The sequence below is a fragment of the Cyanobacterium sp. HL-69 genome (assembly GCA_002813895.1).
Lineage (GTDB): Bacteria > Cyanobacteriota > Cyanobacteriia > Cyanobacteriales > Cyanobacteriaceae > Cyanobacterium.
On record CP024912.1, the window covers coordinates 1,441,786 to 1,557,128 of the forward strand.

Genomic DNA, 115,343 nt, shown 5'->3' on the forward strand with positions numbered 1-115,343 from the left:
TGCAAAGGTTTTAGCACAACATAATTGTTAATTGTCCATTGTTCATTGTCAACTGTTAACTGCTCCCTATGTTAGAATAGGCATTATTCTTGACCGTCCATGGTGATTACTAATCCTATAAAAAAATAACCCTGTTATGACAGTAACTCAAGTAAGTGCGATCGATCCCAACATAAAAAAAGATTTTCCCATCCTTGACCAAGAAATCAACGGGCATCCCCTAATTTACTTCGATAACGCCGCCACATCTCAAAAACCCACCGCCGTTATCAACGCCCTCAGAAACTACTATGAGTTAAACAATGCCAACGTCCATAGAGGCGCCCATAGTCTTAGCGGAAGAGCAACCGATGATTACGAAGGGGCAAGGGATAAAGTAGCAAAATTCATTAACGCCCGTAGTCGGAACGAAATCGTCTATACCCGTAACGCCAGTGAAGCCATTAATGTGGTTGCCTATACCTGGGGTTTAACCAACCTCAAAGAAGGTGACGAAATTATCTTGAGCGTCATGGAACACCATAGTAACATAGTTCCTTGGCAAATTATCGCCCAAAAAACAGGGGCAAAAATCCGTTTTGTCGAACTTACCGACACCGAAGAATTTAACCTTCAACAATATAAAACCTTCCTCAACGAAAAAACCAAATTAGTATCCATCGTCCATGTTTCCAATACCCTCGGTTGCATCAACCCCGTAGAAGAAATCATTGATTTAGCCCATAAGCAGGGGGCAAAAGTATTAATTGATGCCTGTCAGAGTCTTCCCCATCTCCCCATCGATGTCCAAGCCATGGATTGTGATTGGTTAGTAGGCTCAGGACATAAAATGTGTGCTACCACAGGGATAGGATTTTTATACGGTAAGGAAGAATTATTATTAGAAATGCCCCCTTTCCTTGGGGGAGGAGAAATGATTGGGGAGGTATATCTTGACCATTTTACCTGCGGTGAATTACCCCACAAATTTGAAGCAGGTACCCCTGCCATCGGTGAAGCCATTGCCCTCGGTGCGGCGGTGGATTATTTAACGAATATTGGCATGGATAAAATTCACGCCTATGAGGAGGAATTAACGGCTTATTTATTTGAGAGGTTAAACAAAATTCCTAACCTAAAAATTTACGGCAATCAACCCACCCCAGAGGGTAAAGGAAGGGCTTGTTTAGCTGCTTTTAATGTTCAGGGTATCCATGCTAGTGATTTGGCTACACTCCTTGATAATGAAGGGGTTGCCATTCGTTCTGGGCATCATTGCACCCAACCTTTACACCGATATTTAGAAATTTCTGGTAGTGCGAGGGCTAGTCTTTATTTTTACAATACTTTTGAGGAAATAGATGTGTTTATTAAAGCTCTTCAAGAAACCATTGATTTTTTTACACAAATGATGTAAGGGAATAATTGATAATGGATAATACAATTTTTTAGTAAAAAATACAGCTTTAATTTCTCAGTTTAGGGTGATTAACTTTATTGTTTTGATTTTGTCAAGATTGATAGATAAACACTCAATTCAAATAGTATTATTCATTGTTATTTGGATGGAATTTGGTTGGGCAAAAAACCCAACCGAGAAATTTTAACGGGATGGTTACTTACCCATGGCGCTATCTTCATCCTCTACCCAAAGGGAAAAGTCCATGTCTTCATTTTCTTCCATCGTAGAAGATTCTTGAACATCATTATTTTGAGTTAATTCTGGAGAGTCTTCGAGGGCTTCCATGGTTTTATTTTCTGGGTTAAAATCAGCTTGAGTGTAATCATTCTGGGTACCATTATTAGTATTTAACAAGCCTTTTATTTGCCCTAATAAACTGCCTAATTTTCCTTCATCCATGAGGGTATTTATCAAGGATAAACCACTGGTGGAAAACAGTAATTTATTGATGTCATTTCCGTTGTTTTGCCCATTACCGTTACCATTATTGGCGCCGGGGAAGGAATAGATACGGGCATCTCCTAAAATGCCAGGTTGAGGGGCGATCGCCTTTAACAATTCGGGCAATTGGGGGGCTATTTCGGGGAAAATGAATTTTATGATCTCCGCTGTGCGGTTTGCGTCACTGAGACTATTTTCTGCATTAATGAGAGCTTTTTTACCTTCGGCTTCAGCTATCAATTTATACTTCTGAGCATCCGCTAGGGTACGGATAGATTCGGCTTCTAATTCTGCTGCCTGACGGGCAATTTCGGCTTGACGACGACGACGGAAAACATCAATTTCCACCACGTTTTGATCAGTAATACGTTTTTCAGCCGCTTCCCTTTCTGCCACAATTAAGGATAGTTGTTTTTGTCTTTCGGCATTTTCTACCTCTCGGGCGGTTTTAACCCCTTCCTCTGCTTCTGCCCTTTGGGCTTCGGCGGCAAATCTTTCTTTTTCCTTATGGGCGATGGCAATGGAGGCTTGTTGTTGGGCAATTTGTGACTCTTGCTCGGCTTCAGCAATAGCAATTTGAGCGAATAACCTGGTGGCTTCTACGGTGCGCTGACGGTCAATTTGAGCCACTTCCGCTTCTTGCTCTTGCAAAGTCTGAGCCACACGGAACTTTTTATTTTGCTCCTCTAGAGTTATGTTAGCTTGGATTTGACTTTGTTGTACCGCCAACTGTTGCTTAATTCTTTCCTCCTCAATGGCCTGTTGTTGTAAAATCTTATTACGCTCAACCTTCGCTTGTTCTTGATCCCGTGATTCTTGAACTTCCCTCTCCCGTTGGGCTTTGAGAAATTCAATCTCCTTCATCTTGGTTAATTTCGCCTCCTCTTTCTCCTTGCCGATAGATAAACTTTGTTTCTCCGCCGCCAATTCCTGTTGCTCGATAGCTACCCTTGTATCTAACTCAATTTCGCTCTTTTCCCGACTCATTTCCAATTCCACATCCAATTTTTGCTTAATGGATTTTTGGATGGTTTCAGTACGTAACCTCACTCCTTGAGCATCAAAATAGTTATTTTCATCATAGGTATCGCTTTCCTCAATTTCCGAGATAGCAATGTTATTGAGGGTTAAACCCACCTTCCGTAAATCCTGCTGAATCAGGTTTAAAACCTCCTCCGCAAAACCGAGTTTATCCGAGTCAATTTCGGCAATACTCTTCTTTTTCGCCGCCGCCCGAATGGCATCATCCGCCCGTTTTTCAAGGGCATCTTTTATATCAATTTCCGAGATTTTACCCTGTTTTGATAATCGTTGGGCTGCTGTCAATACGGAATCTTTATCGGCACTAATGCACACATAGAAAGTAACCCGCATATTTGCCCGTAAATAGTCTCGGGTGCGCACTGCCAAGTTACCCTGTCTCACCACATCAATGGAAATCTCCCGTAATGGCACTCTGGTTAACTCGTGGAATCCGGGGATAACCATACAACCACCGTTAAGGATAACTTTTTTATCCTTGGTGAAAATACCCCCTGTGCGCACGAAGGCTTCATTGTTAGGAGTGATGGTATAAACTCTGGTGTAACCCCAAATGGCAATTACACCCAAGACGACTAAAGCCGCAATTAAGCCCCCAAAAAAGGTAATATTTCCTATGTTTAATTGCCCCATAACAGGGGTACTATTAATAGGTATTGTGGCGGTGGTTTCGTTCAAATTTCTCTGTTGAATTGGTAGAGATTGAGTGTTATTTTCTAATTGATCGACATTAATGGTGGGTAATTGTTGGATAAAATTAAGCCAAAAGTTGTTCATCTTTTTTTCCTCTTTTTTTATTAAATAAAATACGATTAATTATTACTTGCATTAAGCCATTTATCTTCGTCGGAGGTATCTTTGGCGATCGCAATGTAGCAATGTTGTTGACGGTCAATAATTAAAATTTCTTGTCCTCGATGGGGAATCACTTTCGCCCAGTCAGGGAGGGCAACTTCAATGGTGACAAGGTTTCGGGCGTTATCTAATACATCGGCTTGGGCTACTTTGCCATCCACGAGATAAGGTAATTTGATAGAGGTTACATTGCCCGTACAACCAATTAAACGCTCTCCATCTATTTCTTCCCCAAAATTAGCAAAAATTTTACCGATGGGGTTCGATAATATCCGTCCAATCCAAAGGCTAAAACCTAGAGATACCAGAAAGATCAAAAGTGCGATCGCCCCTTGAGGTATTTCCCCTATCACCCCGCCAATCATCACATTGAGAAACCAACCAATCACCCCCCAACTACAAAAATCAATGGCCAAAAGAATTAATAAAGGACTTTTGCCAACCCCAAACCACGACAAAAATAAGAGAAAATTACCCTCAAAACTCTCATCAGCCTCCATGTCGGCATCAAAATTACTTTCCGCATCGACATCGGCATCCATATCGAAATCAGCCTCAGCATCCACATCAAAATCGGCATCAGTATCAATATCTTGGTCATCACCTCCCCCAGAAATAATTACCAGCAAAAACAAAAATACCCCAATTCCTAAAAATATCCAATAGGTAAGATTATTGATGTCAAATAGCAACATTGAGCCTGATTCCTTTTATGAGCAGATAAAAACTGGTTTTTCAGGTAATAAGAAATATTTTTATTACACCTATCAGCATAACTCCAAACCTCACAAAGGTTATCAACGTTAACTTTTTCGTAACAAAAACCTGTAACCTAAGGGCTAATTAGTAAAAATAATTTAGAAGTTTCCAGACATTATATCCACACAATAAAACCTCATAACCATCCATCCTTAAAAACCTAACCCTCAAATCTTTTCTATCTTCTGGAAAAGCCTATTATGTAATAACCCTATTTATAGAATGTAATAAATACATTAGTTTTCAAAATTTAGTAGTAAAACTGACAAAATAAAAAGGATGTGATTGATACTCTATGGTCACGACAAAATAAAAAATATATATAAATGGAGTAACCATGACGGTGACGACAGAAAAAAAAATAAAACTAAATAAAATAGAAAAAGTAAAAGCCGCCAAACATGGCCTAGATGTCAAACAAGAAATCGAACATTTTGCCCAGATTGGCTGGGAAGCCCTTAGCGAAGATGATTTAATTGTCCGACTGAAGTGGTTAGGAATCTTTTTTCGCCCTGTAACCCCCGGCAAATTTATGTTGCGCCTGAGAATACCCAACGGCATTTTAAATAGTCAACAATTAACCACCCTTGCTCAAATCATTCAACGATACGGAGATGATGGCAGCGCAGACATTACCACCCGTCAAAATCTTCAACTCAGGGGCGTACTACTCGAAGACATCCCCACTATTTTTAGTCAACTGGAGGCGGTGGGCTTAACTTCTATCCAATCAGGGATGGATAATGTACGTAACCTTACGGGTTCTCCTACCGCTGGAATTGATCCCCATGAATTGTATGATACTAGGGAGGTTAACTATAAGTTACAGGCTATGATTACCAATAATGGACAAGGTAATTATGATTTAAGTAACCTACCCCGTAAGTTTAACATTGCCGTGGAAGGGGCAAAGGATAACTCTATCCATGCGGAAATTAATGATGTAGCTTTTATCCCTGCTTATAAGGATGGGGAGTTGGGTTTTAACGTGTTGATTGGGGGTTATTTATCTGCCCAAAGGTGCGCTGAGGCGATTCCCATGGATGTGTGGGTAAGGGCGGATGATGATGAAATTGTGGAACTTTGTCGGGCTATTTTGACGGTATATACGGTTAATGGTTTGGATGAAAGGTTAAGGGAAAACCGTGGTAAAGCCCGTTTGATGTGGTTAATTGATAGATGGACGATGAATCGTTTTCGTATTGAGGTAGAGAAGGAGTTGGGTAAATCTTTGGAATTTGCTGCCCCTACCGATGAGATTACCATGGAAAAACGGGATCATTTGGGGGTACATCCTCAAAAACAGGAGGGGTATAATTATATTGGCATCCATGTACCTGTAGGGCGTTTGGATGCGGAGGGAATGTTTGAAATTGCCCGTCTGGCGGATGTTTATGGTAACGGAGAAATTAGAGCCACGGTAGAACAGAATTTTATTATCCCCTATGTGGCGGATGATAAGGTAGAAGCCTTTTTGAGTGAGCCTATCTTACAGCGTTATCCCCTTAATCCTAGCACGTTGGTGCGATCGCTCATATCCTGTACCGGGGCAAGATATTGTAATTTTGCCTTGGTGGAAACAAAGGCTAGGGGCTTAAAATTAGCTCAAGAATTGGATGAGGAGTTAAATATACCTGAAAAAGTGCGTATTCACTGGACAGGTTGTCCTAACTCCTGCGGACAAGCCCAAGCGGGAGATATTGGCTTGATGGGTACAAAAGCGAAAAAAGATGGCTCTGTGGTGGAAGGAGTTAATCTTTTCCTTGGTGGCAAGGTTGGCAAGGATGCGAAGTTAGGGGAGTTATCACAAAAAAGTATTCCCTGTGATGATCTTAAACCTATTCTCAAGGATTTGTTAATCAATCAATTTGGTGCAACGGCTAAATAAGGAATTCAGTGTTAGGGAGATGAGGAGATAAAAAACTAATTATCGTTCATTATCTATTACTTTTTGTTTCTCTCCTTGCATATCAATTATAAAAGGCTGGTTTCCCAGCCTTTTATGGTGAATATTAAGCCGAAAGTAGTTCGAGACTGTCTTCTTGGGAGTCAGGGTTTTGGTCAATTTTTTCACTCTGACTTGCTTCTTCATTATCCCCTGTTGTTTCTTGTTGAATGGATAAAGTGCCACAGGGAATGGTATCTGATAAAATGGAACTTGCCATCATCCCCGAATGAATTTCTAATAAGGCTTCAGGTAGTGCTTCAAATATAAGTCTTTGTCCTGGAAATACAACTCTTTCAAAATACCAATTTGCTACGTTTGTAATTCTTGCTACTTGAATTTGACTGGTGGCATTGACATAGCAACACATCATTTTATTACTATCATCGTTGGGAATTGCATCTAATATCTGAGCCATAATAATTATGATATTTTTTATTTATATTTATCTTTACATCTTCTAAGTTAACACTCCTTGATCCCAACTAGCTGTAAAGATAATTACCAATTTGATTAAATTTATTATTTTTCTTAGACATAGAAAATTCTTTAAAAAATATTAAGTGTTTTTTGTTATTAAAAAATAGATTTAATTTTGATAAAAAAGAACTAAGTTTCTTTGTAAATGGATAAAATGTTGATTGGAAGAAGTAATGGTTAATTTTTATCAATCATTGATAAAGATGGTTTGCAGATCTCACGGAGTATGCAAAAATAATATGGTTGCCTCTTAAGGGATTAGATTTTCTAAATTCTGGTCTTGTTAAATGAGGTTTTTTTGCTCTTATCTGAGGCTTGTTAGCTAAAACACACTAAAAGAGTTAATTTATTCAAATCATTATATCTAAATTATGAACGTAGGCGATCGCATTAAGGTAACTGAATCGGTAATTGTATATCATCACCCTGAGCATAAAAAGACTGCTTTTGATATTAAGGGCATGGAAGGAGAGTTAATAGAAATTGTAACAGAATGGCAGGGAAGACCTGTAAGCGCTAATTTCCCTTATTTAGTTAAATTTAGCAAAAAGTTTAAGGCTCATTTTCGGGAAGATGAGATTTCTAACATTGACAGTTAAAGTTTAGGTTTTGCCCCTCAATCCCCCAAAATTGGGGGACTTTGTTTTAGACAATAGAGCGAATTTGTTTGATGAGGCTTTCAATTTCTGATTCGAGGGTGAAGTAATGCACACAAGCCCTAACGCAGGAAGGATAAGCAAGGGTGCGTAGATAATATCCTTTTGATTCTAAGCTAGACACTAATTGACTAGGATTTTCGGTGTTGAAGGAAACTAATCCTGATGGGGGAGGGCTATTCTTTAAGCATTTTATTCCTTCTATTTTGTTTAATTCTTCCCAGAGATAGGCACTTAGTTGGCAAATTCGTTGGTAACGTTTTTCGGGGTTACCCCATGTTTGGTGAAGGGCGATCGCCCTTGTCAGTCCTGTGTATAATGGATATGCTGAGGTGGCCACTTCGTATCTACTACCATCTTGAGCAAAAGGTAACCCAGATTTACTAAAATCAAGGCTACGCCAACCGATAAAGGTGGGATGAAGAGGAGTTTCTAAATTTTCTTTGACGTATAAAAAACCTACCCCCGTAGGGCCGCATAACCATTTATGCCCTGTGCATCCATAAAAGTCAACTTCTGTATCAGGAAGATTGAGGGGAATTAGCCCAGCGGATTGGGCGCCATCTACAAGAATTTGAATAGGTTTATTGCTAGGGTAGTGGTGACATACTTGGCTGATTTCTTTGAGGGGTAATACCTGCCCTGTATTCCACAAAACATGGCTAATGACAACTAGGCGAGTTTGGGGGGTGAGGTGATTTTTGATTACTTCCACAGGGTTTCCTTGGTTTAAGGTATCCACAATGGGAAAGGTGGTAACTTTAACACCAAATCTTCTTTTAATTTCATTAATACTAGCAATGATTCCGGGGTGTTCGGCATCGCTGAGTAATATTTCATCATCGGGCTTCCACTCGATGCCCCAAAGGGCTATATTGCAACTATCGGTGACATTTTCACTCAGGGTAATAGTTTCTATTTTACTATTAGTTTCAAGGGCGATCGCACTTTTGGTATTAGCAATATTTTCGTTAATCCAACTATTTATTTGTAACCCAAAAGGCCCTATTTTTTCTACATATCTATAAGTATCAATAATTGTTTCTAGTACAGATTGGGCAAGGATTCCTTGACCACCAAAATTAAAATATTGTTTATCTTCTAAGCCTTTAAAATCTTTTCTTAATTCTTTAATGTCCATAAAATTAGGGGTTGAACATTGTCCAACCCTTTGAAAGTTTAATTGTCAATTTTCCATTGTACATTGTCAGTTTTAGAAGCCCTAATCATTCTCCCATTCTTCAGCCCCTAAAAGATCACAAATGCGATCGCGCAATAGAAAATCTTGCTGTTCGAGATTTTTTTCAACTCCCATCCATTCCCTAGCAGGAATAAATTGAGCTAGGCTATAAATAGGTTGATGACGACTTAGCACACCTTTTTCGACCAAGGCTCGAATTTCATCTCGGATAAAATCGAAGGTATATCCATAGGAGGATACATTCGGAAATATTTGAATACTCATAATAATATAATTACTGATGTTTAAGTTGCTACTAAAAAGTAATAACTTTCTGTTAAATTCTATACTTTTCGTCTTAAAAGTCGCAACTCTTTCCTCTTTTTTATTCTATTAATGGAAATACTTTTATTTGAGTGTTATAATTGTTTACTATTTTTTTTATAATTATTTTTTATGGATTTATTGCGATCGCTCCCTATTGGCTTATATGTAGAAAAACCTTTTTCTTGGCTTCATAGATTAGATTCGAGGGTAAAATTAGGATGGTTAATGAGTTTAATTTTATCTCCCCTATTAGCCAATGGTCCATGGCGTATTTTTTTAGTAGTTTTTCTATTATTAATTACTTGGTTATCTTTTATTCCTTGGAGAGTACAAAAAAAACAAATTACATGGCTATTATTAATAGGAATACTGAGTTTTGTTTTAACGGCGATCGCCCCGGATGGATTAAGTCTTACTTATCAGCCACGCCTACCAGAAAGCGAAATTATCATTAATCAACCCACAGATTATCAATATATATTATACAACTTTGGGAATGTAAATATCACCAGAAGATCCTTTGATTTAGCCATTAGAGTAAGTACCTTATTTTTTACCTTAATTTATAGCAGTAACATCTTTTTATTAACCACTGCCCCCGAAGAAATTACCACAGGAATTGAAAATTTATTATCTCCCTTAAACCGTTTTAAATTTCCCGTTACAGAAATGATTTTGACCCTGACTCTTTCCCTCCGTTTTATCCCTTTAGTATTAGAAGAAATCCAAAATTTAATTAGATCCATTAGAACCAGAGCTATAAAATGGCGTAAATTAGGCATTAAAAAAAGTATTCAAATTTGGGTAATTGTCATGGAAAAATTACTAGAAAATATCTTATTAAGAGCCGAACAAATTGCGATCGCCATGGAAGCCAGAGGTTTTACAACTCCGCAAACCCATCAAGTAAAGTGGCACGAATCAAGAATAAAAACTAACGATACAGTAGCCTTATTTTTTCTTGTTATTTTTTGGGTATTTCGATTAACAATTGGGCAAATGGCAATTTGAGTAATTTTCCTCAAATCAACCATATTTATCATCAAAAGTTATTAGGTTTTAAACAAATAATTAACAGTAAATAACAAAAAATATTCTCATTTATTATTAATTTTTTATGGAAACTATGGATTATAGGTGATGAGTAAAATAAATTGACAAAAAAATACTTTATTCATCTTTTTAAACTATACTATAATTACATAAAATAATCCTAATATTTTGTGTTTTTACAGCGACTGAAAGAAGATAAAAACTCTAATTTGTTTTCCATTGGCATCAACCTAATGACGCTAATACTCTACGTTGCGGGTATTCATGCCAGTCACACATTTACCACCCTTCATTCAGAAGTTGCTTCACTGTGGTTTCCCTCCGCCATTACTTTACCCTTAGTGTTGAAATATGGTATTCAAGTTTTTCCAGGCATAACTCTAGCTTCTATTATTGGGCTTACCCCTTCCCTCCAAAGGATTAGCCCCAATTTATCCTTTATGGGTTTTGCTTTTATCCAAATAAGTTGTGCCTTAGCAAACTGTTTTCAACCCATGATTGCTAAATATATCATTCAAAGATTTGCCAAAAGCAAAGATATTTTTATCAACATTCAATCCGTATGTGTTTTTATTGGGGCGGCTATATTTTCCCCTATTATTTCAGCTTTTATGGGAGTTTCAGCCTTGCTGAGTTTAAATGTTATCAGTGCAGAAGAATATTTTTATTCCTTGCTTACTTGGTGGTTGGGTAGTGCCTTAGCCCATCTAATTTTTTCCCCCACTATTATGCAATGGAAGAGAAAAGATTTTATTTCTCAAGGTGCCAGTGTTGGGGAAGTTGTCATTATTGCTTTGACTGTTTTACTCATTTGTAGTTTTACTTTTATTTTGATTTACCCAGTGGAATATTTGCTTTTTCCTCCTCTCATCTGGGCTGTTTTTAGACTTAAGCGTTTTCAGGCTAGTTTATTGGTAAGTATTATTGCTTTGATTGCCATTGTATCTACCAGTTTGGGATATGGAACTTTTGCGAAAGATTCGGTTAATTTATCTTTAATTTTATTACAGTCATTTACGGCAGTAATTTCGGTTATAACTCTAATTCTTTCTGCTGTTTTAGCAGAGAAACAAATCACTAAAAATCAATTATATGAAACCTTAGAACATTTAGAAGAAAAGGTTTTAGAACGAACTAAAGAGCTAGAAAACATACAAATTGATTTACAAAATGCCAACAAAGTTCTTGAAAAAATGGCATATATTGACAGTCTTACTCAAGTAGCCAATAGGGGTTGTTTTGATAAAATTTTAGAACAACAATGGGATTCTTTAATGAGGCAAAAAGAATGTTTATCTTTATTATTATTGGATGTGGATTATTTTAAAAAATATAATGATTTTTATGGTCATCCCCAAGGGGATGAATGTTTAATCAAAATTGCTCAGTGTTTACAGTCTGTCGTGCGTAATACTTCTGATACAGTTGCTCGATATGGTGGAGAAGAATTTGTTATTATATTACCTTATACCAACCTTGAACAAGCCACGGTGGTTGCTAAAAAAATTCAAAGTGCGATCGCACTTTTAGCCATTCCCCACGAGGTTTCAAAGGTATCAAAATATATTACTTTTAGCATTGGTATTGCCACCACCATTCCAGGCTATGACAACATCCCCAATGACTTAATAACAAAAGCGGATCAGGCTTTATACTTAGCAAAAGAAGACGGTAGAAATAGATTTAAAATTTTTGATAAAGACTGTTAACCAGACAGCATTAGTAGTTGTAATGTACTATTTATTAAGCAATGTGAGATCTAGAACTAGGTTAAAATAATAATATAGCCACAGCAATAAAAGCATTTTAGAATTAATCATGAAAAGTCCTTCCCCTAGTATTACTCACTCAAACAATGAACTAATTCCTTGCTCACCCCATGAAGTGGATAATCACGTGTGTGAAGTGTTTGAGGGAAAAATTTTAAGTCATGAAAAATCCCAAAAAATGGCTGATTTTTTCGGGTTATTAGGAGACGCTAATCGTCTCAGAATTTTGTCTGTATTAGCCCAAGAAGAATTATGTGTTTGCGACTTAGCCAATATGTTGCAGATGAGTGAATCGGCAGTTTCTCATCAGTTAAGAACTTTAAAATCAATACGTCTAGTTGCTTACCAAAAAAGAGGCAGAAGAGTGTACTATCGTCTTTTAGATCACCACGTTTTTGAATTATATCGTGCCGTAGCAGAACATTTAGACGAGATTGATTAAAACCGAAAAAATAACCATTATAGAAAAACGATAACCTTTGTAAGTCAACAAAAGAAAGTCTAAATATCTAGGTTGAATTTAAATAATTAAAAACCTACACCATAATCTCTCATTGGGTGTAGGATAATTTTGCTCAAAATTAATTGCTTAGGGAGAGGGCAGGATTTATGACGGCACTTTTAACCTGAGGTTTGATAGTACGAAGACTAGGGAAAAGAAAATGATTTTCCTCCACATACTGGGCGCCAAACAAACCCTTTTCTGCCCAAAAATAACGATCTGTTGTATGCTCGTTTCTTTTTACCACTAATAAAGCAGGAGGAGTGATACCATTAGCCCGAATATGTTTTCTGGCGGCTGTTACGGGTTTGTCTTCGCCACTTTCAATATGATAATGGGGTACTAACTCTAATATTTTTCTTCCCTCAAGACGGCGACGGCTTTTGCGCTTTCTCTTTCTAGCCAAGTTTATTTCCTCCTTGTTATTTTTGTCTCAAATGTCTTACAGGTCACATTTGATTGCATGGGGTGATTATATAATTTTTATCCGAATCTGTCAATGGGTAAAGTTATTTTGTCAACTACCCTTTTCCCCAAGGGCGATCGCACCTTAAAACCACAAAAATAAAATAATAGAAAGTCATCATTTCAAGACATAGTGAGCATTATAGACATCAAAGGAGAAACGTGATGGAGGTATAATAATATTTTGGTTAAAAGTCAAAAAGAAAGCAAAAATTGACCAACCAAATTTATTTTGAGCCTAGAGAGTATAAAGAATTTTTATGAGTGACAATATCCGTATTTTAATGTGCGCTCCAGACCATTATGATGTTGACTATGTGATTAACCCTTGGATGGAAGGAAACATTCACAAATCCAGTCAAGAAAAAGCCGTTGAGCAATGGCAAAACCTCCACAATATTATTAAAGAATATGCCATTGTTGACCTAGTAAAACCCGAAAAAGGTGTGCCTGACATGGTATTCACTGCTAATGCTGGATTAGTATTAGGAGACAACGTTGTTCTCAGTCGTTTTTTCCACCCAGAAAGACAAGGAGAAGAACCCTTTTTCAAAGCATGGTTTGAGCAAAATGGCTTTACCGTCCATGAGTTACCCCAAGATTTACCCTTTGAAGGGGCAGGGGATGCCCTGTTTGACAGGGAAGGACGTTGGTTATGGGCCGGTTATGGTTTTCGTTCAGAGTTAGATTCTCACCCCTACATAGCCAAATGGTTAGACACCGAAGTTTTATCCCTCAGATTAATTGATAATCGTTTTTATCATCTCGATACCTGTTTTTGTCCCTTAGCCAACGGCTACCTACTTTACTACCCCGATGCCTTTGATAGTTACTCCAATCGCTTGATCGAAATGCGAGTACCCGAAGAAAAGCGTATCGTAGTAGAAGAACCTGATGCGGTTACTTTTGCTTGTAATACCGTTAATATTAATGATGTGGTAATCATGAATAATATTAGCAAAGACCTTGAACAACGCATCACAGCAAAAGGTTTTAAAGTTCGTCAAACTTCCCTAACCGAGTTTCTCAAAGCAGGGGGTGCGGCCAAATGTTTAACCCTAAGAGTAACAGAGCCTATTTTAGAAGATGTTCACGCTAGTAACTATGTCGAAAGTCGAGTTATTAAAATGGAAGGGCATCTGCTCGATACAGGTATGATGAATCGTGCCTTAGATTTAATCGTGTATGAAGGCGGTAGTTTCAAGGTTCTTAATTTTAATTTAGGGGTTGAGCGTCAAAGTCCTTCCTGTGCGGAGGTGCGTATTTCGGCACCTTCTAAGGATGTCATGGAAGATATTATCAGTCAGTTGATTGATTTGGGGGCAGTGTCAACCCCCGAAAAAGAGTCTGATGTGACTTTGGAAACTGTGGTTAAAGCAGGTGTTTCCCCCGATGATTTCTATGTAACGACTATCTATCCTACAGAAGTTCGGCTCAATGGGAATTGGATTAGGGTAACGGATCAAAGAATGGACGGTGCGATCGCCCTTAGGGAAAAAAATGGTACTTTTATCGCCAGTTGCAAACTATTGCGTGATTTAGAAGTAGGAGAGCAAGTGGTAGTAGGAGTAGATGGTATTCGTACCATTAGAGCCACCCAATCCCGTGAGCAACGCAATAAACCCCAAGAATTTAGCTTTATGAGTGGTGGGGTGTCTAGTGAGCGTCGAGTAGAGCTATTAGTCGAGCAAATTGCTTGGGAAATGCGCCACATCAGAGATCAAGGGGGTAAAGTTACTGTGGTAGCTGGTCCTGTAGTTATTCATACAGGCGGTGCAGAGCATCTTTCCAAATTGATTAGAGATGGTTATGTTCAATGTCTGTTGGGGGGAAATGCGATCGCAGTTCACGACATGGAACAAGCTATGATGGGAACTTCCCTTGGAGTTGATATGTACAAAGGTGTGCCCGTAAGCGGAGGACATCGTCACCACCTCAAAGTTATCAACATGGTACGCCGTGCAGGGAGCATTGCCAATGCCGTAGAGCAAGGATTAGTCACAAGGGGAGTCATGTATCAGTGCGTTAAAAATAACGTCCCCTTCTGCCTAGCGGGTTCAATCCGTGATGATGGGCCTTTACCTGATACCGAAATGGACTTAATCAAAGCTCAAACCGAATATTCCCGTCTGGTACAGGGTTCAAACATGATTTTGATGCTCTCTACCATGCTACATTCCATCGGAGTGGGTAACATGACTGCCGCAGGGGTAAAAATGGTCTGTGTGGACATTAACCCCGCTGTAGTAACCAAACTGAGCGATCGAGGTTCTGTGGAATCTGTGGGCATTGTCACCGATGTAGGTTTATTCCTAAGTCTTTTAGTTCAGCAGTTAGACAAACTAACTAATCGTTATGAACTAGCAGAAACTGTTTAATCAAAAAAGGGTGGGCAATGCCCACCCTGTGTTTTTTTTAATCACAACCGATGCAAATTTCAATAGTTACTCGACGAAGACGAATAGTAATCTTGATACTTATTTTTGCCAAATCCCCTTCTGCTTTATCAATATTCTCTCCCAAAATTTTGAGATCAACTTCATCTAACTGACGTAAGGCTCTGATTTCCTCATCCGATAACTCCGCTCTTTCAGCCCAATTAATTAAAGCGACCTCAATATCGCCACTTCTTACGGCTTCTAACAAAAGATTTTGTACCGCTTCATTTTCAGTGTCTAATTCAACCTGTGTTATTTGCTGCTCTGGGCGAGAAGGGGTAATTGGGCGAATGGGTGCAGGATTTACAGGTCTAGTGGGGGTTGATGGTCGAGGATTGGGGTTAATTTGGGCATAGGCTAAGGGTGCAAAACTGCCCCCGATGCTCAAACTCATAGTAATGGTGGCTATTTGAAACAATCTTTTTTGAAGAGATTTTTTTTGATTTTGTATAGACATATGAACTCCTTTTTTTTCGCATTTAGTATAAATAAAGCTATCAATATTTATGAGTCAACGAATCTTTATAAGATATAATTGTTGAATATTTTTAATTCAAGAAATATGCTTAATATTCATCATTGACAGTAAAGTATTAATTTTCGTTAAAATCTCTTAGTTTTTTTTAATCATATTAGAAAATATAATTTGTTTTTTTTAGAGATTTATTATTAAGAAAATAAATAATATTCTTAAAACATTTGTAATGACAAATGATAGAGTATGTTGTAGGTTTTTAAATTTTCTTATGTTTTTTAAGACTAATACGATTGTTAATATGTTCCCCAAAAAAATAAATTAATTTATGGGATAGCTACAATAAATACTGTACAACCATTAAACCAATGCTTATAGTAACCACCGCATAACAACTTAACCAATGAAGATAATTAATTTTATTGGTGGAATTTTTGTCGTTAATTTTTGCTCCATAACCTCTTAGGATCATCGCTTGATATACTAATTTGGAGTCTTCATAACTTCTAATTAACAAATTGGCAATTAAATTTGCAATTATTTTTAAGTTTCTACGGTTCAATTTTTTACCATTAAATCCCTTTAGTTGTAACGCCCTTTCCATGGTTAAAAGGCGATCGCCCATTTGCTCCAGATAGCGATAAGTCAACAACATCATATCGTTAATGATGGGAGATATACCAAGGGATTGAAAAGTTTTTAAAGTAGTAGTAAAAGGTGCACTGCCAAACAAAATTAAACTAATAGTAAGAATACAAAAAAAACGAACTACAATTAAAATTACCGTTAAAATTCCCTCTAGTTTTAAATTCAGGAAACCCCAATTAAATATAACCGTCTCCCCCGCCAAAAAAGGCAACACAATTACAACTCCTAAAATAAATATACCAGGATAACGTAACCTAGAAATAAGGAAATGTAAAGGTAAATTAGATAAGCAGAAAAAAATAGAAGTAATAATAGTTAAAATAGGCAGTAAAAATAAACTTTGCGTAAAAGCAAACGCAAAAATTAAGCTCATCAGAGCGATAAACTTAGGCTTTTGTTCCCAGCGATGAATAGGAGAATTTAAACTAGCATATTTATCTAAAAATAACTTCATTAATTATTAATTATTTCTGGCTTAACCTTTTCAAAAAAAGTAATAATCATCACAGTAAGGATAGCTTCAACAATAGATTGAATACCATAAGTAATAAGAGATGTAAAAATTGCGGCTCTTTCTAAATCAATGTCTAAATCAGGGGAAATAGTGCTAAGAATTACCCCTACAAATAACAAAGCTGAAAGAAATATACCTAAACCACCACAAAGAAACATTAGGAAATTTTTACCTCTTACCGATTGAAAACTATTAATTTTTTTAAAATTCCATAAATAATAACAAATCAAAGCAGGAAAACCCATAATAACAGCATTGATTCCCAAGGTAGATAACCCCCCATGCTGGAAGAAAACAGCCTGAAAAAATAAACCAATTAAAATACCAATAAATGAAAAATAACCTAACACAATACCCATTAGTCCATTTAAAATCAAGTGAATATTAAAAGGAGGTACAGGAATATGAATCAAAGATGAAACAAAAAAAGCCGCCGTTAATAAAGATGCTTTAGGTATTTGCTCTTGATAGTTAGGAATTTTGTTAATTTGCTTGAGGGAAAACCATGTTAAACCCCCTGTGATGGCATAGCCAGAGATAGATGCTGCAGGAGGTAATAAACCGTCGGGAATGTGCATTGCAACTGAATAATTAGTATCGTTAAATTGTTATGTTTTAGGGCGAGAAAAAAATAGTGCTGTACCAACAAATCCCCATACTCCAGATACTGCCATTAATAATCTTTGGGCTGTATTGGGGGATGATTGTCCTTGGGTTTGACTAGAATTTTGCCTTGATTTGGTATTGTCATCACTATTAATAGAATTATCTCCAGACATTGCTGTTGAGGTATCGAATTCCATTGGAATGTTAATAATACTACCATGACCCGCAGTTGTTACCCTTACTGTCCAATTTCCTGCAATATTTTCATCAGGGGTAAAAGAAAAATTACCATCTTCGTCCGCTACTCCTCGTAAATAGGGCTTATCAGCATTGTTCGGGGCGTGTACAATTATTTGGGCATTGCTCATGGGTTCTCCTGTATCATATTGTGCGACAACAGAGATGGTTTTTAATTTTTCATATTCTACAACTACTCCATGGGCAAAGGTTTTTAAGGGGGTAGTTGTTATGGAGATAATCAAAGCAGAGCTAAACCATAATAGTTTTTTTAACATTAGAGAATGCAGAGGAATAATATGCCATTCCTATGGTTTAACATTATCTTTATTTTTTCAATACCCCTGTAGGGCATATGAAAGAATGGTATTGCTTAATCATTGTATAAATATAATTGAATGACCCTATAAATCGAGACACCAAAATATTATTACCATTACCTGCTCCTTGTTCCCTATTCCCTGCTTAAAATAGATAATATTGATCCATAAATAAATTATTAATTATGTCTGCATTAAAAATAGGCGATCGCATTCCTAACTTTACCTTACCCTCTGCTAGTGGTGAAAACGTTAATATAGGAGACTTTATCAGTCAAAAATATCTCGTTATTTATTTTTATCCCAAAGATGATACCCCCGGATGTACTGCCGAATCCTGTGCCTTTAGAGATAGCTACGAAGTATTTACCGATGCAGGGGCAGAAGTAATTGGCATTAGTGGAGATAGCCCCCAATCTCACCAACAGTTTGCCAAGAAATATGACCTTCCTTTCATCTTACTCAGTGATCAAGGAAACAAAGTAAGGAAATTATTTGGAGTACCCTCTACCCTATTTATCCTTCCTGGTAGAGTTACCTACGTCATCGACAAAGAAGGTATCGTCAAACATATTTTTGACTCCATGCTAGACTTCAACGCTCACGTTGGCGAAGCCATAAAAACCATCAAATCCATGTAACAGTAAACAAGGGGTTTAAACCCCTTGCCAACAAACCTTGTAAATTATTAATACAGTACTTCTCTAACACCTAATACCCAATCTACTGAGCCTTAATATTATCAATTACTTCCCGTAAATGGTCAGGACTAGCATGGTAAACCTCATTGCAAAAATGACAAGTAGCCTCGGCGCCGCCATCGGTGACAATCATATCCTCTAACTCATCCACCCCCAACATTTTCAAAGCCCCTAACATACGGTCAAAAGAGCAACTACAATCAAACCTAACCATTTGTACTTCGGGGAAAATATGTAAACCAAAATCTCCCAACAAATCATTAAAAATATCAGTCAAACCTTTACCCTGTCTAAGTAGAGGAGTAAAACCTTTTAATTGCCCTACTCGCTCTTCCAAAGTAGCAATTAAATCCTCATCATGGGAAGCCTTGGGTAATACCTGCAATAACATTCCCCCAGAAGCCGTTACTCCATCTTTGCCCACAAATACTCCCACCAATAAAGCCGAGGCGGTTTGCTCAGAATTGACTAAATAACTGGCGATGTCTTCCCCTACTTCCCCAGATACAAGCTCAACGGTACTAGAATAGGGATAACCATACCCCACGTCTTTGATTACATACAAAAAACCTTCATTACCTACGGCCTTGCCAACATCTAATTTTCCCATGGCATTGGGAGGTAATTCTACTGAAGGATTAGCCACATAACCTCTCACTGTGCCATCCATCCCTGCATCAACTAAAATGCCTCCTAGAGGGCCATTTCCCTTAATTTTTATATTAACTCTTGAGCCTTCTTGTTTCATACTAGAAGCCAGTAACAACCCTGAAGACATTGCCCTTCCTAGGGCTGCGGTGGCAACATAGGAAAGGTTGTGTCTATCTTTGGCTACTTGCACACTTTTGGTGGTGATTACTCCTACTGCACGAATACCACCATCGGCGGCGGTTGCTCTAATTAATTGATCTGCCATTTGTTTACATTTCTCAACATTTACTCATTTTATTATCGATTATTGACGGGAAAATCGCCAAAAAGATTAAGCTGAAAATAGTTCAAAAATTAGCAGTTGGTTTATTTTTTGATAAAAGTATATTAGTAATTATCCTTTTTTTCTAATTTATCTTGTTTTATTGTAGCAGTTATTATTTTTATTGAAATACTATATAAAATGTTTTTTTTTAGTTCATATAATTGAAATGTCAATAACTTATTATAAAAGCATATTTTAATAAAATCAGGTCAATTATGCTAACAAAGCTATCGTTATCTTGTTATAAATAAATAAGCTATGATGGCTATTTTAAATCTATTTTTTTGTTTTTTATTAATTTTTAAATCCTTAAAATGAGTGATAATCAGAGTAATTTAGAGTCTTTAAGTCGTATTCAAATTTTAGTTTTTATGGGGGTAACGGCGGTTATTTTTCTTTTAATCGCCCAAATTTGGCATCGGGCAGGATCGATCGCCCTTATCCCTGTACAATTCACTGTATCAGCTATAATCACGGGAATATTGTTAGGAATCGGAGTTTTGTTAGCCAGTGCGCTGTTAAGCAAATTTTGGACTCCCTACCGTGTCAGTGCGGAAAAATATATGAATCTGATTGTATCTCCTCTCATCATCCCTGATTTAATTTGGGTGGGTTTGTTACCCGGGTTGAGTGAAGAATTATTATTTAGGGGAGTGATGATTCCAGCCTTTGGTTATGGTTATGGTGCGATCGCCATTTCGAGTATTCTTTTCGGTGTCTTGCATCTCAGCGATGCCCAAAACTGGCATTATGTCCTTTGGGCGACTATCATTGGCTCTATTCTCGGATATAGCGCCTATGCCACCGATAATCTTTTAGTACCCATCACCGCCCATATCCTAGTTAATTTTAGCTCTAGTTTAATCTGGAAATTGAACCAAAATCGAGAGTTACAATAAAGAATAGAATAACAACCATAAATTGAGAATGCAACTACATCAATCTACTTGGCAAGAAGTCGAAACATATTTATCCCAATCTAAAGGTATTATTATTCCTATTGGCTCCACTGAGCAACACGGGCCCACAGGATTAATAGGCACCGATGCCATTTGTGCGGAAAAAATAGCTGACGGGGTAGGCAAAGAAGCCTCCGCCATGGTAGCGCCCACCATCAATGTAGGCATGGCATTACATCATACCGCCTTCCCCGGCACCATTAGCCTACGCCCTAGCACCCTCATTTTGTACGTCAAAGACTATCTAACATCCCTTGTAAGGGCTGGGTTTCAGAGTTTCTTTTTCATTAATGGCCATGGGGGTAATATCGCCACCCTCAAAGCAACTTTTTCTGAGTGTTATAATCATTTTGCCACCCTCAATATTCCAGACCATGAAAATATAAAATGTACTGTAGCTAATTGGTTCATGGTTCGGGATGTATATATGTTAGCAAAAGAATTGTATGGCGATCAAGAAGGTTCTCACGCTACCCCCTCAGAAGTGGCCCTAACCCAGTTTGTTTACCCCGATATGATAAAGACAGCCCCCTTAGAAAAAGACGTGGCAAAAGGGCATCCTATTTATGGAGCGAGTAATTTTCGCAGGTGCTACCCTGATGGTAGAATGGGATCAAATCCTAGTTTAGCAACACCAGAACATGGTCAAAGATTTTATGAGTTAGCGGTTAAAAGTTTAAATCAAAGTTATCTCGAATTTATTAGTTAAACAGGTTTGGGTAGGTTAATTTTTTAGATTTAAGTATAAATGAAATCATATTTGGCGGCGGCAGTTTGCATGACAAGCACTCCTGATGTGGAGGCAAATCTCAATCAGGCAGAAGAGTTAATCGAGTTGGCAGTTAATCAGGGGGCGAAGTTGATTGGCTTGCCTGAAAATTTCTCTTTTTTAGGTAGAGATGAAGAAAAAATTGCCCAAGTGGAAACTATTGCCACCAAAAGCGAAAAGTTTTTGATTCGTATGGCCCAGCGTTTTCAGGTTACTATCCTTGGGGGTGGTTTTCCTACTCCCCTTGAGGGCGATCGCACTAAGGCATATAATACAGCTATGCTAGTGGATGCTAACGGTACGGCATTGGGCTGTTATCACAAGACACACCTATTCGATGTCAATGTACCTGATGGTAACAATTATCAAGAATCAAAAACCGTCATGGCAGGGGATGACTTACCCCCCGTATGTGGCACTGAAGACTTAGGAAAAATAGGGCTTTCCATCTGTTACGATGTTCGTTTTCCCGAGGTGTTTCGTCACCTTTCCCGTCAAGGGGCAGAAGTTATGTTTATTCCTGCGGCCTTTACTGCCTATACTGGAAAAGACCATTGGCAGGTATTATTACAAGCAAGGGCCATCGAAAATACTTGTTATGTGGTAGCCCCAGCCCAAACAGGAAATCATTATGCCCGTCGTTGTAGCCATGGCCATGCGGTAATAGTAGATCCTTGGGGTAGTATAATCGCTAGTACCGGCTCTCAAATTGGGGTTGCCATCGGTGAGATTAATCCTCAGCGTTTACAACAGGTGCGTTTACAGATGCCTAGTTTACAACATCGGGTTTTTAGTTAACCTCAGTATGTCCGTAAAAATTTTAGAAGGAATTAATCTAGGACAAAAAATAAATACCCGTTGGCTATTTGTCATAACCTTTGCGATCGCTTCTGCCAGTGCATTAGGTACATTAGGGGTAGTATTATTAACATGGATAGCCCTTACCACCCTCAACCATCAACTAAAAATAGAGATTATCAATAGTCACCGCAAAAAATAGGCGTTGCTTAATTAACGAGATGAAACATAGTTAAAGCACAATAAGCATTTGATGACGTTCAAAATATGATTACTATTGCCCGTTGCCCATTCCCCACCTTCATGACTCACTTTTTCACCAACTCCTAATTACTTTCCAAGCCAGTTTTTCTCCATTAACAACTCCGCAATTTGTACCGCATTAAGGGCAGCCCCCTTACGAATTTGATCACCGCATAACCATAACTCAATATTATTAGAGCTAGATATATCTTGACGGATTCTGCCCACCAATACATCATCCTTACCCGTCGCATCTATGGGCATAGGGAAATAATTATTCGCCCAATCATCCACCAAAGTTACTCCCTCAGCTTCACCAATAGCTTTTTTAGCCTCATCCACCGCAAAAGGTTGTTCAAACTCTAAATTAATCGCCTCCGAGTGCGCTCGTAAAACAGGCACACGAATACAAGTAGCACTAATGCGAATACCGCTATCGCCAAAAATCTTTCTAGTTTCATTAACCATCTTCATCTCCTCCTCACAGTAATGATTATCGAGGATAGGGGAATTGTGAGGAAATAAATTAAAAGCGAGGGGATAAGGCAATATTTCAGGTTTAGGGGTTTGCCCATCCAGAATAGCTTGAGCTTGATTTTTCACCTCCTCCATTGCCATCGCCCCTGCCCCACTAGCAGACTGATAGGTGGATACAATAATCCGTTTAATGGGTTGAATTAAATGTAAAGGATAAATAGCAACCCCCATCAAAATAGTTGTACAGTTAGGGTTTGCAATAATTCCTTGATGTTTTTGGGCATCATGGGGATTAATTTCGGGTACTACCAAAGGCACATTTTCATCCATACGAAAAGCACTGGAATTATCAATCATCACCGCCCCAGCATCAACGATCGCCCTTGCCCATTTTTTAGAAGTAGAACCACCCGCAGAAGCCAAGACAATATCCACGTCATCAAAGGAATTTTCTGTCACCTCTTCTATGGTTAGGGATTGATCTTTAAATTGAATAGTTTTTCCCGCAGAACGACTAGAAGCAAGGAGTTTCAACCCAGATAAAGGGAAATTACGCTCCATTAATAGGTTAATAATTTCCGTTCCTACTGCCCCTGTGGCTCCTAAAATGGCGACTCGAATATTGTTAGACAACTATTTTTCCTCCTTGATGATGATAATTTTTTGTTCTTGACCAAAAAAAGTGTGTTATTTTTAATAATATTACAGTTATGCTGGATAATTATGTCTAAATTTTCTTGGTTACTAACTAAATAATCTGAAAAATTATTAGGGTGCGCTCTCATAAATGTTAATCCCTAAGAGTTAAGGCACATTGCAAATATCAAAAAATATACGACGTTGCGTAATCATGGTATGAAATATTATTACCATTCCCCGTTCCCTATTCCCTGTTCCCCACCTTCACGACTTCACTTTCAGCACACCCTAGTTACAAAGAATCAATAATAGTAAAAATTTCTCGCTCAAAAGTCACTTGGGCGCGATTAGTTTTCCCCCCAATGAAAGTAGAATCATCTTTTTCCAACACCCACACCTGAGAGAAAGAAACATAACTCATGACCACTCCCACCATCAAAAGAGCAAAACCAAAGTAAACTATAGGTACTCCAGGATCAGCTTTTATTTGTAAACCCGTAGAGCCAATTAAGTCCAACACCTTCAGATTAACGCCGTTTACCTCCACAGGCATCCCCGGGCGAGTCGCCCCCACCAATTGCCCTGACATATCATAAATAAACATAGTACCCTGTAAGTCTTTGGTAATCAGAGATACTCCATTGCTCATATCAGGGCTAGTAGGTATCCATGTACCCCAGATGCGCCCTGTGCCTTTGGTGTCTAATTCTGCCATGGGTAGTTGAAAAATAGGGCTATTATTTAATTGTACTTTTACCCCCGAAATGCCCCAACTGGTTTGATAAAAAGTAACTCCTTTGTACCTTAAGGGTTCATTAACAAAGATAGTTTTTTTGTCTAATTCTTTGCCTTCTTTATCTACAATAGAAAGGTCAGAATAAAATTGATCTACTGCTCCTTGAGGGGTATAATCAATTCTGAAATCATTTACTTTTACTGAAAAATCTTGAGGTTTTTTAAGATTAGTTAATGCCCCTGCTTCGATAAAATTTTTGATGGTAAAGGTTTGTCCTTCGGCGATCATTTCTTGGGCAAAAAATCCTGTAAATGCTCCCCAAATTGCCCCGAGTAAAATAAATATCATCCCTACATGAACTATGATAGGGCCTACTCTACCAATTATTCCTTTCTGGGCATATAAACTATTATTATCTTGATTAATTTTATATCCCTTTTTAGTTAAACTATCTTTGATTTCTGTTAAGCCATTAACTGATAATTCGGCGCTAAGGGTTAATTTATTAAACTCTCTTGGCTGACGATAATATTTCCAGATTTTAGCAGCTTTGAGGGCTGGTAATTGACGGCGAAATGTACAAGCAATAAGGCTAGTTCCAAAAAGTACCAAGATAGAAACATACCACCATGTAGTATAAACATGATCAAAACCTAAATTGAGTAATAATTTCCATGTAAAAAAGCCCCATAACGCAGGATTTTCTGGGTAGTTTTCTTGATAGTAAGATAAGCCTTGATTTTGCTCGATGACAGTGCCACTAATGCTAAAAAGTGCGATCGCCAATAACAGTATAATAGCTAATCTTAGGTCAGCCACTACCGCTAGGAGTTTACGGGAAAATTTACCAATTTGACTACTAAGGGATAAGGACGAAGAAATGCTCATAAATCAATAGCTTCAAAACTCTCTTAAACATCTAGGATACCACGGGAAGCCATTGCTTTGGGTGAAAACTCTGTGGGTAAATTTAACAAAATGATGAACAAACAAATACAGACCCTACTATAATCAGATTAGCTAAAAAAATGACATTATTAAGTATTAGTAAAAAAAATATGCCTTTATTAACTACAGGAAAAACATTTATTCGTGATTTAGAAAAAACAGGGGCATTAGCAGTATATGCTCCCCTAGAAGGTGGTTTTGAAGGACGTTATCAAAGAAGATTACGCACCAATGGCTATAATACCATGAACTTTTCTGCCCGAGGATTAGGGGATTTAAGTGCATATTTAATGGGTGTCCATGGGGTACGCCCTGCCCATTTAGGCAAGAAAAACATCGGGCAAGAAGGTGCTGTGGGGCCTACTTATTTTGTACCACCCATGGCATTATCTCAGGTAGAAAATTTACCACCCAAGTCCAAGGGTTTAGTTTTATGGATTATTGAAGGGTTTGTTTTATCCCGTCAGGAGAAAGAATATTTAGCGAATTTGAGTAAAATTGAACCTAAAATTAAAGTAATTTTGGAATTAGGGGGAGAGCGTTATTTCCGTTGGCAACCTCTTTCTGATGTCATTTCCACTGTTGCTTAATTTTTTTTCAGCTAGAGGCAAGGGGTTTAAACCCCTTGTTAGATAGATAGAGTTTGACCACAAAATGTAGTCGTGAAGGTGTACAAAAGGTAATAATTAATTGTTGAGACTATTCCCCATTCCCCGCCCCAACCACAGCACTTTTTCACCATAGCCTAATTGCTTATATGTTCAAGATATGGCAAAATCAACACAAAGAGAAAAGATTAATAAATAAGTGCGATCGCACCTAGCAAAGAGAAGAAATCAATGACTGGCATAGACATTAACTTACCCCCCCAGTATGAAGCCCAACAAACAGAAGCAAAATGGCAAAAATATTGGGAAGAAAATGAAACCTTCGAAGCAAATCCAGAAAAAAAAGGCGAACCCTATGCCATAGTAATTCCCCCTCCCAACGTAACGGGAAGACTACACATGGGCCATGCTTTCAACACCTCATTGATTGATACTCTCATTCGCTACCACCGCATGAAGGGTAAAAATACCCTTTGTTTGCCTGGTACTGACCATGCTAGTATTGCGGTACAGACTATTATTGAAAAACAACTCAAAGCCAAAGGTAAAACCAGAGACGATTTAGGCAGAGAGAAATTTTTACAGATGGCTTGGGCATGGCGCGAAAAATCTGGTGGTGCTATTTATAATCAACTCAAAAGAATGGGTTTGTCTGCCGATTGGAGTCGTCAACGATTTACCCTCGATGAAAAACTCTGTGATTCTGTTAAAACTGCCTTTGTAAAACTCTACGAAGAAGGCTTGATTTACCGCGGTAAATACATGGTGAATTGGTGTCCCCAATCCCAGTCAGCAGTATCAGATTTAGAGGTGGAAAATAAAGAGGTTAACGGCAGTCTTTGGCATTTTCGTTACCCCCTCACCGATGGCAGTGGTTTTGTGGAAGTAGCTACCACTCGCCCCGAAACCATGTTAGGAGATACGGCTGTTGCGGTTAACCCCACCGATGAGCGCTACCAAGACATTATCGGTAAAACTCTTACTCTGCCCCTTGTGGGGCGAGAAATCCCCATCATTGCCGATGAATATGTAGATCCCACCTTTGGCACGGGATGTGTTAAAGTTACACCAGCCCATGACCCTAATGATTTTGCCATGGGGAAACGTCATGATCTCCCTTTCATAAATATTCTTAACAAAGATGGCTCCATTAATGAAAATGGGGGAGAATATCAAGGGCAAGATAGATTTGTGGCTAGAAAAAATGTCGTTAAGGCTATTGATGAGGCAGATTGTTTAGTAAAAGTGGAAGCCTATAGTCATAGTGTACCCTATAGCGATCGCGGCAAAGTACCCGTTGAGCCTTTGTTATCTACTCAATGGTATGTAAAAATTAAACCCCTTGCCCAAGAAGCCCTCAAGGAATTAGACGATGATAAATCTCCCTTGTTTGTGCCTGAAAGGTGGGAAAAAGTATATCGTGATTGGTTAGTAAAAATTGAAGATTGGTGTATTTCTCGTCAGTTGTGGTGGGGGCATCAAATTCCCGCTTGGTATGTGGTGAGTGAAACTAATGGGGAAATTAGTGATGATACTCCCTTTGTGGTTGCCCATGATGAGAGTGAAGCCCAACTAAAGGCGATCGCCCTTTACGGGGAAGATGCTAAAATAATTCAAGATCCCGACGTATTGGATACGTGGTTTTCCTCGGGATTATGGCCATTTTCTACCATGGGTTGGCCCGAAGAAACCCCCGACTTAGCCACCTATTACCCCAACGCCACCATGGTGACAGGGTTTGATATTATCTTTTTCTGGGTAGCCCGTATGACAATGATGTCAAAACACTTTACTGGGGAAATTCCTTTTAAAGATGTCTATATCCATGGTTTAGTAAGGGATGAAAACGGCAAAAAAATGTCCAAATCCGCCAACAATGGCATAGATCCTTTATTATTAAGTGATAGATATGGCACCGATGCCCTTCGTTATACCCTCATCCGTGAAGTGGCAGGGGCTGGGCAAGACATCAGCTTACAGTATAACCGTGATACTGACGAATCAGAATCCGTGGAAGCATCCCGCAACTTTGCCAACAAACTTTGGAATGCTGCCCGATTTGTCTTAATGAATTTGGATGGTAAAACCCCCCAAGATTTGGATTATCCTTCCCTAACTCAATTAGAAATGAGTGACAGATGGATTCTCTCTCGTTTTAATCAAGTAATTAAACAAACTGACGAATATTTAGATAATTACGGTTTAGGGGAAGCTGCTAAGGGATTATATGAATTTATCTGGGGTGATTTCTGTGACTGGTATATTGAGTTAGTTAAAACTCGCCTCAGACAAGACGCTGATTCTCCTTCCCGTATAGTTGTCCAACAAACCCTTGCCTATGTATTGGAAGGTATCCTCAAATTATTACATCCTTTCATGCCCCACATTACCGAGGAAATTTGGCATACCCTCACCCAAACCGAAGAAGGTAGTCTCGCCTTACAATCTTATCCTATGGTAGATGAGTTGTTAAATTTCTCTTCCGTGGTAGCAATAAACACCACCAAAGAAGAGTTAATTATTGATTTAAGCGACTCTAGGGAATTTTCCACCGATAACCCTACCATCGTAAAAGTAGGTAATCAGTTGATTAATTTATTAGACCAATTACCAGAGCAATTTAGTTCTATCATAAAAAGGTATAAGCAACCCCTGACTCTATTGTTAGTTATCTTTTTAACTTTGGTAGTCTTACAGTTAGTGGTTTCTGTTTCCAATGCCATCTATGAGTTTCCCCTTCTTGCCCCTGTGTTGAGGTTAGTGGGTTTAAGTTATTCTGGTTGGTTTATCTATCGTAACTTGGTGTTTGTGGAAACCAGAAAGGATACTTTTAGACGTTTGAATGGTTTAAAACAAGAGATTTTTGGCTCTAAAAATGTTGCTGCTTCTTTGCAACAACCTAGTCAAGAAAAATTCATTGCCCCTGTTGCTATGAATAGTCTCATTTCTGAAGATTTAGAGACAAGTTTTACTTTACTTTTTGAAACTATCCGCGCCATTCGTAATTTACGGGCGGAGGCAGAAATCAAACCAGGGGCACAAGTTTCTGTGATTCTTCAATCGGATAGTGAGGACGAAAGAAAGATTTTGGAAAATACTCGCCCTTACATTGAGGGTTTAGCGAAGGTGGAGAATCTCTCTATCATAGATAGTCTAACTCAAGAAGTGCCAAAGGCGATCGCCTCGGTGGTTGGTACAATCCAAGTCTTGATTCCCCTAGAAGGAGTAATTGATGTAGATAAATTAACCGCCAAATTAACTAAAAAAATGAGTAAAATCGAAGGGGAGGTTAAATCCCTAGAAGGGCGTTTAAACAATCCTAAATTTACTCAAAAAGCCCCCCCTGAAATTATCAAAAATGCCCAAGATAATCTGGATGAGGCTAAAACTCAATTACAAATTTTACAAAATAGACTAGCTTTACTTCAGTGATTTTAGTTTTTTGAGCTAACATTTTAGGGGCTGAGGATAAAAAGAAGTAGCAAAATTTATGGTAATGGTCCTAATTTTGATTATTTATTTTCTATGATAAAAAACCTTTGTTTATAATTTATTGATGTCAATTTATTAATCAGGTGTTACTGATAAAGTAGAGTAATAAAAATGGGAATTAGTAATAGGCAATAGTTTTTTAGAGTTGAAATACTCTAATATATTATTTTCAGTTTTACTTAATATTTTTATACAAAAAAACGTTATGTCTTGTGTTTTTTTGATATTGATAATATGCCCAAATCTTCTATATTTTTACACTCTATTTTATTAAGTAAATCCTAATTACTGATTCTGACTTTCTATATATTTAAGCATCTATTTTAAAATAATTTTATCCTCTTTATTTCATTTCTGAAAATTACTCTTTTTATTCAAAATGTTGTACTTAGCTCAAGTAGTCGAAAATAATATCTCTCAAAAGTTAGAACTACATCTCTTGGCGAAGGAAGAGTCTAGCAATCAATGGTTTTTTTGTAATGAAGAATATGCTTTAATTGCTGATGATAATAAGTTGTGCAAATGGCTATTATTGCTGGTGGAAATAAATGAAAAAGGAGAAATAGTTCGTTATCGCCATGCAAAAGATTGGGTGTTAAATATAATCAGAGACTTTATAAATAATGGAGGGGGAAAAAGCTCAGATTTTTTATTAGAAGAGCAGGTAAGAATTGAAAAATGGCGACAAGAATTAACTTTAGAAAGTCAAGATTTAACTCGTCTAAAATTGGAAATGGAAACCCGTAGAGAAGAATTGCAACAATTAGAACATAATTTAAGTTTGGAAAGAAAAAAATTAAATGACTAAATGTTTATCCCCCCTTCTCAAACAAAAAGAAAGAGGGGATGGAGAATTATTTATATAATTCGGTAGATAAACGGAAAGCAAGAATAGCAGGTACTAAAGCAATTGCTAAAGCTACAAAAACTTGGGTATCGGAAATAGCCATAAAAAAACTCCTTTTGTACAATAAAAATTGATAAAATTAAGCTAAATTATTATTTAATTTGCCCTAATATAGGCACGGTGGCACATTTTCGTAATAATTTGCAACAAAATAATGACTAAATTAGACTGGCGGGAAAGGGCGATCGCCCGTAAAATAGAACAAAATCCTTATTATCGTTTCCAAAATCTGTCTGAAATTAGAGTAGGGGCAAAATTGGGCATTTCCATAGACGTAAATCAAGCCAATGTGGATGATTGGTTAAGACTGCCTGGCATCTCCATCACCCAAGCCCGTACCCTTGTAGAAATGAATAATTCGGGCATCCAAATCCTTTGTATGGAAGATTTGGCAGCAGCCCTAGGCATTTCGGTGACGAAGATAGCTTTTTGGCAACCTGTGTTAAATTTTTCCTATTATGATCAAAATAGCTTCCATGCACCCCCCAAAATAAATCCCAATACTGCCACCCTAGAGCAACTAGAAGGCATCCCAAACCTTGATCATTATACAGCTCTCAATATTATCCAAAACCGAGAAATAGGGGGCAAATATCGCAATCTTCCCCACCTACAACAAAGATTATCTTTAGCCCCCGACTTTGTTTATCATCTAATGTATTATTTTCAATTTGATTAATGGGGGAATAGGCAAAGGGCAAGAGATTGATTGTTGTTAACGTCTATTTTTGAAAATATTGCCAAAGGGATGAACTACCGATGATTGCCCCAAAGAGGATAGAAGCAGATAAACATCCAGCAATAATACAAACAATCAAACCCAAGAGACAGATAAAACCGTCATCCTCCTGTAACCCAAAAGCAGTAATAAAAATGCCTACGGCGGGGGCGGTATTGGTGCCAGGAATCGGAATCATCATAGAAATTGCCATAAGGGCGATCGCACTTCCTAGTACAATTTTACCTATTTTTGTGTTACAAATAGAAGTCAAACGGGGCTTAGTAATAGTTTCCAGACGTTTTAACCAAGGTAAACCCTTTTGCACAAATTGCTTTGCCTTAGAAGTTTTCATCTTGCCTTTTTTGACTCTATCAGGCAACCAAGGTATTTGATAACCCACCATAAACTGTATTGCCAACAAAAAAATTACCACCCCAAAAGGAATAGAATAGCCCGGGGCAGGAATCGGTAAAGCAGAAGGTAAAGACAAAATTACTAATAGAAAGCCAAAAATGCGATCGCCTGCCAAAAGAAGAATATCATCAAAACAAACAATCTCCTCCCTCTCCTCAAGCAAAAAATAACGCTCTAACTCAACCGATAACTTTGCCATACATTTTCATCACCTAGCAAAAAAAATTAAATAACTTCTATTCTTGGAGTGCCATCCACCCCAATCCAGGCCAAACGCTTAATACCTTCATTCTCAGCATAAAGCCTAATTTGCTCCGCTGAGCGATACTGTAACTCTAATTCTACCCTGACAGTGGTTTCACCATTACGTAATTTTTGGGCATAATCAAAAGCCATTTTAGCCGCCCCAACATTTTCAGGAATTACCAACCAATCACTAGGGGGAGTTGTTTTTGGTAAATCAGCCCCCGACAACAAGCAACTATGTAAATCCTCAATATTAAAAGAAAAACCAATACCAGGATAATTTTGCTTCTGAGGATGGTATAAACCCAATAATTGGTCATATCTACCCCCCTGCCCCAACACACGGGGTTGACTCTCACTAAAGCCCACCACCTCAAACACAATGCCCGTATAGTAATCAAAGGTTTGTACCAAACTTAAATCCAGCACGATGGGCAAAGGTTTACCATAACTATGATTTACCAACTCCAATAAACCCTTAAGATGCTCAACAGCCTTCTTGGTATCCTCATCAATATCAAGGGTACTAACTTGACTTAAAACCTGCTCAGGATTTCCTCTCAACTCGAACAACTGTAAAGCCTTAACCTTCAAGTGCTCATCTAATTCTAAATTAGAAAGGGCTATACGATCCAAATTAGCTAAACAATTAAGAATATCTCCTCGCACAGAAGACGGAAATTGACTTAAAAGCCCCTTAGTTAAACCCGCATCCCCCAACAACAACTGCCATTGCCCAATACCTAATTTTTCCAAACAATTAGCCACTAGTAAAAGGGTTTCGGCATCAGCCAAAAGCCCATCAGTAAAAAGTAACTCTACTCCAGCTTGATAAAATTCTAACTGCTTACCATGATGCCCCTCCGCACTATTACGAAACACATTGGCACGATAACAAAGTCTTTGCACTGTGTCACCCTCCATTCTCGTCACTGCCGCCCGGGCAATGGATGCGGTTAATTCTGGGCGTAGGGCAAGATTACCTTGACCAATATTTTGTAAAGGTATAACCGTAGAAGGCTTGATTGCACCTCCTGCCATTAAAGTATCTAACCATTGAATAGTAGAAGTGACAATTCTTTTATAACCCCAATTTTGGAATACTTCTTGAAGACAATCATTAATCCAACTCTTTTGGGCAACCTCTAGGGGTAGTAAATCTCTAGCGCCTGCGGGGGCTTGGTGAAGCATAGTCTGATTTTCGTTTTATTACTTGACAAGGGCAAATTCACCGTTTATCCTACCACAAACGAATACCAAAAACCGTCGGTCCTTCTTTTTTACCATCTTTTGTCTCTTTACCTTTACTTGTTCTGCCTTTCGTCGTTTTACCTTTTTGGGATTTTTCTTCTAAAAATTCTTTTTTAATTTCTTTAACTATGGGTTCGTTAGGATTAAGGGAAAATGCCTTATTGTAGTGGATTTTGCCATAGGTTTTATTTCCTTGTTTATAATAATAAAAAGAGATTAAACCATGAACTTTACTATTAGCATTATCAATTTTTAGGGCTTCACGAAGATCTAAAACAGCTTGTTCCAGATTACCAATTTTAGCTGCTTCCTCTGCATTGTATATCAATCTATCTAATCTGTTGACAGTGGGTTCAGATTGTGAGCCAACTTCCGTTTCATTTTGTGATTGAGTGGCACCCCTCACCATAGTTTCTTCTTCTGGTTGTTGGGTTATGATAGCTTCGCTGGTTTGAATTTGACTAGAATTTGCTGAACTGCGGGAAACGTTTTGGCGACGTTGGGTTTCGTTTTGAGACATCAAATAAACCATGTTCAGTTCACTAACTAATGCTATCTTGGTCATAACAGTGTTGATGTCTTGATATTGGTCAACTGCTATTTTTTGCACTAATTCATGGTACAGTTTGTCTTTGTTTTTTTCCTCTTGATAGAGGGTTTTGGCAATTTCTGTACTAATAGTAATGTCATTTGTCTGAGAGGCAAGTCTTCTACTCATCTCAGCAAAAACTAATTGGCATTCTTTCCTTAGCTTATCCTTATAAAGATTTTCATAAGCTGGATTCACTAATCTTGAGAGAATTTGACTTGCTTTTTCTTTTCCTTCAGGGGTATCGGCTTTACAGGTATCGGGATGTAGTTGATAGGCAATTTTGAGATACCGTAAGCGAATCTCTTTGGGAGTAGCATCAATGGGTACACCTAAAATGGAGTAGTAGTCTTTTACTTCGTATTTGAATAGTCCATACTTGACATTGATGTTCATCATATAATTGTGCTGTTTTATGGGTTGCCTATATTTGAATTATATATAAGTATTTACTGTTTATTTTGTGCTTAATTATATTCTGTCGTAGTTTTATTTTGCTAGGGTAAATTTACTAGGAGTTTGTTTAGTTTTCCCCCTGAGCAAAATATAATAGAATGTAAGACTGAAATTATTTGTAATATGCCCGATGTAAATGTTTAACAACTCTTTGATTATAGCAGGTGCGATCGCGCTTATTTCCATTTTAGTAGTAGAAATAGTGCGAGATATATATCATTTTCTTGCCCATATATGGCAACCCTTGTATCGTCTTCATGGTTGGCACCATCGCATTTTTAAACCTGATTTATCGGTAAAAAGTGAGGAAATCTATCGTCAAGCCAACTGGTACAATGATTTACCAGAATCCCTCGTTATGCTTTTTTTTGGGGTGATTTTTGCCCAACTAATTATCATTAATGGTTTAATTACTGAGAATTATCAATGGTTGGTATGGACAGGGTGTATTTATACTATAACCTATAGTTTAGGGGCGATCGCACGGGGTTTGGGCATACCTTACGCCGATGCCATTACCGATGTTACCCACCGTCAAGGGGAATTTCAAAGTTTACCAGGTAACCTATTCGTAAATCGTACCTATCATTGGCGCCACCATTTCGATGATCAAGATGCTTATTTTTGTGGCACACTCACCTTTGTAGATAGAATTATGGGCACAGCACTTTCACTTAAAGGCAAAAAAATTGCCGTCACTGGTGCTAGTGGTAGTCTTGGGGAGGCTTTGATGACTCAATTACATCAAAAAGGGGCAAAGGTAACCGCCCTCACCTCTAAACCTCAAGAATTATCTATCATGATAGATAATCAAACTATCCCCGTTAATACCGTTACTTGGGCAGTGGATAAAGAAGGAGAATTAAAGGAACTTTTCGAGAAAATTGATATACTGATTATTAACCATGGTATCAATGTTCATGGTGACAAAAGCCCCAGTGCGATCGTCACTTCCTACCAAGTTAATGCCTTTTCAGGTATTAAAATGATGGAATTATTCCTTGAAACAGTCCAAACCAATCGCCAAAAAGCCACCAAAGAAATCTGGGTAAACACCTCCGAAGCCGAAGTAAATCCAGCCTTTAGCCCCCTCTACGAATTAAGTAAACGCACCATGGGCGACATCGTCACCCTAAGACGCACCAACGCCCCCTGCATCATCAGAAAGCTAATTTTAGGCCCCTTTAAAAGTAACCTTAACCCCATAGGGGTAATGTCAGCGCCTTGGGTAGCTAAACAAATTGTTAGCCTTGCCCAAAGAGACTTCCGAGACATCATCGTCACCATCAACCCCATCACCTATATTTTCTTCCCCATCAAAGAATTTACTCAAACCATTTACTTCAAACTATTTACCAAATAATCAATCATGGGCATCGACTACTTACCATCCCTACGGGAAAACTACCTCAAAGGAGGATTACTAGAAAGAGACATCCTCCCCAATCCCTTCCAACAATTTCATATCTGGCTAGAAGAAGCCATCAACGCTCAACAAAAAGAGCCTAACGCCATGACTCTTGCTACCATCAACCAAGATGGAAAACCCAGCGCCAGAATAGTCTTACTCAAAAATCTTGATAGCCATGGCTTTGTATTTTTCACCAACTATGACAGCCAAAAAGGACAAGATTTAACCGCCAATCCCTCTGCCTCCCTTGTGTTTTGGTGGGGAGAATTGGAAAGACAAGTAAGGGTAGAAGGTGACGTAGAAAAAATTACCCCTACCGAATCTGATGAATACTTTAACGTGCGCCCCCAAGGCTCAAAATTAGGCGCATGGGCATCTCCCCAAAGTCAAGTAATTCCCAATCGTGACGTATTAGACAACAACCTAAAAAACCTCGAGGAAGAATATCAAGAAAAAACAGTGTCACGCCCAAGCCATTGGGGAGGATTTCGAGTTATTCCCCAGAAAATAGAATTTTGGCAGGGTAGAGCAAACCGTTTACACGATCGCCTCTGCTATACTCTAAAGGATAACCAGTGGATTATTGAGCGTTTAGCACCTTAAATAATTAATAATGGACAATTGAGAATGGATAATAATTTCAATTTGTAGTTAATTAGTTTTGATTAGTAACAATGGGCTTAAGCCCATTGCCCAAAATTTGAAACCGTTGCTCAAAATTAAGAAATATTGCGAGGGGAGTTTAATAACCTAAAAGAAGAGGTGATAATGAAACAGAGAACAATTCACCATTATCATATTTGCCATCATGCTTCGCTATGCTTATTTTCCAGGTTGTGTTGCCCAAGGGGCTTGTCGAGAATTAGACACCTCCACCAAAGCTATCAGTGAGGCTTTAGGAATAGAATTAATAGAATTAAAAAAGGCTTCTTGTTGTGGCTCTGGTACTTTTAAGGAAGACTCTCAACTATTAGAAGATTCCGTTAATGCCCGTAATATTGCCCTAGCAGAATCTCTTAATTTATCCATGCTTACTCACTGTAGCACCTGTCAGGGCGTAATCGGTCATGTGGACGAAAGGTTAAAGGATGCTAAGGAAAATAACTCCGCTTATTTTGAGGAAGTAAATGGCTTTTTGGCAAAGGAAAATTGTTCACCCTATCAAGGTACAACGGAAGTAAAACATATTCTTTGGGCTTTGATTAGTGATTATGGTTTAGAGGCTTTACAGGAAAAAGTTACTAAATCTTTAAAGGGTTTAAAGTGCGCTGCTTTTTATGGTTGTTATCTGTTGAGGGTACAAAAAAATCTCCCTTTTGATAATCCTTTTAATCCTCAATCTATGGAGAATGTTTTTAGTGCTTTGGGTGCTACTCCTGTTTATTATGATGGTAGGATAAAATGCTGTGGTTGGCCCCTTTCTAGTTATGCCACGGAAAAATCTTTTAAGATGGCAGGAAATAACCTACTCGATGCCATGGATAAGGGCGCTGATTGCATTGTTACTCCTTGCCCCCTGTGCCATCTCAATTTGGACTCTCGACAGCCTGAGGTTGCCAAAGTTCTAGGACAAAAGTTAAATATTCCTGTCTTACATTTACCTCAGTTAATTGGTTTAGCTTTGGGTATTCCTCCTAAAAAATTAGGGCTAAATAATCACGTTGTTTCTACTAAAAAAGTATTAGAAATTATTAATAATTAAATTACAGTTTCCATTGGGGAATTGCTTAATTATGGTATGAAATATTGTTTACGATAAATATCCGATATTATTATTAACATTGTCCATTCTCTATTTCCCATCTAAACTAAAAATCATATCTAAATTCAGCAATGCCAAAAAGTATTTTATTTAGAAATAAGGCTGTTTATTTTTCTGCATATTATATTGTAAAAACAGAAGTATCATAATACCAATAAAAACACTTGCTGAAGAAAATAACCAAAAATTGTGGGCATAATTTTCTCCTTTATCTAAGACAAAACCCCCTAGAGGTGGCCCGATTAAGTTGCCAATTGCCCAACATTGAGAATTAATAGCAAAATAAATTCCTCGTAATGAGGGGGGGGCTAATTTGACTATAAATCCAGATGCAGGGGGGTTATAGGTGGCAAGGGCGATCGCACTCACCAATACTGCTAAAATAGCGGTTAAAAAGGCATACTGTGTCAAGTTTCCAGCCAACCAGATTAGAATAAAACCTACAGCCCAAAAAAGAAAAGATAAAATTAACCCCTGAATGTGGGTAAGACGGTTAAGAATTTTGACAATAGGTAATTGAAACAACGCCGCAAAAGCGATATGAAGACTAAATAAACCACTGATACGAGTAATGGAAAAATGATCAGGGTTAACCGCAAAATTGGTTAAATAAAGGGGTAAAGTTGATTGCAACTGCATGATGTAGGTAGTAAATATAACATTTACCACACAAAAAATCCAAAGATTGTAATCCTTTAAAGTTTTTCTCCATCCCTGCCAAAAAGATTGGGCTATTCTTTCTTTTTCCCCTGATTCTTTTATAGCCCAAAAAATAACTCCATAAAACACCACAAAAGAAATACCATCAATGATAAATAACAGTCGATAACTACCCGTTAAGGCAATTAAAGCCCCCCCAATAGCTACCCCAAAACCTAAACCCACACTATCTCCTAAGCGATTGAGAGCAAAAGCAAAATTTCTTTGGTCTGAAGTCGTCAAATCCGCTATCATGGCTTCAGCAGGAGGCCAATAAAAACCAATACCCAAGCCCATTAACAAATTACCAATTAACAAGGACGGATAGTCAGAAGTAGAAGCCAGAAAAACATCAGCAAAAGCAGAGATGAAAGCTGATAGTAATAGGGTTTTTTTCCTTCCCCAAGTGGGGGAGTCACTCCAACTCCCCCCCAAAAAACGTCCTATAATCCCTGATACGGAAGCACTACCCAGGGCAACACCCACTGATGTAGGAGAAAATCCCAATTGATTAACAAAGAAAAGGGGAGCATAAAAAAGAGTAAAACCTGTGCCAAATTGTAATAACGTCCTACCCCCTGCGAGTATCCATACTTGTCTGTCTAGGGGAGTTTTATTTGTCATTAGAATTTTTGAAAATATTGTGTGCGGAGGTTTTGTCCGTATTATAGGACACTCCGCTATCTTTGATTCCCAATTGCTAACTAAATCACTTTTTCATCAAACCCTAATTGGTAATTTTCAAAACAGCCATAAAAGCCTCTTGAGGTACATCTACTGTACCAAGAGATTTCATGCGCTTCTTACCTTTTGCTTGTTTTTGGAGGAGTTTTTTCTTACGACTAATATCACCGCCATAACACTTGGCTAAAACGTCTTTTCTAAGGGCTGGAATATGTTCACTAGCAATAACTTTTGCACCGATCGCCGCTTGAATAGGCACTTTAAATTGATGACGAGGAATCAATTCTTTTAGTTTTTCTGTCAAAGCTCGTCCAACCTGATAGGCTTTATCTCTATGGACAATCATGGCTAAAGCATCTACTGGCTCTTTATTTACCATAATATCTAAGCGAATTAAGTTATTTTCTCGATAACCAATTAACTGATATTCCATACTAGCGTAACCACGAGAGCGGGATTTTAGTTGGTCAAAAAAGTCCGTTACCACTTCAGCGAGGGGTAATTCATAAATTAAATTAGTACGGTTGAGGGTAAAGTATTTCATATCGATGAATACTCCCCTTCGGGTTTGACACAAGTCCATCAAAGTACCCACGTAGGTTTCAGGAGTAATCATTTCAATTTTGATGTAGGGTTCTTCTATTTTTTGCCTTTTTTGAGGATCTGGCAATAAACTAGGATTATCAACCTTGATTATTTCCCCGTCGTTAGTGGTAACACGATAAATTACCGAAGGGGCTGTGGTAATTAAGTCTAAATTATATTCCCTTTCTAATCTTTCTTGGACGATTTCCATGTGTAGTAGTCCGAGGAAACCGCAACGGAAACCAAACCCCATGGCACTAGAGGTTTCAGGCTCATAGGAAAGGGAAGCATCATTCAATTTTAGTTTTTCGAGGGCATCTTTGAGATCAGAATATTGATCCGCATCGATGGGGAAAAGCCCACAGAAGACCATGGGTTTGGCTTCGGTGTAGCCCGGTAATGGCTCTTTGGCGGGGTTGTTGACGAGGGTGATGGTATCCCCTACCCTTGCATCTTCTACGGCTTTGATGGAGGCGGCAAGATAGCCCACTTCCCCTGCATGGAGTTCATCCACGGGAATTTGGTTGGGAGATAAAATACCAATGTCATCTAAATCATACTGCTTTCCTGATGCCATTAATAAGATGCGATCGTTCTTTTTGAGAGAGCCATCGGTGACACGGAAATACACGATTACCCCCCGATAAGGGTCATAATAACTATCAAAAATTAACGCTCGAAAAGGCTTATGTACGGTGTCAGCTGGAGGGGGAACACGATCAATAATAGCCTGTAAAATGTCATTAACACCAATGCCATTCTTTGCGGAAGCATGAATAATATTGGTACAGTCTAAACCGACAACTTCTTCTATCTCTTCAATGACTCGCTCAGGCTCTGCTCCTGGCAAATCAATTTTATTTAATACTGGAATAATCTCTAAATTATTCTCTAGGGCTAAATATACGTTGGCGAGGGTTTGAGCCTCTACCCCTTGGGAAGCATCCACCACCAACAAAGCCCCTTCACAGGCCGCTAGTGAGCGAGAAACTTCGTAGGAAAAGTCCACATGCCCAGGAGTATCAATTAAGTTTAAAACATATTCTTCGCCGTCCTTGCCTTTGTAGTTCATACGGGCGGCTTGGAGTTTGATGGTAATGCCTCTTTCCCTTTCTAAATCCATGTTATCGAGAAATTGCTCTTTCATCTCCCGATCTCCTACCGTGTCGGTAGTTTGTAACATGCGGTCTGCCAATGTTGATTTACCATGGTCAATATGGGCAATGATGGAAAAGTTGCGCAGTCGTTTTACGGGAGCATCTGTCATAGCTATTATTTCTTTCGATGTTTGTTTTAGAAGGTTTTGGTTTTAGTATTTCTTTCGTTTATTTTAATATTATTTTGCTCAGACTGGTTGAGGAATTAAGAATTAGGCTCAAAACTAATGTATTTGACATTCAATCATTAAGCTCATAGTTGCCAAAACTATGTTTACGAACATCTATATCACTATTAATACCATTTATCGTTGTTAGATGATTTAAGGTTTCTTTTCTATAATCTAGGCAAATATAGTCAATGACTTCCAAAACGACTATTTTGACAAAAGAAAAATCCCTGTTATATTCTTCAAAATTATCATCTTGATAGCTTTTAACTCTTTTGAAGACACTCTGTTTATCTATTCTTATTAGCTCAATAGTATTTTGTACGAGATTATCAAAAATTTCTTGATCCTCTGAAGTTAACAAAAAAACTACATCTAAACATTCTGGAAAACTATTTTCAATAATTTCTAATAAATATTGATTGAATAAATCTCTTCTTTGCTTTTTACCTTCATAATTTAATAATTTCCAAGAATCAACTGATTGTGCTGACAATCTAAATGGACAGTTTATATTATTATTAATAACTTTAAAATGAGCGAAATGAGGCTCTTTTTTTATTCCTTTTTTGAAAAAAACTTCTTCACCACAACTTACACATCTTAAACCCAAATTTCTATAAGACGAATAATTTAATTGTGGGTCACTTGCTTCGATGATTTGACCACCAAGATATATTGATTTTGCATATAACATTGTTTAAGTTACTCAAACACAAACCATAAGTAATAGATTAATTATAGCTTTAAGTATTCAGGCAACATCATATGATATTGAAGACATATAAAAAATAAATTTAATATCTATTATCATTTTTTGCTAACATATTGCACCAGTGCCAAATCCAAAACTTCTTGGCGAAAATATTTACTCAAGTCTTCAGAAGTTAATAAGTCCACTTGACGCTTGAGTATTGACGATAATTCTAGTTCCATTTTGGTAAGGGAAATTAAACCAGGAATGTGTTCTGGATTAAATTCTACTAATACATCTATATCACTATCTTTATTAAAATCTGCCCTGAGTATTGAGCCAAATAAAGAGAGTTTTTGGATATGATGTTTTTTGCAAAAGGTATCGATCACACTTTGGGAGATAATTTGATTAATTCGGTTTTTAAGAGTATCAGTGTTCATCGTAGAATCAATGATTATTTACTATTAATTCTATTATCCCCTAACGGCTATACATTCAATTTCCACTAAAACATCTTTAGGAAGACGGGCAACTTCGACACAGGCACGGGCGGGGGGATTTTCGGGGAAATATTGAGCATAAATTTCGTTCATGGGAACAAAATTATTTAAGTCACTGAGGAAAACACTGGTTTTAACTACGGCGGAAAAGTCAACCCCTGCTTCTTTTAAAATGGCTGCTAAATTTGCCATTACCTGTGTGGTTTGGGCTTGTATATCTCCGTCTCCTACCATTTCACCTTGGGCATTGAGGGGAATTTGCCCGGCGACAAAGATTAATTCTCCTGTAACTGCGATCGCCTGATTATAGGGGCCCACTGGTGCAGGGGCTTTATCAGTATAAATAACTTTTTTGCTGGTCATGGTATGAAAATAAATATGATCAAAGTTAATGATACCAGCTTTTGAAGAGTTATCAGCCAGTCATCTGCTTAAACAATTTAACAAAAACAAGACGAAATGAAACTTCAGCTATTTTGGGGCGGGGTTGGATAACCTAACACTTTTACCACTAACCCCAGAGAATAAAATAATATTATATTATTATTAGTACGCTAAACCCATACTACGGGTAGTTTCAGCACCTAAGTAAACACGGATGCTAAGAAAGTCCGTAGGACAAGCGGTTTCACAACGTTTGCAACCAACACAATCCTCGGTGCGAGGAGAGGATGCAATTTGTCCTGCTTTACAACCATCCCAAGGTACCATTTCTAGTACATCGAGGGGACAAGCACGAACACATTGAGTACAGCCAATACAGGTATCGTAAATTTTTACACTATGAGACATAAAAAAAGATGCTCCTTACCGAGTTTTGTTTTTTATTAATGATTTCTCAATTTCAGCTTTACTTTATCGCAGTATAGGCTCTAGGCTACCTTTTCTGATATATAACTTTAAACTCTGTAACAATTTTTATTTTTTCTTTTCATTATTCTCCATTCAGGCTACTATGATCTTTGGCGAAGCACACACCACAAACTCCCCATCTATCTAACTCGCCTGAGGGTGTTGGGCTATGGCAACGGGGACAGGGGGGAATGAGGTACGATCTCACCTTAATCTTATTTAACCACTGTTGTAGGGCCTCTTGGGGGGTGATGGGAGAAGATTCTACGGCGGTGGGGGTATCAATGCCCAAAATGGTGGGATTAACTAAGTTTGTTTCTTCTTCGGGTTCAACTAAACTTTTTTGATACCATTTAGCGGTAGTAAACCGTATATCCTTCACAGATTCATTTAAACGACGGTTTATTTTCTTGAGTAAAGTATATCTTTGGAGGGATAAATTTTGAGCATAAGCACTACTAGAAGTTGATACCCATAAAATATCATCCTTAAGGGCGATCGGTTTAGTATGTTGTGCTACCCTATGATTAACCACAGTAAACCAACACTTTACCAATAGCTGGTATCTTCTTTGGGTTTCCCACTGAGGTTGAGCTAAAATGGCATCTAATAACTTATCAATTGATTCAAAAGTCATGAGTTTATGAGTGAGAAAGAAACATCCATACATCCCCTTGTTCAACTTACCTTAAAAAACATCGATTTCGATCTAAGTTTTGAACTTCAGCAATTTGAAGAATCCCAAAAACAGCCAGTGGAATCTTTGGCGGTAATGGAATCATCCCCCATACCTCGTGACTTACCAAAACAACCCATCGATTATCACTTTGTTTCTCCTCCCCCATCCCCAGAAGATGATGATGATAATATTCCCGTTGCCTCCCGTATCATTACCGATAAATATAGTCTCAAGGAAATTCTTTTTACCCCTTGGGCAATGTTTGGCTTAATTATTTTCATCGCCACCAACGCTCTAATTTTCATCACTTGGGATTTAAATTCTTCTCAAAGACAACTAGCAGAAAATAATAATTCTGTGGCACAGGAGTTAGAAAATAATGAGACTATCGAAGAAAGTTTATCGGCAAATAACGGTGAAGAAATATCACCTCCTGCCACACCAGAGGAAGAAATTAGTTTTGAATTACCCTCCCCCCCTAACTTACCTTCTCCTCTACCCACAGATAACGGGGAAAATGTAGAGAATAGTCAGGGTGATAATAGTAATCTTTATCCTGATTTAAAAACCGCCCTCCTCAGTGAAGCGGTGATGTATTTAGCCCAAACAGATAGTCAAAATCTGCCGACAGTTAACCCAGGGCAAGGTAATGTGGATAGTAGCGCTAATTCTCCTCAATATCATCTGATTACTGATTATAAAAGTGCCGAACATTTTGCTAAAGTGCGGGAAATGATTCCTAGTGCTGTGGTAACAAATATCAATCAGGAGATAAAAATTCAGTTAGGAGTTTTTAGTGATAACACAGAGGCACAGCAACAGGCACAAAGGTTGCAACAAAATCAGCAGTTGCCTGTAAGTGTTATTGCTACTAGATAATTGAGAATAAATAAAGGAAATATTAACTATGCAGATTAGTGAAAAAATTACAATTCAAGTTACTCCCCAAATAGCAAAAGCCTATCAGTCAGCCACCGAAAAAGAAAAGCAGCATTTAAGTGCAATCGCTTCTCTATTTTTTGATGAAGATGTAAAAGAGGACATTGACTTTTTTGGTAAGATAATGGATGAAATTAGTGATAGGGCTATTTCTCGGGGCTTAACTCCTGAAATTTTGGCAGAGATTCTTAATGACTAACCTACCGAAATATGTATTGGATACAAACGTTATAGTCAGTGCCTTATTGTTTAAAAACAGTCCGCCACGTCAACTATTAGACAGAGTAAGAAAATCAGGAATAATTTTAATGTCTGAAGAGATTTGGGCGGAAGTGGAAGAGGTTTTAAATAGACCAAAATTTAAGAAATATATTACTTCAGGTGAAAAAAAGTTATTTTTAATTGAATTATTTAATATTGTTGACTTTATCAAAGTTACTGAAAAAATTACAGCGTGTAGAGATGCCAAGGATAACAAGTTTTTGGAATTAGCAGTCAGTGGTTTAGCTACTGCAATTATTAGTGGGGATAATGACTTGCTCATATTACATCCCTTTCAAGGTATTTCTATTCTTAGTGTAAAAACATTTTTGGAATCAAACTATTTGACTGAATAGTTAATGTCAATAAAGAATATTTTTCTTTTCTACTTTGTCTTAAAATACTTGAACAATTCAAAAATAAATTAGTGAAGGTTAAATAATAAGATTAAACTAATATATTTACCCCAAAAAAGAATAAATATAAAGTATTCGTTTTGTTTATTAATAAGTATAAATGCTGTAAAAAAACAAATAAAATAAGAAGTTAAAATAGAAAATAAAGAGCTATGCCAATGGTTAAATTGGAGAAGATAAAATATGGCAATACCTAAAGTAATAAAGCTCAAGATACAAAAGAAATAACCCCAAGATTTGGGGTAGGGTATCCATGGAGGTTGTCTGACAATTTCCCCCAATACATAGCCAGATACGATCGCCATGGGAATGTATAATGAAACTAGACTAATATAATTGTGAGATGGATTTAAAAATAAAGTTATAACAAGGGATAAAAAAAACCAAATTAAGCATAATTTTCCCCAACTATAGTTTTTATTTTTGAGAGCAGAAATAAAACCGAAACAACCAATTACAATCCAAGAAGAAAATTTACTCAATACATTAACAATCGAATATTGAGAGTAATATAATGTGTCCAACGTTGGTAACTCCATGTCAATTAACGGGTAATTATCTTCCCTAGTGTGTAGATATTCCCCCCCATACCACAACATCGCTGGTATGATGCCCAACATTATTCCCAACCAAAAATAACTAGAGTTTAATAAACGTGGAGTATCCCACCATAAAAAAATAAGTGCGATCGCACCTAACAATATCGCAATATCCCACCCCAAAGCAAGAGAAATTAAAGAAAGACTAATGCCCACCCCCAAAGCCCATCGTAAATCCCGACGAGAGATGAGAATAGATAGAAAGAAAAAAATCTCACAACATAACCTTACCCCATCAAACATCGCCAAACGACCATAGAAAATGACAGGAGTAGTGGTAAGATAAACCAAAGCCGCAAACAGAGCATAGAAGCGGATAGGAAACAACTCCCTACCCAAACAATAAAGCAGAGGCACAGATAACGCCGTTAAAGTCGCCCCCACAATACGAGTAGCAAATTCATTAAAACCCCACACATCATAAGCAACCGCCGTCAAAATGTGCATTAAAGGAGGTTTTGTACCATAAAAACTCTCTGTATAATGGGGAAATAACCAATTTAAATTATTAGAAAAAGACTGATAAATTTCCGTTGTTATCTCTGCAAAAAAATATTCTCTGCCATCATAAAAGGGTAAATTACCAAGGTTAACGGTACATAAAAAAAAAGCTCCTAAAAATAAAAAAGAAATTATCACTAACTCTTGTTTATAGTAAATAGAGCCGAACTTATAGCGAAATATTCCGCCTAAAAACATCGAAAAATATAATTATAATTACTATTAATAAAATTACAGAAGAATTAAAAACAAGTTCTTTGTCTTTAACAAAATATTCTTAATACTCTCTAGCCTAACACAATTTCAAATATTATTTCATTTCAACATTTATACATCAATCAATAAAACAGGGGGTTTAACCCCCTTGTCTCTAAATTTTTAATGGTTATTCTGCTACTAATTAATTATAAATTATTACTAAAAATTTACAAAAAAACAAAAATATTAGTTATAGCAAAATAACCTTAAATTATTCATTATCACTTCTCAATTATTGATTATCAATTATTAAATCTACATTCTTTCTAATACAGAAATTCCTAACAAAGATAAACCTAATTTAATTACCTTAGCAGTCAAATCAGCCAAAATTAAACGAGATAACTTAATATCATCCTCAGCTTGTAAAATAGGACATTGGTCATAAAATTGATTAAACTTTTGACTCAATTCAAACAAATACAAACAAAGTCGATTCGGCAATAAATCTCGCTCAACTTCCTTAATAATAAAATCTAACTGTAAAAGATGTTTTGCTAAAACTAACTCACTCTCTTCTTTAATAATCAAAGATTGATTAATTTCCAGATTTTCTAAATCAATATTACCTTTACGACTAATTCCCTGTACTCTCACATAAGCATACAAAAGATAAGGAGCAGTATTACCCTGTAAAGCCAACATTTTATCAAAGCTAAATTTGTAATCAGTGGTGCGATTTTGACTTAAATCAGCATATTTTACAGCACTCAAACCCACTACTTTACTAACATGATTAATAAAGGTTTCATCCTCATTTCTTTTCTCACTTTCAAGGCGACTTTCTAAGTCTTTTTTAGCTCGATTAATGGCTTCATCTAACAAATCTTTTAAGCGGATAGTTTCTCCAGATCTAGTCTTGATTTTTTTACCATCTTCTGCTAAAACTAACCCAAAAGGAACATGGATTAATTCTACATTTTCGGGGATGAAATTAGCTTTTTGGGCTACTTGGAAAACTTGAGTAAAATGGTTACTTTGTCCCGCATCGGTAACATAAACAATTTTAGTGGCTTTATCTTCTTCGATGCGGTATTTTAGACACGCTAAATCAGTGGTTGCATAGTTGTAACCCCCATCAGATTTCTGTACAATTAGGGGTAAAGGATCACCTTGTTTATTAACAAAGTTATCAAGGAAAACACACTTAGCCCCTTGATCTTCTACTAATAAATTTTCTTCTTCTAAAGCATTAATAACTGCGGGTAAAAAGGGATTATAAAAAGATTCTCCTCTTTCAGTTAATTCTATGTCTAAAAGATTATAAATAACTTCAAATTCTTTTCTTGATTGTTCACACAAAAGTTGCCATGCTTTAATGCTTTCAGGATCTTTACTTTGTAATTTTACTACTTCTTGACGGGCTTCTTCTTTAAATTCAGAATCTTGGTCAAATTTTAATTTTGCCTGTTTATATAAAGTGACTAAATCACCAATGGCAACGGCATTGGCGGTGGTTAATACTTCGGGTTTTTCTTGGCGTAAAAAAGCAATTAACATCCCAAATTGGGTACCCCAATCCCCCACATGGTTTAGTCTTAGGACATCATGCCCTCTAAATTCTAAAATTCGGGCAATGCTATCACCGATAATGGTTGAGCGTAAATGCCCTACGTGCATTTCTTTGGCGATGTTGGGGCTAGAAAAGTCGATGATGGTTTTTCCTTGAGAGTCAATTTTTGTTACCCCTAAACGCTCATCCTGATAGGCTGAGGTGATTTGTTGGGCGATATATTCGGGTTTGATGGTAATGTTGATAAATCCTGGCCCTGCAATTTGCAAAGGTTGACAAAATTCTTCTAAGTTTATATTATCAACTATACGCTGGGCGATCGCCCTTGGATTATCTTTCAACTCTTTGGCAAGGGGAAGAGCCACATTACATTGATAATCCCCAAATCGAGGATTAGTAGCAGGTACCACCAAAGGCTCCATAAGGGTAACATCATCCCCAAAAGTTTGTTTAAGAGTAGTGGCAAAAATTTGTCTAAGGTTATCAATCATCGGAAATAAAAATAATTTATATTGGAGCAGATTCAATGGCTAGTGCATTGTTAATTGTTAATTGTTAATGGTCGATGGTCAATTGTCAATTCTCAACCTAGCCCCAAAATAAAAGCCATAAAATTTAGTTTCCAGCCCTAAACTCGTCGTGGCCAGAAGGATTACGGGTTTGGGTAATAAACTCTTTACTTAGACAGGCTTCCAAAAACTTGATTTTGTAAAGATACCAAAAACGACTGGGTTTCCATACCGACTGTTGTACATCACGACAAAACAAGGGTTGATTAAGATATTGCCACAAAGCAACGCTCATATTTTTAAAACGGTACACCATATAAACCTCCGTTAGACAACAGTTAGGGAAATATTTACACAAGACCAAAATAACTAATTAACTTTTGACGGCAGATAATTAAACATTACTTTCACCCCATGGGTTACTCTTAATTCAACCGTTACCCTCAATATTTATCGTACTCAAAATATTTTGTCTGGTTACGATTGTCTTCAAAAAAATTAACTAATTATCCATAGTCAAAAAAATAGCCTTCTAGCTTACTTATTAATTTGACCCAATTTTCTTGACTTTCGTTCATTTAGAAAATAAGAGCAAAATCAAGCCAGAGGATGTAAGAAAGAGCTAGAGGGCGATCGAGCCTAAATATGACCTATAAAAATTGTAGTAATAGTTGACAAATAGGTTAATTTTTGCAAACACTATTGACTTCTAGTAATGTCTATAGTAATGCTGCCACTAAAATCGGGAATAGGGGGCGCTGGTTTTCGTAATCTTACTCTAACTTTGGTCACTAAATCGATTTTTAAAACATCTTCGGCAATTACATCCGCTAATTTTTCTACCAAGGCAAATTTAGCAGTTTTAATAATATGTTTAACCATGGTAATAGCCTGACGATAATCAACGGTTTTTTCGATGTCATCACTTTTTGCTGATGGCTCTAAATCTAACCACATAGTTAAATCTACCTCAAACCATTGTCCTAAAGTTCTTTCCTCTTGGAATAAGCCCGTATAACCATAGGCACAAATGCCATTTACTTCGATGGAGTCCATTATTTTTTTATCTTACTCAATTCAATTTTCTGTTATCCATGATACAAGTTAAATAATTCAGAGTGAGCAACGCCAGTTAAAAATAGGTTTCATTCTCAATTCTTAAACTACCTCATGGCCATGGTGATAATGCCCTGTTGCCCTAATAAAACTTCCCGCAGAAGGGTGATAATACCTAACCAAACAATGGGGGTAATATCAATACCACCGAGGGGAGGAATAACCTTACGGGTGGGGACTAAAAAAGGCTCCGTGGGTATATAGGCGATTTTGTAGGGAAATTTACTAACATCGATGTTGGGATACCATGTCATGACGATGCGAAATATAAACAAAAGGGTCATGACCAATAATAATATACCTAAAACAATTGTACTAATTATTGCTAAATTCATGAGTTAAGATACTTTATGTTTGCTTAAATTCATATCTATTGTAAGGTAAAATGGATAAGACCATATTTTAGAAAATACACAGTATAAAAAGTTTATGACTCCTTCTTTATCTAATTTTCTCTGGAGCTTGTTATGGGGTGGTGCAATTGTTGTAATCCCTGCAACTGTTGGTTTAATCCTCGTGAGCCAAGCTGACAAAATTCGCCGTTAACTAAGGCTATGGGGGGTTGAGCTTCAACCCCTCTTTTAGTAAAGAGTTAGTTTTTTATGGCAGGTTAAAAAATATTTTGGGCGGTTTATTTTTTAACTGATGTTACGCAAAAATATAATTAGTTTGAGATGATCAAAACGTTGGATGTTCATATTGTGTTTGTACACGTGCTGGGTAGGGCGCTAGGAGTTGGGCAAGGGGCTTAAGCCCCTTGTTAAAACTTACAGATAAAACTTAACTTATAAATGAGTGCGTAACGTCAGTTTTTAATATAAATTGGAAGTTATTTAATCTGATGGGTGAATCTGGTTAAGATAGGAAAAAGATAGCAAAGCAATTTTTTAGTGATGGTTAATTTTATTTTTACATCCCCGAATATTTTGGGAATGGTCAATTTTGGTCTTAATTCTGCCAGTATTTTGGGTATATTTTTGGCAGTAGCAGGGGGTGGCTTGTATTTGATGCGATCGCTCCGTCCCGAAATTTCGAGGGATCATGATATTTTTTTCGCCGCTGTGGGCTTATTGTGTGGCGGTATTTTGTTGTGGCATGGATGGCGTTTAGATCCTATTCTTCAGTTTAGCCAATTATTGTTGGCGGGTTCGGCGGTATTTTTTGCCATCGAGACAATTCGCCTTCGGGGGGCTACCAATGACCAAGCCAAGCGCACTGGTTCCTATGTAGAGGAAGATCGCCCCGTGAGCCGAGTATATCGGGCTGAGTTGGATCAGTATGATTCCTATGAAGAAGAAGAGCCTGAGAGGGAAGTTATTCCCCGTCGTCGCCTTGAAGGTAGCCCCGATAGAACTCCTAGTCGTCGCAGTAGTTATGTAGAAGAGCCTCCTCGCGCTCGTAAACCCCGTCGTAGTAGTCTTGATGGGGAAAATATGCCCCGCTCCCGTCGTCCTTCTGCTCCCCCTAGTAGAGGTTATGAGGCGGATTGGGATGAAGCACCAGATCATTGGGATGATAACCCGCCCCGTCGCAGTACAAGGGGTTCTAGGGGCGATCGCCCTGCCCCCCCCACTCGTACAGAATCCAGTGGTCGTCCCACCAGGAGACCTCCTTCCCGTCGCCCTCGCTCTCCCGAGGACATGGTGGCATCCATGGGTAGTGAATATGTAGATTATCAACCCATTGATGATGACAATAATGGCTATGGCAATGAGCCAGACAACCAACCTCGTCCCCCTGTCAACAATCGCCCTTCTGGTTCCCCTGATTTTGACTACTAATTAATAATTGTGTTTTGATTAGTCCTTTGAAACTAATTCCTATCTCTCTATTGCTAGGCTCTGCTTTACTTTTGGGCGGTTGTGGTAGCAATAATATCTCCATTACCCCCAATTCCCTCAACAGTCGCTATAACGATGAACAACCTGCCATTAGTGGGGATGGGCGTTGGTTGGCCATGGTATCCAACCGTTATGGTCGTAGGGAAATCCTTTTGTTTGATTTACAACAGCGTTCTTTGGTTGATTTACCCGGATTAAATAAGGATGGTGCGATCGCCGATAGCCCTAGTATTAGTCGCACAGGTCGTTATTTAGTGTATCTTTCCAGCATTCAAGGACGACCAGACATTTTTTTATATGACCGTGCCACCCGTCAAAATCAGCTAATTACCCAGGGTTATCGTAGTTGGCTAAGAAACCCCCGCATCAGTCCTGACGGTCGTTACATCATCTTTGAAACCGCTAGACGAGGACAATGGGATATAGAGGTTATTGATTTAGGACCCAATATCGAATTAGATCAACCCGATGGGTTAATTCGTCCCCCTGATTAGGCTCATTTTTACTTTTATAGTTACTCTAAATGAAGATGAAACACTACCAGATTATAAAAGATTTATAGAATAGGGATTTTAGCTGGTGAAACTGTCTCAAAACTCACTTAAATAACTATACCACCCAATAAAATACCCTCCCAAAAAATGGAAGGGTGATAGTGTTTTAGTTCGTTTGATAACGAGTAAATTAACCGTTAATAATAGGTGCAGATACAGGCTCAGCACTAGCTAAATCTAAGGGGAAGTTATGAACATTGCGTTCGTGCATTACTTCAATACCAATGTTGGCACGGTTAATCACATCAGCCCAAGTGTTGATGGCTTCTCCCTCACTGTTAAGGATAGAGTGGTTAAAATTAAAACCATTGAGGTTGAAGGCAAAACAGGATACGGCGAGGGCGGCGAACCAAATGCCCACCACAGGCCAAGCACCCAAGAGAAAATGTAAAGCACGACTGTTATTGAAAGAAGCATATTGGAATATTAGGCGACCAAAATAACCATGGGCAGCTACGATATTATAGGTTTCTTCTTCTTGTCCGAATTTATAACCTAAACTTTGAGATTCGATTTCGGTGGTTTCCCGAATTAAAGAAGATGTAACCAAAGAACCGTGCATGGCGGAGAATAAAGCCCCTCCAAATACCCCAGCCACACCTATCATATGGAAAGGGTGCATTAGTACATTATGTTCGGCTTGAAGAACAAACATAAAGTTAAAAGTACCGCTAATACCGAGGGGTAAACCATCGGAAAAGGAACCCTGTCCAATGGAGTAAATTAATAGAACGGCGGTAGCGGCGGACACAGGAGCACTGTAGGCAACGCAAATCCAAGGACGCATACCAAGGCGGTAAGATAATTCCCACTGTCTGCCCATATAGCAAAAGATACCTATGAGGAAATGGAAAATGATTAATTGGTAAGGGCCTCCGTTATATAACCATTCATCGAGGGTGGCTGCTTCCCAAATGGGATAGAAGTGTAGTCCGATGGCATTGGAACTGGGTACAACGGCGGCAGTAATTATATTATTACCATAAAGTAATGCACCTGATACAGGCTCTCGAATTCCATCAATATCCACGGGAGGAGCGGCGATGAAGGCAATGATAAAACAGATGGTTGCTGTTAATAATGTGGGGATCATCAATACTCCAAACCAGCCTATGTATAAGCGGTTGTTGGTAGAGGTGATCCACTGACAAAACTGTTCCCAGCTTGAAACTTTCTCTTGCTGTAGTATTGTTGTCATGGTTTTTATAATTTCATTCTTTGTGGACTTCATAGCTTTTTTATTGCTATATTTTTATATTACTTTATAGTGATATAGCTGTCAAGCATAATAGCGATAATTTTTTCTTATGAAAAATTAATGATGTGAAAGCCAAAATACAGATAAGAACAAAGAATGATGATAATATGACAGAGGCGATCAGTTCATGATCTATTAGGTAAGGAGTTTGGGTGATACCGAACCCTAGAGAGATCGCCCTTAGTACAATTAAGATTATTTATATATTTAGTATGGCAAAAGTTCTAGTATCAGATTCTGTCGATGAGGCAGGTATTAAAATTCTCACTCAAGTAGCCCAAGTTGACATCAAAACAGGATTATCCGAAGACGAATTAACCGCCATCATTCCCCAATATGATGCTTTGATGATTCGCTCAGGTACGAAGGTGACAGAAAAAGTAATTCAAGCAGCCGATAACCTCAAAATTATTGGTAGAGCAGGGGTAGGGGTTGATAACGTCCATGTGCCATCCGCTACCCGTAAAGGCATTGTGGTGGTAAACTCCCCCGAAGGAAATACCATCGCAGCCGCTGAACACGCCTTAGCGATGATGTTGTCTCTTTCCCGTCACATTCCCGATGCCAATCAGTCAGTAAAAGAAGGAAAATGGGATCGTAAAAGCTATATCGGTTCTGAAGTTTACAAAAAAACCCTTGGGGTAGTAGGTTTAGGGAAAATTGGCTCCCACGTGGCGAAAGTGGGTAAAGCCATGGGTATGAAAATTTTAGCCTATGACCCTTTCATTTCCCAAGAAAGAGCTAATCAATTGGGTTGTACCCTAGTAGATTTAGACATCCTTTTCAGCGAATCCGATTATATTACCCTCCACATTCCCAAAACTAAAGAAACAGCTAATCTCATCAACGCTGAATCCCTTTCCAAAATGAAGCCCCATGCCAGAATTATCAACTGTGCTAGGGGTGGTATCATCGATGAAGATGCCCTCTATGAAACCCTCAAAGAAGGTAAAATTGGCGGTGCAGCCCTTGATGTGTTTGCCTCTGAGCCTTTAGGGGAATCTAAACTCAGGGAATTGGGTAACAATATTATTTTAACCCCCCACTTAGGTGCATCCACCGCTGAAGCTCAAGTAAACGTTGCCATTGACGTAGCCGAACAAATTAGAGATGTATTACTCGGACTTCCTGCCCGTAGTGCGGTCAATATCCCCGGATTAAGCCCCGATGTCATGGAAAAATTACGTCCTTATATGCGTTTAGCGGAAACCCTCGGTAATTTGGTAGGACAGTTAGCGGGCGATCGTGTGGAGAGCTTAAATGTTAAACTACAAGGAGACTTAGCTGATAATAGCAGTCAACCTTTAGTAACAGCATCTCTCAAAGGTTTGTTATCCAAAGCCCTCCGAGAAAGAGTTAACTACGTTAACGCCGCCATCGAAGCCAAAGAAAGAGGCATCCACCTCATCGAAACCAGAGACGCAACCATTAAGGATTACAGTAACTCTATTTACCTCGAAGCCGTTGGCACCAAAGGCACCCATGCGGTTACAGGCGCATTATTAAACGATGGAGAAATTCGCATCACCAGCATTAATGGTTTTCCTGTGAATGTTCCCCCTAATAGCTATATGCTTTTTACCCTCCACCGTGATGTACCCGGTATTATTGGTAAAATTGGCTCTTTGTTGGGTAACTTCAACGTTAACATTGCCAGTATGCAAGTAGGGCGCAAAATCGTCCGTGGGGACGCTGTGATGGTACTTAGTATTGATGATCCTTTACCTGAAGGTGTTTTACCTGAAATCCTCAAGGTAGGCGGTGTTACCGATGCTTATACCGTAAGTTTATAGATCATTGTCATCATTCAACGCAAGGGGTTTAAACCCCTTGTTAAAAAATATGGTTTTTATTTGATCACTTTCAAATATGTGGAAAACTGTTTAACACTAATAACTAATATATGAATTCTTCTTGGTGGGAAATTAAAATAAAAAATGTGCCTGATTTAGAGGATACTATTTTCTGGCATCTACAGGAGTTTGGCTGTAAGGGTTCGGCTCTAATTCAAGATGATGGTATCTGGTATGTAAAAGGATATGTACCCACAGTAGATATTACTGAGCCACAGTTACAGCAGTTGGCTTCTGAAGTTCAAGAAGATTTTGATGGGCGAGAATTTGATTTTTCCTATGAATCCATGGATGATCAAGATTGGAGTAGTAGTTGGAAAGACCATTGGCAACCCATGGAAATCGGCCAGAAAATGGTTGTCTATCCCGCTTGGATTAATGTGCCTCCTGAGTGCGATCGCCACGTAATCCGCTTAGATCCAGGTTCCGCCTTTGGTACAGGGGTTCATCCCACTACACAACTATGTATGGAAGCTTTAGAAAGACAATTAGAGCATAAAAATCAACCTCTTACCATTGCCGATATTGGTTGCGGTACAGGAATTTTATCCCTAACTGCTCGTTTACTGGGTGTAGAAAAAATAATCGCCACGGATATTGATCCCCTTGCAGTGAGAGCGACTCACGAAAATATGGAGTTCAATAATATTGATAATATTGAAGTTTTTCAAGGTAGTATTGATAAAGTCAAAGAAGTAAGTCAAGAAAAACTTGACGGTATTGTTTGTAATATTCTTGCCGAAATTATTAAAACTATGATTCCTTATATGGGAACTATTATTAAACCTCAAGGATGGGTAATTTTGAGTGGTATTTTAGTTACCCAATCTGAGGATATAAAACAAATTTTGAAGGATAATAATTGGAATATTACAGCCTATCATTCCAAAGAAAATTGGTGTTCCATTGAAGCAGAAAAATGTTAAAAGGATCAATCATTAAAGTCCCCCAAAATTGGCAGGAATGATTCAAAGTAGGAATCAAAAGTGATTTCCCCTCTCTCAAAAGGCGAGGGCAGAATTATCTAATCTTAATCTATAATCTTTGCCAAACCTAAATATTTAACCCCTTCTGGGGATACATCGAAACGACAAGGTAAAATTTTCACTCCTTTCTCCCTCGCCTCGTCAAATAAGGCCCCGTATTTAGGATCAAATTCTCTGCCGGGGGCAAACAAATCACAATCACTGCGATTGATAAAATAAAGCATCACAGGGATAGCTTCATCACAAAGAGCGATTAATTCTCTCAGGTGTTTTTGCCCTCTGGTAGTTTCTGTGTCGGGAAATAGGGCGAGATTATTATGGGTGAGAGTAGTATTTTTTACTTCCAGATAAATAGGTTTTTGGTTGTTTTCCCCTTTCAAAACAAAATCAATACGACTTTTGTTATCCTGCCCAAATTTAACCTCGCTTTTTACGGTGTCATATTGCCCTGCTAATTCGGGAATTAGGTTATTTTCAAGGGCAATTTTAATAATTTTGTTGGGCAACCCTGTATTGATACCTACCCAAACTTTTTGCTTTTCTCCTAACTCAATCATTTCCCAACTATAAGCCAATTTCCTTTTAGGATTGTTGCTATGGGATAGCTGTACCCTTTTTCCTACCTCACACACCCCAATCATAGGTCCTGTGTTGGCACAATGGGCGGTGATAACTTCCCCTGAGTCTAGTTGAATATCAGCTAAAAATCTTTTGTATCGCTTCAGGAGTATTCCTGATGTTAGGGGAGGATATTGATATAAGTAGGAGTTATTCACAGAAATTTTTGTTTAATGAGTAAGGAAACATTAATGGTGCTACTGACTGAATAAGAATACAGTTAGTTTGGCTCTTGATTTGGTCAGAAAATACAGTCTTGTATCAGCACTTGGTCTTAATAGTATATTTAACATTTTTTTCACAATTATTGACTCCTGAAAAGTCACTATTACATAAAAGTTTATAGCAGAATTAACAATCGAGAATGTAAAATTCTTCATCAAGTAAATAAATAAAAAGAGACTATTCTGATCTACTCATCTATGATGGAATAATTTAAATTAACAAATAGATGATATTCATGTACTTAATCTGAGCAAACATCTAATCTTGAACACAAATCTTTGCAATAAGTCACTATTTTATATGGATAATATTATTTTTCAAAAACCTGATTTAACTATTGTAACTCCCACTAGGGAGGGTTTTTCTGCTCATTGGCTAGAGAATATATCGAAAGTGAAGGGTAATGTAGAGTTTATTTTGGTTCATCCTCCCGAAATGGAAAAAGTTCAAGTGGATGATTATCGTATCCAACAGATAAATGCACCTTTTCGGGGAGAGATTATACAAAGGATGACTGGACTATTAAATGCAAGGGCAGAATATACTTTGACTATTAATTGTGATGAATATTTAATTCCTGAGATTGCTGAAATTGTGAAAATTTATTTTCAACGTTTCCCTAATAGTTGGATACTTCGATTGGCTAGAAAATCTTATGTTTATGGTGAAAAAGATAAGTTGTCAATGCCATGGAGTTTTGTTCCATCTTCTGTGGATAGTTTACCCATTTGGGATGGTAGGAAGGAAAGTAAAGAGCCATCTTGGGAGGAGAACTATTTACAGGAAATGCCGATCGCACCTTTACAAAATTCTTTTGATATTAATATTTTGTGGCGTGATAGAAAAGATTATCATGGCAGACATACAGAAAATTTTGACAAAAAAGTGTGGAAAACAAAATTGGTTAAAGATGCCCTAATCAAGTTAAGTCAAAATATGACTATTTTTTCTGTGTTTAAATATATTCCTTTTTGGTGTTTGGATCGTTTATTAGGTCTAGCTATTCAAGCTAATTGTTTTACTCAAAATGGAGATATTATCGGTCATATATTACCTTTATCTGAACAAATCAGAATAGAAGATAACCCCCCTGAATATCGAGGTAAACCCAGATATTATGTTTTATCTGAGTTGATTTTGTTAAAGAGTTTTCCTCAATATCCCTATATTTGGAATTTAGTCATTTCTAATACGATAAGATATGGGTTTTTATTTATTAAAGAAAGTATTAAAGGTTTTTCTCTACTAGGTTAAAATTTCACTTACTAAGGTTAAATTTAAAGACAATCAATCAACTATTTTGTTTGATGCGGACTAATTATTATGGAAGATTCTGATTTGACCCAAAGGATTATGGTCATATGATGTACTTCTTCTATATTGCCCATTGTCAATGGTTTAAGGTTCGTTAATCATATCCAATAAAGATTGACCCAGAGTAATATCGAGGGCTTCTTCATCCACATTAACGGGTAAATCAATCAAAGGCTCGTTGAGGGCAATCATTAAACTTTCATTTTCCCCTGTTGGTTGTTGTGCCATTTGCCAAATGGGGTTACGATTTCCTGTAAATAATCCACCAATGGTGGCTAGAAGGGTAACAGCGATCGCACTTCCCCCAATTACTAAACGTTTTTTATATTTTTCTTCTTTATCTAATTGGGCAAATACGCCATTACATACTTGGCTAGGAGTATATTGAGGCTGAGGGATGGGTAAACTATTAATTTCTTGTCTGAGGGCGAGTAAACGACGATAAAGCCCTTGAGCTTCGGGATCTTGGGCTAATAATTCTTGGACTTCTTTTCTTTGTGTAGGAGTCACCTCCCCATCTAAATAAGCGCTGAGGAGTTCAAAAGTACATTTATCGATAGGGTAAGAGTGATTAGACATAATATTTACAGTGTATAAGTTTGAGGAGTTCGAATAAAATTAATTTTGATTCTCTAAATATGGTTTTAACAAAAGTTGTAATCTATTTCTAGCCCTTGCTATTCTTGATTTTACCGTTCCTAAAGAAACTTTGGTAATATCGGAGATTTCTTCATAGCTTAGACCTTGAATTTCTCTAAGAATGATGGTTACTCGGAATGTTTCGGGTAAATCGGCGATCGCACTATTCAACAAATCATAAAATTCAACGGTACTTAAATTATCTTCAGGTAGAGGAACATCAGAAGGAATCTCCCACTTTAAATCATCATCATCCCCACGAGTAATAGAAGCATCCAAAGACAATGGGGGAGCATGGCGTTTTCTTTTACGTAACTGATCATAAAACAAATTAGTTGTAATTCTACTCAACCAGCCCTTAAACTTCTGGGGTTCATTTAACCGTTTAATATTTTTATAAACCCGAATCCACACCTCCTGAGCTAAATCCGCTCGGTCATGCCAATCAGGGGCTAAATTATAGAGGATTTTATCAACATAGGGTTGATAGCGGTTAAGGAGTTCTGAAAACGCTACCCGGTCAGGTTTATTGCCCTCTTGGCAACGCAATATTAGGTCTGTGTTTGAGAGTTGGTCGATTTTCACTCTTTGTTTTGATAAAGCAATTGATAAACTAGACCATGATAACGAAATAGAAGATACCATAACTTATTTTGTACCCATGTTAATGCTAAGTGCTTCTAAATAACAAGACTACACAATGGGTGTTTATGTTCCGAATAAACTAAGTGTTAGGTGGTAGGGATTAGAGGTTAGGTTTTGGAGAGATAAAAGTTTCATTATTAATTATCAATTACTCTCCTACTTCTTCATCAAACCCTATTTAGTTTTATAAATCGGCAAAACCACGTTTTTTCTTTTTCTTCTTGGGTTTACCGCCCCCTTTACCACGAGAGCCAGGCATGGGTGCATTTCCCCCCAAAAGTCCTCCCAAACCGCCCATCCCCGGCATTCCTCCCATACCGGGCATACTTGGCATTCCTCCCCCAGTGGTCATTTGTTGCATCATTGATCGCATCCTAGTAAAATCACTGATGAGACGGGAAACTTCTTTTTCCTGATGACCAGAGCCTTTAGCGATACGACGACGACGGTTAGGGGATTTTGCCAAAATTTCGGGGTTTTCCCTTTCGTCCTTGGTCATAGAATTAATGATAGACTCAGTGATTTTTAATTGGGCTTCCCCTTGCTCTATGGCTCCAGCACCAATTTTATTCATGCCTGGAATAAGTTTCATTACCCCCGCAAAAGAACCCATATTTTTGAGTAGACGCATTTGTTTGAGGAAGTCGTTAAAATCAAATTTCGCCTCCATCATTTTGCGTTGCATTTTTTCCACATCACCGATGTCTAGCTCCTCCTGGGCTTTTTCCACTAGACTGACAATGTCACCCATATTTAAAATACGGGATGCCATGCGATCGGGATAAAAAGGTTCTAGGGCTTCTACTTTTTCCCCAACCCCAATAAACTTAATAGGTTGCCCCGAAATCGTTCTCACAGAAAGAGCGGCACCCCCTCGGCTATCCCCATCCATTTTGGTAAGAATCGCCCCTGTAATGCCTATTTCTTCATGGAAAGTTCTAGTTAAATTAGCCGCCTCTTGCCCCGTCATGGCATCTACTACCAAGAGGGTTTCATGGGGATTAACGGTAGATTTGATTTGGGATAATTCCCCCATCATGTCTTTGTCAATCTGTAATCGCCCAGCGGTATCTATAATCACCGTATCGATGCCTTGTTCTTGGGCTTGGGCTACTCCCTGACGGGCAATTTCTATGGGGTTAGCATCGCTTCCAAGCTGGAATACGGGGATCTTTATCTGCTCCCCTAGGGTAATCAACTGATCGATCGCCGCGGGGCGATATACGTCCGTGGCTACCATCAAGCAGGAGCGTTTTTGTTTTTGTAAATAAAGGGCAAGTTTGGCGGTGGCAGTGGTTTTACCTGTACCCTGTAACCCCGCCATAAGAATAACTGTGGGGGCTTTGTCGGCTTTGGCAAGGGGAACATTACTTTCTCCCATCACCTTAACCAACTCATCGTAAACAATTTTGACGAACTGCTGTTGGGGGTTAACTCCTGAAATTACTTCGGCACCGAGGGCATTTTTTTCTACCTCTGCCACAAAACTTTTGACGACCTGAAAATTAACGTCTGCTTCTAGTAATGCTCTTCTAACTTCTTGTAGTGCGTCTTGGATATTTGACTGCGAGATTTTTCCTTGACCACGCAATTTTTTCCATGTATCTTCTAAACGCTCTGCTAGTGCATCAAACATAATTGAATTTATTAATAGTGATTAATATTTCGAGAGAAAGTTATGAGTTAACTATTATAACAATTTCGGTCTTAAGTTTCTGCGGAGTCCTTAGCTTTCATTGTTCAATCACTGAATTAGGGGCAAGGGGTTAAAACCCCTTGTTGAAATATATATCTCAAAACTTAATTCATGCCTTGGAGAAACATGGGGATAAATTTATCCATAAAGTCTTGGGGGCTTCTTTTCCATGCTCTTTGGGCTAAATCAATGCGGGTGAGTTGCAATTGAGGGTCAAATAATGTTTGGGGTAATTTTTCCATCAGATAGGTAGTTTGTTCCCAAACGGTCATGGTTTTAGTAATCTCAAGGAGGTTATTTAAACGGCGTAATTCTGCCCCTGCCAAGATGTCCATACCACACTCATAGGCAGCGTGTTCGATGGCGATATATTTACGTTTAGCCTGTTCTACTTTGGCTCTTTTTTCGGGGCTTTGGGCGGCAATTTTGGCTAACCAACGATTTCCCCATCTTACATGACCTGCTTCTTCGGGAAAAATCTTTTCTATGGTGGTTCTTATTTTGATGTTTTCCTCGGTTTGGGGAGCTTGTTTGAGGGCGTGGATATGGGCGGAGAAAAATTCACATCCTCTTTTTTCAGTAACATTGATAGCTGCGATCGCATCTATAACCGCATCTTCCATGTTATGAGGTTCATCAATTAACCGCTCAAATTCGTTGATGTAGGACATTCCTGGGGGAGTATCAATGTCAGCATCCAATTCTACTAATAAATCCGTTAACCAATAGGCGTGACGGGCTTCATCTGCCACATGGTGCGATAAATCCTGTACTAATTCTCTGGGTTTGCCATTGAGGGTTTCGATGAGGTTGGTTAAGTCTTTACAACTTCTCTGCTCGTTATAACGGTAACGATTGAGGGTAATAAGGTGAATTTGGCGATCGCCCACAACTCTTGTAAGAATGTCTCGGGCAGACATTTTATTGCGCAATTTACGAGGATAAGCTACGGTCATATTTTTTTATGATTTCAAATTGAAGTATATATCTTCATTGTATCTTTTTCATTGATTAAGGGTTGCTGAAAAAGTGGAGTTATGAAGGTGGGCAATGGGCAATAGGCAATGGGCAATAGGTAATAGGCAATGGTATTTTGATTACTAAGTTGTTTTGATAGTCTGGTTATATTGATTCTATGGCTTGTCTTTCTTGGGGGGTTAATTCTCTAATTTGTCCAACATCTAAGTTATCGATGGTAAGCTGAATTTGGGGAGTAAGGGCGATCGCCTTTCGTACTAATCTAAGAGTAGGATGGTTAATAGAAGCTGTCATTTTCCTTACTTGACGATTTCTGCCCTCGGTAAGGGTTAATTCTATCCAACTGGTGGGGATATTTTTTCGGTAACGAATGGGAGGATTTCTGGGGGGTAATTTTGGTTCATTTTCTAGTTTAAGGGCGATCGCTTTTTTTGTTTTTTTGCCTTTAATTGTTACCCCATTTTCTAGCTGTTTTAAAGAGTCTGAAGAAGGGATATTTTCCACCTGTACCCAATAAATTCGAGGATGGGCGAAGGAAGGATCACAAAGACGATGTTTTACCCTCGGATTATCAGTTAATAATAACAAACCTTCACTATCTAAATCGAGTCTTCCCACGGAATAAATATCGGGTATATCAATATACTTTTTTAGGGTTTCTCGCTCGGAAGCATGGGGGCTATCATCGGTAAATTGACAAAGAACGTTATAGGGTTTATAAAATAAAATATAGGTGTATTTTTTCATTTTTAATAATCTATAAAAACTGTTTAATAACTTCCAAAGTTTCTTTTCCTGTTTTATCCCAGCTGAATTTTTTTACCCTTTTCAATCCCTCAGTTATTAAGTGCGATCGCACTTTATCCTTAACAATTTCATTCATAGCTTCTGCAATGTCATCCACATCATAAGGATTAACCAATAAAGCCCCATCTCCCGCCACTTCAGGTAAAGAAGAAACATTAGAAGTAATCACAGGAGTGCCACAAGCCATCGCCTCTATTACGGGAAAACCAAACCCTTCCCAAAGAGTAGGAAAAACAAGTGCTTGAGCCTGATTTAATACTTTAACCAATTCTTGGTCATCAAGATAATTTAAAAACTCTACCCGTTCAAAAACTCCTAAATCACGGGCTAATTGTTTAAGTAAAGGAGTATAACGTTTATCTTCTCCTCCCACTAACCAGAATTCATAATTTTTATTATTTTTAAACTTAGCAAAAGCAGAAAGAATATTAACTAAATTTTTATGAGGATCATGTCTTCCTAAATAAACAAAATAAGGTTTTCTATTAATATCTTTTGCATCATCAATTACTTTAAATTTATCAAAGTTATAGCCTAAATAAATAGGAGTAATTTTTTTCGCAGAAATACCATAATAATTAATTATGTCGTTAGCTGTACTTTCTGAATTACAAATAATATGGGTTGCTTGTTCACATACTTGGGGTACATAATAACGAAAATAAGCACTTAGAGCCGATTTTTTTTGAGGAAATCTGAGGGGAATTAAATCATGTACCATTACCACCTTAGAAAGTTTTGGCGTAAATAAGGGCAACTCAGGCACAGGGGAAAATAATAAATTTCCGTCTAATGTTCCATATATTTTAGGCAATTTAAACTGAGTCCATAATAATCGCAAAAAATGCCCTTTACTGCCATAGTCTGGACTAAATTTATCAGAAATATTATAATTACACTCAGCACTATTAATTAAATTTTTGTTAGCTAGACTAATATTATTTAAATCTTTTAAATAAGGAAAAATGTGATTAATATAATTAGTAATTCCCGTTGGTTTTTCGATCAGCATCGAAAAATTTAAAATTAATTTAGATTGATTATTTCTCACTCAATAAAAAGTATATAAAAACGTGTTTTGTGACATAACGATAACATAATACTAAATCTGATGTCTAAAATTTATTACTGCCTACCATTGACATTATAAATATTTATAAAAGGTTTTTATTCTTAAATTAAAATAATTGTAATAATTATCAATTATCCATTCTCAATTATCAATGATCTATTGTACTCCCACAGAACGACCACCAGAACCAAAAACGAGAATATTATTTTGGGCAAAAGGCTCCCAACCTACCTGAAAGCCCTTAGTAAGGGCTTTTTCTCTAGCTGCCCGAAAAGTAGAAAAACTGTCGGGACGAACTATAAAAGCCACATATTGCTCATTGGGATTAAGGGTTTGTAGAATCTGGGCAAATTGTGAATTTTCGGCCCCTATTTGCTGATTTTCTTCCCCTTGGGCGTTGGAAATGGGTTCATATCGTAAGGAAGCATCAGCGGTGAAACTGACTCTATATTGACCATTATCTACGGAAAAGTTTTGAACACGACGAGCAATATTGCTGGTACAGCTATTATAAATATTGATTTCATTGAGATAGGTTTGATAAGCAAATTGACTACGACTACGAGGAGGCTCAGGAAGATTACAAGTGGGTAAACTAGAGTATATATCCTCAATTTGTGTCTCAATTTCGGGATCACTAATATAAAATAATTGGTTGTTTCTTAGTTCAAAAAAAACACCTTTTTTATCAGTTTCTGCCCTTAGGGGAGTTTTAATTATTCTATCGGCTTCTACGGTTAATAAGCTAACAAATAAACCAATAAACATGAGGACTCCTACGGTATTGGTTAATACGTCTAAAAAGGAGTCTAAATTTTGACCAGGATGATTTTTTTTCCTAATAGTACGTTGTCTAGGCATAATATTTATTTAGGTTAATTTATTCTGCAAATTTTAGGGTTAAACCTTCGTCAATGGGTTCGTAACCTATGTCAATATTTCGAGCTTCTATTAAGTCTCTAACTTCATAAAATGTTTCTAGTCCAGTAGGTCTTAAAATTACGATAACATATTCATTATTACGATTATTTTCTACCTCTTCAATGAGAGTTAGTAGGGGAGAATTACTACGACTTAATCGATTTCTGGGGACAAATTCTTCACTAGGATGAAGAATAATACCATCTTCTCTACATTCTATGTAGCGGGGAGTCTTTGCACTATTTTGTCCTTCTTCGGTTTGCCCAATGATGGTTACTTCGGAACTACTTTCGATGCTTTCGGTGCTAATAACAATTATCAATAAAATTAGTGTTCCAATGGTACAAGCGAGGACGGATAGAAAGGGAAATAACTCCATTTCTATTTTGTTAGCACGGGATCTTCTACGCATAGTTAATTGTGTAATATTTATTCGTCAATTTGTTCTATGAGGCGAACTATTCTAGGCTTACTTAAGTCTTTTATTACGGGTTGTAGGAGGGTAATTTGTTCTTTTATCATGGCTAAAGAGTCTTCCATTTTACTAGCATTTTCTAGGGCTTTTACTATACCTGTAAAACTATCTTCTAGGGTTGATAATTTGGCAATTTGTTCGCTAGATTGTTGGAGAGAGGCAATTTTTTCGTCTAGGATTGAACCTATATTTTCTAGTCTAAAAGCGATCGCACTTACCTGATTATCTAAGGTATCTTGAGTAAGCTGATTTTGTTCTTTTATTAGTTCAACCATACCCTTTATATCATTAACTAAATTAGCATTAAAACTATGTTGTTCTTGATAGGATTGGATAATTTTTTCCCTGTCCGTAAGAATAATACGATTAACCTCTTTTATACCCTCTACCAATTCCGATTCTTGGGTTTGAATTTGGTTAAACTGATGGAGAAATTCTTTAAGTAAATTTTGAGCCGCTTCCCTTGCATATACTTCCGCTGGTTGAATCAATTCCTCGGAGGTAGGCAATGATTCTTTAATGGCTTGGTGGATAGTTTTGTTGATACTATCGTTATCAAAGGAAGAAGAGGGCAATTCTTTTTCAGAGAATCGGGGCAAAAGTCTATCATTGATAAATATATCTATCTGTAACAGCAACTGTGATTCCATTCTTTCGATTAAAACAAGGGGAATCATTACCACCACACTCAACAATAAAGCCAGTAAAGTAGTATCAAAAGCCACCGCCAAACCACCCGTTACCGTGCCAATACCTTCCCGAATTTGGTCAACTTCTGAGGCACTATCTAGGAAACCAGAAAAGCCATTTACTGCCTGACTAATACCCAATACTGTACCCACAAAACCGAGTAGAGGTATAGCCCAAACCAAAATACGAGGAAAGGTGTAGGATGATTCCGAAGCACTAAGATAAAAAGAGGAATCGTCAAGGGCTAATTCCCCCGATGCTTTTCTACTACCTGAATGAATATAGGCACTGAGGACTCTGGATAGTCTATTGTCAACCACATTCCCTGATTCTGAAAAGTATTCGCACATTTGCCTAACTTTTACTGACTGATGATTTTCGAGGGGAATGTGTATGGGAATGTCTAGTTTTCTAAGGCTTTTTAATTCTGCCCTAATTTTAAAAAACTTATCGAGACTGCTAGTAATAACGAAACAGGAGAGAAATACTACCAAATATTGAGTTATGCCCCTATCTATTAATAATATTCCCAAGTAGGTATCCCTAAAAGGTAATAGTAACGCATATATAGCAATGGTCAAGAGACTAGAAAATAATAATACTAGGGGTAAATTAATATCTAATTCTTGACGATTGTTAGTAATTGAATTGGGCATTTGTAAGCAGGTAATAGTTTGTAAAATTATAGCTTACGAGATTTCAATTTTGAATGATGAATTATCTTAACTTATGATTGTAAATACAACTCACCGACTCTTTCAATACTCATCCTTGATGATACTTCAATGTTGAGGGGCGATCGCCCTTGATTGTTAAAATGCTCCGCCGCCGCACAGCCAATCATCGCCGCATTATCGGTGCAATATTTGAGAGGGGGGAAATATACCGTTAAACCGTGCTCTTGACAAGCGGATTGCAAACAATCCCGTAAGCCACTATTGGCAGCCACTCCACCCCCCACGGCAATGGTATCCAATCCCAAATCTAAACAAGCCCTCACCGCCCTTTTGGTTAATGCTTTGGCAACGGTAATTTGAAAACTGGCACACAAATCAGCGATGGGCAAATTTTCCTCCCCCATTTCCTCCTTCAACTTGGTGACTAAACGCAACACCGCCGTTTTTAGTCCACTAAAACTCGAATCATAGGGATGAAAACCTTGATTATTAGGTAAAGAAACTCGTCCTTCTGGTAACTTAAAGGCTTGGGGATTTCCTTCCTTGGCTAATTTATCGATAATCGGACCCCCAGGATAGCCCAAATTTAACAGCCTTGCCACCTTATCAAAAGCCTCCCCCGCCGCATCGTCACGGGTTGAGCCGATATTTTCATAGTTACCGCAACCTTTAACATGAATAAGGCTAGTATGTCCCCCTGAAACTAATAAACACAGAAAAGGCGGTTTTAAATGGGGTTGGGCAAGGTAAGAGGCAAAAACATGACCTTCGAGGTGATGAACCCCCAAAAAGGGCTTATTATGTACCATAGCGAGGGTTTTTCCTGCCATTACCCCCACCATCAAAGAACCTACTAATCCAGGGGTCACCGTAGAGGCGATCGCATCTATACCATCCCACCCCAAGCCTGACTCCTCCAAGGCTTTATCAATACAAGGGTTGACCATTTCCAGATGTTGCCGAGATGCCAATTCTGGTACTACTCCCCCATAGGTTTCGTGTAATTTTATCTGAGATGCCACCACATTACCTAGTACAGTGCGATCGCGCACCACTGCCACACTGGTATCATCACAACTACTTTCAATGGCCAGAATAGTTCCCATAATTAAATTAATTTGTTAAGAATAATAAACTTTCCTGTTATTACTGTACTGCATTTCCCCAATCGCTGTAAGATCGCATTTGAAGTAAATTTTTTAGCTTCATTTTTTGTAACAATAATTTGTTGTTTCGTAACAAAAGGAAACAATTTTATGGGTAAAATATTCAGTCTCGTATTAGCATTTACACTTTCACTAACCGTATGGGGCAACTTCAGCGCCCCTGCTCATGCAGATTTATCTCACCTTACTCCCTGTAGTGAGTCTGCCGCTTATCAAGCAAAAGCCAAAAACTTCCGTAATACCACCAATGACCCCCAATCTGGTCAAAAACGTGCAGCAAGATACGCCGAAGCCCTCTGTGGCCCCGAAGGCTATCCTCGCTTAGTGGTAGATGGCAGATTAGATCACGCAGGTGACTTTATCATCCCTGGCTTACTCTTTCTCTATATAGCAGGTTGGATTGGTTGGGTTGGTCGTGCCTATCTTATCGCCGTTAGAGGAGAAAAAGATGCTGAAATGAAAGAAATTATCATCGATGTACCCCTAGCAATCAACAAAATGTTATTAGGCTTTAGCTGGCCTCTTCAAGCATTAGGGGAACTAAAATCTGGAGCATTAACCGCTAAAGATTCTGAAATTTCTGTTTCACCTCGCTAATATTCATTGATTTTTAATTATTTTTTTGGGAGATTTTTTTGATGAAAGGTTTACCTACTTTTTTATCTACAGCACCCGTTTTAATTACCGCATTGTTGGTATTTACTGCTGGTCTATTAATTGAATTTAACCGCTTTTTTCCAGACCTTTTATTCCATCCTATGGGATAGTTTTTATAAAAAAAAAGATTAACATCTTTAGGGTATAGCCTCCAATTTTTTTTTGGGGCTATGCCCTTTTTATTAACCTAGATGTATTACGCTACGCTACAGAAAAAAAATCAAAAAAGGGGTTTGAACAATACAGTCTTTACGATATGATTAGGGTCATTACAAAAATTTATTGTACTTAATTAAAATACCAGAGGAAATAAAAACAGTGGTTAGAGTAGCTATTAATGGTTTTGGAAGAATCGGACGTAACTTCTTACGTTGTCTATTAACCAGAGAAAACAGCGATTTAGAATTAGTCGGTATCAACGATACTTCCGATCCCCATACTAACGCGCATCTTCTAAAATATGACTCCATGTTAGGAAGATTAGATGCAGACATTCAAGCCGATGAAAACTCCCTAATTGTTAACGGCAAAACTATTAAATGTGTTTCAGACCGTAATCCTTTAAATTTACCTTGGGCTGACTGGGGTGTTGACCTTGTAGTTGAATCTACTGGGGTATTTGTCACCGAAGAAGGTGCATCAAAGCACATCCAAGCGGGAGCTAAAAAAGTATTAATCACCGCTCCTGGTAAAGGTGGAAACATTGGTACTTTCGTAATGGGTGTTAACCACGAAGATTATGACCATGATAAATATAATATCGTTAGTAACGCCAGTTGTACCACCAACTGCTTAGCTCCTGTTGCTAAAGTATTACACGAAAACTTTGGTATCATCAAAGGTACCATGACCACCACCCACAGTTACACTGGGGATCAGCGTTTACTAGATGCTAGTCATAGAGACTTAAGACGTGCTCGTGCGGCGGCCATCAATATCGTACCCACCAGCACCGGGGCAGCCAAAGCTGTAGCCCTTGTATTACCTGATCTTAAAGGTAAATTGAATGGTATCGCCCTTAGAGTTCCTACCCCTAACGTTTCCATTGTTGATTTAGTGGTACAAGTAGAAAAAAGCACCATTGCAGAGCAAGTAAATGATGTTGTTAAAGAGGCCTCTGAAGGCTCTTTAAAAGGAATTTTGGGTTACAACGAATTGCCTTTAGTGTCCTGTGATTACCGTGGTAGCGATGTATCTTCTATTGTAGATGCTAGTTTAACCATGGTAATGGCTGGAGATATGGTAAAAGTTGTTGCTTGGTATGACAATGAATGGGGTTATTCTCAAAGGGTTGTGGATTTAGCTGAGTTAGTAGCTAATAAGTGGAAATAGATAAGTAAGTAGGCATAATTAAATCGATTTAGGTAAGGGGTTTAAACCCCTTGTTCATAAGAGTCTTAATAAAATAAGAACTATAATTAATTTCGCCAACCTACTTAAATATCTAAGTTTTTTATTTGTATTAGTATTAATTTCCCAGTCTGATATTTAATAGGGGAAGGATGTATTTCTATACGTTCTTCCTTTTTTATTTTCAATTCTTTATTTTCTATTAAGAGTTACTAAACTAAGTGAGAAATATTTTAGTTAAAATAGTATTGCATATTGAAATCTCTAGTAAGGTAATATTGCCATGGTGCAGACTTTAGAGAAACGAAGAAAAAGATGGTTGTCGAAACCCATCGGCGAAAAATTGGAAGAGGCGGGATTGATTTCAAAATATCAAATTGAGGTTGCTCTTATAGATCAAGTGTCCTACATTGAGAGTAAATTTGGAGAAATTTTAGCTCTCAGGGGATGGTTGAAACAACAAACCATCGATTTTTTTGTTAAGGATTTACCCGATTTAATCAACAACCCCCAAAAAATTCGTATTGGTAATTATTTTAGGGCGGCGGGTTTGTTGGATGATGGGCAAGTACAGGAAATTTTGGACGAACAGACAAACTCAGAGATAAAGTTTGGCTACATTGCTGTTTTAAAAGGTTATGTGAAACAGGAAACTTTAGATTTTTTCTTGCGACACTTTGTCTATGATGGATTTGAAAGAAAAACGATTCATCAAAGTAAGGAAACTTTTATTCAATACGATACGAATATAAGTGTTAATAGTGATTTTGATTTAGATTCTCTTTGGGATTAATATTGTTTAATTTGGGGGATGAATTTGATCTGGTTGCCCCATGGTTTAAAATAATTCTGATACCTTGTAGAGATAAAGAAAGCCATTGTCGAAAGAAAGATTAGATACGTTGTTAAACAGTCAGGGATTGTGTAATTCCCGTGCTTTGGCACAAAAGTTGATTCGGGCAGGAAAGGTTAGGGTTAAGGGGCAAATCGTTGATAAGCCTGGCACTTTGATAAGTGTTGATAGTCCCATTGAGGTGAAGTCTGAGCCTCCTTTTGTGTCGAGGGGTGGAGAAAAGTTGGTTAAGGCTTTGGAATATTTTGCCATTGATGTGGACGATAGAATTTGTCTTGACGGGGGTATTTCTACGGGGGGTTTTACGGATTGTCTGTTTCAAAGGGGGGCCAAAAAGGTTTATGGCATTGATGTGGGTTATGGGCAGGTGGCTTGGAAGATAAGGCAGGATGAGCGTTTGGTGTTGAGGGAGAGGACAAATTTTCGCTATCTAACCTATGATGATTTGTACCAAGATAGTGAGCCTCCTAATTTGGGGGTGATGGATTTATCTTTTATTTCTTTGACTAAGGTTTTGCCGACTCTTTGGGAGTTGTTGGTTAATCCGAAGGAGGTGGTTTTGTTGGTGAAGCCTCAGTTTGAAGTAGGTAAGGGCAAGGTTGGGAAAAAAGGGGTGGTGAGGGATTATCGTTTGCAATCAGAGGCGATCGCCTCTATCCTTAATTGTGCTATAAATATAGGATGGAAGTATAAGGGTTTAATAGCTTCTCCTATCCAAGGACCAGCGGGAAATGTAGAATACTTATTATGGTTGGGAGTATCTGGGGAGGATTTGATGCCCTCACAGAAAGATTTAGATGAGATAACTCAAAAAGCCATGGATAAATAAGTTAGTGATTATGTATTTAATGAAACCTTTACCATAGGACTATTTCTACCTAAAGTCTAACTCCTAATACCAAAGCCTTAATTAATAACTGTTTCCTTGGAAATGTCTTTGCTACTGATGGGTTTGGCAGAAACATTTTTGCCATGACTAGCACTAGAATCATCATCATCAGAACCTAACTGAATTAATATTTTAGGCCCTGAACTAGCTAAACGGATAATCATTCCGTCTTTTACTAAAACTTTATTAATTTTTCTTCCATTTACAAATGTTCCATTAGAGCCTAGGCTAACTAAAGCCCAGTCATCATTACGAGGACGAATTTCCAGATGGTGACGGGAAACCACGGCACTGTATAGTACGACATCATTATCATTCGCCCTGCCGATTCTTATCACCTTATGGGGTTCAAAATTCCATTTTTGGACAGGGGTAGATTTGAGGGGGTGCAAAAGAGTTAAGGTAATCACCAACATTCCATCTGGATAGATATTTTGTATAGTTATAAATCAATAACAACTATTTTAACAAGTTTATTTTAGCTGAAAAATGGTCTTTTGTCTGAATTTTGCCTAACACTTAACCTTAAGAATGGCTAACTATAGCAATCCTGCGTTGGATAAGCCGAGAATAAATCCTGCTCCTAGTATATGTCCTAAACTAGCGGTGGCTAGTAATTCGGGTACTCCAAAATTTTTCCAAATTGCTGGTTTGGCTAAGGGTAAATCAGGCCCTGCCCCTGCTTTTTGGATGGCGAAACGTCCGATAAAAATTGCCACGAGATTAGCAGAAATCATTATCAAAGCTACTTGATAATTCCATTCTACGGTTTGAGGTACTTGGGCTATTAAATTAGAAAAGGCAATTAAATTCATTTTTATGATAAATTTGTTATGTTAACTATTTTGGTTATTTTACTCTTTCCAATAGTTTTTTGCTGATTTACTTAACTTTAATTAATCTTTTTTTATTAACTTTTACTATTTATATTATTCACCGGAATCATGCGCATAAAAATCTGTGGTTTAACTAATGTGGAGGAGGCAAAGGCGATCGCATCTATGGGAGTTGATACCATTGGTTTTATATGTGTCCAAGAATCTCCCCGTTATATCTCTCCTTCTAGTATAAGGGCGATCGTTGAAAAACTTCCCCCTCAAATTAGCACCATCGGTGTATTTGTCAATGCCCCTCTTTCAGAAATAGTAAACATAGTCAGAGAAACAAAACTAACAGGGGTACAACTCCATGGAGAAGAAGATACTGCTTTCTGTCAGCAATTACGAGAAAAATTACCAGATATTGAAATAATCAAAGCCATTAGATACAAAAATCCTCAATCTCAACAGGAAGCGGAGGAGTACATCCCCGTAGTTGATACCCTATTAATAGACACCTATCAAAAGGGAATCCATGGCGGCACGGGAAAAACTTTTAACTGGCAAGAATTACGAGATTATCGGCCCTCTCGCCCTTGGTTAGTGGCGGGAGGAGTTAGCCCTGATAATGTTATCACAGCTTTTAATACTCTTCAATGTGATGGAATAGATCTTTCTAGTAAGGTTGAAATTAGTCCAGGTAAAAAAGATTTAGAAAAAATAAGACAACTAATTGTTAGTTTAGAGTCCATTAAAAATAAATTACCTAATTAATTAGTTTTTACTATTTAACAAAGACTTTAATAGTTATTATTAAAAACATAAGTAGGTTGACGAAATTAATTATAGCTCTTATTTTATCAAGACTCTTATGAACAAGGGGTTTAAACCCCTTGCCTAAATGGATTTAATTATGCCTACTTACTTATCAAAAGTCACATTATCATAAATAATTGAGTTTTTTATAGATTACAATAAATATATTTAATAAAAAATAATGATTAATACTGTTAACAAAAAAGAAGTTAAAAAAACATTAAATAATAATTTATTATACGAATATCCCATTGTCGAAACCTTCCATTCTGTCCAAGGAGAAGGCTTTTTTGCGGGAGTTAACGCCTTTTTTATTCGCTTAGCTGGTTGCGATGTGTTTTGCCCTTGGTGTGATCAAAAAGAAACTTGGTCAATGAAAAAATATCCCTTATATACAGTAGAAAAAATAGTTAGAGAAGTTAAACAAATTAACACTAATACTATTATTGTTACTGGTGGAGAACCTTTATTACATGACTTAAACCCTTTGACCATAGAGTTAAAAAAAACAGGTAAAAATATTCATTTAGAAACATCAGGAGCTCACCCTTTTTCGGGAGTTTTTGATTGGGTAACATTTTCTCCAAAACCTTACAAAAAACCCCATGAAACTATTTATAATAAAGCTAGTGAATTAAAAGTAGTAGTCGCCGAAGAAAAAGATTTTATCTGGGCTTTATCTGAAGGAGAAAAGGTTTCTTCCCATACTATTAAATATTTACAACCAGAATGGAATAGCCCCCATACTCAGGAGTTAATTTTTAATTATATAAAAGATAATCCTTCATGGCGTTTAAGTTTACAAACTCATAAATATTTAGGAGTCAGATAAAATTATTTGAGCAATTTTTTTAGTGGACAAAATCACGATGCGATAGGAATAAATAAGGAAAAAGTAGTGCCATTTAGTTGTTGATTTTTTATCCAAAAAGAAGGACTAAAAATTTCTATATCAACGGACATTTTATCGCATAATTCTTTGACAATGGCTAATCCTAAACCTGTGCCATCAATATCACCTTCTTCCTGTACTCCTCGATAATGACGTTCAAATATATGTTTTTGGTCTTCTGGGGGGATACCATAGCCAGTATCGCTAATTTCTACGACTATTTTTTCTCCTTCGGGAGTAGATTTTTGTTTGACTATTTCTACGCAAATTTTACCGCCTTCGGGGGTATATTTAACAGCATTATCTAATAAATTATTCAATACTTCGGTTAGGGCTTTGGGGTTACTAGAAATGAGGGGTAAACCATCATCAATATCACTCATAAAAGTAATATTTTTATCTTGGGCGATGGAATCAATTCCCATAATTAGAGGTTTAATTAATTGTTTTAAATCTACTTTTTCTAACTTTTGAATATTCTCAGTTAAAAAAAAGCTAGTTGATTGACCTTGTTCTAAGCTAAGGTTAGAAGTATTACTAACAACTTTCCAATCTTCGCTAAAATCTTGGATAAGGTCTCGAAGGCGATCGCCCTCTCGCACAATGCCTTGGGCTATGGTATAATTTTGATCATCCCCCTTCAGACGTTTAATCAATAACTTGCCAAAAGTACGAATAGCCGTCAAAGGATTACGTAATTGATGGAAAAAATCATCAAGATGATCATTTTGTAACTTCTGTAGCTGTTGATAACGCTTTAATTGTTGTTCAGAAATTTGTTGTTTTTGATCCAAAAGTCTTGCAAAAGTAATTGTATGTGCCACTTCCTGTACTTGCAAAACCTCCTGTTTACGCCAAGGTTTTGTACCCCGATTAGTAGCCAGTAAACCTACCATACAATCATCGTGTATCAGAGGTAAAAGTAACTGATAAGGAGAAGCAGACTCAGGAATATAATTAATAATTTTATTTAAATTAGTATCCCTTTCCTCCATCAAATTAAATTCAAAATCTGCCCCCTCTTCCGACTCAGGTAGCAATAATAAATCTCCATTATTATCACCGCTAGAAAAAGGATAAACTATGACAGGAATCAACTTTGGCTCATCACCTTTAACCCTTTCCGTCAAATAAATAGCACTTTCTTGTACCGCTAAATTTTGAGCCAACAAAATCAGCTGAGATTGACATAAACTAATAAACTCTTTGCTGACAAAAACCTCTTCATATTCAGCCATAATTATTTAATCATATAAAATCTAAAATCCCTAACAAAATTATCAATAAAACCTTGAACCTACAGAAATACTACATTAACCAAAAAACTCTAAAAAATTAATAAATAATTAAAAATGAATAATCGATTAAAAAAAACATTTTCCATTTTTACCACCTGATTCTTATTTTATAAACCCTTCACCTTATGATGATTAATGACTACCTCCCCATAAATAACATCTTAACCTGATTAGGGGTTGATCACAGAATCTAAACTAAACCATAATTATAATTAAAAGCCAAAAATATCCTCGCCTTTTCCCCCTCTCCTATCTACCATGAATTTTTTTTACTCTACCATCAAAAAATATGACTTTAACCCCCTTCGTGTGCCATGGTGGAAACAAATTGTCGTAGCGCTTACCTACTTCATTACAGCACTAATATCTATTACTTTCACCACTTACCCTAACACAGGTTCAACTCCTATCTGGATACCTGGAGGAATTGCGGTAGGACTAATTTTTATTTGGGGTTATTCTGCGTGGCTAGGAGTATTCATAGGCATATTAATGACTCAAATTAGCATCTTTCAAGGATGGGAAAATTTCGGTAGTTTTACCCTTGTTATGCTAATCACCGTAGTGACATCACTGGGCAAAATACTAGCCAGTCTATGTAGTGAATCCCAAAATAACAATATTTTTCCTCAATCGGATAATCGCTATTTTCTTCATAGTGTTAAAAATACCGCTCAATTTATCCTTTTTGGTTGTTTTATTAGTCATTTACCCATCGCAATTATTTGTGCTTGTTTAGTGTGTGGATTTGGCAGGGCGCCATGGAATTTATTTATAGAAATTGCGGTTACATGGTGGTTAAGTGATAGTTTTGGGATTTTGATTTTTACCCCTTTAATTGTGGCATGGCAAAAACAAGTTTTTAATTTTATAAAGTGTATTAAGAAACAATGGTTAAATACACTTGTTACTGTATTTTTAGTTTTTATTATTAATCAATCGATTATTAACACGTCTTACGATATACAGTTTTTATATATTCCCTTGGTGGTATGGGTAGTATTTAAGTTTGAAGAATTGGGTGCAAGTTTAGTTGTATTAGTTATTACCATTAATTTAATGTTAGCCACCATCGCACAAACTACTTCTTTTGCCATGGAATCGACGAGGGATTCTCTACTTTTATTACAGTCTTTTATTGCTTGTATTTCTATGACAACCTTGCTTTTAGGAGCAGTTTTAAGCGAAAATAATTATCGTAAGCAAGAATTAATAAAATTAAATAAAGATTTATCCGCAAAAAATAAATTATTAGAAGAATTAAATCGTCAGAAAGATTTACAAAGTGAAGCAAAGGAGAAAATATTAACAGAATATAATAGGTTACTTCAAAAACAGTTGTCTTTAGTTAAAGCGAAAGAAAAAGCTGAAAATTTAACTAAACGGAAAAGCCTGTTTTTTGCAAGTCTGAGCAATGATTTTCTTAACCCTATTAATGCTTTAGTAAAGATAACAGAAAGTTTAGCTAACACTCAATTAAATGATCAACAAAGGGAATATACTCAAATAATTCAGCAGACAATCTCAACGCTATTAAAAGCTGTTAATGATATTTTTAATTTTTCTTCCATTGAAATTGGGGATTTTGAGTTACAGGAGGATAAATTGAGTATTAAAGATATTCTCCAATCTATTAATATTTTATTCTCAAAACAGAGTCAAGAAAAGGAGGTTAATATTTCCTATTCTATTCAGAAAGAATTACCCAATTTTATCGGAGATGCTTCTCGTATTCGTCAAGTATTATTTAATATTTTAGGAAGCTCTTTTTATAATCAAAATAGTTCTGTTTTCATTTATATAAAGGAAGCAAATTTATTAAATAAAAATAAAGGTTTAGATAATAGCAAAACACTTTTACTTTTTACTATTAAAAGCACTATACATGATCAAAATGAAGTGAGAGAAGATGGGGAAGCGATACAATATGATGGTGAAACGGCGCTATGCGATCGCACTGAAAATGATAAGATAATAGATACTTATGATATTTTTAATACATTTGAAACCACCACAGAATTTCCAGAAAATAATAGAGAATTAGAGCTATTTATCGCCCAAAAACTAATTAACGCCATGGGAGGTACTATCTGGATAGAAAATGACGGTAAAATAAAAGGAAATCCCCCAGCACAATGGAGTTTGCCATCTCCATCATCCCCAACCTCAATTATTTACTTTACTCTACAACTATGCCCTATATCTAGTGAAGAAAATAAATCAACATCTTCCCATATTTTCAAAGAATTATCCCCATTAAACATTTTGATAGCAGAAGATAATCGTATTAATCAGAAAATAATGCTTTATCATCTAAAACAACTAGGATATGAAGGGGAATTTGTAGCCGATGGTGCAGCACTTTTAGAACAGGTAAAACAAAAAAAATATGATATTATTTTTATAGATATAAAAATGCCTATTATGGATGGTATTCAAGCCAATAAACTTTTAAGAAAAAACTATAATAAAGCTCACTATATAGTTGCTATTAACCACTTGATTGAAAACAAAAAAGAAGAGTTTATTTCTCTAGGTTTTGATGACTGCATTAATAAACCCATTCAACTGGAAGAATTAAAAGTGGTTTTACAAAAAATATTGTTGATACATAATCTGTAAAATTTCTATGGACTTAATCGAAACAAAACAACATATTCAATGAATTATTATTAATTACACCAAATTTTTCTTAAGATAAGATACCTATTCGTTAGCTTGAAATAGAGATGATTAGTTTATTGATCCGTAATTATGAACTGTTTCCCGTCATAATTAGTACGTTATCAAAGACTTACTGTTATAGCAATTATCATGGTTACGGGGTACAAAATGATTCCCCTAAATCCCCCGCAAATTCGGGGGACTTGAAAATAATAAATGTATCTCATAATTATAAAAAACGCTATAGTATATTTTTAATTAACTTCCAAATCGTATTATTCCCAAATCAAAAACCCCTGTTTCATTTGCTGGAATTGTAAACTCTGTACTTAAACGAGGATTTGTAAATAAATTGAGGCGATAACTTCCTGGAGTTAAACCCATGAGAACAAAACGCCCCATGTACATTAACAAATTATTTGTCATCGGTAACAAATTAGTGTCGTCTTAACAAAATAAATGACGTGATAACAGATTAATGTCGTCAAGGCACACGGAGAGACTCGCTTTCAATTCTCTAAAAGAACTCCTCCTTGCTGGGAAGTGATTCGCTAACCGCTGGAACAGGATATCTGCATCCTTGTTGCTGAGAGTGCTCTTATTTTCTCTATCCGAAGATAGACAGCATCGGGACAATCAGTTAGCAGGAGCAGAAAGCAAACTTTTAATTCAAAGTAAACTACTCCAAATTTTCGTAGAACAGAGGTCACTAAAACTTGAACTACGGCACTACAGCTATTATAACCTTATAAGCCATATGGTAAGCCAATAGGACTTATAGAAGGTATTTTGCGATTTCAACGCAACTACTAGAAAAAAAACAACCTTGGCTTTACAACTTTCAATCCCTATAGAACCCATTTGGTATCTTAAGAAGCAGTGAGTCTTTTTAAGAGTAGTCGAATAAAGCATAAGTTAACTTTCTGGGTAGAATTAAATAAGGTTCTTTCAAAGTTTTTGACTAAATTTTTACATCTTTCCATCCAGGCATTGGATCTTTCAATAATCCATCTTGCTTTGACTACCACGAAGCCCTTTTTTCTTTCTAACTTTTTCTGTTCAGGAGATATTTTGGGGGACTTTTCAATACGAATTTTTCTTCCAATTTGTGGATAAATTTTCTCTAATTCGGCCATGATAAAGCCAGGATGATAACCTGAATCGACCAAAATTGTAATTTTATGAACATTCATGGGTTTGCGACGAAAATAATCCATATGGTTGGTTAACATCATGATTAATCCTTTATCATCAGAAACGTTTGCCTTTGTACAACAAGTGAAAAAAGGAAAGCCGAGGCTATCTACGGCTAAATGTCTTTTAATACCATTGGTCAGTTTATACCTACAGAATCCTTTACTCTCTACCCCCGCATTACAAGTATTTTGTACTGCTTGAGAATCAATGATTATTAATCGAGTCCAAGTAGATTTTTTTTTACTTTTTCCCTTAGTTGCTTATGAAGTTCACACATCACTATTTCAAAGATTCCCTCCTTTTTCCAGTTTTTATAATGCCAGTAAACTGTTGAATAAGGGGGTAAATCTTTAGGCAAATCAGACCAATTGCAGCCATTTTTGAGCTGATAAAAAATACCATCCCAAATCTGCCTTTTTGACCATTTTGAGGGACAAGTTCTTTTCTTTTTTGGCAACAGAGGTTTAATTATTTCCCATTCTTGATCACTTAGACTGCTAGAGTAAGCCATTCTTCTATTTCTCTATGTTTTCATCTCAATATTCTACTAGATACCAAATGGGTTCTATAGAAGGTATTTTGCGATTTCAACGGCTTATACTTCAAAACCTTGTACAACAAGGCTTGTAAAAGCAGTTTGCGTAAACCCCCCTTAAAAATACTATAATTCTTATCTTTCATAGAATTTTGCATTTTTCTAAAACGCTATTACCTTTGATAGATATAGGTTTTAGCAATTGCGTAAGGCAAAAATACGAAATTATGTAACTCGTACATTTGATCTAAACGTCAAACAGGGACTCCTCCTTGATTGGAGGTGATTTGATAACCACTACATTGGTAAACCCATAGTCTTATTGCTGGGAGTGCCCCTTGTTTCCGCACTTGATTCATTGCGCAGCATCAGACCGAGTAGTTATCAGGGACAGAAAGTAAACTTATTATTTAAGTAAACTACCCCTCATTTTCGCAAAACAGAGGTCGATAAAAACTTGATTTACGGCACGATTTGATTTATTCTAGCTCAAAATTTTGTGTTTCGGGGAATTTTACCCTCAGTAATATTCTGTTGGATACTCAAAGCTAACTGTAGTGCTTTATCAGTAAATGTTCCCTGTTTAGGCTGTTTGCCCTCTCTTACGACAATACCTACCTTGGCGGAATTAGCCTTAATATTATCAATTAATCGACCATAGCTCCACTGATGGACTTGTACACGGTAATCTTTGGCATATTTTTTTTGCCCTTCTTTATACTCAGGTATTCGCTCCTCAGCCCTAGCTTGTACTTCTGCTTCAGTAATTGATCGCATCTGGCTTAATAGAGGAATGATGATTGTTGAAACTTTATATTCTTGAGCTATTTTGAGAATAGATTTAGCAATGAGACGATCAACGTATTCCCCCAAATTAGATTCCCCTTTCTGTTGAAAACTAGCTCTTTTCCTTGCTTTATGGTTCTGGTGATTCAATTTTTGCTTTTCATTTCTTCTTCTTCTTAGTAGATGATAGTTATCTCCCAACAATTGTTTAATGTTACGGTATAAAATTGCTTTCCCTTCACCAACGTTAACAAGAGCAAGGGTAACAGATTCTTGTAACCCCATAGCGACTCCAAGAAAAAGATTCGGATTACCCTGATAAATAGGTTTACCGGGGCGAGGGAAAATATTATTAAGTCGGGCAAGAGTTGTTTCTTTGCGTTGGATAAATTTTTTTTGAGTATCCCTTAAATCATCTTTTTCTTTCATCCCGTCAATAATATTTAAAACTTCCTTTTGCTTTCTTTGAGCAACTACTTGTGTACCTTCAACAGTCCAATAGTCGGTGTCTAAAGTACAGTGTAAATAAAGTTTATGTTTATCCCATAACTCCCCTTTTCCGTCATCTTCTTTCCAAATAATCATCGCTGAACGCAGAGTGAATAAAGCACTAGAAAATTGATTTTTGTTCGCCTTTTTCAATTCTTGATCTTCGTAGAAGCGCTGAAAATAAGGAAGTTGACGAGAATCACAATAAATTTTAAAAGTATGGTCACTTAAACCATTAAATCGAACATGGAGGCGGTTTTGATCACTTAGACTCCATTTCAAATCTTCATTGGTTTCATAAATGACAGGATAAGGAATAGAAGGGGAATTTTTTTTCAGAGCGGAAAACCAACGATCGCACTGAGCTTGATTGAGGGGCATCGTAGTAGAAGCAAGAGAAGCAAGAATGAGAGTATCTAACCACTTTTGCTGATTTAAGTCTCTGCCAGTGGGAGCAGAAATTTCTATTTGTTTTTTTAGTTTATGAACCTGAATCTCTACTTTCCGTTTGAGTTTCTTGTATTTTTTTTCAGTTTCTACTTTATTGTCTGGGATACTAGCACCATTTTTGATTAGATAAACGATCGCCCCTTGAATCCGAGGATCGTTAGTTGCTTCATACTCCTTAAATAACTTATCAACAATACGCGTGTGAGAAAGAGTGCTATCAATCTCATCGAGAATCTTTTTGGCTTGATTTTGTAACTTTTCCCAAGAACCATCAAAACACTGGAGAATTTCGGTATCAGGTTTCAACATTTCTAACCAGCGAGTATGTCCTTGAAGTCTGAATTTATTTTTATCTTGTATCGTAAACCAAGACTCATAAACATAGTCAATCATCTTATGGACAGAAGCGTAAAAACGAGATGGTTGTCCTTGAAAACGTTTATCTTCCTTTAGTTCAGCAATTTGTTGAGCAAGAAAATTTTTGGGCAGTTTTCCCTTTTCTTTCCACACAGAAAAATCGGGATGTTCTGCTATTCTCATGAAGATTTCATTGATCAAAGGAGTATTTTTCTGACTCATCAACATCCAAAGAAATTGACGGGTATCAGCAGAAGCAACCAAACGACATTGAATAGTGATTAGACTCATAGCATCGACAATAATGTTTAATAAAACATATTTGTATAATAACAAATCATTTTATAATTGTTGCTATGAAACAGGAAGTATTTTTTAGTAGCAAAGATATATCAAAGATTACAGGGTGTTCGCTCCGACAATTACAGTATTGGAGGGATAAGGAAGTTGTTGTACCTTTTATTGGTGCTTCGGGTACGGGAAAAACAATCTACTATTCTTCTGTGGAGTTGGTGGAGGTATCAGTAATGGTATATCTCCTTTCTGTGGGGCTAAATCTGGAGATGGTGCAAAAAATCCTCAATGATTTGAGGGCAAAAGAGCCTGATTTTACTGATAGTGGTTGTAAAAAGCGTTTTATGGTAGTAGCTGGTGATGGTACTGTTGATTTATTGCCTTATGAACAGGAAGGGGCGATCGCTCTTTTGGAGGAAAATAAAGGAATCATTCCCCTTTGGATTGATCAAATTCATAAAATTTTAGAAATCAAAATTAATCACTGTTAATATTCTTAGATTAATTGTAGTTAATAAATTTCATTTTAAGCACACTTAAGAGAGTATTTTTGTTTTTCTTCTTCTATTATTAAGTTAATTATTTGTCCTGAAATATGCCACATCAGCACTGGTGGTACTGCATTTCCTATAGCCTTATATTGACGATTTTCTGAAACAACATTTAAGATAAAATCATTTGGAAATGACTGTATTCTAGCTGCTTCTCTGGGGGTAAAACGTCTATAAGAATCATCTTGTTTTAAAACTGGATCTGTGCTATTCAAACTTACTTTAGCTAAATGCGAACTTATAGTATTACACGGTTGATTTATATTTTGAACTCTTCCTTTATTCATGATTTTTTTTGCCTTCAGCATTCCCTCAATTGCTTTTTGACTAAAAAAATATTTATCTTCTATTTCATCTTCTAAAACTAACTTTAGGGGAATTTTTTCATTCGTTGTTGTCCGTTGAGGAAATTGAAATTTAAAACAATCTTCAAATTTTTTAAATCCGATAATAAAAACTCTTTCCCTCTTTTGCGGTACACCGTAATCGGAGGCATTCAATACTTGATAAGTTACGTGATAACCAACTTTTTGAAACTCTTGGATAATCAAAGGAAAAGCTCTTTTTTTATTAGCGGATAAAATTCCTTTAACATTTTCAGCTATAAAAAATCTAGGTTGTTTCTCTTTTAAAATTCTACAAATTTCAAAAAATAATTGACCTTTTTCATCTTTAATACCTAATCTAGGGGGATTTTGAGCAACCACAGAGAATGATTGACAAGGAAATCCTCCTACTAAAATATCGTGGTCGGGTAAATCTTTTTCATTAATATTTTTAATATCCGCAACAAGACAATTATGGCTAAAATTGGTGTTATAAATTTCAACGGCATAAGAATCATTGTCAACGGCATAAACAATTTCAGTTGGTAATTGATTATAAGTTTTGTTTAAATATTTAAAATTACCTAGTATCCCTAAATCCATTCCTCCACAACCACTAAAAAGCGATAATACTTTTAATCTCTCCATAATAATAATTCCTCCTTTCGAGAATATTGTTCCGTAAATTTTATATCCACACCATCTTTGGGTGTCATCTTTATTTTGTTTGATTTGTATAATCCAACAGGATCTTGAATTAAATGTAATTCTCGATTTATTTTAGAAATAGCAAGTCTATAAACAAAATATCGATCATTTAAAGATTCTGCCGTACTCCATTCATTTGGTGTTAGATGAAAGTTGAAAAAATTAATTTTTTTATTACTAATTGTTGTTTTAACTTCTATGTATCTTTTTGTTTCGTCAAGTTCTACCGATTGAATATCATAACCAACTGCAAATTGTGTCGGTATTTTTTGTATTAAATGAAGTAAATCTTCCCTATTTCCTAATTTAATCCTCATTTTTTCATGTCCTAAAACTAAACCTTCGCCAAAATCTCCAATTTCTTTTGTTTTTATTTCTTGTCCTTGTTCAAGTTTAGTGTGAAAATCACTGATAGATTCTAACACTAAATCTTGATAGCTAATAGGATCAATTCCTAAATATTTATATAAATCTGTTTTAAAAATTTCTTGATCTAATTTAGAATTTACAAACATAAACCAAGCATCATTTAATAATTTAATATCATTAATTATTAAGTTTTTCTTTTGATAAAGTGGAAGATAATCTTCAAAGATTGTTTCATTTTTAATAAAAGCAGTAATTACTTCTTGGTTATTATTATTGAGATAAAACTTATTGCCATGACAAATAAGTAAATCACCAACAACCATATAATCTAAAATATCACCTGCATATCTAATGACATCCCCCGTCCAATCATAAGTAAGATTCTGTTTTCTATTATGAATAATTAAATGTGCAGTATTCTTTGGTTTTCTTCTTTTGTTTCTACGGATTACTCTTAAATCATTAAAGATACAATGAGTAGCTTCTGCTTTATCAATATAAAACCTACCTTGAGTTATTTTTTCTCCTTCTTGCAAAACTTTAATTATATAGCTGACGGGTTTAAATAATATTCCTTTATTTATATAATCCAGTGCTTCATGGGGTTTAAGATAGCCCCCTGGATATTGAAAATAAAATAAAAAATACTTAAAAAATTCTACTAAATCTTGATTTAGACTAAGTTTTAAAGCTAAATTAGAAGGCTTACTTTTTTTCTTGATGGAGTCAGTTTCAATGAAGCCAAAAAAAGAAGAAATTTCTGTTCTCCAATTGTTAATAGTTTTCTCTGTTTTACTGGCATTACCCGGAAATAATTTGATAGCTTTATTCATCGCATTTTTAAATTGATCACTGGGCATTTCAGTTAAGTTACTTAAGCAATTAGCCATATAAATTAAGACATTTTCGTTATCGTTTTTAAAACGAGGTCTGATGTGATGAAGTCGATAAAAATTATCATGTGGTACTTGATACATCATTATTTATTTTCCTCCAAAAAATTATAAATAGATTCTGCTAATGCTTTTGCTAATAGAGGAGGTACAGCGTTACCAACTTGTCTATTCTGATCTGTTTTATTCCCTAAAAAACGAAAAGAATCGGGAAAAGATTGTAATCTAGCGTGTTCCCGAACGGTGGGAACTCGATCGTATTTATAATGAAAATAATGACGATGTCCAGTATCTATAGTATTACATGGTTTTTGACTGTGATACCTTGTCCATGCAATATTAAAATTACGACTTCTCTGTAGATTTAATGGTAAGTCTTTATAGTTACCTCCTTCAGGAACAAGTTGTATTGTTTTAATTACTTTTTCTGTATGTCTTGTGCCAATGTGATTATAGACCATATCACAATTATCTCTCATTTGTTTTTGATATTCTGATTGTGGTTGTTTAGCATATTCCATCTCTTCATAACCTATATCTCCCACTAAAGGAGGTAAATCAGATAAAGCCATTTCACAAGTAATATAATTTGTTTTCTCTAATTGAGGAGAAGGATAAGTGAATTGTTTGTTATATATATTGCCCACAAAAAAAACTCTTTTTCGTATTTGAGGAACGCCATAATCTGAAGCTAGTAAAATTTTATCTTGGACATGATAGCCCAAAATGTTCATTTTTTCTTTGAATAATTCTTTAGCTTTACCTTTGTATAAATTAGTAAAACCAGTAACGTTTTCAAGCACAAACATTTTCGGTCTTAAATACTTTACAAATCGAATAAACTCTAAAAACAAATTATTTCTATCATCTGTAAATTCTCTTTTTCCCGCGATGGAAAAACCTTGACATGGTGGACCACCGATCACTAAATCTATCGAGCCATATTTTTCAATTATTGATTTCGGATTAATATTTCTTATATCTTCATGCACAATACTAATATTAGGCTTATTAAAATGAAGTGTTTCTAATGCTTTTTTATCACTATCAATTGCCAATTTTATTTCAAATTTATTAGTTAATTCAAAACCATAGCTAAGACCTCCACAGCCAGAAAATAAATCTACAACAATGTATTTTTTGTATTTCATTTGTTTAAAACTATCTATTTCCTTACATCTTGAGTGATTAGAACAACGTCATTTATTATACGCTGATTTTTTGCTAGTATTAATCGTGCTTCATTTCAGCAAAAGGAGTAAAACATCTATGACACCAACCATCAATCCATAGACTAGGAATCTTAAATCTAGCACCACAATGGGGGCATTCCGATAATAGTTTTAGTTGATGCCGATCGCAACTATAAACCTCCTTATACTGCCATTTCATGCGATGATAAGGCTTTTCACCATAACAAGCCGAACAAAGACGGATGGGAGTCATTTTCATCGGTGCAGAAGGACACATCATTTGTAAGGTTGCTACATCCACTTGTATGACCGCACTTAACTTTTCCAACTGTTCAATGGAAGGAGGGGGATTAAAACGGAACTTTTCCCAACGGGCGATCGCACTATATAAACCAGTTATTTCACCCAACCCAGAAACAGTAAGCACATTCTCCCTTCTAAACCTTCCCAGGAAATGACTAATACTTTCATCCTCATAAGGTGTTACGGTAAACCACCAAGGCTCAATTTCCATCATTTATACTCCTGTACAACTTCCTTTAAAGTGTCATAATCAATCTTGTTAAGTCCCTTCTTCAGAGAACGAATCGCAGCATCACGCAAAACCATATCCATAATGCCGATGTAACCCTGAGTCGCCTCTCCAATCAATTTCAACATCCTTTTATTCGTTAAATTAGAAGCCACAGGTAGCTTCAACACCTGTTTCTCCCAAATGTTGACAGTACGACTAAATTCTTCTCCCCCTAACTTACCAAACCGATAACAAGCCCGAAAACGATTATAAACTTGCTCATCCTTTTTTACTACCGCATCCAAACGATCTGTACCCACAAGAACAATCGCAATATTGAGATGATCAAAAATATCCCGAATTTCGGCAAAAGTCTTTGGTTTACAGCGATCTGCCTCATCAAAAATGATCATCTCTACACCACATCCTTGCAATACTGTCATCGCCCTTTTTCTGATTTCAGCTACCGTACCCTTAGTCATCTGATACTTGAGGTGTTCAATAATTCCTTGAAATAAATCTTTTGCTCCACATTCTTGGGGTACTTGTAAATAAATTACTGGAACTTGAGGAGGTTTACCCTTCTCTTGAATTGGCTTATGTCTCAAACGATAAGAATTACACGCAATAGTTTTCCCCGTACGAGATTCCCCCACCACTCGACAAGACTGTTTCGATTGACGCTTACTTTCCAACCATTCATGAAGTATCGCAACTTGCTCTAAACTTACCACCGTTTTACCCTCTAATCTTTTGATCTCCTCCTGTAGATTTGCTTCAGGGACATCAATCTTACCCAATTGTTCTGCTACATTTTCCGCTTTCATGGCTAACCCCTAAAAATCGAAATCTTCTTGTAGTTCTTCATAGTCAACAACCTCCACCCAATGATCATCAGAAAAACCAGAAGGCTCATCTTCTAGTTCCGTTGTTTTCAAGACAGGGGAAGGTATGGAAGGCTTGACTCGTTCTTGTTCCTCTTTCTGTCGTTGTTTTTTCGTTTTCTTCACTGTAAAGTTCGAGCGTTCCTCTACCTCCATCAAAATGCTACGATTACTCAAACTTCTTCCAGCATTTCTTACTCTTTTAGCACTAGCTTTCGCATCGATCAAGGATAAAGACTCACACTCTAAATCCACCGCATAGGCACGAGTCAGGAAAACCTCTTTATTATTCTCACGACGATATACTAAAATGCTTGTAATATCCCTAGGGTCATAGCGAATGATGATAGTTTCTCCTTCATAACCTGCGAGATATTCTCCCTTATAAATCAGATTTTCAAATTGGAGATGACCACCCTTTTGCACTCTTCTCCGTGACTGTTTCATTAAGCAAATATCTAACTCTCGTTCAGAAAGAATATGTGGCACAGAAAGTAATCCAGCTTCCCAACGCACAAAACGAGTTTGTTCTCCCATACGAGCATCAAGACGTTGATTGTAGTTATCCACAATGTAGCGGACAATTAGTTTCTCCAAATCTTTCAACGTTAAACAGGCTTCCTTTTCCGCATCCTCTGGACGTTCTTGAACATTACCACCTGTATATCCTGGTAAAGTAGAAAATACCTCCGTGTTCAAGGTTTTAAAAGGACGTTCTACCACACCACCCTCACTAGGGCGACTGCGTAAATGACAAGTAAAACCTAACTGTAAGCTGATTTGTTGAAGATGATTAGAACGAAAATCTTTACCGCCGTCAGTGTAAAAATACTCAGGTTTACCATAAGTTCCCCAATCCTCGTGTAGTCCATAGTCAGAACTATAACTTTTGGGTAAAATAGCGTGACGTAGAGCCAAAGCAACCACTTGGGAACTAGGGGCATCAAAACCAAGATGTATACCCATAATACAGCGAGAATAAGTATCTATTACTGTGGTTAGCCAAGGTCTGCCTAATAATTCACCAAATTTATCTACGAGAAGAATATCAGCTCGAGTATGGTCACATTGCCACACATGATTACTATACTCCACATTAATATCTGTCCCTGCTCTGGTGGATACAGCTAACCTTGTACCTCTCCACCCCGGACTTCTAACCCTTTTCTTATTTTCTTTTTCAGCAATAATTGGATTGAGGATACGATACACCGTCATGTGAGAGGGAGGGTTGATACCCCAATTCTCGGCTTGAGCGAATGCCCGTAAATAAACTTGCTTGGGAGTAATTCTTCGACTACCTTTATTGCCTTCCCGATAAGTCTTAACAATAAAATCCTGCAATCGTCTATCAATTCTATAAGATCCCTTATCTGCTCGATTATTTTGGGCGATGCCATGCAAACCATCTTTTTCCCATTGTTTGACATATCTTTGGATAGTGCGAACTGACTTATTCAATTGGATTGATGCTCGTTTTAACTTTTCCCCATAAGTTTTGCGGTCACGAAGTGGCAGGCTTCGCCTGATCGCACGGCTCCAGTAAGTCTTCAATGACATCAGCTATTTTCTGTTCTTCGGGAGAGAGTTGAGTTATTAATTCTGGTGCATCGGAAAATTGGTCATCCATCCCCATAACTCCTACATAAATGTTTTATTAATACATAGTAGATTAATACTTATTGTACGACATACAATTTGTTAATGACCACTTTTCAAACAAAAAATCGCCTAATTGAAAGGCGACATATAATTTGTTATATTTCAGGAAAACGACACTTAATTTGTTAACTTAATCTGAAAGACTGTTAAACCTGATTTAGGAAGAATATAACTGACAATACTTGATATGCAAGGATTTGAAGGGTCTTAGTTGTAGATGACACTAATCTGTTATCACGTCATTTAATCTGTTACTGTACACATTTGGATAGGTTTTAATAATTTGCTCGAGTATAGTAATAATTGTATGAATTATTTTTTGAGCGGATAAATTTATCCTTTTAAGATTCATTATCTCGGAAAGTGACAAAAGAGGGATAACAAACAATTTTGGAGCCTGATTATCAAAATCTCTGCTACTTAGTCTGCCCGTGAATATAGTTTTTAATGGAAATATGATGGTAAAAATCCTCATGACAGTTCAATGTTTTATGATGAGCTTTCGTTATTTTCTAATCGGTAAAGTTAATTGCTCAAACTTGATTCGGTAAACCACATCTTGAAAGGAATAGACAGGGTGTGACATGATAAAAACTAGCCACAATCAACAGGCTGTTATAGTTATTCGATAAAAATAATAAAAAAACATCATCTATGAGCAACGTATTAGAAAAGGGTAATATTTCCATCCATACCGAGAATATATTTCCCATTATCAAAAAATCCCTTTACACTGACCATGAAATTTTCTTAAGGGAATTAATTTCTAACTCCGTGGATGCTATTTCCAAAGCAAAGATGGCATCTTTGGCGGGGGAATTTAGTACAGACTTACCTGAGCCTGAGATCATCCTATCCATTGATAAAGAGAAAAAAACCCTCTCCATTAGTGACAATGGTATTGGGATGACGGTGGAAGAAGTTAAAAAATATATTAACCAAGTAGCCTTTTCCAGTGCCGAAGATTTCATTACCAAATATGGCAAGGATGCTAATGAATTAATCGGACATTTTGGCTTAGGTTTTTATTCCGCCTTCATGATAGCCAAGCAGGTAGAAATCGATACTTTATCATACCGTGAGGGTTCAACCCCCGTCCATTGGAGTTGTGATGGTTCGCCCGAGTTTGAATTAACGGAGTCTTCCCGCACCACTCCAGGCACCACTATTACCCTAACGGTTTTAGATGAGGAAACGGAATATTTAGAAGAGGCAAGAATTAAAAACCTTGTTAAAAAGTATTCTGATTTTGTTCCCGTGGCTATTAAGATGGATGGGGAAACAGTTAACCGTCAAAAAGCCCTTTGGAAGGAATCTCCCCAAAATCTTACTGATGAAGATTATTTAGAATTTTATCGTTATCTTTATCCTTTCCAAGAAGATCCTTTATTATGGGTACATCTAAATACTGATTATCCTTTCTTGCTCAATGGTATTTTATACTTCCCTAAATTAAGACCTGATGTTGATGTTACCAAAGGGCAAATTAAGTTATTCTGTAATCAAGTATTTGTAAGTGATCATTGTGAAGAGGTTATCCCCGAATTTCTTATGCCTTTGAGGGGGGTAATTGATAGCCCTGATATTCCCCTTAATGTGTCTCGTAGTGCTTTGACTAACCATCGTACCGTGAGAAGAATTGCTGATTTTATTACCAAGAAAGTGGGCGATCGCCTCAAGTCCTTATATACTGATAACAAGTCAGAATATATCCGTTGTTGGGAAGACGTTGGCACTTTCGTAAAATATGGTGCATTGAGAGACGAAAAATTCAAAAAACAAGTAGAAGACTTAATCATCTATCGCACCACCTACCAAGCCGATAAAAACGCCGAAAAACCCAAAGTAGAAATCGACTCAGGGGATGACGCATGGGCGCAAGTAGAAGAAGAAAACAATCAACCCTTTGTCACCCTCAAAGAATATCTTGAGAGAAACAAAGAGAAACACGAAAACAGCGTCTTTTATTGCACCAACCCTCAAACCCAAAGCACCTATGTTGACTTGTACAAAAACCAAGGCATTGAAGTGCTATTCATGGATTCTTTCATCGATACCAACTACTTCATTCCCTTCCTCGAAAGAGAATACAACGAAGTAAAATTTTCTCGAGTTGACTCCGAGTTAGACTCTAGCCTAGTGGAAGAAGATAAAGCCAGTGACATTGTTAACCCCAACACTAACAAAACTCGCTCCGAAGAAATCAAAGAGATATTTGAAACCGCTATCAATAAACCCAAAGTAAATATCAAAACCCAATCCCTCAAAGCCGAAGCCCAAGAAGAAACTCCCCCCGCCATGGTATTGTTACCCGAAGCCATGCGCCGCTTCCAAGAAATGACAGCCATGATGCAACAAAGGGAAATGAAATTCCCCGATGAGCATATGTTGGTGATTAATACCTCCCATCCCCTCATCGAAAATATCTATCAACTCAATAAAGGGGCGATTATTCAAGGTAGCGGAGAATCCAACACCCAAGAAATGGTTAACATGATGTGTCAACACGTCTATGATTTAGCCTTAATGGCACAAAGGGCTTTTGATGCCGAAGGGATGACGGCTTTCGTTGAGCGCTCAAATAACGTCTTAACCAAACTAACCCAGCGTTAATTTTTGGTTATTTATGCAACATAAATATTAATCTTGTAGGGTGGGCAATGCCCACCTTTACTATTGTTTAGAGATATTAAAAATTTTAAAAAAGCATTTTATTCCTATAGATAAATAACTATATAAAATGAATCATAAAAAATCAGAATTTTAAAAAATTTAGGGATTATTCATCACCAAAAAAATTAGCAAGTAAGGTGCGCTGATTTTCATTCAACTTATCCATTACCTTTAACTGATAACTAGTAACCTTTGGTTTAGCCAACTTCACCATCAAATTTTTTAACTCATCTTGATGAAATATTGTCACCTCCACTTCATCTCCCTCCTGATAATCGCTTAATCTATCCCCCAGAGTCTCTAAAGTAACTCTAAATCCATCCATAGCCAGTAACTCATCCCCCGCCTCAATGCCTACCATACCAGCAGGAGAATTGGCATCCACAAAACTAACCTTATCAATCACCCCCTCCTTTTGTACTAATATCCCTAAATAAGGGTGACTATCCTTCGCTGCTTTTCCTTCCAAAATTAACCCAAAAGGCTCTAAAAACTCATTAAAAGGTAGTTCATTAATATTATTTAAATATAAATCCCAAAACTGAGTTAAATCTTCACCTGCTATCTCCTCAATAACACCTTTTAACTCTTCCTCGGTATAACCAATTTCATCCACTCCAAAACGTTGCCACATTTCCCGCATCACATCATCAAAAGACTGTTGCCCCTTGCTATTTTTGCGAATAATTAAATCTAAGAATAAAGCAATAAACTGCCCTTTGAGATAATAAGAAATTTGATTATTATTGCTATAAGCATCACGGCGATATAACTTAATCCAAGCATCAAAACTAGACTCCCTTAAGGGTTGGATATGTCTGCCCGGGATAGATAAATATTGACTAATATCCTTGCTCAGTAAATCTAGTAAAGTTTTGCGGGAATAAACCTTGGCACGATAGGGAATCAACATATCATAATAGCTGGTGATACCCTCACAAAACCACAGAGAAGCAGTGTAATTTTCTTGACTATAATCAAAAATTTCTAACTCCTTGGGGCGAATCCTTTTGACATTCCACAGATGGAAAAATTCATGGGCAACCAACTGCATAAAGCGGTTATATTTATCTTCTTTACGAAAACCAAAACGAGGATAGTTCAAAACACAACAGTTTTTATGCTCTAAGCCTCCAAAACCACTTCCCGAAAGATGTAATAAAAAGAAATAATCTTCGTAGGGTAAATCCCCAAATAATTCTTCCTCTTTTTCAATAATTGCCTTAGTATCTTTGATTAATTTTTCTTTATCAAGATTACCTTTGCCCCAAGTTACCCATTGATGGGGTTTATCTGATACTACAAAGTTATCAATTTCTTGAGTACCGATTTCAAAGGGGCTATCAACTAAAGTATCAAAACAGTCTGCACAGAAGGTATTATGACTAATTTTTAGTAAAGAAGTTGTCACTTCCCAATCTTGATGGGGTGGTACGATGGAGATAGTATGAGGAATGTACTGATATTCTGGAATATAAAAGAATAAGGCAGCACCATTAAAATAGCCATGGGTACTATCTAAATGATTAGTCCTAACGGTTAACTCGTTAGCATATATTTTATAACTTATTTTTACTTCCTTGGTGTTTTTTGCTTCTATTTGCCAATGATTTTTTGATTGTTTTTGCCATGGAATCGGTTGATGTGTGGTTGCGTCCGTGGCTGAAAATTCTTGTAGATTTTTAGAATATTCCCTGACTAAATATGAACCTGGTGTCCATACGGGCATCATTATATCAAGTATTTCTTGTGTCCAATTGGTGATGGTTAAATTTACCTGAAATAGATGTAATTCAGGATTTTCCATGGACACTTGATAGTATATGTCTGGTTGTTGGGTATTCATTTTTATGTGATAAATAGCAGTTTCTTTATTTTAAAGCTATCATTTTGATTCGTAAAATGCCCCAATTTTATTGAGAAAGTATCGTCAACACAAACTAAATAAGGTGCGCTGAGTAAAACAAAAATTATATCTAAATTCAGCAATGCCATTATTCATTACCCAATTGACCGATAATATGATGAAGTTGTTTGATATTGGGAAGAAACATAATATTAAAGTCGTTATCGAGACTGACTAAATTTTTATGTTCTAACTTACTCATATTTTGTATACATTCTTCTAGGGATAATAATGCTAAATCGGCTAAATCTTGGAGATGAAAATTATAAATCTCAAACCCATTTTCCATGGGTTTACCATATTTATCGGCTAAGGAAATTAAAATTGTTACCAGCCTTACTTTGCTAGTTTGTTGATAAAAACGATAATATTCTTGAGCCTCTATTACTTTACTCACCATGGATTTTAGGAGGCGATTTTGGATTTGAGCATCTCGGAATAAAACTTGAATAAATCTTTGGGCGGAAATGGTAAACATTTCTACGTCAGAAATGCTGATAACTTGACTATTAAAATCACCGCTACTGAGAATCCCTATTTCTCCTACAAAACCCCCTTTTCCAATAATTTCGATGGTGATGGGTTGTCCGCCATAAAAACGTTGTACTTTTACCCAGCCCGAAGCGATTAGATAAAAACAACTACCCCAATCATTTTGGGAAATTATGGTTTCTCCTCTTTCACAGTTTTTGGCTTCTAGTAGTTTTATAACTGATTCTAGGGTTTCATCACTGAGGTTATGAAAAAGGGGAAAAAGCTCGGCAAATTCTTGCGTCTCCATGGAGTATTGATTAAAGAATAGTTTTTTCTTTAAGAGTTTAGGATTTCTGCATTTTACTTGATTTTTTACTTTTGGGTCAACTATTCTTGATTATCTGCGGGTGAAATCAGGTTTAGTGATGGGGTTACAAGGGTTAGAAAAAATGGTCATTGCTTGATAGGATAAAACGTGACTAAATTTTAACTTTTATTGAAATTCTATGACTAAAATTGAAGAAACCATCCCAGCCCATGGTGGTAAATTAATAAATAGGTTGGCAACTACGGCTGAAAGAGATGAGTTTATGGCTCAAGCTGATAAACTGCCCAGAGTGCAACTTGATGAGAGAGCGACTTCTGATTTGGTCATGATTGCGATCGGTGGTTTTAGCCCCCTCCAAGGGTTTATGGCACAGGATGACTACGAAAATGTAGTAGATAATATGCGCCTTAAAAATGGCTTACCTTGGTCTGTGCCTGTCACTTTATCTGTTACCCAAGAAGTAGCAGAGCCTTTAAAAGAAGGTGGTTGGGTACGTTTAGATGATTCTAATGGTAGATTTATTGGGGTTTTGGAACTTACTCAAAAATATCGTTATAACAAAACCCATGAAGCGGTTAAGGTTTATGGTACTGATGAGGATAAACACCCCGGGGTAAAGGTGGTTTATGAGCAAGGAGAGATTAATTTAGCTGGCCCTATTTGGTTGTTAGAAAGAGATGGTCATCCTCTTTTCCCTAAATATCAAATTGATCCTGCTGAGTCTCGTAAGTTGTTTGTAGAAAGAGGCTGGAAAACTGTGGTGGGTTTCCAAACCCGTAATCCTATCCACCGCGCCCATGAGTATATCCAAAAATGTGCATTAGAAACTGTTGATGGTTTATTCCTCCATCCTTTGGTGGGGGCAACCAAAAGCGATGATGTGCCTGCGGATGTGAGAATGCGCTGTTATGAAATTATGATGGATAGATATTTCCCTCAAAACAGGGTAATTCTTGCCATTAATCCTTCTGCGATGCGTTATGCGGGCCCTAGGGAAGCGATTTTTCATGCTTTAATTCGTAAGAACTATGGTTGTACTCATTTTATTGTGGGACGTGACCATGCGGGGGTTGGGGACTATTATGGTACTTATGATGCTCAGTTAATTTTTGATGAGTTTGAACCTGCGGAATTGGGTATCACTCCTATGAAGTTTGAACATGCTTTTTATTGTAAGCGCACTGAGCAAATGGCAACTTCTAAAACCAGTCCTTCTGCTCCTGAAGAAAGAGTACATCTTTCGGGTACTAAGGTAAGGGAAATGTTGAGACGTGGAGAGTTACCACCTCCTCAATTTTCTCGCCCTGAGGTGGCAGCGGAGTTGGCTAAGGCTATGCACCGTTAATTTTTGACTTTTTTTGTCGCCTTACCCTTCTCCTGTAGGAGAGGGGTTTTTTTGTTCGGATTCTTCTTCTTGTGGTTCGTCGGCATTTTGGTTGTTAGGAATGGCAACCACGATCGCATCTATGACCCGATTTACACTGATAATATCCAAACCTAAGTCACTGGGATAGGTTTGCCCTTTGGGTACGATCGCCCTTTTAAACCCCAATTTAGCCGCTTCTTTTAGTCTTAACTCCATCTGAGATACTAGGCGCACCTGCCCCCCCAAACCGATTTCACCGATTAAGACGGTGCGAGGATCCACGATACGATCTCGAAAACTGGCCACAATGGCGATCGCCATGCCCAAATCCGCCGCAGGTTCTTCTACTCCCAATCCCCCCGCCGAAGCTACGTAGGCATCTAATTTGGAGAGGGGAATTCCCACCCTTTTTTCCAATACTGCCAAAATTTGCTGTAAACGGTTGTAATCCACCCCCGTGGTAGAACGTCGAGGGGAAGTATAACTGGTGGGGCTCACCAAGGCTTGTAACTCCACCACAATAGAGCGTGTACCCTCCGAGGAGACGATGGTAGCAGTACCTGGTGCTAGTTCATCCCGACTACTCATAAACAACTCCGAAGGGTTTAAAACCTCCACCAAACCATGATCCACCATTTCAAAGATACCGATTTCGTGGGTAGCCCCAAACCTATTTTTTACCGATCTTAACAGACGATGGGATGCGTAGCGATCGCCCTCAAAATATAGTACCGTATCCACCAAATGTTCTAATACTCGGGGCCCTGCGATCGCCCCTTCCTTCGTCACATGACCCACAATAAACAAAGTAATACTCTCCCTTTTTGCCACCTGCATCAAAGCCGAAGTACACTCCCTCACCTGAGAAACCGAACCAGGGGCAGAATTAAGACTCGAATAATGGAGGGTTTGAATACTGTCAATAATCGCCACTTGAGGCTTCAGAGATTCCAACTCCTTCAAAATCTCCTCCAAATCAGTCTCCGGCATCACATAAAGATTGGGAGACGAAGCCAAACTTACCGCCCCCTTTTCTTCCGAATGTTTCTTTTTGGGCTTTTTACCATTCCCATTGTGATTATTCTGTTCCTCCATTTCCAAAGCCTCTTGTGCGCCTACATGAAGACGAGTTGCCCTCAATTTAATCTGTTGCCCCGACTCCTCCGCCGACACGTAGAGAATGCGAGGAAGACGCAAAGATAATTGATTGGCTGTTTGTAACAATAACGTAGATTTACCAATACCTGGATCACCCCCTATCAAAACCAACGAACCCGGTACAATGCCACCCCCCAAAACCCGATCTAATTCCTGATAACCCGATTCAATTCTCGGTTGCTCTTCCTCCGTAATATCAGAAAATTTTACCGAAGCCCGTGGTTTTGCCTCCGCATCACCAGTATGAAATTCACGGGTTTGAGACTGCCAACCAGCCCGACTAAAACTTGTCCCCCCATTATTCGTAGGATTAATAATTTGTTCCTCTAAAGTTCCGTATGTATCGCACTGAGGACATTTCCCAAACCACTGGATAGACTCAGTTCCGCAGGCACTACAGATATAAACAGTTTTGGTTTTAGGCATCAGTCTCCTAACCTATCATATACTTCTCGTTAACTCGATTATGCGCCCAAAAAAAAATTTTTGTTTAAAATAATTAAAAAAAGTTAACAACATTAATCAAATCAGAGGAACTTTAACTATTAGACTCCCCGATGATACCTACCAAAGATTAAAAGATTGGCAAAAATAGAGGTGTTCGTTTTGATAAATTAATGGAGGAATTTTTAAATCAAGAGATCGCCAAGCTTAATATATATTATCATTTTCAAGCTATGATCAAGTAAAGGTAATATTGAACGGGATTTCACTCTACTTGATAGATTGGATATTTTTTATTATGAATATTAACATTAAAGGGCGATCGCAATTAAGTAATGGTCAACGGTGCGATTCATTGGAGACTAATAAATTTGTGATAAATTTGTGAGAACCACAATAAGTAAAAAGACTAGGATATTTATAGTTATAGTTACTCTAAATGAAGATGAAACACTACTAGATTATAAAAGATTTATAGAATAGGGATTTTAGCTGGTGAAACTGTCTCAAAACTCACTTAAATAACTATAATCTAAATTAATTTTTAATTTTCCTAAATATCTGCGTTTTTGTTTAATATCATTTAAAGTTATTTGACTCGACTTTATCATCTCTTGATGAAACAAATCATTTTGCATGATTAACTCTTCACAGATACATATCGATTGTTGAATAACTTGAATGATAATATCTGATCTATCTTGAAAAATAGCGATAATTTTGTCACACACATTATTATAAATATCTTCTCCAGATTCACTAAATTTTTCCCAACCCTTTTCTAAAACTTTTTCTTTACAATCATCGTCAACAAACCAACCTAAAAGCTCTCCAGCTCCAGATCCAAATGCAACTCCTGTTCCAAATGCAATAGGAGTAAGAAGTCCTCCAGTAAATATTGATAATAAACTTGCCACAAATACACCACTTCCAAGACCAAACCACCCAGTATCACTTTCACTATCTTCTTTCGATACAAATAGCTTTAACGTAATGTCTTGTTTCACATTAGCGATAGATAAACTAAATTGATGAATAAGATTTGAGCCAATTTCTAAATCTAAAGACTCAAGATTATTTTTGATTGCATTTATATGATTATTTATATCTTCATCTAATAATTTGATATGGTCATCTAAATATTCAGAAATTATTTTAGACTCAAAATTATCATGAAAATCTACTCCCAAATCTTTAGTAAATTGTTGGGCATAGTCACGCATTTTGCCTTGTTTACTTTTTTCGCTAGAAGTCCATTTCTCGCTATTTTTAACTAAACGATTTGCTAAATTTTCGACCCACTTATCCCAATATTCTAAAACATTTTCAATGGTATCTTCTAATATTAGATTAACCAAAAGACCCATTTTGACTTCTCTACCAGTTGCTTCTCCAATACAATCAAATATTTTTTGTTTATTTTTCTGAGAAATTTTTATTTTCTTAGTAATTAATTTTTCAAATTGTTTTAGTTCTGAATTGTAAAGATTTACTAACCTATTAAGTTCTCGTTTAGTTTGATTGATCTTAATATCACCAAGCTCATGAGTTAAAAATTGCTCCACCGATTGAGTAAAAAATTGAAATGATTTAACGTAATCATCTTTCTTGTTTTCTAAAATTCCATCAAGGGCAGATTGGGCTGAAATATAATGAATACGATTATTACCCGTTATGATTCCGTCTTGCCCCAATAACACTTTTTCAACTCTTTGCTCGACACTCAGACGATCTTTTTCTTTGCGTATTAAGTCAAAAAAATTAATTACAACAAAAATATTATTTGCAGGTTGGGTTTTATTACCGTTATTAACTTGTAATCTGATTTCTTCCAATAATTTTCTCTCTCCTTCTGTCAAAAGAGGATTAGCACTGGTTAAAAAAATTATGGCATCAGTATCATTAATCAATTGCTTAGTAATGCCACTTCTGTTAGGGTGTTCATTTAATCCAGGCGAATCAACAATCTCGACACCATTTTTACATAAAGTTAATTCAGGATGCTCTAAAATAATTTCCTTGATGTTGGAATGAGCTAATTCTTCTGATAATGTTTTTAAATCATCATGATCCAAATCTTCGGAGATACTTACTTTTTGGGAGTATTTTTCAAAGGGTATTTCTTCTTGATGTCCATTTTTATAGCGACAAATTACTCTTTTTTTATTACCATATTTTAAAATAGTGATTTGACCAGTACAAGGAGTAATACTAACTGGTTGTACTTCTTCTGCTAGCCACGCATTGAGTAAAGTGGATTTTCCTTTGCTAAATTCTCCAATGATAGCAATTCTGAAACGCTGAGACTTAATTTCTTGTAATGTTTTTTTAACTTCATTTAATAACTTTTCTGAACTAATACCTTCATTAAATGTTTTATTTATTTGTTGCAATAACATCTTACAGATAGCTTCTAATTCTTGATGTTGTTTTTTCCAAGATTCAAAACCCGAGTAGTTATTAGTTGGCGAAGTAGTCATAAAATTTCTAGATCATTGGAGTTATTGATAACCAAATTTATTATAAACTGATCTTATAAAAGATATAAATAAAAAAGGAGTGTTAACCATGCACTTTCAGTTTCCTCCAGCAATTCAGGCAGGTATAAAAGCAGGTAAGTATTCACAAGTATTGTCTGCCAGTGGAATACCTTTAAGTATGGTTAGAGATTCTTCTACAGGTCAATTTGTAGGTCATGCAGTGGGATTATTGAATAACAACGGGGTGGCATTCAATCCCGTTGTCACACCATTAAATCTAGCTACAAGTGGATTACAAATGCACCAAATGCACAGGGGATTTCAAGCAGTGGAAGCCAGTTTAGGAGTTTTACAAGCAACTACCGCAGTCATTGGCGTCGGTGTTGTTGCTAGTGTCGCCCTTTCTGTTGTCAATTTATATCAAACAATCAAGATTAGAAAAGCGGTAGAAAGATTAGAATTAAGAGTGGAAAATGGTTTTATTGATTTAAAAAGAGTTTTTATCAATCAAGGCTCAGAAATTATTAATCATATCGATCAAGTTGCTCAAGATATGAAATTTGAACAACACCGTTTAATTTTAGTAAGGGCTTATGGTCAACTAATGGCAGCTATTAAACGTTTTAATTCTGCAATAAAATTAAAAAATATTCAAACAAGAAATACAGAAATTAATGCAGTAAGAGGAATATTATTTGAATCATTGGCTGACTATCAGAATCCTCAATTACTAGAAGAAAACTCTGCTTGTGGATTGTTAAGAAGATGCGAATGTTCTTGGTTAATAGAACAAATGATTATAGCTACCTATCAAATACAAAATGAATTGATTGTTGCCAGTGAGCGCTTATGTAATTTAGATCAACAAATCAAGAATGATTGTGTTCAAGTTTTAGAAAAATGCGACTCAGGAGATGAACTTGATTTTTTATTCCCTGAAATTACTAGATTACATGATCAAGATCTAATTGTGTTAGAGTCGTGGCGAAATAATCTTAATTATATGCAATCCCTTTCTAAAGCAGAATTACAATTATTACAAAGTTCTGAAGTTAGTCAATCTCAATTAATTGTTGATACGGATAATTTAGATAACGATATTATCGAAGAACCTGAGTTAAAAATTTATGAAACTTTACAGGAAAAATCTCATTTTAATTCTCTGGTTAGTCAACTAATCTTTATGATGAAACCTAAACTAAGAAAAGAGTATGAAGATTATATTAATGATGAAGCCAAAAAATATAATTATAAAGTTTTTATTCCCTCAAATTTAAAAGAAGTTTCTAACTTTACTTTAGCCAATCTTTTCTGGTATTTCCTTTCCCTTGATGATTCTGATAATGAAGAATCAGAAATGGTTGATAGTCAATTAGAATCAATTGAGGATGAGAATTCTGATGACAAATTAGAACAATCTAAAATTTTCTTGCAACTAAAAATGGTTATTGTTGAACAGTTGGATGTTGATTATAATGATGTCAATCTTCACTCCAATTTTTCTTGTGATCTTGATGCTGATAGCTTAGATGCTGTAGAATTAATCATGGCTTTGGAAGAAGCCTTTGAAATTAATATTCCTGATAAAGACGCTGAAAAAATACAAACTGTTAAACAAGCACTTCAGTATATAGAGCTTTATAAAAACAATTCATGATTTAGTTAAATTTTACAAAAATGCTCTAATCTAGTGTGAAGTTGACCAAACAAATCTTATGACTATTCGTAATTAGAAGCAAAGAAACATTCATAATATCTAATGGGGCAAGGCAACCCTTAACCCCAAAAATAATTAAGCCAAAGCAGGAACTTTTTCCGATTCTTGCGCTTTCACACCATCAAAACTTTGATTGCGGCAGAAAATTTCACAAGAATTATTAGGACTTTCAATGAGTTTAATCTTTTCTAACTCAACCCCTAACTTACTTACAGGCTCTTTTAAGAGAGTAGCAATATAAAAAGCAATATTTTCTGCGGTGGGAACAGTATCAGCAAAATGAGCTATATCTTTGTTAAGGAATGTGTGATCAAAAGGTTCTACCACATACTCATCAATGACATTTTGCAGCGCCCCTAAATCCACAATCATCCCTGTACGAGCGTCCATATTTCCAGTCACAGATACTTCTAAATGATAATTATGTCCATGACCATTAGGACGAGCGCACTTACCATATATTTCTAAATTTTCTTCATAGCTTAATTTATTAGAGGCTAGACGATGAGCGGCGCTGAAATGAGTTTGAATACTTAAAGTTGCTTCCATATCTTTTCCTTGATAGTTTACCCAAAGTTGAGGATGTTCGTATAACAAAATGTCCGTTAACGGTAAATGAGGATTTAACCGTTGCCAAATTACCCTTGCAATGTTTTCGGTGGTAGGTAAAGTTTCTTGGAATTCCTCCCATATATCATTAAGATAACCATAGTCTAACTGACTGGTCACTTCATTTTTAATAACCTTTTTTACATTGGAGAGATTTTGCACCATGCCATATTGATCCAATTCTCCAATCAAAGACACAAATAATACATAATTATGTCCATGACCAGGAAAACGGCTATTAAGACCAAAACGCTCTTGGTTTTCTTGCTCCGATAACTCAGGCAACCAATAACGATGACTGGCGCTGAATTTTGCTCGACGATTGACAATACATTTCATTGCAATAGTTATGATTTCGGCTTGCTGATTCTTTCTCTACTTTACCATTTTTTCCTTTACCTAACTTAACAATTCTTTAATTTTTCTAGCTTCATTAACAAGGGGCTTAAGCCCCTTGCCCCAGAAAAGCCCCTTGCCTCAGAAAATCAAAGTCAATCCTATTTCAACAACAAATAAAATAAATCTCCATCCCAATCCACTAAACCTGCTTGGGCTTTGGGAATATCTCCTGTACCAAAGAAAATATCTACCCTCCCAGCGCCCCTAATGGCACTTCCTGTATCTTGATCTAGGACATAACGACTGGTTACAGGGGTAGTCATCTGCCCATCTCGGTTAACTTGAGGAATGCGAGTATGAATCAATGCCAACGCTCCGGGGGGCATAATAGATTTATCCGTGGCGATGGATCTTTCATCGGTAACAGGTACATTTAAACTACCCATGGGGGGTTGTCCTCCTGTTTCATTAAAGAAAATAAAGCGGTTATTGCGGGGTAAATATACACTCAATTCATCGGGGTTACTTTCTAAATACTGCATCAATCGAGGTAAACTCATCTCCTCGGCAGGTACTTTGCCATCATTAATTAATTCCCTGCCCAAACTTACATAGGGATAGTCTGTGGCACCATTAAAGCCGATAGTCATGGTTTGACCGTTGGTTAGTTGTAATTCTGCTGAACCCTGTACCTGTACTAAATAGGCCTCGAGGCGATCGCCCAGCCACACCAATTCATTGCCTTTGATAACACTATCAGTACCCCGTCCATCCACTCCTTCTAGTTGCGCCCTAGTGGGGTGGGGTTTATTCCACGAATCAAAATTACTCGGTTTACGATAAAGAGGATAACGAAACTCATCAGTCCTTTGACGACTAGCACGATATATGGGTTGAAAATAGCCCGTAAAGTGTACCGTACCATCTCCATCATGACCCACAGAACGATAAAAACGAAATTCTCTCTCAATAGCTTGTTGTAACTGTGCCGAAGAATGAGACGTCGCTACCAACTCTCGGAAACGTCGTAAAGACGCAATCACTCTCTCACGGGTAAAACCAGGCACATTATAATTTTCGTAGGCTTTTCTGGAGCTTTCGGTGTTAAGGTATCGTAAACTATGGTCAACGGCACGAATTAATGATTGTCTATCTCGGCTCAAAATTTGTTGATCTAATACCTCCATGGGTAAACTATCAACGGGTTTTAATGGTACATTTTGAGCAAACAAAGAAGGGACAAAAAATAGTCCTAAACCAATATTTATTAAACTAACTTTTGACAAATTAGATATAGTTTTGTTTAAATTAAGACTATAACTTATTTTATTTTGATTTTTTGTTTTTTTATTTTTATTTTTTAAAAACATCTTTTTAATACTTAAAATTATGACTAAAATAGCTGTATTTGGTATGGGTTTAATGGGATTACCCATGACCCAAAAACTAGCAGAGGCGAATATTTCCGTCATGGGTTTCAATCGCTCTGCTCAAAAATTAGAACCCTTAAAGGCACAAAATGTTCCTGTCACCACTGATGTAAAAGAAGCTCTGGATTTCGCTGACTGTTTAATTTTGATGTTGTCGGATTTCCCTGCCATTCAAGAGGTTATTTTATCCTGTGATAGTTCCTTTGCCCAAAAAACTGTCATTCAAATGGGTACTATCGCCCCCGATGAAAGTCGGCAATTATGCTCAGAAATTAAGGCGAGGGGAGGAGATTATTTAGAAGCCCCTGTGTTGGGTAGTATTCCTCAAGTCAAGCAGGGAGAATTATTGTTGATGGTAGGAGCGACACCACAGCAATTTGAGCAATGGCAACCTTTATTTAAAAATTATAGTCCTGAGCCTAGTTTAATCGGGGAAGTGGGACAGGCGGCAGCTTTAAAATTGGCGTTGAATCAAATGATTGCAGGATTAACCAGCACTTTTGCCCTCAGCTTGAGCTTTTTAGAGCAACAGGGAGTATCTGTGGATATTTTCATGGATATTTTGCGAGATAGTGCTTTGTATGCCCCTACTTTTGATAAAAAGTTAACGAGAATGTGCGATCGCACTTACGAAAATCCCAATTTTCCCACCAAACATTTACTTAAGGACATCAATTTATTTTTGGATGCCACCCAAGGAAAAAACACTAATAATGTAACTCTCCAAGCTATTCAAACAGTAGTACAAAGGGCGATCGCCAAGGGCTATCAAGATGGGGATTATTCTGCCTTAATTGAAGGAATAAAAGACTAATTAGAATTTAGAAAGAAACTAAAAAAGTGTTATCCATTCAGAGTCATCCGTTAAAATCAAAACATATTCAAATAACTCACCAGAGGCAAAAAACAATATGACAACCAACAGTGGAAAATGTCCCGTAATGCACGGTGCTGTAACCACAAACAGTATGTCGAAGATGGAATGGTGGCCCAAGGCACTAAACCTCGATATTTTGAGTCAGCACGATCGCAAAACCAACCCCATGGGAGCGGATTTTAACTATCAGGAAGAACTAAAAAAACTGGACGTAACAGCCCTAAAAGAAGATCTTCACGCATTAATGAAAGATAGTCAAGATTGGTGGCCCTCAGACTGGGGACACTACGGTGGTTTAATGATCCGTCTGAGTTGGCACGCAGCAGGGACTTATCGCATTGCTGATGGTCGAGGTGGTGCTAGTACAGGCAATCAACGTTTTGCTCCCCTCAACTCTTGGCCCGACAACGTTAATTTAGACAAAGCCCGTCGTCTGCTCTGGCCCATCAAGAAAAAATATGGAAATCATCTCAGTTGGGCCGATTTAATTACCTACGCAGGTACCATCGCCTATGAATCCATGGGTTTAAAAACTTTTGGCTTCGCCTTTGGACGGGAAGATATTTGGCATCCAGAAAAAGATATTTACTGGGGTTCGGAAAAAGAATGGCTTGCAACCAGTGATAATCCCCAAAGTCGTTATTCTGGAGAACGTAACCTGGAAAATCCTTTGGCCGCTGTAATGATGGGTTTAATATATGTTAATCCTGAAGGGGTGGACGGAAATCCAGATCCCCTCAAAACTGCTCATGATGTACGGGTTACGTTTTTGCGTATGGCGATGAATGACGAGGAAACCGTTGCCCTTACCGCAGGGGGACACACAGTGGGGAAATGTCATGGGAATGGTACGGAAGAGTTGCTTGGGGCAAAACCAGAAGGAGCGGAACTAGAAGATCAGGGTTTGGGGTGGATGAACAAAACCCAGCGTGGCATTGGTCGTGATACCATGAGTAGTGGCATTGAAGGGGCATGGACAACCCATCCTACCCAGTGGGACAATGGCTATTTTCAGATGTTGCTTAATTATGATTGGGAACTGAAGAAAAGCCCTGCTGGTGCATGGCAGTGGGAACCCATTAATATCAAAGAAGAAGACAAGCCCGTAGATGTGGAAGATCCTTCAATCCGTCTTAACCCCATCATGACCGATGCTGATATGGCGATGAAGATGGATCCTAAGTATCGGAAAATCTCCGAGCGATTTTATAATGATCCCGAATATTTTGCTGATGTTTTTGCTCGGGCATGGTTCAAACTTACTCACCGAGATATGGGGCCTAAAACTCGTTATATCGGGCCAGATGTACCCCCAGAAGACCTAATCTGGCAAGATCCTATTCCTGCAGGGAACAGGGATTATGATGTTCAATCTGTGAAAGAAAAAATTACCCATAGTGGTTTAAGCATCAGTGAAATGGTATCCACCGCTTGGGACAGTGCCAGAACATTCCGAGGCTCGGACAAACGTGGGGGGGCAAACGGTGCGCGTATTCGTTTAACTCCTCAGAAAGACTGGGAGGGTAATGAGCCTGAGCGTTTAGCCAAGGTCTTGAATATACTTGAGGGGATCGCAGCGGATACAGGGGCTAGTGTGGCTGATGTCATCGTCCTTGCTGGTAATGTTGGCGTTGAACAATGCATCAAAGCAGCAGGATTTGATATTACTATTCCTTTTTCCCCCGGTCGTGGTGATGCAACGGAGGAGATGACCGATGCTCAATCTTTTAAACCTTTAGAGCCTGTCCATGATGGCTTCCGTAACTGGCTCAAGAAAGATTACACTGTTAGTGCCGAAGAATTAATGCTCGATCGCACCCAATTAATGGGATTAACCGCCCCTGAGATGACTGTTTTAGTTGGCGGAATGCGTGTTTTGGGTACTAACTATGGTGGTACGAAGCACGGTGTATTTACCGAGCGTGAAGGGGTATTGACCAATGACTTTTTTGTGAATCTAACGGACATGAAGTATTTATGGAAACCTGCGGGTAAAAATCTTTATGAAATTTGCGATCGCAAAACAGGTCAGGTACAATGGACGGCGACACGGGTGGACATCGTCTTCGGCTCTAATTCGATTCTCCGTTCCTATGCCGAAGTTTATGCACAGGATGACAACAAAGAAAAGTTTGTGCAAGATTTTGTGGCAGCTTGGACTAAGGTGATGAATGCCGATCGCTTCGATTTGACTTAATCTAAGTGGTGTGTCAGAGTAAAATCTGCCATGTCCTCGGTGGGTTAATTACTGTCCGAACAATATTTATGGGCGATCGCTGACGGGCGATCGTCTGAGGTTAGGGGTTACTAGAATTCCTGCTCCCTTGAGAAAAAAAATTAATCTTTTCTTTACCTTCGGAAAAAGCAGAAAAAAAGGCTGAAATAGTCTATTTTGCGTTGTTTAGAGAAACCAAAAGAAACAAGAAAACTAGAGGAGATACTGATTTCCGTACCACATACTGTGTCAGTTAGCACAGACTGACCATATTCCTATGCTAAAATCAACAATAAACAAGGCATAAGGTGAATTAAGGTATATTATGTTTGAACGCTTCACAGAAAAGGCGATCAAGGTGATCATGTTGGCTCAAGAAGAAGCTCGTCGCTTGGGTCATAACTTCGTAGGTACTGAGCAAATTTTGCTTGGGCTAATCGGAGAAGGCACCGGTGTCGCCGCCAAAGTCCTCAAACCCATGGGCGTTAATCTCAAAGACGCTCGTATCGAGGTAGAAAAAATCATCGGCCGTGGCTCAGGATTTGTTGCTGTCGAAATTCCTTTCACTCCCAGAGCAAAAAGAGTGCTGGAATTATCCCTAGAGGAAGCTCGTCAATTAGGTCACAACTACATTGGCACCGAACATTTACTTTTAGGGTTAATTAGAGAAGGGGAAGGAGTCGCCGCTAGGGTTTTAGAAAATCTAGGGGTTGATTTAGGCAAGGTTAGAACTCAAGTCATCAGAATGTTAGGGGAAACCGAATCTGCTCCTGTGGGTGCTGGTGGGGGCAACCGTTCCAACAAAACTCCTACTCTCGATGAGTTTGGCTCTAATTTAACCAATCTCGCCGCCGAAGGAAAATTAGACCCTGTGGTGGGCAGACAAAAGGAAATTGAACGAGTAATTCAAATTCTTGGTCGTCGTACCAAAAATAACCCTGTTTTAATTGGTGAACCAGGGGTAGGTAAAACTGCGATCGCCGAGGGACTTGCCCAAAGAATTGGTAACAAAGACATCCCAGATTTATTAGAAGATAAAAGAGTTGTCACCCTCGATGTAGGTTTATTGGTAGCTGGTACCAAATATCGTGGGGAATTTGAAGAACGACTCAAAAAAATTATGGAAGAAATTCGTCAGGCGGGGAATGTCATCCTTGTGATTGATGAAGTTCATACCCTCATTGGTGCTGGGGCGGCCGAAGGGGCGATCGATGCGGCTAATATTTTAAAACCAGCCCTCGCCCGTGGTGAACTACAGTGTATCGGTGCTACCACCCTCGATGAATATCGTAAACACATCGAAAGAGATGCAGCCCTTGCCCGTCGTTTCCAGCCCGTCATGGTGGGTGAACCTACCGTAGATGAAACCATCGAAATTCTCTTTGGACTACGGGAGCGTTATGAACAACACCACAAACTAAAGATTAGTGATGAGGCCCTCGAAGCTGCCGCTCAATTATCGGATCGTTATATTAGCGATCGCTACTTACCCGATAAAGCCATTGACCTCGTTGACGAAGCAGGATCAAGAGTTCGTTTACTCAACTCTCAACTCCCCGCCGAAGCCAAGGAATTAGATCAAGAATTACGGGAAGTCCTCAAAGAAAAAGACGAAGCGGTAAGATCCCAAGACTTTGATAAAGCAGGGGAACTGCGCGATCGGGAAATGGAAATCAAAACCGAAATCCGTGGTTTAGCAGACCAGAAAAAGAAAAATCCCGATGTTAGTGATAGCCCCGTTGTCGGCGAAGAAGAAATCGCTCAAATCGTCGCCTCTTGGACTGGTGTACCCGTACAAAAACTCACCGAATCCGAGTCGGAAAAACTACTCCACATGGAAGATACTCTCCACCAGAGAATTATCGGTCAAGAAGACGCAGTAAAAGCGATCTCCCGCGCCATCCGTCGTGCCAGAGTAGGTTTGAAAAATCCTAACCGTCCCATCGCATCCTTTATTTTCTCTGGACCGACAGGGGTAGGAAAAACCGAACTTACCAAAGCCTTAGCAACCTATTTCTTCGGCTCAGAAGATTCCATGATTCGCCTAGATATGTCCGAGTATATGGAGCGTCACACCGTATCTAAATTAATCGGTTCACCTCCAGGTTATGTCGGTTATAGCGAAGGTGGACAACTCACCGAAGCCGTACGTCGTCGTCCCTACACCGTAGTATTATTTGACGAAATCGAAAAAGCACACCCCGATGTATTTAACCTCCTCTTACAAATATTAGAAGATGGACGTTTAACTGATGCTAAAGGGCGCACCGTTGACTTCAAAAATACCCTCTTGATCATGACTTCCAACATTGGTTCTAAAGTCATAGAAAAAGGTGGCGGTGGATTAGGGTTTGAACTCGAAGACGATCAAACTGAGTCTCAGTACAACCGTATTCGCTCCCTTGTTAACGAGGAGTTGAAAAACTACTTCCGTCCCGAATTCCTCAACCGTCTTGATGAAATCATCGTATTCCGTCAACTCAACAAAGAGGAAGTCAAAGAAATCTCCGAACTCTTACTCAAAGAAGTATTTGCTCGTCTTACCGAAAAAGAAATTACTTTAAACGTAACCGACAAATTTAAAGAGCGTTTAGTAGAAGAAGGATATAATCCCGCCTATGGTGCTCGTCCATTACGTCGTGCCATCATGCGTCTGTTAGAGGATGTATTGGCAGAAGAAATCCTCTCTAAACGTCTCAAGGAAGGAGATGCCGCCCTTGTGGATGTAAACGAAGAAGGTAAAGTTATTATTAAAGCTGAAGAAAATACAACTCCATTACTTGCCAAAGCCGGTAGTTAGGTTGAATCGTTTTTTCATCTTGTGTCGAAAAGTTTAATTTGTTTTTGGGTGAGTTTTTTAACTCACCTCTTTTTTTGGAAATTATTAATGTGGTGTAAATAAACTCTTTAACCATCCAAGAAATTTAATTCACAATGTCCACGAGTATGTATGGTTTTGTTGTTTTTTCACAGCCCGACTAGTACCCCCGTCGTAAAGATTAGAATCTGATACCTGCGTTTTCCCATCGTTGTAAGGCTTCCCCGAGGCGATCGCACTCAGCAATTAAACTCACCCTCACATAACCTTCACCCCCTTCCCCGAAGGCATTACCTGGAGTTACTACCACCCCAGTTTTTTGTAGTAAATCAAGAGCAAAATCAGTGGAATTGGAATTGCGAGGGGTAGGAATCCAGAGATACATGGTTGCCTGAGAGGGTTTTACATCCCAGCCCATTTTTTTTATACCTTCGAGGAAAAAATCACGGCGTTTTTGATACCTTTTTTGTACTTCATGGATATAGCTATCAGGTAATTCGAGGGCGGTTTGGGCGGCGGCTTGGATAACGCTAAAAATACCGTAATCGAGGTTAGTTTTCAGGGTGCGCAATCCTTGGATAATGTCACTATTACCGACCACAAATCCCACTCGCCAACCTGCCATATTATAGGTTTTGGAAAGGGTATGAAATTCTACTCCGATTTCTTTTGCCCCTTTAATTTCGAGTAAGCTGGTGGGCTCGTATCCTTCAAAAGCGAGTTCTGCATAGGCTAAGTCATGGACGAGCATCACTTGATAGTGTCTTGCCCATTCCACCGCTTGTTCATAAAATTCTCGGGGGGCTGTGGCTGTGGTGGGATTATTAGGATAGTTGAAGTAAATGATTTTTGTTTTTTGAGCTACTTCTTCAGGGATGCTATCAAAGTCGATTAACCAGTTATTTTCGGCACTGAGACGGGGTGCGTAAATGTTTGCCCCTGCGATCGCCGGGCCTCGATAATGGGCAGGGTAAGAGGGACTAGGAACGATGACAGTGTCCCCTGGGTTGACGTAGGCAAGGGCTAAATGGGATAAACCTTCTTTTGATCCCAAAAGGGGTAAGGCTTCGTTATCAGGGCTTAATTCTACGTCATAGCGTCTTTGATACCACTGGGCGATCGCATTTCTAAAGTTGGCAGTACCTTCAAAGGGAGGATAGCCATGGTATTGGGCAACGGAAAGGGCTTCTTTAGCGGCTTCGATAATTGGTTCGGGTGCAAAACCATCAGGATTACCCATCCCTAAGTCTATCAAGTCCAATCCTTGCTCTCTGGCCTTGGCTTTTAGTTCATCTAAACGGGCGAAAACATAGGGAGGTAAAGCACTTAAACGATCTGCACGGTGAAGCCAATTATTTTCCATAGGTGTTGGGCAATTGATAATTGATAATTGATAATTGATAATTGATAATTAATTCTTGTAGGTGGTTTTTTACAACACTTAATTTTAACGAAGCTCAGATTTTACAGTCTGGCACAGTAATATTGTGATAGCTTTTTTAGCTATGAAAGATTATATGATATGAAATATATACAGCACATCTACTATTTAAACCAACAATAATTAACTTTTCAATGAATAGTGTTAATAATTCTATTACAAAAGATACCTTTGCATTAACTACTCCCTTATATTATGTTAATGGTCTTCCCCATGTTGGTAGTGCCTATACTACCATGGCCGCCGATGCGATCGCCCGTTGGCAACGGTTATCAGGTCGTGAAGTGCTACTATTAACGGGTACAGACGAACATGGTCAAAAAATTCAGCGCACCGCCGAAGAAAATGGTGTCGAACCTCAAGCCCATTGCGATCGCATTTCAGCCACATTTAAAGAGCTATGGGAAAAATTAAACATTCAATATGACCATTTCAGCCGTACCACTGCCCTCAATCATGAGAAAATTGTACAGGAGTTTTTAGGGCGGGTATGGGAAAAAGGAGATATATATTTAGATCAACAACAAGGCTGGTATTGTGTCGCCTGTGAAGAATTCAAAGAAGAAAGGGAGTTATTAGAGGACGGTTTTTGCCCTATCCATACCAACCGCAAAGCCGAATGGCGTGATGAGCAAAATTATTTTTTCCGTCTGTCTGCCTACCAAGAAAAGTTAGAAAAGTTTTACCAAGATAACCCCGATTTTATTCAGCCCGAAAGCCGTCGCAATGAGGTTTTAAATTTTGTCAAAGGAGGGTTACAAGATTTTTCCATCTCACGGGTAAATCTTGATTGGGGTATTCCCATCCCCGAAAACCCTAAACATACCATCTATGTCTGGTTTGATGCCCTTTTAGGTTACATTACGCCCCTCGTGGAAGCAGGGGAAGAAGTCACCCTCGCCAATGCCCTCAAAAAATGGTATCCCTACAATTTGCACCTTATCGGCAAAGATATATTACGTTTCCATGCCATCTACTGGGTAGCCATGTTGATGTCAGCGGATTTACCTTTACCAAAACAGGTATTTGGGCATGGTTTTTTAACTAAAGATGGTCAAAAAATGGGTAAAAGTTTGGGTAATACATTAGATCCTCTGGAACTTTTGGATAAGTATGATTCCGATGCCGTGCGTTATTATTTCCTCCGTGCCATCGAGTTTGGTAAGGATGGAGATTTTAATGAAACCCGTTTTGTCAATACCCTTAATGCTGATTTGGCTAACGATTTGGGTAATTTGCTTAACCGCAGTTTGGGAATGTTGAAAAAATACTGTAAGGGTAGTTTAGATGATGGTTTGACTGTCTCTTATGACAACCCCATCAAAAAAATTGGCGAAACCCTGTGCGATCGCACTTCCACCGCTTATAATAAATATCAGTTTCATCAAGCCTGTGAAGAAATAATGGAATTAGTAAGGGCTTGTAATAAATATATTGACGAAAGCGCCCCTTGGACATTATACAAGCAAGGAGAAAGCCAAAAAGTCCAAGAAATCCTATACTCTGTCCTCGAATCTGTCAGACTATCAGGATTACTTCTCTCTCCCATTATCCCTAATATCAGTAGTAAAATATATCAACAATTAGGTTTTAATTATGACTTTAATAACAAAAACTTAAGTATAAATACAGAAGCCTTGACAGATCATTTTGCATGGGGAATATTAAGTTTAAATAAAGATTTAAACAGAGCCGTTCCCATTTTTGCTAAACTCGAATTAGGAGAGGGCAACTGATTCTCAAGATAAATGCTATTCTCTGATTTTGGAGAATAGATATACACTTTAATAATCAGGTTAAAGTATTGATAATAATTGTGAAAATATAATATAATACAAAGCCATAAAATCTTTTATATAAAAAAACTTTAACATTCACAAATCAATAGTAAAAAACCACATATAGACTATATTTAAATATCTTTTTTATCGTCTTATCTTGAGAACATACAAGCACTTTTCTATTTTATAAAAATAAAACTTTTTTATATATCAATCATCTTAAATTTTATTTAATAAGTGGGTTAGCGAAATTAATTATAGCTCTTATTTTATTAAGACTCTTATGAACAAGGGGTTTAAACCCCTTGCCTAAATCGATTTAATTATGCCTACTTACTTAAACTTTCTTTAAAAAACTTTTAATATAACAAAAAAAGGATACACAAATGTGGGATAACTTTGATAGCGATCCCGTTTTTCCACCCGAACAGGTATTGGAAAATCGGGGGCGTGTAGCCATTTTTATAGATGGCTCAAACCTCTTTTATGCTGCCTTACAGCTAGGAGTTGAAATTGATTACACTAAACTTTTATATCGTCTCACCGCTGGGGCAAAACTGCTCAGAGCCTTTTTTTATACAGGAGTAGATCGTACCAACGAAAAGCAACAGGGCTTTTTGTTGTGGATGAGGCGCAATGGCTATCGAGTCATTGCCAAGGATTTGATACAGTTACCTGACGGCTCAAAAAAGGCTAACTTAGATGTGGAAATTGCCGTGGATTTAATGGCTTTAGTGGGTTCTTATGATACAGCTGTACTGGTTAGTGGTGATGGTGATTTAGCCTATGCTGTGGATGCTGTTAGTTATAGAGGCGCTCGGATTGAAGTGGTTAGTTTACGTTCTATGACGAGCGATAGTCTTATTAATGTAGCAGATCGCTACATCGATTTGGAACAAATTAGGGAAGACATCCAAAAGCATCGCAAATCAAATTTAACCTACGACAGTTTTTCTCCCTATCATTTGACGGAAAATAGAGACGAAGATTAATGGATAATTGAGAATGGATAATTAAATTGATTTTTCATTTATTAATTAATCCAACATAACTAACTGTGTCGTTAATTATATGGTTACTAGGTAATGTTCAGTAAATGGAATTTAAATTCATAATTAGATAAACTTTAATAGCTTAATCATGAAAATTGCAACGTGGAATGTTAACTCAATTCGTACCCGTGAAGACCATGTAAAAAAATGGTTAGTAGATCAAGATATTGATATTTTATGTTTACAAGAAACTAAAGTAATTGATCAAGATTTTCCCCGTCAAGGGTTTATGGACTTAGGTTATCATGTTTATGTTTATGGGCAAAAAGCTTATAATGGTGTGGCTATTTTTAGTAAAAAGCCTTTAGAATCTATTGATTATGGATTTAATGATATATTAAATAATCAAGAAAAAGTAGGCATATTAGATGAACAAAAAAGGGTAATTAGTGGAGTTATAGATAATATTAGAATAGTTAATCTTTATGTGCCTAATGGCAATTCTCTAAGTTCAGAAAAGTATGAGTATAAATTACAATGGTTAGAGCTTTTACAAGAATATTTAACTACTATTAACCCTGAAAAAACTGATTTATTGGTGTGTGGAGATTTTAATATTGCCCTAGAAGATAAGGATATATATAAACCAGAGAGTCGAGAAAAACACGTTATGGCAACTCCCATAGAAAGGGAAGCTCTAAAAAGTGTTTTACGTTTGGGTTTAACTGATGTTTTTCGTCAATTTCACCCAGAGGAAGGGCATTTTAGTTGGTGGGATTATCGTCAGGGGGGATTTGCTAAAAATCGAGGTTGGAGAATTGATCATATTTATCTTAGTCCGTCTCTTTTACCTCGGGCAATGGTTTGTCACATAGACGTTGAACCAAGAAAGTTAGTTAAACCTAGTGATCATGCTCCTGTGGTAGTAGAAATATCTCTTTAATGGGGTTGCCTTGCAAAAGTACCTTAGGGAAAGAGGTTCTCAGTTGAAGTGCTTATAATTTTGAGATGGTTGATTTGGTTGACAAACATGAATGGGGAGTTT

Annotated in this window: 107 protein-coding genes; 46 read left to right on the forward strand and 61 right to left on the reverse strand. The window is 37.3% G+C overall.

Annotated elements, in window-relative coordinates:
- The first annotated feature begins 136 nt into the window (after nt 1-136).
- On the forward strand, nt 137-1,396 hold the full coding sequence (locus tag AA637_RS06655) for a SufS family cysteine desulfurase (RefSeq protein WP_446684405.1): 1,260 nt from the start codon (nt 137-139) through the stop codon (nt 1,394-1,396).
- 198 nt (nt 1,397-1,594) lie between these two features.
- Here the strand turns inward: AA637_RS06655 and AA637_RS06660 are convergent, their stop codons facing one another.
- Both AA637_RS06660 and AA637_RS06665 read right to left on the reverse strand, forming a co-directional pair.
- Nucleotides 1,595-3,700 carry a flotillin family protein gene (locus AA637_RS06660; protein ID WP_446684406.1) on the reverse strand — a complete coding sequence of 702 codons (2,106 nt, stop codon included), beginning with the start codon at nt 3,698-3,700 and terminating at the stop codon, nt 1,595-1,597.
- 35 nt (nt 3,701-3,735) lie between these two features.
- Entirely contained in the window at nt 3,736-4,473 is a 738-nt protein-coding gene (locus AA637_RS06665; RefSeq protein ID WP_446684407.1) for a DUF1449 domain-containing protein, read from the reverse strand.
- Nucleotides 4,474-4,874: 401 nt separating this feature from the next.
- Between AA637_RS06665 and AA637_RS06670 the strand changes: the two genes are divergently transcribed.
- Nucleotides 4,875-6,425 (forward strand): ferredoxin--nitrite reductase, encoded by a 1,551-nt coding sequence (locus AA637_RS06670; protein ID WP_446684408.1) that lies wholly within the window; start codon nt 4,875-4,877, stop codon nt 6,423-6,425.
- A gap of 124 nt (nt 6,426-6,549) precedes the next feature.
- On the opposite strand, the gene AA637_RS06675 is transcribed toward AA637_RS06670, so the two are convergent.
- Entirely contained in the window at nt 6,550-6,900 is a 351-nt protein-coding gene (locus tag AA637_RS06675; protein WP_069790696.1) for a DUF1830 domain-containing protein, read from the reverse strand.
- A gap of 433 nt (nt 6,901-7,333) precedes the next feature.
- Between AA637_RS06675 and AA637_RS06680 the strand changes: the two genes are divergently transcribed.
- The gene (locus AA637_RS06680) at nt 7,334-7,561 is read left to right on the forward strand and encodes a ferredoxin-thioredoxin reductase variable chain (protein ID WP_446684409.1); all 228 of its coding nucleotides are present in this window, start codon (nt 7,334-7,336) and stop codon (nt 7,559-7,561) included.
- 46 nt (nt 7,562-7,607) lie between these two features.
- On the opposite strand, the gene AA637_RS06685 is transcribed toward AA637_RS06680, so the two are convergent.
- Together AA637_RS06685 and AA637_RS06690 are read right to left on the reverse strand one after the other, a co-directional pair.
- Nucleotides 7,608-8,759 (reverse strand): aminotransferase class V-fold PLP-dependent enzyme, encoded by a 1,152-nt coding sequence (locus tag AA637_RS06685; protein ID WP_446684410.1) that lies wholly within the window; start codon nt 8,757-8,759, stop codon nt 7,608-7,610.
- 81 nt (nt 8,760-8,840) lie between these two features.
- Nucleotides 8,841-9,083 (reverse strand): DUF4327 family protein, encoded by a 243-nt coding sequence (locus AA637_RS06690; RefSeq protein ID WP_446684411.1) that lies wholly within the window; start codon nt 9,081-9,083, stop codon nt 8,841-8,843.
- Between the two features lie 171 nt (nt 9,084-9,254).
- On the opposite strand from AA637_RS06690, the gene AA637_RS06695 reads away from it, so the two are divergent.
- The 3 genes from AA637_RS06695 to AA637_RS06705 all read left to right on the forward strand — a co-directional run bounded on the left by AA637_RS06695 (nt 9,255) and on the right by AA637_RS06705 (nt 12,389).
- A complete protein-coding gene (locus tag AA637_RS06695; RefSeq protein ID WP_446684412.1) occupies nt 9,255-10,136 on the forward strand; it encodes an energy-coupling factor transporter transmembrane component T family protein in 882 nt (293 codons plus the stop codon).
- Nucleotides 10,137-10,348: 212 nt separating this feature from the next.
- Entirely contained in the window at nt 10,349-11,887 is a 1,539-nt protein-coding gene (locus tag AA637_RS06700; RefSeq protein ID WP_446684413.1) for a sensor domain-containing diguanylate cyclase, read from the forward strand.
- Between the two features lie 109 nt (nt 11,888-11,996).
- Complete coding sequence (locus AA637_RS06705; RefSeq protein ID WP_446684414.1) at nt 11,997-12,389, forward strand: ArsR/SmtB family transcription factor; 393 nt, start codon at nt 11,997-11,999, stop codon at nt 12,387-12,389.
- Between the two features lie 139 nt (nt 12,390-12,528).
- Here AA637_RS06705 and AA637_RS06710 read toward each other — a convergent pair whose 3' ends face one another.
- The gene (locus AA637_RS06710; protein ID WP_069790702.1) at nt 12,529-12,855 is read right to left on the reverse strand and encodes a DUF3155 domain-containing protein; all 327 of its coding nucleotides are present in this window, start codon (nt 12,853-12,855) and stop codon (nt 12,529-12,531) included.
- A gap of 319 nt (nt 12,856-13,174) precedes the next feature.
- Between AA637_RS06710 and argZ the strand changes: the two genes are divergently transcribed.
- A complete protein-coding gene (argZ, locus tag AA637_RS06715; protein ID WP_446684415.1) occupies nt 13,175-15,292 on the forward strand; it encodes a bifunctional arginine dihydrolase/ornithine cyclodeaminase in 2,118 nt (705 codons plus the stop codon).
- Between the two features lie 37 nt (nt 15,293-15,329).
- Here the strand turns inward: argZ and AA637_RS06720 are convergent, their stop codons facing one another.
- The 4 genes from AA637_RS06720 to AA637_RS06735 all read right to left on the reverse strand — a co-directional run bounded on the left by AA637_RS06720 (nt 15,330) and on the right by AA637_RS06735 (nt 18,110).
- Nucleotides 15,330-15,809 (reverse strand): hypothetical protein, encoded by a 480-nt coding sequence (locus AA637_RS06720; protein WP_446684416.1) that lies wholly within the window; start codon nt 15,807-15,809, stop codon nt 15,330-15,332.
- Between the two features lie 355 nt (nt 15,810-16,164).
- The gene (cbiQ, locus tag AA637_RS06725) at nt 16,165-16,929 is read right to left on the reverse strand and encodes a cobalt ECF transporter T component CbiQ (protein WP_446684417.1); all 765 of its coding nucleotides are present in this window, start codon (nt 16,927-16,929) and stop codon (nt 16,165-16,167) included.
- On the reverse strand, nt 16,929-17,567 hold the full coding sequence (gene cbiM, locus AA637_RS06730; protein ID WP_446684418.1) for a cobalt transporter CbiM: 639 nt from the start codon (nt 17,565-17,567) through the stop codon (nt 16,929-16,931). The genes cbiQ and cbiM overlap by 1 nt, the downstream gene beginning before the upstream one ends.
- A gap of 30 nt (nt 17,568-17,597) precedes the next feature.
- Nucleotides 17,598-18,110 (reverse strand): carboxypeptidase regulatory-like domain-containing protein, encoded by a 513-nt coding sequence (locus tag AA637_RS06735; protein WP_446684419.1) that lies wholly within the window; start codon nt 18,108-18,110, stop codon nt 17,598-17,600.
- Nucleotides 18,111-18,337: 227 nt separating this feature from the next.
- On the opposite strand from AA637_RS06735, the gene AA637_RS06740 reads away from it, so the two are divergent.
- Nucleotides 18,338-18,793 carry a peroxiredoxin gene (locus AA637_RS06740; protein ID WP_446684420.1) on the forward strand — a complete coding sequence of 152 codons (456 nt, stop codon included), beginning with the start codon at nt 18,338-18,340 and terminating at the stop codon, nt 18,791-18,793.
- An 82-nt stretch (nt 18,794-18,875) separates the two neighbouring features.
- On the opposite strand, the gene hslO is transcribed toward AA637_RS06740, so the two are convergent.
- On the reverse strand, nt 18,876-19,769 hold the full coding sequence (gene hslO, locus AA637_RS06745; RefSeq protein WP_446684421.1) for an Hsp33 family molecular chaperone HslO: 894 nt from the start codon (nt 19,767-19,769) through the stop codon (nt 18,876-18,878).
- A 374-nt stretch (nt 19,770-20,143) separates the two neighbouring features.
- Here hslO and AA637_RS06750 point away from each other — a divergent pair, with 374 nt between their 5' ends.
- Genes AA637_RS06750 through AA637_RS06765 form a run of 4 tightly spaced genes read left to right on the forward strand, consistent with a single transcriptional unit; the run spans nt 20,144 to nt 22,557 of the window.
- The gene (locus tag AA637_RS06750; protein ID WP_446684422.1) at nt 20,144-20,728 is read left to right on the forward strand and encodes a CPBP family intramembrane glutamic endopeptidase; all 585 of its coding nucleotides are present in this window, start codon (nt 20,144-20,146) and stop codon (nt 20,726-20,728) included.
- Between the two features lie 28 nt (nt 20,729-20,756).
- The gene (locus tag AA637_RS06755; RefSeq protein ID WP_446684423.1) at nt 20,757-21,497 is read left to right on the forward strand and encodes a creatininase family protein; all 741 of its coding nucleotides are present in this window, start codon (nt 20,757-20,759) and stop codon (nt 21,495-21,497) included.
- A gap of 39 nt (nt 21,498-21,536) precedes the next feature.
- Nucleotides 21,537-22,355: a carbon-nitrogen hydrolase family protein gene (locus AA637_RS06760; protein WP_069790711.1), complete on the forward strand. Its 819-nt coding sequence runs from the start codon at nt 21,537-21,539 to the stop codon at nt 22,353-22,355.
- 7 nt (nt 22,356-22,362) lie between these two features.
- The gene (locus AA637_RS06765; protein WP_446684424.1) at nt 22,363-22,557 is read left to right on the forward strand and encodes a hypothetical protein; all 195 of its coding nucleotides are present in this window, start codon (nt 22,363-22,365) and stop codon (nt 22,555-22,557) included.
- Between the two features lie 128 nt (nt 22,558-22,685).
- On the opposite strand, the gene AA637_RS06770 is transcribed toward AA637_RS06765, so the two are convergent.
- Nucleotides 22,686-23,708: an aspartate-semialdehyde dehydrogenase gene (locus tag AA637_RS06770; protein ID WP_446684425.1), complete on the reverse strand. Its 1,023-nt coding sequence runs from the start codon at nt 23,706-23,708 to the stop codon at nt 22,686-22,688.
- A 298-nt stretch (nt 23,709-24,006) separates the two neighbouring features.
- Nucleotides 24,007-25,338, reverse strand: a complete 1,332-nt coding sequence (locus AA637_RS06775) for a cytochrome c biogenesis protein (protein ID WP_446684426.1) — start codon at nt 25,336-25,338, stop codon at nt 24,007-24,009.
- A gap of 170 nt (nt 25,339-25,508) precedes the next feature.
- On the opposite strand from AA637_RS06775, the gene ndhN reads away from it, so the two are divergent.
- The 3 genes from ndhN (at nt 25,509) to AA637_RS06790 (ending at nt 30,306) form a co-directional block, all read left to right on the forward strand.
- Nucleotides 25,509-25,988 carry an NAD(P)H-quinone oxidoreductase subunit N gene (gene ndhN, locus AA637_RS06780; protein ID WP_446684544.1) on the forward strand — a complete coding sequence of 160 codons (480 nt, stop codon included), beginning with the start codon at nt 25,509-25,511 and terminating at the stop codon, nt 25,986-25,988.
- 249 nt (nt 25,989-26,237) lie between these two features.
- On the forward strand, nt 26,238-29,438 hold the full coding sequence (locus tag AA637_RS06785) for a valine--tRNA ligase (protein ID WP_446684427.1): 3,201 nt from the start codon (nt 26,238-26,240) through the stop codon (nt 29,436-29,438).
- 439 nt (nt 29,439-29,877) lie between these two features.
- Nucleotides 29,878-30,306 carry a hypothetical protein gene (locus tag AA637_RS06790; RefSeq protein WP_446684428.1) on the forward strand — a complete coding sequence of 143 codons (429 nt, stop codon included), beginning with the start codon at nt 29,878-29,880 and terminating at the stop codon, nt 30,304-30,306.
- A 46-nt stretch (nt 30,307-30,352) separates the two neighbouring features.
- Here the strand turns inward: AA637_RS06790 and psaM are convergent, their stop codons facing one another.
- Nucleotides 30,353-30,448 carry a photosystem I reaction center subunit XII gene (gene psaM / locus AA637_RS06795; protein WP_069790718.1) on the reverse strand — a complete coding sequence of 32 codons (96 nt, stop codon included), beginning with the start codon at nt 30,446-30,448 and terminating at the stop codon, nt 30,353-30,355.
- Nucleotides 30,449-30,559: 111 nt separating this feature from the next.
- Here psaM and AA637_RS06800 point away from each other — a divergent pair, with 111 nt between their 5' ends.
- Nucleotides 30,560-31,084 (forward strand): helix-hairpin-helix domain-containing protein, encoded by a 525-nt coding sequence (locus AA637_RS06800; protein WP_446684429.1) that lies wholly within the window; start codon nt 30,560-30,562, stop codon nt 31,082-31,084.
- A 43-nt stretch (nt 31,085-31,127) separates the two neighbouring features.
- On the opposite strand, the gene AA637_RS06805 is transcribed toward AA637_RS06800, so the two are convergent.
- Genes AA637_RS06805 through AA637_RS06815 form a run of 3 tightly spaced genes read right to left on the reverse strand, consistent with a single transcriptional unit; the run spans nt 31,128 to nt 34,025 of the window.
- Nucleotides 31,128-31,739, reverse strand: a complete 612-nt coding sequence (locus AA637_RS06805) for an exopolysaccharide biosynthesis protein (protein ID WP_069790720.1) — start codon at nt 31,737-31,739, stop codon at nt 31,128-31,130.
- Between the two features lie 26 nt (nt 31,740-31,765).
- On the reverse strand, nt 31,766-32,977 hold the full coding sequence (locus AA637_RS06810) for an ATP phosphoribosyltransferase regulatory subunit (RefSeq protein WP_446684430.1): 1,212 nt from the start codon (nt 32,975-32,977) through the stop codon (nt 31,766-31,768).
- Between the two features lie 49 nt (nt 32,978-33,026).
- Nucleotides 33,027-34,025 (reverse strand): DnaJ domain-containing protein, encoded by a 999-nt coding sequence (locus AA637_RS06815; RefSeq protein WP_446684431.1) that lies wholly within the window; start codon nt 34,023-34,025, stop codon nt 33,027-33,029.
- 193 nt (nt 34,026-34,218) lie between these two features.
- On the opposite strand from AA637_RS06815, the gene AA637_RS06820 reads away from it, so the two are divergent.
- The 3 genes from AA637_RS06820 to AA637_RS06830 all read left to right on the forward strand — a co-directional run bounded on the left by AA637_RS06820 (nt 34,219) and on the right by AA637_RS06830 (nt 37,195).
- Complete coding sequence (locus tag AA637_RS06820) at nt 34,219-35,445, forward strand: bifunctional sterol desaturase/short chain dehydrogenase (RefSeq protein WP_446684432.1); 1,227 nt, start codon at nt 34,219-34,221, stop codon at nt 35,443-35,445.
- 6 nt (nt 35,446-35,451) lie between these two features.
- Nucleotides 35,452-36,096, forward strand: coding sequence for a pyridoxamine 5'-phosphate oxidase (gene pdxH, locus AA637_RS06825; RefSeq protein ID WP_446684433.1), 645 nt, complete (start codon nt 35,452-35,454; stop codon nt 36,094-36,096).
- 205 nt (nt 36,097-36,301) lie between these two features.
- On the forward strand, nt 36,302-37,195 hold the full coding sequence (locus AA637_RS06830) for a CoB--CoM heterodisulfide reductase iron-sulfur subunit B family protein (protein ID WP_446684434.1): 894 nt from the start codon (nt 36,302-36,304) through the stop codon (nt 37,193-37,195).
- A 150-nt stretch (nt 37,196-37,345) separates the two neighbouring features.
- Here AA637_RS06830 and AA637_RS06835 read toward each other — a convergent pair whose 3' ends face one another.
- The 7 genes from AA637_RS06835 to AA637_RS06865 form a co-directional block, all read right to left on the reverse strand.
- Complete coding sequence (locus AA637_RS06835) at nt 37,346-38,578, reverse strand: MFS transporter (RefSeq protein ID WP_446684435.1); 1,233 nt, start codon at nt 38,576-38,578, stop codon at nt 37,346-37,348.
- Between the two features lie 103 nt (nt 38,579-38,681).
- Complete coding sequence (gene lepA, locus AA637_RS06840; RefSeq protein ID WP_069790726.1) at nt 38,682-40,490, reverse strand: translation elongation factor 4; 1,809 nt, start codon at nt 40,488-40,490, stop codon at nt 38,682-38,684.
- A 130-nt stretch (nt 40,491-40,620) separates the two neighbouring features.
- Complete coding sequence (locus tag AA637_RS06845) at nt 40,621-41,247, reverse strand: competence protein CoiA family protein (protein WP_446684436.1); 627 nt, start codon at nt 41,245-41,247, stop codon at nt 40,621-40,623.
- 113 nt (nt 41,248-41,360) lie between these two features.
- Nucleotides 41,361-41,687, reverse strand: coding sequence for a nucleotidyltransferase family protein (locus tag AA637_RS06850; RefSeq protein WP_446684437.1), 327 nt, complete (start codon nt 41,685-41,687; stop codon nt 41,361-41,363).
- Between the two features lie 33 nt (nt 41,688-41,720).
- On the reverse strand, nt 41,721-42,110 hold the full coding sequence (locus AA637_RS06855) for a RidA family protein (protein ID WP_446684438.1): 390 nt from the start codon (nt 42,108-42,110) through the stop codon (nt 41,721-41,723).
- A gap of 183 nt (nt 42,111-42,293) precedes the next feature.
- The gene (psaC, locus tag AA637_RS06860) at nt 42,294-42,539 is read right to left on the reverse strand and encodes a photosystem I iron-sulfur center protein PsaC (RefSeq protein WP_012307203.1); all 246 of its coding nucleotides are present in this window, start codon (nt 42,537-42,539) and stop codon (nt 42,294-42,296) included.
- Nucleotides 42,540-42,681: 142 nt separating this feature from the next.
- Nucleotides 42,682-43,236: a DUF721 domain-containing protein gene (locus tag AA637_RS06865; protein ID WP_446684439.1), complete on the reverse strand. Its 555-nt coding sequence runs from the start codon at nt 43,234-43,236 to the stop codon at nt 42,682-42,684.
- A gap of 6 nt (nt 43,237-43,242) precedes the next feature.
- On the opposite strand from AA637_RS06865, the gene AA637_RS06870 reads away from it, so the two are divergent.
- Genes AA637_RS06870 through AA637_RS06880 form a run of 3 tightly spaced genes read left to right on the forward strand, consistent with a single transcriptional unit; the run spans nt 43,243 to nt 44,834 of the window.
- On the forward strand, nt 43,243-44,157 hold the full coding sequence (locus tag AA637_RS06870) for a hypothetical protein (RefSeq protein ID WP_446684440.1): 915 nt from the start codon (nt 43,243-43,245) through the stop codon (nt 44,155-44,157).
- A gap of 28 nt (nt 44,158-44,185) precedes the next feature.
- A complete protein-coding gene (locus AA637_RS06875; RefSeq protein WP_069790731.1) occupies nt 44,186-44,416 on the forward strand; it encodes a hypothetical protein in 231 nt (76 codons plus the stop codon).
- Complete coding sequence (locus AA637_RS06880; protein ID WP_069790732.1) at nt 44,409-44,834, forward strand: putative toxin-antitoxin system toxin component, PIN family; 426 nt, start codon at nt 44,409-44,411, stop codon at nt 44,832-44,834. The genes AA637_RS06875 and AA637_RS06880 overlap by 8 nt, the downstream gene beginning before the upstream one ends.
- Before the next feature lie 68 nt (nt 44,835-44,902).
- Here AA637_RS06880 and AA637_RS06885 read toward each other — a convergent pair whose 3' ends face one another.
- The 5 genes from AA637_RS06885 to AA637_RS06905 form a co-directional block, all read right to left on the reverse strand.
- The gene (locus AA637_RS06885; protein WP_446684441.1) at nt 44,903-46,192 is read right to left on the reverse strand and encodes an ArnT family glycosyltransferase; all 1,290 of its coding nucleotides are present in this window, start codon (nt 46,190-46,192) and stop codon (nt 44,903-44,905) included.
- 315 nt (nt 46,193-46,507) lie between these two features.
- Nucleotides 46,508-48,256, reverse strand: coding sequence for an arginine--tRNA ligase (argS, locus tag AA637_RS06890; RefSeq protein ID WP_446684442.1), 1,749 nt, complete (start codon nt 48,254-48,256; stop codon nt 46,508-46,510).
- A gap of 124 nt (nt 48,257-48,380) precedes the next feature.
- Nucleotides 48,381-48,569, reverse strand: a complete 189-nt coding sequence (locus AA637_RS06895; protein ID WP_242411941.1) for a hypothetical protein — start codon at nt 48,567-48,569, stop codon at nt 48,381-48,383.
- A 404-nt stretch (nt 48,570-48,973) separates the two neighbouring features.
- Nucleotides 48,974-49,330, reverse strand: coding sequence for a dihydroneopterin aldolase (folB, locus tag AA637_RS06900; protein ID WP_069790736.1), 357 nt, complete (start codon nt 49,328-49,330; stop codon nt 48,974-48,976).
- Nucleotides 49,331-49,437: 107 nt separating this feature from the next.
- Nucleotides 49,438-49,725: a YggT family protein gene (locus tag AA637_RS06905; protein ID WP_069790737.1), complete on the reverse strand. Its 288-nt coding sequence runs from the start codon at nt 49,723-49,725 to the stop codon at nt 49,438-49,440.
- 94 nt (nt 49,726-49,819) lie between these two features.
- On the opposite strand from AA637_RS06905, the gene psbX reads away from it, so the two are divergent.
- The 3 genes from psbX (at nt 49,820) to AA637_RS06920 (ending at nt 51,725) form a co-directional block, all read left to right on the forward strand.
- The gene (psbX, locus tag AA637_RS06910) at nt 49,820-49,936 is read left to right on the forward strand and encodes a photosystem II reaction center X protein (RefSeq protein ID WP_069790738.1); all 117 of its coding nucleotides are present in this window, start codon (nt 49,820-49,822) and stop codon (nt 49,934-49,936) included.
- Nucleotides 49,937-50,322: 386 nt separating this feature from the next.
- Entirely contained in the window at nt 50,323-51,171 is an 849-nt protein-coding gene (locus AA637_RS06915) for a Ycf66 family protein (RefSeq protein ID WP_446684443.1), read from the forward strand.
- A gap of 14 nt (nt 51,172-51,185) precedes the next feature.
- Nucleotides 51,186-51,725, forward strand: coding sequence for a TolB family protein (locus AA637_RS06920; RefSeq protein WP_446684444.1), 540 nt, complete (start codon nt 51,186-51,188; stop codon nt 51,723-51,725).
- A 190-nt stretch (nt 51,726-51,915) separates the two neighbouring features.
- Here AA637_RS06920 and psbA read toward each other — a convergent pair whose 3' ends face one another.
- Entirely contained in the window at nt 51,916-52,983 is a 1,068-nt protein-coding gene (psbA, locus tag AA637_RS06925; protein ID WP_446684445.1) for a photosystem II q(b) protein, read from the reverse strand.
- Between the two features lie 272 nt (nt 52,984-53,255).
- Between psbA and serA the strand changes: the two genes are divergently transcribed.
- Nucleotides 53,256-54,836, forward strand: a complete 1,581-nt coding sequence (serA, locus tag AA637_RS06930; protein WP_446684446.1) for a phosphoglycerate dehydrogenase — start codon at nt 53,256-53,258, stop codon at nt 54,834-54,836.
- A 110-nt stretch (nt 54,837-54,946) separates the two neighbouring features.
- A complete protein-coding gene (gene prmA, locus AA637_RS06935; protein ID WP_446684447.1) occupies nt 54,947-55,822 on the forward strand; it encodes a 50S ribosomal protein L11 methyltransferase in 876 nt (291 codons plus the stop codon).
- A gap of 104 nt (nt 55,823-55,926) precedes the next feature.
- On the opposite strand, the gene sfsA is transcribed toward prmA, so the two are convergent.
- The gene (sfsA, locus tag AA637_RS06940) at nt 55,927-56,658 is read right to left on the reverse strand and encodes a DNA/RNA nuclease SfsA (RefSeq protein ID WP_446684448.1); all 732 of its coding nucleotides are present in this window, start codon (nt 56,656-56,658) and stop codon (nt 55,927-55,929) included.
- A 367-nt stretch (nt 56,659-57,025) separates the two neighbouring features.
- Here sfsA and AA637_RS06945 point away from each other — a divergent pair, with 367 nt between their 5' ends.
- Nucleotides 57,026-57,979: a glycosyltransferase gene (locus AA637_RS06945; RefSeq protein ID WP_446684449.1), complete on the forward strand. Its 954-nt coding sequence runs from the start codon at nt 57,026-57,028 to the stop codon at nt 57,977-57,979.
- A 144-nt stretch (nt 57,980-58,123) separates the two neighbouring features.
- Here the strand turns inward: AA637_RS06945 and AA637_RS06950 are convergent, their stop codons facing one another.
- From AA637_RS06950 to tsaD, 10 genes are all read right to left on the reverse strand, one after another.
- Entirely contained in the window at nt 58,124-58,618 is a 495-nt protein-coding gene (locus AA637_RS06950) for an anti-sigma factor family protein (protein WP_446684450.1), read from the reverse strand.
- A gap of 39 nt (nt 58,619-58,657) precedes the next feature.
- Nucleotides 58,658-59,323 carry a sigma-70 family RNA polymerase sigma factor gene (locus AA637_RS06955; protein WP_446684451.1) on the reverse strand — a complete coding sequence of 222 codons (666 nt, stop codon included), beginning with the start codon at nt 59,321-59,323 and terminating at the stop codon, nt 58,658-58,660.
- A 184-nt stretch (nt 59,324-59,507) separates the two neighbouring features.
- On the reverse strand, nt 59,508-60,959 hold the full coding sequence (ffh, locus tag AA637_RS06960; protein ID WP_446684452.1) for a signal recognition particle protein: 1,452 nt from the start codon (nt 60,957-60,959) through the stop codon (nt 59,508-59,510).
- 164 nt (nt 60,960-61,123) lie between these two features.
- A complete protein-coding gene (locus AA637_RS06965) occupies nt 61,124-61,975 on the reverse strand; it encodes a ferritin-like domain-containing protein (RefSeq protein WP_446684453.1) in 852 nt (283 codons plus the stop codon).
- 166 nt (nt 61,976-62,141) lie between these two features.
- Nucleotides 62,142-62,744, reverse strand: a complete 603-nt coding sequence (locus tag AA637_RS06970; protein ID WP_446684454.1) for a pseudouridine synthase — start codon at nt 62,742-62,744, stop codon at nt 62,142-62,144.
- A gap of 10 nt (nt 62,745-62,754) precedes the next feature.
- Entirely contained in the window at nt 62,755-63,816 is a 1,062-nt protein-coding gene (locus tag AA637_RS06975; protein ID WP_446684455.1) for a glycosyltransferase family 4 protein, read from the reverse strand.
- 216 nt (nt 63,817-64,032) lie between these two features.
- Complete coding sequence (locus AA637_RS06980) at nt 64,033-64,737, reverse strand: hypothetical protein (protein WP_446684456.1); 705 nt, start codon at nt 64,735-64,737, stop codon at nt 64,033-64,035.
- A 19-nt stretch (nt 64,738-64,756) separates the two neighbouring features.
- Nucleotides 64,757-65,209 carry a hypothetical protein gene (locus AA637_RS06985; protein ID WP_069790748.1) on the reverse strand — a complete coding sequence of 151 codons (453 nt, stop codon included), beginning with the start codon at nt 65,207-65,209 and terminating at the stop codon, nt 64,757-64,759.
- Nucleotides 65,210-65,226: 17 nt separating this feature from the next.
- Nucleotides 65,227-66,618, reverse strand: coding sequence for a MotA/TolQ/ExbB proton channel family protein (locus AA637_RS06990; protein WP_446684457.1), 1,392 nt, complete (start codon nt 66,616-66,618; stop codon nt 65,227-65,229).
- Nucleotides 66,619-66,689: 71 nt separating this feature from the next.
- Nucleotides 66,690-67,745, reverse strand: coding sequence for a tRNA (adenosine(37)-N6)-threonylcarbamoyltransferase complex transferase subunit TsaD (tsaD, locus tag AA637_RS06995; RefSeq protein WP_446684458.1), 1,056 nt, complete (start codon nt 67,743-67,745; stop codon nt 66,690-66,692).
- Between the two features lie 150 nt (nt 67,746-67,895).
- Here tsaD and AA637_RS07000 point away from each other — a divergent pair, with 150 nt between their 5' ends.
- The 5 genes from AA637_RS07000 (at nt 67,896) to AA637_RS07020 (ending at nt 71,494) form a co-directional block, all read left to right on the forward strand.
- Nucleotides 67,896-68,402 (forward strand): Photosystem I reaction center subunit III, encoded by a 507-nt coding sequence (locus AA637_RS07000; protein WP_069790751.1) that lies wholly within the window; start codon nt 67,896-67,898, stop codon nt 68,400-68,402.
- Nucleotides 68,403-68,443: 41 nt separating this feature from the next.
- On the forward strand, nt 68,444-68,572 hold the full coding sequence (psaJ, locus tag AA637_RS07005) for a photosystem I reaction center subunit IX (RefSeq protein WP_069790752.1): 129 nt from the start codon (nt 68,444-68,446) through the stop codon (nt 68,570-68,572).
- 208 nt (nt 68,573-68,780) lie between these two features.
- Nucleotides 68,781-69,794 carry a type I glyceraldehyde-3-phosphate dehydrogenase gene (locus AA637_RS07010; RefSeq protein ID WP_069790753.1) on the forward strand — a complete coding sequence of 338 codons (1,014 nt, stop codon included), beginning with the start codon at nt 68,781-68,783 and terminating at the stop codon, nt 69,792-69,794.
- Nucleotides 69,795-70,095: 301 nt separating this feature from the next.
- Nucleotides 70,096-70,605, forward strand: a complete 510-nt coding sequence (locus AA637_RS07015; protein ID WP_446684459.1) for a hypothetical protein — start codon at nt 70,096-70,098, stop codon at nt 70,603-70,605.
- Between the two features lie 85 nt (nt 70,606-70,690).
- Nucleotides 70,691-71,494 carry a TlyA family RNA methyltransferase gene (locus AA637_RS07020; RefSeq protein WP_446684460.1) on the forward strand — a complete coding sequence of 268 codons (804 nt, stop codon included), beginning with the start codon at nt 70,691-70,693 and terminating at the stop codon, nt 71,492-71,494.
- Between the two features lie 77 nt (nt 71,495-71,571).
- Here AA637_RS07020 and AA637_RS07025 read toward each other — a convergent pair whose 3' ends face one another.
- On the reverse strand, nt 71,572-71,970 hold the full coding sequence (locus AA637_RS07025) for an FHA domain-containing protein (RefSeq protein ID WP_069790756.1): 399 nt from the start codon (nt 71,968-71,970) through the stop codon (nt 71,572-71,574).
- A gap of 123 nt (nt 71,971-72,093) precedes the next feature.
- Entirely contained in the window at nt 72,094-72,369 is a 276-nt protein-coding gene (gene psaK / locus AA637_RS07030; protein WP_069790757.1) for a photosystem I reaction center subunit PsaK, read from the reverse strand.
- A 129-nt stretch (nt 72,370-72,498) separates the two neighbouring features.
- On the opposite strand from psaK, the gene AA637_RS07035 reads away from it, so the two are divergent.
- The gene (locus AA637_RS07035; protein ID WP_446684461.1) at nt 72,499-73,146 is read left to right on the forward strand and encodes a phosphoribosylanthranilate isomerase; all 648 of its coding nucleotides are present in this window, start codon (nt 72,499-72,501) and stop codon (nt 73,144-73,146) included.
- Between the two features lie 223 nt (nt 73,147-73,369).
- Complete coding sequence (locus tag AA637_RS07040) at nt 73,370-74,020, forward strand: 7-carboxy-7-deazaguanine synthase QueE (RefSeq protein ID WP_446684462.1); 651 nt, start codon at nt 73,370-73,372, stop codon at nt 74,018-74,020.
- A 32-nt stretch (nt 74,021-74,052) separates the two neighbouring features.
- Here AA637_RS07040 and AA637_RS07045 read toward each other — a convergent pair whose 3' ends face one another.
- Nucleotides 74,053-75,318 (reverse strand): sensor histidine kinase, encoded by a 1,266-nt coding sequence (locus AA637_RS07045; RefSeq protein WP_446684463.1) that lies wholly within the window; start codon nt 75,316-75,318, stop codon nt 74,053-74,055.
- A 318-nt stretch (nt 75,319-75,636) separates the two neighbouring features.
- On the opposite strand from AA637_RS07045, the gene AA637_RS07050 reads away from it, so the two are divergent.
- Nucleotides 75,637-78,000 (forward strand): MASE1 domain-containing protein, encoded by a 2,364-nt coding sequence (locus AA637_RS07050; protein WP_446684464.1) that lies wholly within the window; start codon nt 75,637-75,639, stop codon nt 77,998-78,000.
- Between the two features lie 911 nt (nt 78,001-78,911).
- On the opposite strand, the gene AA637_RS07055 is transcribed toward AA637_RS07050, so the two are convergent.
- The 3 genes from AA637_RS07055 to cas12k form a co-directional block, all read right to left on the reverse strand.
- Nucleotides 78,912-79,454 carry a transposase gene (locus tag AA637_RS07055; protein ID WP_446684545.1) on the reverse strand — a complete coding sequence of 181 codons (543 nt, stop codon included), beginning with the start codon at nt 79,452-79,454 and terminating at the stop codon, nt 78,912-78,914.
- Nucleotides 79,454-79,750, reverse strand: a complete 297-nt coding sequence (locus tag AA637_RS07060; protein ID WP_446683781.1) for a transposase — start codon at nt 79,748-79,750, stop codon at nt 79,454-79,456. The genes AA637_RS07055 and AA637_RS07060 overlap by 1 nt, the downstream gene beginning before the upstream one ends.
- Nucleotides 79,751-80,263: 513 nt before the next feature.
- On the reverse strand, nt 80,264-82,147 hold the full coding sequence (gene cas12k, locus AA637_RS07065; RefSeq protein ID WP_446684080.1) for a type V CRISPR-associated protein Cas12k: 1,884 nt from the start codon (nt 82,145-82,147) through the stop codon (nt 80,264-80,266).
- A gap of 65 nt (nt 82,148-82,212) precedes the next feature.
- Here cas12k and AA637_RS07070 point away from each other — a divergent pair, with 65 nt between their 5' ends.
- Nucleotides 82,213-82,641 (forward strand): MerR family transcriptional regulator, encoded by a 429-nt coding sequence (locus AA637_RS07070; RefSeq protein WP_446684465.1) that lies wholly within the window; start codon nt 82,213-82,215, stop codon nt 82,639-82,641.
- 35 nt (nt 82,642-82,676) lie between these two features.
- On the opposite strand, the gene dcm is transcribed toward AA637_RS07070, so the two are convergent.
- The 7 genes from dcm to AA637_RS07105 all read right to left on the reverse strand — a co-directional run bounded on the left by dcm (nt 82,677) and on the right by AA637_RS07105 (nt 89,218).
- Complete coding sequence (gene dcm, locus AA637_RS07075; protein WP_446684466.1) at nt 82,677-83,675, reverse strand: DNA (cytosine-5-)-methyltransferase; 999 nt, start codon at nt 83,673-83,675, stop codon at nt 82,677-82,679.
- A complete protein-coding gene (locus AA637_RS07080) occupies nt 83,663-85,084 on the reverse strand; it encodes a protein NO VEIN domain-containing protein (protein WP_446684467.1) in 1,422 nt (473 codons plus the stop codon). Before AA637_RS07080 ends, dcm begins: the two co-directional genes overlap by 13 nt.
- Nucleotides 85,084-86,148: a DNA cytosine methyltransferase gene (locus tag AA637_RS07085; protein WP_446684468.1), complete on the reverse strand. Its 1,065-nt coding sequence runs from the start codon at nt 86,146-86,148 to the stop codon at nt 85,084-85,086. The genes AA637_RS07080 and AA637_RS07085 overlap by 1 nt, the downstream gene beginning before the upstream one ends.
- A gap of 79 nt (nt 86,149-86,227) precedes the next feature.
- The gene (locus tag AA637_RS07090; RefSeq protein ID WP_446684469.1) at nt 86,228-86,707 is read right to left on the reverse strand and encodes a TniQ family protein; all 480 of its coding nucleotides are present in this window, start codon (nt 86,705-86,707) and stop codon (nt 86,228-86,230) included.
- Nucleotides 86,704-87,531: a TniB family NTP-binding protein gene (locus tag AA637_RS07095; RefSeq protein ID WP_446684074.1), complete on the reverse strand. Its 828-nt coding sequence runs from the start codon at nt 87,529-87,531 to the stop codon at nt 86,704-86,706. Before AA637_RS07095 ends, AA637_RS07090 begins: the two co-directional genes overlap by 4 nt.
- Before the next feature lie 9 nt (nt 87,532-87,540).
- Complete coding sequence (locus AA637_RS07100; protein ID WP_446684073.1) at nt 87,541-89,049, reverse strand: Mu transposase C-terminal domain-containing protein; 1,509 nt, start codon at nt 89,047-89,049, stop codon at nt 87,541-87,543.
- A 43-nt stretch (nt 89,050-89,092) separates the two neighbouring features.
- Nucleotides 89,093-89,218: a hypothetical protein gene (locus AA637_RS07105; RefSeq protein WP_446684072.1), complete on the reverse strand. Its 126-nt coding sequence runs from the start codon at nt 89,216-89,218 to the stop codon at nt 89,093-89,095.
- A gap of 686 nt (nt 89,219-89,904) precedes the next feature.
- On the opposite strand from AA637_RS07105, the gene htpG reads away from it, so the two are divergent.
- Complete coding sequence (gene htpG / locus AA637_RS07110; protein WP_446684470.1) at nt 89,905-91,863, forward strand: molecular chaperone HtpG; 1,959 nt, start codon at nt 89,905-89,907, stop codon at nt 91,861-91,863.
- A 166-nt stretch (nt 91,864-92,029) separates the two neighbouring features.
- On the opposite strand, the gene AA637_RS07115 is transcribed toward htpG, so the two are convergent.
- Together AA637_RS07115 and AA637_RS07120 are read right to left on the reverse strand one after the other, a co-directional pair.
- Nucleotides 92,030-93,769: a M61 family metallopeptidase gene (locus AA637_RS07115; RefSeq protein ID WP_446684471.1), complete on the reverse strand. Its 1,740-nt coding sequence runs from the start codon at nt 93,767-93,769 to the stop codon at nt 92,030-92,032.
- Nucleotides 93,770-93,917: 148 nt separating this feature from the next.
- Nucleotides 93,918-94,610, reverse strand: a complete 693-nt coding sequence (locus tag AA637_RS07120) for a Crp/Fnr family transcriptional regulator (RefSeq protein WP_446684472.1) — start codon at nt 94,608-94,610, stop codon at nt 93,918-93,920.
- Between the two features lie 199 nt (nt 94,611-94,809).
- On the opposite strand from AA637_RS07120, the gene sat reads away from it, so the two are divergent.
- Nucleotides 94,810-95,976 (forward strand): sulfate adenylyltransferase, encoded by a 1,167-nt coding sequence (gene sat, locus AA637_RS07125; protein WP_446684473.1) that lies wholly within the window; start codon nt 94,810-94,812, stop codon nt 95,974-95,976.
- 21 nt (nt 95,977-95,997) lie between these two features.
- Here the strand turns inward: sat and radA are convergent, their stop codons facing one another.
- Nucleotides 95,998-97,581, reverse strand: coding sequence for a DNA repair protein RadA (radA, locus tag AA637_RS07130; RefSeq protein WP_446684474.1), 1,584 nt, complete (start codon nt 97,579-97,581; stop codon nt 95,998-96,000).
- Nucleotides 97,582-98,105: 524 nt separating this feature from the next.
- A complete protein-coding gene (locus AA637_RS07135) occupies nt 98,106-100,079 on the reverse strand; it encodes a dynamin family protein (protein WP_446684475.1) in 1,974 nt (657 codons plus the stop codon).
- Between the two features lie 1,357 nt (nt 100,080-101,436).
- On the opposite strand from AA637_RS07135, the gene acpP reads away from it, so the two are divergent.
- Complete coding sequence (gene acpP / locus AA637_RS07140) at nt 101,437-101,736, forward strand: acyl carrier protein (RefSeq protein ID WP_446684546.1); 300 nt, start codon at nt 101,437-101,439, stop codon at nt 101,734-101,736.
- Between the two features lie 135 nt (nt 101,737-101,871).
- Here acpP and AA637_RS07145 read toward each other — a convergent pair whose 3' ends face one another.
- Complete coding sequence (locus tag AA637_RS07145) at nt 101,872-102,744, reverse strand: 6-carboxytetrahydropterin synthase (RefSeq protein ID WP_446684476.1); 873 nt, start codon at nt 102,742-102,744, stop codon at nt 101,872-101,874.
- A gap of 158 nt (nt 102,745-102,902) precedes the next feature.
- On the reverse strand, nt 102,903-104,114 hold the full coding sequence (mltA, locus tag AA637_RS07150; protein WP_446684477.1) for a murein transglycosylase A: 1,212 nt from the start codon (nt 104,112-104,114) through the stop codon (nt 102,903-102,905).
- Nucleotides 104,115-104,133: 19 nt separating this feature from the next.
- Between mltA and AA637_RS07155 the strand changes: the two genes are divergently transcribed.
- The 3 genes from AA637_RS07155 (at nt 104,134) to AA637_RS07165 (ending at nt 110,066) form a co-directional block, all read left to right on the forward strand.
- A complete protein-coding gene (locus tag AA637_RS07155; protein WP_446684478.1) occupies nt 104,134-104,988 on the forward strand; it encodes an NAD(P)-dependent oxidoreductase in 855 nt (284 codons plus the stop codon).
- Nucleotides 104,989-105,085: 97 nt separating this feature from the next.
- Nucleotides 105,086-107,248, forward strand: coding sequence for a catalase/peroxidase HPI (katG, locus tag AA637_RS07160; RefSeq protein ID WP_446684479.1), 2,163 nt, complete (start codon nt 105,086-105,088; stop codon nt 107,246-107,248).
- A gap of 343 nt (nt 107,249-107,591) precedes the next feature.
- A complete protein-coding gene (locus AA637_RS07165; RefSeq protein WP_446684480.1) occupies nt 107,592-110,066 on the forward strand; it encodes an ATP-dependent Clp protease ATP-binding subunit in 2,475 nt (824 codons plus the stop codon).
- Nucleotides 110,067-110,265: 199 nt separating this feature from the next.
- On the opposite strand, the gene AA637_RS07170 is transcribed toward AA637_RS07165, so the two are convergent.
- A complete protein-coding gene (locus AA637_RS07170) occupies nt 110,266-111,447 on the reverse strand; it encodes an aspartate aminotransferase (RefSeq protein ID WP_446684481.1) in 1,182 nt (393 codons plus the stop codon).
- Between the two features lie 212 nt (nt 111,448-111,659).
- Here AA637_RS07170 and metG point away from each other — a divergent pair, with 212 nt between their 5' ends.
- The 3 genes from metG to xth all read left to right on the forward strand — a co-directional run bounded on the left by metG (nt 111,660) and on the right by xth (nt 115,241).
- Nucleotides 111,660-113,261, forward strand: a complete 1,602-nt coding sequence (metG, locus tag AA637_RS07175) for a methionine--tRNA ligase (protein WP_446684482.1) — start codon at nt 111,660-111,662, stop codon at nt 113,259-113,261.
- Between the two features lie 431 nt (nt 113,262-113,692).
- Nucleotides 113,693-114,298: a LabA-like NYN domain-containing protein gene (locus AA637_RS07180; protein ID WP_069790025.1), complete on the forward strand. Its 606-nt coding sequence runs from the start codon at nt 113,693-113,695 to the stop codon at nt 114,296-114,298.
- Between the two features lie 148 nt (nt 114,299-114,446).
- Complete coding sequence (gene xth / locus AA637_RS07185; protein ID WP_446684483.1) at nt 114,447-115,241, forward strand: exodeoxyribonuclease III; 795 nt, start codon at nt 114,447-114,449, stop codon at nt 115,239-115,241.
- Nucleotides 115,242-115,343 lie beyond the last annotated feature (102 nt).

Coding starts and splice junctions, on each gene's coding strand:
- psbA (WP_446684445.1), bottom strand. CDS start 52,983: ATGACAACAATACTACAGCAAGAGAAAGTTTCAAGCTGGGAACAGTTT.
- dcm (WP_446684466.1), bottom strand. CDS start 83,675: ATGGAGAGATTAAAAGTATTATCGCTTTTTAGTGGTTGTGGAGGAATG.
- folB (WP_069790736.1), bottom strand. CDS start 49,330: ATGGACTCCATCGAAGTAAATGGCATTTGTGCCTATGGTTATACGGGC.
- acpP (WP_446684546.1), top strand. CDS start 101,437: ATGGTTGATAGTCAATTAGAATCAATTGAGGATGAGAATTCTGATGAC.
- radA (WP_446684474.1), bottom strand. CDS start 97,581: ATGCCTAAAACCAAAACTGTTTATATCTGTAGTGCCTGCGGAACTGAG.
- AA637_RS06660 (WP_446684406.1), bottom strand. CDS start 3,700: ATGAACAACTTTTGGCTTAATTTTATCCAACAATTACCCACCATTAAT.
- psaM (WP_069790718.1), bottom strand. CDS start 30,448: ATGGCTATTTCCGATACCCAAGTTTTTGTAGCTTTAGCAATTGCTTTA.
- AA637_RS07070 (WP_446684465.1), top strand. CDS start 82,213: ATGAAACAGGAAGTATTTTTTAGTAGCAAAGATATATCAAAGATTACA.
- AA637_RS07170 (WP_446684481.1), bottom strand. CDS start 111,447: ATGGAAAATAATTGGCTTCACCGTGCAGATCGTTTAAGTGCTTTACCT.
- AA637_RS06870 (WP_446684440.1), top strand. CDS start 43,243: ATGAGTGAGAAAGAAACATCCATACATCCCCTTGTTCAACTTACCTTA.
- pdxH (WP_446684433.1), top strand. CDS start 35,452: ATGGGCATCGACTACTTACCATCCCTACGGGAAAACTACCTCAAAGGA.
- AA637_RS06955 (WP_446684451.1), bottom strand. CDS start 59,323: ATGGTATCTTCTATTTCGTTATCATGGTCTAGTTTATCAATTGCTTTA.
- AA637_RS06945 (WP_446684449.1), top strand. CDS start 57,026: ATGGATAATATTATTTTTCAAAAACCTGATTTAACTATTGTAACTCCC.
- AA637_RS06905 (WP_069790737.1), bottom strand. CDS start 49,725: ATGAATTTAGCAATAATTAGTACAATTGTTTTAGGTATATTATTATTG.
- AA637_RS07120 (WP_446684472.1), bottom strand. CDS start 94,610: ATGGAGACGCAAGAATTTGCCGAGCTTTTTCCCCTTTTTCATAACCTC.
- AA637_RS06765 (WP_446684424.1), top strand. CDS start 22,363: ATGTCCGTAAAAATTTTAGAAGGAATTAATCTAGGACAAAAAATAAAT.
- AA637_RS06980 (WP_446684456.1), bottom strand. CDS start 64,737: ATGCCTAGACAACGTACTATTAGGAAAAAAAATCATCCTGGTCAAAAT.
- AA637_RS06785 (WP_446684427.1), top strand. CDS start 26,238: ATGACTGGCATAGACATTAACTTACCCCCCCAGTATGAAGCCCAACAA.
- AA637_RS06880 (WP_069790732.1), top strand. CDS start 44,409: ATGACTAACCTACCGAAATATGTATTGGATACAAACGTTATAGTCAGT.
- AA637_RS06855 (WP_446684438.1), bottom strand. CDS start 42,110: ATGACCAGCAAAAAAGTTATTTATACTGATAAAGCCCCTGCACCAGTG.
- AA637_RS06665 (WP_446684407.1), bottom strand. CDS start 4,473: ATGTTGCTATTTGACATCAATAATCTTACCTATTGGATATTTTTAGGA.
- AA637_RS07045 (WP_446684463.1), bottom strand. CDS start 75,318: ATGGCTGAATATGAAGAGGTTTTTGTCAGCAAAGAGTTTATTAGTTTA.
- AA637_RS06965 (WP_446684453.1), bottom strand. CDS start 61,975: ATGACCGTAGCTTATCCTCGTAAATTGCGCAATAAAATGTCTGCCCGA.
- AA637_RS06800 (WP_446684429.1), top strand. CDS start 30,560: ATGACTAAATTAGACTGGCGGGAAAGGGCGATCGCCCGTAAAATAGAA.
- sat (WP_446684473.1), top strand. CDS start 94,810: ATGACTAAAATTGAAGAAACCATCCCAGCCCATGGTGGTAAATTAATA.
- AA637_RS06885 (WP_446684441.1), bottom strand. CDS start 46,192: ATGTTTTTAGGCGGAATATTTCGCTATAAGTTCGGCTCTATTTACTAT.
- AA637_RS07000 (WP_069790751.1), top strand. CDS start 67,896: ATGGGTAAAATATTCAGTCTCGTATTAGCATTTACACTTTCACTAACC.
- AA637_RS06720 (WP_446684416.1), bottom strand. CDS start 15,809: ATGTCTATACAAAATCAAAAAAAATCTCTTCAAAAAAGATTGTTTCAA.
- AA637_RS06875 (WP_069790731.1), top strand. CDS start 44,186: ATGCAGATTAGTGAAAAAATTACAATTCAAGTTACTCCCCAAATAGCA.
- AA637_RS06810 (WP_446684430.1), bottom strand. CDS start 32,977: ATGCTTCACCAAGCCCCCGCAGGCGCTAGAGATTTACTACCCCTAGAG.
- AA637_RS06740 (WP_446684420.1), top strand. CDS start 18,338: ATGTCTGCATTAAAAATAGGCGATCGCATTCCTAACTTTACCTTACCC.
- AA637_RS06820 (WP_446684432.1), top strand. CDS start 34,219: ATGTTTAACAACTCTTTGATTATAGCAGGTGCGATCGCGCTTATTTCC.
- ffh (WP_446684452.1), bottom strand. CDS start 60,959: ATGTTTGATGCACTAGCAGAGCGTTTAGAAGATACATGGAAAAAATTG.
- AA637_RS06735 (WP_446684419.1), bottom strand. CDS start 18,110: ATGTTAAAAAAACTATTATGGTTTAGCTCTGCTTTGATTATCTCCATA.
- AA637_RS06985 (WP_069790748.1), bottom strand. CDS start 65,209: ATGCGTAGAAGATCCCGTGCTAACAAAATAGAAATGGAGTTATTTCCC.
- argS (WP_446684442.1), bottom strand. CDS start 48,256: ATGATTGATAACCTTAGACAAATTTTTGCCACTACTCTTAAACAAACT.
- AA637_RS06690 (WP_446684411.1), bottom strand. CDS start 9,083: ATGAGTATTCAAATATTTCCGAATGTATCCTCCTATGGATATACCTTC.
- AA637_RS07135 (WP_446684475.1), bottom strand. CDS start 100,079: ATGACTACTTCGCCAACTAATAACTACTCGGGTTTTGAATCTTGGAAA.
- AA637_RS06695 (WP_446684412.1), top strand. CDS start 9,255: ATGGATTTATTGCGATCGCTCCCTATTGGCTTATATGTAGAAAAACCT.
- AA637_RS06805 (WP_069790720.1), bottom strand. CDS start 31,739: ATGGCAAAGTTATCGGTTGAGTTAGAGCGTTATTTTTTGCTTGAGGAG.
- AA637_RS06750 (WP_446684422.1), top strand. CDS start 20,144: ATGAGTGATAATCAGAGTAATTTAGAGTCTTTAAGTCGTATTCAAATT.
- AA637_RS06915 (WP_446684443.1), top strand. CDS start 50,323: ATGGTCAATTTTGGTCTTAATTCTGCCAGTATTTTGGGTATATTTTTG.
- katG (WP_446684479.1), top strand. CDS start 105,086: ATGACAACCAACAGTGGAAAATGTCCCGTAATGCACGGTGCTGTAACC.
- psaJ (WP_069790752.1), top strand. CDS start 68,444: ATGAAAGGTTTACCTACTTTTTTATCTACAGCACCCGTTTTAATTACC.
- AA637_RS06845 (WP_446684436.1), bottom strand. CDS start 41,247: ATGTTATATGCAAAATCAATATATCTTGGTGGTCAAATCATCGAAGCA.
- AA637_RS07105 (WP_446684072.1), bottom strand. CDS start 89,218: ATGGATGACCAATTTTCCGATGCACCAGAATTAATAACTCAACTCTCT.
- AA637_RS06755 (WP_446684423.1), top strand. CDS start 20,757: ATGCAACTACATCAATCTACTTGGCAAGAAGTCGAAACATATTTATCC.
- htpG (WP_446684470.1), top strand. CDS start 89,905: ATGAGCAACGTATTAGAAAAGGGTAATATTTCCATCCATACCGAGAAT.
- mltA (WP_446684477.1), bottom strand. CDS start 104,114: ATGTTTTTAAAAAATAAAAATAAAAAAACAAAAAATCAAAATAAAATA.
- lepA (WP_069790726.1), bottom strand. CDS start 40,490: ATGACAGATGCTCCCGTAAAACGACTGCGCAACTTTTCCATCATTGCC.
- prmA (WP_446684447.1), top strand. CDS start 54,947: ATGAATTCTTCTTGGTGGGAAATTAAAATAAAAAATGTGCCTGATTTA.
- AA637_RS07080 (WP_446684467.1), bottom strand. CDS start 85,084: ATGATGTATCAAGTACCACATGATAATTTTTATCGACTTCATCACATC.
- AA637_RS06865 (WP_446684439.1), bottom strand. CDS start 43,236: ATGACTTTTGAATCAATTGATAAGTTATTAGATGCCATTTTAGCTCAA.
- AA637_RS06975 (WP_446684455.1), bottom strand. CDS start 63,816: ATGCTGATCGAAAAACCAACGGGAATTACTAATTATATTAATCACATT.
- AA637_RS07180 (WP_069790025.1), top strand. CDS start 113,693: ATGTGGGATAACTTTGATAGCGATCCCGTTTTTCCACCCGAACAGGTA.
- AA637_RS07090 (WP_446684469.1), bottom strand. CDS start 86,707: ATGATGGAAATTGAGCCTTGGTGGTTTACCGTAACACCTTATGAGGAT.
- AA637_RS06835 (WP_446684435.1), bottom strand. CDS start 38,578: ATGACAAATAAAACTCCCCTAGACAGACAAGTATGGATACTCGCAGGG.
- cbiQ (WP_446684417.1), bottom strand. CDS start 16,929: ATGAAGTTATTTTTAGATAAATATGCTAGTTTAAATTCTCCTATTCAT.
- AA637_RS06705 (WP_446684414.1), top strand. CDS start 11,997: ATGAAAAGTCCTTCCCCTAGTATTACTCACTCAAACAATGAACTAATT.
- AA637_RS06990 (WP_446684457.1), bottom strand. CDS start 66,618: ATGCCCAATTCAATTACTAACAATCGTCAAGAATTAGATATTAATTTA.
- AA637_RS06670 (WP_446684408.1), top strand. CDS start 4,875: ATGACGGTGACGACAGAAAAAAAAATAAAACTAAATAAAATAGAAAAA.
- AA637_RS06775 (WP_446684426.1), bottom strand. CDS start 25,338: ATGAGCATTTCTTCGTCCTTATCCCTTAGTAGTCAAATTGGTAAATTT.
- AA637_RS07115 (WP_446684471.1), bottom strand. CDS start 93,769: ATGAATACCCAACAACCAGACATATACTATCAAGTGTCCATGGAAAAT.
- metG (WP_446684482.1), top strand. CDS start 111,660: ATGAATAGTGTTAATAATTCTATTACAAAAGATACCTTTGCATTAACT.
- AA637_RS07145 (WP_446684476.1), bottom strand. CDS start 102,744: ATGAAATGTATTGTCAATCGTCGAGCAAAATTCAGCGCCAGTCATCGT.
- argZ (WP_446684415.1), top strand. CDS start 13,175: ATGAGTGACAATATCCGTATTTTAATGTGCGCTCCAGACCATTATGAT.
- AA637_RS06970 (WP_446684454.1), bottom strand. CDS start 62,744: ATGAAAAAATACACCTATATTTTATTTTATAAACCCTATAACGTTCTT.
- AA637_RS07050 (WP_446684464.1), top strand. CDS start 75,637: ATGAATTTTTTTTACTCTACCATCAAAAAATATGACTTTAACCCCCTT.
- AA637_RS06685 (WP_446684410.1), bottom strand. CDS start 8,759: ATGGACATTAAAGAATTAAGAAAAGATTTTAAAGGCTTAGAAGATAAA.
- psbX (WP_069790738.1), top strand. CDS start 49,820: ATGACTCCTTCTTTATCTAATTTTCTCTGGAGCTTGTTATGGGGTGGT.
- AA637_RS06655 (WP_446684405.1), top strand. CDS start 137: ATGACAGTAACTCAAGTAAGTGCGATCGATCCCAACATAAAAAAAGAT.
- AA637_RS06790 (WP_446684428.1), top strand. CDS start 29,878: ATGTTGTACTTAGCTCAAGTAGTCGAAAATAATATCTCTCAAAAGTTA.
- AA637_RS06850 (WP_446684437.1), bottom strand. CDS start 41,687: ATGAACACTGATACTCTTAAAAACCGAATTAATCAAATTATCTCCCAA.
- psaC (WP_012307203.1), bottom strand. CDS start 42,539: ATGTCTCATAGTGTAAAAATTTACGATACCTGTATTGGCTGTACTCAA.
- AA637_RS07155 (WP_446684478.1), top strand. CDS start 104,134: ATGACTAAAATAGCTGTATTTGGTATGGGTTTAATGGGATTACCCATG.
- AA637_RS06950 (WP_446684450.1), bottom strand. CDS start 58,618: ATGTCTAATCACTCTTACCCTATCGATAAATGTACTTTTGAACTCCTC.
- AA637_RS07165 (WP_446684480.1), top strand. CDS start 107,592: ATGTTTGAACGCTTCACAGAAAAGGCGATCAAGGTGATCATGTTGGCT.
- tsaD (WP_446684458.1), bottom strand. CDS start 67,745: ATGGGAACTATTCTGGCCATTGAAAGTAGTTGTGATGATACCAGTGTG.
- psaK (WP_069790757.1), bottom strand. CDS start 72,369: ATGAATTTAATTGCCTTTTCTAATTTAATAGCCCAAGTACCTCAAACC.
- AA637_RS06680 (WP_446684409.1), top strand. CDS start 7,334: ATGAACGTAGGCGATCGCATTAAGGTAACTGAATCGGTAATTGTATAT.
- hslO (WP_446684421.1), bottom strand. CDS start 19,769: ATGGCAGATCAATTAATTAGAGCAACCGCCGCCGATGGTGGTATTCGT.
- cbiM (WP_446684418.1), bottom strand. CDS start 17,567: ATGCACATTCCCGACGGTTTATTACCTCCTGCAGCATCTATCTCTGGC.
- AA637_RS07085 (WP_446684468.1), bottom strand. CDS start 86,148: ATGAAATACAAAAAATACATTGTTGTAGATTTATTTTCTGGCTGTGGA.
- AA637_RS06895 (WP_242411941.1), bottom strand. CDS start 48,569: ATGAGCGTTGCTTTGTGGCAATATCTTAATCAACCCTTGTTTTGTCGT.
- AA637_RS07015 (WP_446684459.1), top strand. CDS start 70,096: ATGGTGCAGACTTTAGAGAAACGAAGAAAAAGATGGTTGTCGAAACCC.
- ndhN (WP_446684544.1), top strand. CDS start 25,509: ATGCCTTTATTAACTACAGGAAAAACATTTATTCGTGATTTAGAAAAA.
- AA637_RS06815 (WP_446684431.1), bottom strand. CDS start 34,025: ATGATGAACATCAATGTCAAGTATGGACTATTCAAATACGAAGTAAAA.
- serA (WP_446684446.1), top strand. CDS start 53,256: ATGGCAAAAGTTCTAGTATCAGATTCTGTCGATGAGGCAGGTATTAAA.
- AA637_RS07095 (WP_446684074.1), bottom strand. CDS start 87,531: ATGAAAGCGGAAAATGTAGCAGAACAATTGGGTAAGATTGATGTCCCT.
- xth (WP_446684483.1), top strand. CDS start 114,447: ATGAAAATTGCAACGTGGAATGTTAACTCAATTCGTACCCGTGAAGAC.
- AA637_RS07060 (WP_446683781.1), bottom strand. CDS start 79,750: ATGGCTTACTCTAGCAGTCTAAGTGATCAAGAATGGGAAATAATTAAA.
- AA637_RS06675 (WP_069790696.1), bottom strand. CDS start 6,900: ATGGCTCAGATATTAGATGCAATTCCCAACGATGATAGTAATAAAATG.
- cas12k (WP_446684080.1), bottom strand. CDS start 82,147: ATGAGTCTAATCACTATTCAATGTCGTTTGGTTGCTTCTGCTGATACC.
- AA637_RS07040 (WP_446684462.1), top strand. CDS start 73,370: ATGATTAATACTGTTAACAAAAAAGAAGTTAAAAAAACATTAAATAAT.
- AA637_RS06760 (WP_069790711.1), top strand. CDS start 21,537: ATGAAATCATATTTGGCGGCGGCAGTTTGCATGACAAGCACTCCTGAT.
- AA637_RS07025 (WP_069790756.1), bottom strand. CDS start 71,970: ATGTTGGTGATTACCTTAACTCTTTTGCACCCCCTCAAATCTACCCCT.
- AA637_RS07035 (WP_446684461.1), top strand. CDS start 72,499: ATGCGCATAAAAATCTGTGGTTTAACTAATGTGGAGGAGGCAAAGGCG.
- AA637_RS06830 (WP_446684434.1), top strand. CDS start 36,302: ATGCTTCGCTATGCTTATTTTCCAGGTTGTGTTGCCCAAGGGGCTTGT.